Source organism: Dyadobacter jejuensis (genome assembly GCF_003149085.1).
Lineage (GTDB): Bacteria > Bacteroidota > Bacteroidia > Cytophagales > Spirosomataceae > Dyadobacter > Dyadobacter jejuensis.
Window position 1 is genome coordinate 1 of the sequence record NZ_QGDT01000009.1, and the last position, 115343, is coordinate 115343.

General features: G+C 45.1%; 80 protein-coding genes (1 of these 80 running past the window's edge). 41 read left to right on the forward strand and 39 right to left on the reverse strand.

All coding sequences use genetic code 11. The annotated features are described in order from the left end of the window. Nucleotides 1-615: 615 nt before the first annotated feature. A complete protein-coding gene (locus tag CLV98_RS15855; RefSeq protein ID WP_229203414.1) occupies nucleotides 616-2772 on the reverse strand; it encodes a ligand-binding sensor domain-containing protein in 2157 nt (718 codons plus the stop codon). Between the two features lie 307 nt (nucleotides 2773-3079). On the opposite strand from CLV98_RS15855, the gene CLV98_RS15860 reads away from it, so the two are divergent. The 3 genes from CLV98_RS15860 to CLV98_RS15870 all read left to right on the forward strand — a co-directional run bounded on the left by CLV98_RS15860 (nucleotide 3080) and on the right by CLV98_RS15870 (nucleotide 7252). Continuing rightward, entirely contained in the window at nucleotides 3080-4459 is a 1380-nt protein-coding gene (locus CLV98_RS15860; RefSeq protein ID WP_109675684.1) for a Gfo/Idh/MocA family oxidoreductase, read from the forward strand. A gap of 26 nt (nucleotides 4460-4485) precedes the next feature. Beyond that, nucleotides 4486-6420: a sialate O-acetylesterase gene (locus tag CLV98_RS15865; protein ID WP_158281278.1), complete on the forward strand. Its 1935-nt coding sequence runs from the start codon at nucleotides 4486-4488 to the stop codon at nucleotides 6418-6420. 118 nt (nucleotides 6421-6538) lie between these two features. Further along, nucleotides 6539-7252, forward strand: a complete 714-nt coding sequence (locus CLV98_RS15870; RefSeq protein ID WP_109675688.1) for a 3-keto-disaccharide hydrolase — start codon at nucleotides 6539-6541, stop codon at nucleotides 7250-7252. A gap of 115 nt (nucleotides 7253-7367) precedes the next feature. Here the strand turns inward: CLV98_RS15870 and CLV98_RS15875 are convergent, their stop codons facing one another. The 4 genes from CLV98_RS15875 to CLV98_RS15890 form a co-directional block, all read right to left on the reverse strand. Beyond that, entirely contained in the window at nucleotides 7368-11384 is a 4017-nt protein-coding gene (locus tag CLV98_RS15875; RefSeq protein WP_109675690.1) for a fibronectin type III domain-containing protein, read from the reverse strand. Between the two features lie 34 nt (nucleotides 11385-11418). After that, nucleotides 11419-12681 carry an SGNH/GDSL hydrolase family protein gene (locus CLV98_RS15880; RefSeq protein ID WP_109675692.1) on the reverse strand — a complete coding sequence of 421 codons (1263 nt, stop codon included), beginning with the start codon at nucleotides 12679-12681 and terminating at the stop codon, nucleotides 11419-11421. 103 nt (nucleotides 12682-12784) lie between these two features. After that, nucleotides 12785-14179, reverse strand: a complete 1395-nt coding sequence (locus CLV98_RS15885; RefSeq protein ID WP_109675694.1) for a RagB/SusD family nutrient uptake outer membrane protein — start codon at nucleotides 14177-14179, stop codon at nucleotides 12785-12787. A gap of 18 nt (nucleotides 14180-14197) precedes the next feature. Then, nucleotides 14198-17320, reverse strand: coding sequence for a SusC/RagA family TonB-linked outer membrane protein (locus tag CLV98_RS15890; RefSeq protein WP_109675696.1), 3123 nt, complete (start codon nucleotides 17318-17320; stop codon nucleotides 14198-14200). A gap of 528 nt (nucleotides 17321-17848) precedes the next feature. Between CLV98_RS15890 and CLV98_RS15895 the strand changes: the two genes are divergently transcribed. Further along, nucleotides 17849-19768 carry a hypothetical protein gene (locus tag CLV98_RS15895; RefSeq protein WP_109675698.1) on the forward strand — a complete coding sequence of 640 codons (1920 nt, stop codon included), beginning with the start codon at nucleotides 17849-17851 and terminating at the stop codon, nucleotides 19766-19768. A gap of 322 nt (nucleotides 19769-20090) precedes the next feature. On the opposite strand, the gene CLV98_RS15900 is transcribed toward CLV98_RS15895, so the two are convergent. From CLV98_RS15900 to CLV98_RS15940, 8 genes are all read right to left on the reverse strand, one after another. Next, a complete protein-coding gene (locus CLV98_RS15900; protein WP_109675700.1) occupies nucleotides 20091-22643 on the reverse strand; it encodes a T9SS type A sorting domain-containing protein in 2553 nt (850 codons plus the stop codon). A 168-nt stretch (nucleotides 22644-22811) separates the two neighbouring features. Continuing rightward, nucleotides 22812-23141 carry a hypothetical protein gene (locus CLV98_RS15905; protein ID WP_109675702.1) on the reverse strand — a complete coding sequence of 110 codons (330 nt, stop codon included), beginning with the start codon at nucleotides 23139-23141 and terminating at the stop codon, nucleotides 22812-22814. Nucleotides 23142-23219: 78 nt separating this feature from the next. Next, nucleotides 23220-23567 (reverse strand): hypothetical protein, encoded by a 348-nt coding sequence (locus CLV98_RS15910; RefSeq protein WP_109675704.1) that lies wholly within the window; start codon nucleotides 23565-23567, stop codon nucleotides 23220-23222. Nucleotides 23568-23649: 82 nt separating this feature from the next. Further along, nucleotides 23650-24405, reverse strand: coding sequence for an SDR family oxidoreductase (locus CLV98_RS15915; protein WP_109675706.1), 756 nt, complete (start codon nucleotides 24403-24405; stop codon nucleotides 23650-23652). 245 nt (nucleotides 24406-24650) lie between these two features. Further along, nucleotides 24651-25310: a response regulator transcription factor gene (locus tag CLV98_RS15920; protein WP_158281279.1), complete on the reverse strand. Its 660-nt coding sequence runs from the start codon at nucleotides 25308-25310 to the stop codon at nucleotides 24651-24653. Nucleotides 25311-26019: 709 nt separating this feature from the next. Continuing rightward, entirely contained in the window at nucleotides 26020-26961 is a 942-nt protein-coding gene (locus tag CLV98_RS15930) for a DUF5017 domain-containing protein (protein WP_109675712.1), read from the reverse strand. A 28-nt stretch (nucleotides 26962-26989) separates the two neighbouring features. Beyond that, a complete protein-coding gene (locus CLV98_RS15935) occupies nucleotides 26990-28534 on the reverse strand; it encodes a RagB/SusD family nutrient uptake outer membrane protein (protein ID WP_146202292.1) in 1545 nt (514 codons plus the stop codon). Between the two features lie 19 nt (nucleotides 28535-28553). Further along, nucleotides 28554-31745, reverse strand: coding sequence for a SusC/RagA family TonB-linked outer membrane protein (locus CLV98_RS15940; protein WP_211320051.1), 3192 nt, complete (start codon nucleotides 31743-31745; stop codon nucleotides 28554-28556). A 373-nt stretch (nucleotides 31746-32118) separates the two neighbouring features. On the opposite strand from CLV98_RS15940, the gene CLV98_RS15945 reads away from it, so the two are divergent. The 4 genes from CLV98_RS15945 to CLV98_RS15960 all read left to right on the forward strand — a co-directional run bounded on the left by CLV98_RS15945 (nucleotide 32119) and on the right by CLV98_RS15960 (nucleotide 40001). Beyond that, nucleotides 32119-36291, forward strand: coding sequence for a hybrid sensor histidine kinase/response regulator transcription factor (locus tag CLV98_RS15945; RefSeq protein WP_109675716.1), 4173 nt, complete (start codon nucleotides 32119-32121; stop codon nucleotides 36289-36291). Nucleotides 36292-36437: 146 nt separating this feature from the next. Further along, a complete protein-coding gene (locus CLV98_RS15950) occupies nucleotides 36438-38723 on the forward strand; it encodes a hypothetical protein (protein ID WP_211320052.1) in 2286 nt (761 codons plus the stop codon). A gap of 188 nt (nucleotides 38724-38911) precedes the next feature. Continuing rightward, nucleotides 38912-39367 carry a YHS domain-containing (seleno)protein gene (locus tag CLV98_RS15955; RefSeq protein WP_109675718.1) on the forward strand — a complete coding sequence of 152 codons (456 nt, stop codon included), beginning with the start codon at nucleotides 38912-38914 and terminating at the stop codon, nucleotides 39365-39367. A 229-nt stretch (nucleotides 39368-39596) separates the two neighbouring features. Further along, complete coding sequence (locus tag CLV98_RS15960) at nucleotides 39597-40001, forward strand: response regulator (protein ID WP_109675720.1); 405 nt, start codon at nucleotides 39597-39599, stop codon at nucleotides 39999-40001. A gap of 195 nt (nucleotides 40002-40196) precedes the next feature. On the opposite strand, the gene CLV98_RS15965 is transcribed toward CLV98_RS15960, so the two are convergent. The 8 genes from CLV98_RS15965 to CLV98_RS16000 form a co-directional block, all read right to left on the reverse strand. Further along, nucleotides 40197-42626 carry a patatin-like phospholipase family protein gene (locus CLV98_RS15965; RefSeq protein ID WP_109675722.1) on the reverse strand — a complete coding sequence of 810 codons (2430 nt, stop codon included), beginning with the start codon at nucleotides 42624-42626 and terminating at the stop codon, nucleotides 40197-40199. Between the two features lie 230 nt (nucleotides 42627-42856). Next, on the reverse strand, nucleotides 42857-43657 hold the full coding sequence (locus CLV98_RS15970) for a hypothetical protein (protein WP_146202293.1): 801 nt from the start codon (nucleotides 43655-43657) through the stop codon (nucleotides 42857-42859). Nucleotides 43658-43734: 77 nt separating this feature from the next. Further along, nucleotides 43735-44973: a T9SS type A sorting domain-containing protein gene (locus CLV98_RS15975; RefSeq protein WP_109675726.1), complete on the reverse strand. Its 1239-nt coding sequence runs from the start codon at nucleotides 44971-44973 to the stop codon at nucleotides 43735-43737. 1028 nt (nucleotides 44974-46001) lie between these two features. Further along, on the reverse strand, nucleotides 46002-46637 hold the full coding sequence (locus CLV98_RS15980) for a response regulator transcription factor (protein WP_146202294.1): 636 nt from the start codon (nucleotides 46635-46637) through the stop codon (nucleotides 46002-46004). Nucleotides 46638-47005: 368 nt separating this feature from the next. Further along, the gene (gene aqpZ / locus CLV98_RS15985; protein WP_109675730.1) at nucleotides 47006-47686 is read right to left on the reverse strand and encodes an aquaporin Z; all 681 of its coding nucleotides are present in this window, start codon (nucleotides 47684-47686) and stop codon (nucleotides 47006-47008) included. Nucleotides 47687-48510: 824 nt separating this feature from the next. Further along, the gene (locus tag CLV98_RS15990) at nucleotides 48511-51687 is read right to left on the reverse strand and encodes a sensor histidine kinase (protein ID WP_109675732.1); all 3177 of its coding nucleotides are present in this window, start codon (nucleotides 51685-51687) and stop codon (nucleotides 48511-48513) included. 431 nt (nucleotides 51688-52118) lie between these two features. Continuing rightward, nucleotides 52119-52772, reverse strand: coding sequence for a response regulator transcription factor (locus CLV98_RS15995; RefSeq protein ID WP_109675734.1), 654 nt, complete (start codon nucleotides 52770-52772; stop codon nucleotides 52119-52121). A gap of 446 nt (nucleotides 52773-53218) precedes the next feature. Next, complete coding sequence (locus CLV98_RS16000; RefSeq protein ID WP_211320053.1) at nucleotides 53219-53908, reverse strand: GDSL-type esterase/lipase family protein; 690 nt, start codon at nucleotides 53906-53908, stop codon at nucleotides 53219-53221. Nucleotides 53909-54786: 878 nt separating this feature from the next. Here CLV98_RS16000 and CLV98_RS16005 point away from each other — a divergent pair. The 5 genes from CLV98_RS16005 to CLV98_RS16025 are packed head-to-tail and all read left to right on the forward strand — an operon-like array spanning nucleotide 54787 to nucleotide 65565. Beyond that, nucleotides 54787-58086, forward strand: coding sequence for a SusC/RagA family TonB-linked outer membrane protein (locus CLV98_RS16005; protein WP_109675738.1), 3300 nt, complete (start codon nucleotides 54787-54789; stop codon nucleotides 58084-58086). An 11-nt stretch (nucleotides 58087-58097) separates the two neighbouring features. Continuing rightward, nucleotides 58098-59906, forward strand: a complete 1809-nt coding sequence (locus CLV98_RS16010; protein ID WP_109675740.1) for a RagB/SusD family nutrient uptake outer membrane protein — start codon at nucleotides 58098-58100, stop codon at nucleotides 59904-59906. Between the two features lie 29 nt (nucleotides 59907-59935). Continuing rightward, entirely contained in the window at nucleotides 59936-62764 is a 2829-nt protein-coding gene (locus CLV98_RS16015; protein ID WP_109675742.1) for a SusC/RagA family TonB-linked outer membrane protein, read from the forward strand. Nucleotides 62765-62776: 12 nt separating this feature from the next. Beyond that, the gene (locus CLV98_RS16020; protein WP_109675744.1) at nucleotides 62777-64531 is read left to right on the forward strand and encodes a RagB/SusD family nutrient uptake outer membrane protein; all 1755 of its coding nucleotides are present in this window, start codon (nucleotides 62777-62779) and stop codon (nucleotides 64529-64531) included. 23 nt (nucleotides 64532-64554) lie between these two features. Continuing rightward, complete coding sequence (locus CLV98_RS16025) at nucleotides 64555-65565, forward strand: DUF5627 domain-containing protein (RefSeq protein ID WP_109675746.1); 1011 nt, start codon at nucleotides 64555-64557, stop codon at nucleotides 65563-65565. 227 nt (nucleotides 65566-65792) lie between these two features. Here CLV98_RS16025 and CLV98_RS16030 read toward each other — a convergent pair whose 3' ends face one another. Both CLV98_RS16030 and CLV98_RS16035 read right to left on the reverse strand, forming a co-directional pair. Continuing rightward, nucleotides 65793-67049 (reverse strand): RagB/SusD family nutrient uptake outer membrane protein, encoded by a 1257-nt coding sequence (locus CLV98_RS16030; protein ID WP_109675748.1) that lies wholly within the window; start codon nucleotides 67047-67049, stop codon nucleotides 65793-65795. A gap of 24 nt (nucleotides 67050-67073) precedes the next feature. After that, entirely contained in the window at nucleotides 67074-70232 is a 3159-nt protein-coding gene (locus tag CLV98_RS16035; protein WP_109675751.1) for a SusC/RagA family TonB-linked outer membrane protein, read from the reverse strand. 190 nt (nucleotides 70233-70422) lie between these two features. Between CLV98_RS16035 and CLV98_RS16040 the strand changes: the two genes are divergently transcribed. The 4 genes from CLV98_RS16040 (at nucleotide 70423) to CLV98_RS16055 (ending at nucleotide 73271) form a co-directional block, all read left to right on the forward strand. Beyond that, a complete protein-coding gene (locus CLV98_RS16040) occupies nucleotides 70423-71169 on the forward strand; it encodes a DeoR/GlpR family DNA-binding transcription regulator (protein WP_109675753.1) in 747 nt (248 codons plus the stop codon). Nucleotides 71170-71218: 49 nt separating this feature from the next. Further along, nucleotides 71219-72106 carry an AraC family transcriptional regulator gene (locus tag CLV98_RS16045; RefSeq protein WP_109675755.1) on the forward strand — a complete coding sequence of 296 codons (888 nt, stop codon included), beginning with the start codon at nucleotides 71219-71221 and terminating at the stop codon, nucleotides 72104-72106. A 74-nt stretch (nucleotides 72107-72180) separates the two neighbouring features. Beyond that, on the forward strand, nucleotides 72181-73035 hold the full coding sequence (locus CLV98_RS16050; RefSeq protein WP_109675757.1) for a nuclear transport factor 2 family protein: 855 nt from the start codon (nucleotides 72181-72183) through the stop codon (nucleotides 73033-73035). 32 nt (nucleotides 73036-73067) lie between these two features. Continuing rightward, nucleotides 73068-73271 (forward strand): hypothetical protein, encoded by a 204-nt coding sequence (locus CLV98_RS16055; RefSeq protein ID WP_109675759.1) that lies wholly within the window; start codon nucleotides 73068-73070, stop codon nucleotides 73269-73271. 203 nt (nucleotides 73272-73474) lie between these two features. Here CLV98_RS16055 and CLV98_RS16060 read toward each other — a convergent pair whose 3' ends face one another. Next, on the reverse strand, nucleotides 73475-74305 hold the full coding sequence (locus tag CLV98_RS16060) for a Rossmann-fold NAD(P)-binding domain-containing protein (RefSeq protein ID WP_229203415.1): 831 nt from the start codon (nucleotides 74303-74305) through the stop codon (nucleotides 73475-73477). 54 nt (nucleotides 74306-74359) lie between these two features. On the opposite strand from CLV98_RS16060, the gene CLV98_RS16065 reads away from it, so the two are divergent. Together CLV98_RS16065 and CLV98_RS16070 are read left to right on the forward strand one after the other, a co-directional pair. Next, complete coding sequence (locus tag CLV98_RS16065; RefSeq protein WP_109675763.1) at nucleotides 74360-75355, forward strand: gliding motility protein GldB-related protein; 996 nt, start codon at nucleotides 74360-74362, stop codon at nucleotides 75353-75355. A gap of 72 nt (nucleotides 75356-75427) precedes the next feature. Then, a complete protein-coding gene (locus tag CLV98_RS16070) occupies nucleotides 75428-76516 on the forward strand; it encodes a complex I subunit 1/NuoH family protein (protein ID WP_109675765.1) in 1089 nt (362 codons plus the stop codon). On the opposite strand, the gene CLV98_RS16075 is transcribed toward CLV98_RS16070, so the two are convergent. From CLV98_RS16075 to CLV98_RS16085, 3 genes are read right to left on the reverse strand one after another with little or no spacing between them, the layout of a single operon-like run. Beyond that, complete coding sequence (locus CLV98_RS16075) at nucleotides 76517-76966, reverse strand: DUF3299 domain-containing protein (RefSeq protein WP_109675766.1); 450 nt, start codon at nucleotides 76964-76966, stop codon at nucleotides 76517-76519. A gap of 49 nt (nucleotides 76967-77015) precedes the next feature. Further along, nucleotides 77016-78245 (reverse strand): ABC transporter permease, encoded by a 1230-nt coding sequence (locus tag CLV98_RS16080; protein WP_109675768.1) that lies wholly within the window; start codon nucleotides 78243-78245, stop codon nucleotides 77016-77018. Nucleotides 78246-78272: 27 nt separating this feature from the next. Next, on the reverse strand, nucleotides 78273-78899 hold the full coding sequence (locus tag CLV98_RS16085) for an ABC transporter ATP-binding protein (protein WP_109675770.1): 627 nt from the start codon (nucleotides 78897-78899) through the stop codon (nucleotides 78273-78275). Nucleotides 78900-79146: 247 nt separating this feature from the next. Here CLV98_RS16085 and CLV98_RS16090 point away from each other — a divergent pair, with 247 nt between their 5' ends. From CLV98_RS16090 to CLV98_RS16105, 4 genes are read left to right on the forward strand one after another with little or no spacing between them, the layout of a single operon-like run. Then, nucleotides 79147-80169, forward strand: a complete 1023-nt coding sequence (locus tag CLV98_RS16090; RefSeq protein ID WP_109675771.1) for a DUF6089 family protein — start codon at nucleotides 79147-79149, stop codon at nucleotides 80167-80169. Nucleotides 80170-80178: 9 nt separating this feature from the next. Further along, entirely contained in the window at nucleotides 80179-80871 is a 693-nt protein-coding gene (gene porG, locus CLV98_RS16095; protein ID WP_229203416.1) for a type IX secretion system protein PorG, read from the forward strand. A 2-nt stretch (nucleotides 80872-80873) separates the two neighbouring features. Continuing rightward, the gene (locus tag CLV98_RS16100) at nucleotides 80874-81416 is read left to right on the forward strand and encodes a DUF2911 domain-containing protein (RefSeq protein ID WP_109675773.1); all 543 of its coding nucleotides are present in this window, start codon (nucleotides 80874-80876) and stop codon (nucleotides 81414-81416) included. 21 nt (nucleotides 81417-81437) lie between these two features. Then, nucleotides 81438-82328, forward strand: coding sequence for a trypsin-like peptidase domain-containing protein (locus CLV98_RS16105; RefSeq protein ID WP_109675775.1), 891 nt, complete (start codon nucleotides 81438-81440; stop codon nucleotides 82326-82328). A gap of 32 nt (nucleotides 82329-82360) precedes the next feature. On the opposite strand, the gene CLV98_RS16110 is transcribed toward CLV98_RS16105, so the two are convergent. Then, complete coding sequence (locus tag CLV98_RS16110; RefSeq protein WP_109675777.1) at nucleotides 82361-83056, reverse strand: YjjG family noncanonical pyrimidine nucleotidase; 696 nt, start codon at nucleotides 83054-83056, stop codon at nucleotides 82361-82363. Between the two features lie 376 nt (nucleotides 83057-83432). Between CLV98_RS16110 and CLV98_RS16115 the strand changes: the two genes are divergently transcribed. The 4 genes from CLV98_RS16115 (at nucleotide 83433) to CLV98_RS16130 (ending at nucleotide 85985) form a co-directional block, all read left to right on the forward strand. Then, nucleotides 83433-84032 (forward strand): RNA polymerase sigma factor, encoded by a 600-nt coding sequence (locus CLV98_RS16115; RefSeq protein ID WP_109675779.1) that lies wholly within the window; start codon nucleotides 83433-83435, stop codon nucleotides 84030-84032. Then, entirely contained in the window at nucleotides 84007-84252 is a 246-nt protein-coding gene (locus CLV98_RS16120; protein WP_109675781.1) for a hypothetical protein, read from the forward strand. The genes CLV98_RS16115 and CLV98_RS16120 overlap by 26 nt, the downstream gene beginning before the upstream one ends. 142 nt (nucleotides 84253-84394) lie before the next feature. Beyond that, nucleotides 84395-85051 carry an endonuclease III gene (gene nth / locus CLV98_RS16125; RefSeq protein ID WP_109675783.1) on the forward strand — a complete coding sequence of 219 codons (657 nt, stop codon included), beginning with the start codon at nucleotides 84395-84397 and terminating at the stop codon, nucleotides 85049-85051. Nucleotides 85052-85133: 82 nt separating this feature from the next. Next, nucleotides 85134-85985, forward strand: coding sequence for an FKBP-type peptidyl-prolyl cis-trans isomerase (locus CLV98_RS16130; protein ID WP_229203417.1), 852 nt, complete (start codon nucleotides 85134-85136; stop codon nucleotides 85983-85985). 43 nt (nucleotides 85986-86028) lie between these two features. Here the strand turns inward: CLV98_RS16130 and CLV98_RS16135 are convergent, their stop codons facing one another. The 4 genes from CLV98_RS16135 to CLV98_RS16150 are packed head-to-tail and all read right to left on the reverse strand — an operon-like array spanning nucleotide 86029 to nucleotide 90836. Then, nucleotides 86029-87147, reverse strand: coding sequence for an aminotransferase class I/II-fold pyridoxal phosphate-dependent enzyme (locus CLV98_RS16135; RefSeq protein WP_310588731.1), 1119 nt, complete (start codon nucleotides 87145-87147; stop codon nucleotides 86029-86031). 58 nt (nucleotides 87148-87205) lie between these two features. Further along, entirely contained in the window at nucleotides 87206-87799 is a 594-nt protein-coding gene (locus CLV98_RS16140; RefSeq protein ID WP_109675787.1) for an acetyltransferase, read from the reverse strand. A gap of 48 nt (nucleotides 87800-87847) precedes the next feature. Continuing rightward, a complete protein-coding gene (locus CLV98_RS16145) occupies nucleotides 87848-88402 on the reverse strand; it encodes a sugar transferase (RefSeq protein ID WP_109675789.1) in 555 nt (184 codons plus the stop codon). Nucleotides 88403-88424: 22 nt separating this feature from the next. Then, nucleotides 88425-90836, reverse strand: a complete 2412-nt coding sequence (locus CLV98_RS16150; protein ID WP_109675791.1) for an alpha-ketoacid dehydrogenase subunit alpha/beta — start codon at nucleotides 90834-90836, stop codon at nucleotides 88425-88427. Nucleotides 90837-91043: 207 nt separating this feature from the next. Between CLV98_RS16150 and CLV98_RS16155 the strand changes: the two genes are divergently transcribed. Continuing rightward, nucleotides 91044-91421: a DUF1573 domain-containing protein gene (locus CLV98_RS16155; protein WP_109675793.1), complete on the forward strand. Its 378-nt coding sequence runs from the start codon at nucleotides 91044-91046 to the stop codon at nucleotides 91419-91421. Nucleotides 91422-91567: 146 nt separating this feature from the next. On the opposite strand, the gene CLV98_RS16160 is transcribed toward CLV98_RS16155, so the two are convergent. Beyond that, nucleotides 91568-94444, reverse strand: coding sequence for a putative LPS assembly protein LptD (locus CLV98_RS16160; RefSeq protein ID WP_109675795.1), 2877 nt, complete (start codon nucleotides 94442-94444; stop codon nucleotides 91568-91570). 74 nt (nucleotides 94445-94518) lie between these two features. Here CLV98_RS16160 and CLV98_RS16165 point away from each other — a divergent pair, with 74 nt between their 5' ends. Continuing rightward, nucleotides 94519-95328: an N-acetylmuramoyl-L-alanine amidase family protein gene (locus tag CLV98_RS16165; protein ID WP_109675797.1), complete on the forward strand. Its 810-nt coding sequence runs from the start codon at nucleotides 94519-94521 to the stop codon at nucleotides 95326-95328. 60 nt (nucleotides 95329-95388) lie between these two features. Further along, nucleotides 95389-96357 carry an MlaD family protein gene (locus CLV98_RS16170; protein WP_109675799.1) on the forward strand — a complete coding sequence of 323 codons (969 nt, stop codon included), beginning with the start codon at nucleotides 95389-95391 and terminating at the stop codon, nucleotides 96355-96357. Nucleotides 96358-96443: 86 nt separating this feature from the next. On the opposite strand, the gene CLV98_RS16175 is transcribed toward CLV98_RS16170, so the two are convergent. The 3 genes from CLV98_RS16175 to CLV98_RS16185 form a co-directional block, all read right to left on the reverse strand. Continuing rightward, nucleotides 96444-97568 (reverse strand): TlpA disulfide reductase family protein, encoded by a 1125-nt coding sequence (locus tag CLV98_RS16175; protein ID WP_229203418.1) that lies wholly within the window; start codon nucleotides 97566-97568, stop codon nucleotides 96444-96446. A gap of 31 nt (nucleotides 97569-97599) precedes the next feature. Next, entirely contained in the window at nucleotides 97600-99093 is a 1494-nt protein-coding gene (gene gatB, locus CLV98_RS16180) for an Asp-tRNA(Asn)/Glu-tRNA(Gln) amidotransferase subunit GatB (protein WP_109675801.1), read from the reverse strand. 87 nt (nucleotides 99094-99180) lie between these two features. After that, on the reverse strand, nucleotides 99181-99738 hold the full coding sequence (locus tag CLV98_RS16185; RefSeq protein ID WP_109675995.1) for a c-type cytochrome: 558 nt from the start codon (nucleotides 99736-99738) through the stop codon (nucleotides 99181-99183). Between the two features lie 309 nt (nucleotides 99739-100047). On the opposite strand from CLV98_RS16185, the gene rpmG reads away from it, so the two are divergent. The 5 genes from rpmG (at nucleotide 100048) to CLV98_RS16210 (ending at nucleotide 103992) form a co-directional block, all read left to right on the forward strand. After that, nucleotides 100048-100230 carry a 50S ribosomal protein L33 gene (gene rpmG, locus CLV98_RS16190; RefSeq protein WP_025765070.1) on the forward strand — a complete coding sequence of 61 codons (183 nt, stop codon included), beginning with the start codon at nucleotides 100048-100050 and terminating at the stop codon, nucleotides 100228-100230. A 106-nt stretch (nucleotides 100231-100336) separates the two neighbouring features. Continuing rightward, nucleotides 100337-100489 (forward strand): DUF4295 domain-containing protein, encoded by a 153-nt coding sequence (locus CLV98_RS16195; RefSeq protein ID WP_084299585.1) that lies wholly within the window; start codon nucleotides 100337-100339, stop codon nucleotides 100487-100489. 162 nt (nucleotides 100490-100651) lie between these two features. Further along, entirely contained in the window at nucleotides 100652-101614 is a 963-nt protein-coding gene (gene ftsY, locus CLV98_RS16200; protein ID WP_109675803.1) for a signal recognition particle-docking protein FtsY, read from the forward strand. Nucleotides 101615-102175: 561 nt separating this feature from the next. Beyond that, a complete protein-coding gene (gene rimO / locus CLV98_RS16205; protein WP_109675805.1) occupies nucleotides 102176-103486 on the forward strand; it encodes a 30S ribosomal protein S12 methylthiotransferase RimO in 1311 nt (436 codons plus the stop codon). 29 nt (nucleotides 103487-103515) lie between these two features. Further along, nucleotides 103516-103992 carry a DUF4293 domain-containing protein gene (locus tag CLV98_RS16210; RefSeq protein ID WP_109675806.1) on the forward strand — a complete coding sequence of 159 codons (477 nt, stop codon included), beginning with the start codon at nucleotides 103516-103518 and terminating at the stop codon, nucleotides 103990-103992. 101 nt (nucleotides 103993-104093) lie between these two features. Here the strand turns inward: CLV98_RS16210 and CLV98_RS16215 are convergent, their stop codons facing one another. Then, nucleotides 104094-105068, reverse strand: coding sequence for a KpsF/GutQ family sugar-phosphate isomerase (locus CLV98_RS16215; RefSeq protein ID WP_109675808.1), 975 nt, complete (start codon nucleotides 105066-105068; stop codon nucleotides 104094-104096). 93 nt (nucleotides 105069-105161) lie between these two features. Between CLV98_RS16215 and recQ the strand changes: the two genes are divergently transcribed. The 6 genes from recQ to lhgD all read left to right on the forward strand — a co-directional run bounded on the left by recQ (nucleotide 105162) and on the right by lhgD (nucleotide 112446). Beyond that, nucleotides 105162-107366: a DNA helicase RecQ gene (gene recQ / locus CLV98_RS16220; RefSeq protein ID WP_109675810.1), complete on the forward strand. Its 2205-nt coding sequence runs from the start codon at nucleotides 105162-105164 to the stop codon at nucleotides 107364-107366. A gap of 41 nt (nucleotides 107367-107407) precedes the next feature. Further along, on the forward strand, nucleotides 107408-108697 hold the full coding sequence (gene purD, locus CLV98_RS16225; protein ID WP_109675812.1) for a phosphoribosylamine--glycine ligase: 1290 nt from the start codon (nucleotides 107408-107410) through the stop codon (nucleotides 108695-108697). Next, entirely contained in the window at nucleotides 108697-108819 is a 123-nt protein-coding gene (locus CLV98_RS24025; RefSeq protein WP_262512154.1) for a hypothetical protein, read from the forward strand. The genes purD and CLV98_RS24025 overlap by 1 nt, the downstream gene beginning before the upstream one ends. Next, nucleotides 108816-109916: a PSP1 domain-containing protein gene (locus tag CLV98_RS16230; RefSeq protein ID WP_229203419.1), complete on the forward strand. Its 1101-nt coding sequence runs from the start codon at nucleotides 108816-108818 to the stop codon at nucleotides 109914-109916. The genes CLV98_RS24025 and CLV98_RS16230 overlap by 4 nt, the downstream gene beginning before the upstream one ends. Nucleotides 109917-109973: 57 nt before the next feature. Further along, nucleotides 109974-111170, forward strand: coding sequence for an anhydro-N-acetylmuramic acid kinase (locus CLV98_RS16235; RefSeq protein WP_109675816.1), 1197 nt, complete (start codon nucleotides 109974-109976; stop codon nucleotides 111168-111170). A 73-nt stretch (nucleotides 111171-111243) separates the two neighbouring features. Then, nucleotides 111244-112446, forward strand: a complete 1203-nt coding sequence (lhgD, locus tag CLV98_RS16240; RefSeq protein WP_109675817.1) for an L-2-hydroxyglutarate dehydrogenase — start codon at nucleotides 111244-111246, stop codon at nucleotides 112444-112446. 60 nt (nucleotides 112447-112506) lie between these two features. Here the strand turns inward: lhgD and CLV98_RS16245 are convergent, their stop codons facing one another. Together CLV98_RS16245 and secDF are read right to left on the reverse strand one after the other, a co-directional pair. After that, on the reverse strand, nucleotides 112507-113967 hold the full coding sequence (locus tag CLV98_RS16245) for an amino acid permease (protein WP_109675819.1): 1461 nt from the start codon (nucleotides 113965-113967) through the stop codon (nucleotides 112507-112509). A 127-nt stretch (nucleotides 113968-114094) separates the two neighbouring features. Continuing rightward, nucleotides 114095-115343 carry the end of a protein translocase subunit SecDF gene (gene secDF, locus CLV98_RS16250; RefSeq protein ID WP_109675827.1) on the reverse strand. It continues 1709 nt past the right edge of the window, so 1249 of the gene's 2958 nt are visible here — the last part of the coding sequence; its start codon lies off the right edge, out of view; the stop codon is at nucleotides 114095-114097.

Consider the following 115343-nt stretch of genomic DNA (forward strand, 5'->3'; position numbering starts at 1 on the left):
TGAACTGAATTTTCTCCTTTTTGCTCTCATAGTTCCACTAATTTAAGATTAAAAATTAAATTTTAACAGTGGCCCTAATTCTGGGGAGTATTATAATTTACTCTGTTGTTTGATTGTTCTCTGTCGTCTTTTAGCCTGCCGCCCATCATCTTTACAATCGCAACCATTGCATCTATATCCATAATCTGCCTGGCACGATTGCTCCGTTCAACATCCATTTGGCCGTGCATACTTCCGGTGATATTATCGCTAGGCTAGCCTAAAATTGACACAAATGCCGAATGTACTATAATTTTTCAAATAGAATTACCGGAGGCTGAACCAAAAATTATCCAGAAGTAAAAAACTTAGTTAACGGTCAAAAACAGACCTGTGGAGTAGCTGAGAAAGTGGATTGGAAGGCATTAGTTTCTGTTAAAAGATACCATTCGGCACCATTTCCATTTCTCAACAGAGGTCTGTGTCACCACAGACCCCTTAACTTTTGGCATCATAACTTCGTGAAGTCCTGTGAGGACACAGAAAAGTTTTGCAGCTATTTTTTTAATATTTCAAGTGCATAGACCATTAAGCGTTCTGTGGGGCGCTATCGATGTGGCTCGTTTGCCATTAGCATCATTCCCAATACCCAAAATACCTCCCCATCCAATAAGCGAAGAGATAATAGCTGCCGCTATCTTCGGATTGGCCGCCAGAACCGGCGTCTAATTGCTTGGGGTTGGTGTTCCATCTTGAAATATTACTTTCTGGAGTAGGGATGGGGCGTGTCGACTGGGCTTTCCCCTGGCGGCTCACCAGCGGATCCTTAGGAAGATCCCATCGGTGGCTGTTTTCCATGGTCCAACTCACCAGATCGAGCGGATACTGCTGTATTTCTTCTAAGGCTATGTCTAGATCGCAGTCTTGGCTGAGCAAGGCACTGGCAAACACATTCCAAACCGGCATATGATCGCCCCGTACGCCATTCCAGCTCCGGGTCAGGCTTTTGACATACAGCTCCCGATTGGGGTCGTTCTGGGTATACCGCAATAAATTGTAATAAGGGAAAAAGTTTAGGATATCATCGGAATGGCTGGTCTCATAAGGTCCAAATTTTTTGGCCTGAACGGCATTTTGTGCATAACCATGTTGGTTGACCAGGTATTGATAATGCTTTTCATACTTCTGATCGCCAGTAAAATGGAGCGCCGTTTTCATAAAAGAAAGGATCTGTAGGGAATTCAGTCCGCGTTCATACATCCAATTGGGCGAGTCGTTGAGCGAATCGGGATGCCAGACTCCCCATCGGGTGGGCTTTCCATCCAGATCGATCAAATAATTATTATTATCGACAATATGGTCGGCAATACGCTGTATCAACAGCTTGGTATTCTCCTTTTGTTCGGTATCCGCTACCAAATCGAAAAAGAGGGGCAAGACGAACAGGTGGCCGGTAATCTCATCGGAACTGGTGTCGTCGAGCCAATACCACTTACCGTCGGCCGACAGATGCCATTTTTTAGGATGGGGTGATTGGGACTCGGTGATCACATCGGTAGCCGAGGCATAGGAGCGTGCCGGATATCCCGACATCCCGGTCACGGTTTCGAGCCTTTCCAGCGCCTCGAAGGTGCGGATGGCATTGGCTTTGGCCTCGCTATCCTTGGTTACCGCATACCTGAAACATTCGGCGGCCAGATAACAGGCCGTCCATAGCCCATCATTATCTTCATTTTGAGAGTAGCTGCTCGATACATCCCCTGGCACTTTTAGTATAGACCGATTAATAAGCCCCCGCCGGTTGTGGCGCAAGGCGATTACCTTTTCGATGCTATCGGCCTTTTGCTCCAGGGTCATAGCGCGCTGCTCTATCTGCACAACACCTGCAGGAGTCGCTATCCATACCCGCAGCGAATCGAGGATCAGGATGTCGTTGATATGGTCGTTGGGTAGCCAGCGTTTCCCCTGATAGTAATGCCATCCTTTATCTTTTTTGATGGCCCCTTTATCCGTACCCATCCAAAGGCTGTTGGCTCCAGAACGAATCATGGTTACGGGCCCATAGGGCAGTCCGTTAGCTCCAGTGGCGACCCAATGGTCGCCGTCTTCAGCTATGCAAGCCACAGAAACCGGACTACTGAAAATTAAATCCTTATTCTGATTCGTAGTGGCTAGGGCGTAGTACTTTTCATCGTTGCCCACCGCCATGATCGTTTCATCCAGATTCACCCATTTTTGACCTTCCCGGCGCCAGAGGCCCTGGGTAGTGGCCACGTACAGCCGATTGGCCGCATCTTTAGCGAAGCTGGTCACCTGCGCTGCTTTAATACCCGGGAAGCGCTTCCAGCTACCTTCCCAAATGTATAGACCGCTGGTAGTACCCAGGAAGAGCCTTTCTGTCCCTTCCCAAAACAAGGAAGTGATGGTTTCTTTTTTTGAAATGGGCGGTTGTTCAACACCTTGCCCATCTTTTTCGGAATGTACCGACTTTGAGGTGGCCAACCATACAGTCCCCTGCATATCCTGGGTAGCCGTAATCCAGCCTGCTCCCTGCTTACTTCTCGACCAAGCGCCATCCACCAAACGAAAAACCCCAGTAGGGGTTACCGCGGTAATGCTCCCTTTCGACACAAAGAGTTTAATTACATTTTTACCCGCTTCCACGGGTAACGGCACCTCTGATTTGATATCCTGAAAAAAAACACCCTTCGACTGGGCCACCGAATTATTTGAGATGAAAAGCCAGGATATCGATAATAGAAAGTAACTAATAAAATAATTTATAAGGCGCATGGTATAAGGTCCAGTATAAGTTCACAAATGATACTGGACTCTTATCTATACGGGCTATCTCGATGGTTCAATTCGGACTCCAAATGGACGGAGATAAACTGTCTGCCTAAAGAACTCTAATAATAGGCCTTAACTGACTCTTTTCCCCTATTTTCGTCTGCACAGCATGGTTCTGCAACATACAGACCGACATTTGATTCATTTCAAATTATCCTCACTCTATTTTTTTCGGACATTTGAATCACGGAATTAAACAATTAATCAATCTACATATCCCATTTTACAAAAAGGGGTATATCTTACAACCATGAAAGATCCTAAACCAACGGTAAGCAAGGCTGCTTCACGAAGAAATTTCCTTAAAAATACGGCCGTAGCCGCCACCTCCTTCTACATCCTCCCTCGTCATGTGCTCGGCGGACCAGGCTTTGTAGCACCCAGCGACAAGCTCAATATAGCCGGTGTAGGCGTGGCCCGTATGGGGCGTTCAAATTTGAAGGCACTATCCTCCGAAAATATTGTGGCTCTTTGTGATGTAGACTTTGCCTATGCCTCGCCCACTTTCGAAGAGTATCCGAAAGCCAAACAGTTTAAAGACTACCGGGTTATGCTCGAGACGATGCATAAGGATATCGATGCTGTCATGATCGCCACGCCCGACCACACCCATGCTACCATAGCCATGGAGGCCCTTCGTTATAAAAAACATCTTTACGTACAAAAACCACTTACCTATACCGTTCATGAAGCCCGGGAACTCGCCAAAGCCGCTAAGAAAGCCAAGGTAGTCACCTCTATGGGTAACCAAGGACATTCTAGCGACGACGCTCGAAAGATTAACGAATGGATATGGGATGGAGCCATTGGAGACGTGCATACCGTTTACGCCTGGACCAACCGCCCAAGCTGGCCTCAGGGAATGCCACGGCCTACTGAAGCCATGGCGATTCCTACTACATTGGACTGGGATTTATTCTCGGGTCCAGCCCCTCTACGAGCCTACCACTCGGCCTACCACCCTTGGAACTGGCGGGGCTTCAGCGATTATGGGATAGGTGCCTTAGGCGATATGGGAGCACATTTACTCGATCACCCCAACTGGGCACTGGACCTAGGGGCACCCATTAGTGTAGAAGCCTCCTGCACGCCCTGGGGCGGTACCAAGGAAGACCCAAATGTTACGTATCCCCTGGCCACCCAAGTAACCTATCAGTTTGCTGCCCGTGGCAAAAGACCCCCCGTAACATTGATTTGGTGCGACGGAGGCATCCTCCCCGCCCACCCCGACGAGCTCCCAGCCGAGGAACTCATGAACCGTGGTGGGGGCGTGATGATGGTAGGCGATAAGGGCAAGCTCATTCATGGCACTTATGGCTCCAAGCCTCGCCTACTGCCCGATACTCGCATGGCCGAATACAAGCAACCCACCCCTACCATCCCCAGAATAGCCACCTCCCACGAAATGGACTGGGTACGGTGCTGCAAAGATGGCAAGGAGCAGCCTCTGTCTAACTTCGACTACTCCGGCCCACTTACCGAAATGATGCTGCTGGGGGTTTTGGCATCACGGTTTATCGGAAAAAAACTCTTTTGGAACTCCCAAGAAATGAAATTTACCAATGCTCCAGAGGCCAACCAATTTGTAACCAGAGAGTATCGTCGGGGATGGGAATTAGGTACCGTTTAAAGTAAGTCTGTAATAAAATGATAAAATTGAAAATATTGATAGTAACGATATGCGCTGCGATGCTGCGCATACAAGTGGCACAGGCCGATATACGCTTACCCAAAATCCTAGGTTCCAATATGGTCCTACAACAGGGCCGTGAAAACTTGCTCTGGGGATGGGCTGATGCCCAAGAGCCGATAACGGTACGTTTTGCTGGCAAAACGCTACAAACCAAAACAGACAAACAGGGAAAATGGAAAATATCCCTTCCATCGATGGAGTACGGAGGACCCTACACGATTCAAATCCAAGGGAAAAATGCCATAGAGCTCACTAATATCCTCATTGGGGAAGTATGGGTATGCTCTGGCCAGTCGAATATGGGTATGTCGGTACGTTCCTCTTTAAACGCACCTCAGGAGATCGCCGAGGCAAACTACCCAAAAATACGACTCTTTGTAGTCCATGGCAAGGCGTCCACTACCCCGGCTGAGGACCTAGAAAATGGGGAATGGGTGGAGTGTTCGCCCACCACCGTAGGAGGTTTTTCGGGAGTCGGCTATTACTTTGGCCGAGAGCTTCATAAAAAGCTTTCAGGCATTCCGATAGGGCTTATTAACAGCTCGGTGGGAGGCACCAATGCCGAAACCTGGATGAATGCCGAAGCCGTAAAGGAAAGTCCGGACCTACAGGAATCGTATAAAAAACTCTCGGCCTTCGACCCTCAAAAAGACCGACAAGAGAAATATGACCGTATCAAGGATTATCTGGGCGAGTTCCCCACCAACGATGCGGGCATGCGCAACGGCAAGGCCCTATACGCAGCCACCGACCTTCAAGATGACGACTGGCCATTGGTACAAGCTCCTACCCCGTGGAATACCCTCATCGATGGAGTAGGCTGGTATCGGAAGGAATTCACCCTCACTGCCGAAGAGGCCAAAGGAGGCATTGCCCTGCACCTCTCCAAACTCGACGACAATGATATCACCTGGCTGAATGGCGTTCAGGTAGGAGCCACCAATTCCAGCGTAGAGGACAGAATCTATGTGGTAGACGCCCCAGGACTAAAGGTAGGCAAAAACCTATTGGCCATCCGAATCGTAGACACTGGCGGTAGCGGCGGAATGAAGGGAAAACCCGAAGAAATGTTCGTCCAAACCGATGCGCAACGGATCGCTTTAGGCGGGAAGTGGAAACATAAAATCACGGAGATACCCGCCAAACTTCTGGAACTCAATGCCAATGAATTCCCTACCCTGCTCTACAATAGCATGATCAACCCATTAACCCCTTATGGTATTCAGGGCGTGGTGTGGTACCAGGGAGAATCCAATACGGCCAACGCAGAGGAATATAGCCGCACCTTTCCCGCCCTTATTAAGGGTTGGCGCCAGCGATGGGGGCAAGGCGACTTCCCCTTTCTGTTCGTCTCATTGGCCAATGTGGGCATCCCTAAACAGGAACCCTCAGAAAGTAACTTTGCAGAACTCCGCGAATCGCAAACCAAAACGCTAAGCCTCCCTAATACAGGGATGGCTCTGGCCATAGATCTGGGGATTCCCCACGACATCCACCCCCCAAACAAGCAGGATGTTGGGAAGCGATTGGCGCTGAATGCTTTGAATAAAACCTACCAAAAAGAGGTCGTTTACTCGGGCCCTATGTACCAGTCCATGAAAATACAGGATAAGAAGGTAAAAATCACCTTCAATATCATGAACAGCGAACTGGTTGTAAAAGACCGATATGGCTATATCCATGGCTTTACCATGGCCGGCAGCGACAAAAAGTTTTATTGGGCACAGGCAAGGCTGATCGATGAGCGTACCGTAGAGGTTACCTGCGACCGGGTGGCCACTCCGGTGGCGGTACGCTACGGCTGGGCCGACAACCCCGACGATGTGAACTTATACAACCAGGCCGGGCTACCTGCCAATCCTTTTAGAACCGACAACTGGGCTAAGACTACTCCCTAAGGCTACCTTTCATACCTTGACCATCCACCCTAGTCCACCATTATTACTTCGGACCTTGGTGGATGGTTAAATATGCCAGACCTATTTTATATTAAAATTCCTGACTACTACCTTTCCTATGAAAAAAAATCAGCTCCTCCCCCTCTTGCTATTCCTGGTGGCGCTTACTGCCTGCCAGACGCAAAAGTCGTCCCGAGCCGGCTTCAATACGCTTACAAAAAAAGAAAGAGCCGCTGGATGGCAACTGCTCTTTGATGGAAAATCCATCGATCTATGGCATGGCTTTCAGAAAAAAGAACTTCCATCGGGATGGCAGGTCGAAGACCACTGCCTCACCCGAGTAGCCAAAGGGGGTGACTTGGCTACCAACGAAACCTTTAAGAACTTTGAACTTACCTTGGAATGGAAAATCTCGGAAGCAGGCAATAGCGGTATATTTTTCCATGTTTCGGAGGATCCCAAGTACCACCGTGCCTATTCGACAGGCCCTGAAATGCAGATCCTCGACGACGACAAACACCCCGACGCCAAAGATCCTATACGTCAGGCCGGTGCTACCTATAACCTACTGGCCGTATCCCAACCGGCTGTAAACCCGGTAGGGACTTTCAACAAGGTGCGTATCAAGGTAGTAGACGGTCATGTTCAAAATTGGCTTAACGACAAAAAAGTAGGCGACTATCAGCTGTTAAGCCCGGAATGGGAAAAGCTAGTACGAGAGGGCCGCTGGGCTTCTTCGCCAGACTATGGCCGGATCGGGTCAGGACCTATTGTTCTCCAAGATCATGACGACAAGGTATGGTTCCGTAACATCAAGATTCGCCGACTGTAAAGGTCGTCTTCTTGGGTTCCTCGATTGGTATCGTGTATTCTTCTTTTAATATAAAGGCCTTAGAATAATGTAATTCCAAGGCCTTTATATTTTTAATAACAACCCATGTACCACCTTACTCCGGATAATACATGGCATCAGCTTCAGAAGCCCCATTGCTTGTGCGGCGAAATGGCTCCCCAGGCTTAGGATCCCATTGCAGCCAACTATCTGGATCAGTAGATACGGGAAAGCTCAAAATACTTTGTCCATTCTTATTTTGGGCAGAAACGGCATATTCGTAGAGGATACCCTCTGAGAGTTCGTCGGTATAGTGACGGTCTGAGCCGGAATACAACAGTTCGAACCGATTAGCCCCCCGTTTTCTCCGATATAGTTTATACGTATTACAACCCAACACTTGTCCCCAAGAAAGTACAACTCGGTTATTTGAAATACCTAGTTTGAGCCCATCGGGGAAATGGGGCTTTTCTTTAAGAAAATAAACCGGGTATGCCGGTGTGGATTCACTATGGTGATCGGCATTGAAAGCAATAATACGCGCATGTACCTTACTATGGGCATCGGGAGCCGATAGGGAATAGGTCGTCTTGGCGGTTTCACCCACTGTTTGCCAGGTTTTACACCCATCAAGGCTCATTTCTATTCTGTACTTAGAAGCCCCTGCTGCCTCGGTAAACATTAATTGAACTTTTCGATGGTCGTTTTCTGAGGCCATGATTTGCGGACGTGCTGGTATGGGTAGGCCGCTAGTCAATTGCCAGCTATGGGGCCCTGCCGGGAAATCCACCGAAAAGCCATGCCCTTCTATTTTGAAGGACTCCCTTCGACCATCGATATACAGCTTTAGATTTGGAGGTATGGCTGCCGTCCACTCCAGGGTGATTGTCGCCTTGGTGGGGCTATAAAACCTGCCGTCCATTTCCTGATGGTCTTTAAGGGATACACTGACCCCTGCATCAGGATCGCTGGTGAGGACACGGAAATCCCCATTCCCTATATATTTCCCATGAAACAGGGCCATTTCTTGTCGTCCATCTCTATGTTTTCTAATAAAACCGGCAGTCCCCAAAAATCGATACGTTTCCCCTCGGGCCTGCATCTCCTGGTCACTTCTAAAAATAAGATCCGTTTGGTTCGATGGGGTTTCGATCTGGCAGCCAAAGGTTGTGGGTACCACTTTAAATCCCTTTTTATGGGATACAAAAACCATAAAATCCCCCATCCCATCGTACCATACCCCCTTAGACTCTGCACCTGTTAACTGCGTTTTATTGATCTTACCCTTTCCGGTCCCTACCCTGATTACTTCAATATTGGGTAGCTCCTCATCGGGATGAGTAAACCAGGAGAAGCGCCCTCCAATATTATTGTTATAAACATCGTCGTAGGTAATAAAGTAATCCTTATCGATCAGCATAACACTCCTACTCTGGTAATCGGGCCAGGCATAGGCGCTGGTTTCGGAGGAGGTAATTTCCGTAAATTGGCCCACCCCGAAGTCGTATAAAGGCCTGTGTAGGACGTTTTGTCCTATTGACTTGAAGTGACCATCTTTAAATACCCCAAAGTTGGTCATCAGGTCCGTATCTTGAAGCCTTCGATCGCCCACATCCTCGCGTCCGTTATGACTATACGATTTGCCGCCTGCATAAAAGTAGATACCTCCGGTACCCCCTTCGGCGGGTACTCCCCAGCGGTAGTTGGGACCTGGATCTATCTGGCTCAAATGCACCGACAGTTCATCTGGCGTATCTACTCCAGCGCGCAATATAGTCCCATAACCAGTCAATTTGATACTTTTAAAGTCGGGCTTGGTTCCGGTGTCATACCCTTCTTGAGGGTACATTAGTTCCCGAAATGCTTCGGGCTTATTGGCAAATGCCTCTTGGTCATCGTCGGTAGGCTTTGAAACATATCGTAGATTTTCGCCCAATACAGGATCATAATGATCTAAGAGGGTACCCATCATCCATAAAGAGCTGGCCGCTTTTCGGCGGGCAGAATGTGCTCCTTGAGGCGGGTGGACTCTACGACTCCCTTCGCCCTGCGTGACGATTCCCCAAAAATGATGATCCAATCCTCCATCTTTGTTTCTATAAAAATCGAGAGATTCCCCGTCATAGGGAGCCGAAAGTGAATTTAATATCCAGTTGCCAATGGATGCCGTTTGTGAACCTGCCATCCGATTTTTGGCCGCCTCCGTCTGATTCAACAAGAATGTAGACCGAATGGTAGGACGCAAAAAGGCCCATACATACGTCCCCAAGTTTTCGGTCCATCGCCCTCCCGTGGCATTCCAGGCCTCTACGGTGGGTCGGGTATGGTAGTGGGTGTTAAGGTCCACATACTTTTCAAACAAATCGGCCCAATTTTCAGCTTCAGGGTGTTTTGGGAATTGAAAGGCCGCTAAGGCGGGTATCGACTTAACGTCGGCCAAGAAATTTGGATGCCCACTGAGCATATGTTTCATCGGCATATACGCTTCGTCGGCCGCTACATAGGCATGAAACAGGAACATAGCCGTCACCCTCCGTCGTTCTTCAGGTGTCAAGGAAGGGTAAAACCGATTCAACCCATCTATCCACTTTTCGGTAAATTGGCGGGCAGGAACGGGCCCATAGCCGCTATTTTGCCGGGTACCACTAAAGGGTAATTCCGAAATGTAATAATTGGAAAGAAAATCCTTCACAAACGAAGCACTCGATTTGAGCTTTCCGTCTTTAAAAATGACCGGGGCCGCTACCGAAGAATCGGGATAGGTTAAGGTCCAATCTTTAATTTTGTCCAAATGAATGGTACCGAATCGGTTTTGGAGGAAGGCATTATAGGATAATTGCGAAATTTCGGCCTTATACGTAAAGCCCAATGGATGTTGCTGGGGCTTGTTTAACGCTTCCAAACCGTTCATATAATCGATATCCTGCTGGTGGGCGTAACAACTCAGCCCTAAGGACCTACTCCCTTCTGACAGGGGCAGATCCCAGGAGAGTAGCCCATTCCGATAGTAAAAACTGACGTTAAGCAACTTAGCCGAATGCCAGATGCTATAATCCTTATCGTCCCATCGGGAGAGGTCCTCGGCAAAAACACCCAATGATTGCCCCCCTCGGGCATCCCAAAACAGGGTGGAGGTGATGGTCCGTTCGGCGGGCCAGGGTTCGAAATTACCTATTTCGAAGGGGATTTTCCCCTCCTCCCCATCGGGCATAATGCCATGGTGGAAACTTAATTTGGTTTGATCGATCCGTTCCCAGACAAAACGACCAAAACCTGGACTCGCCCCGTAAGTCTGAGCCTGTGGGCTATCGCCTTGGCTCGTAATGGTCCCTGGCTGGCCAAATGGATGATTGGGAGCTTGTCGATGGGTAGGATTAAATCCTTTCCATACCATCGACCATTTTACCTTTTCTTTGGGTGCTATACCCGACATCTCCTCTACTAGTTCGACGAAGTCATAATCTTGAACGCACTTGATGGTCGCCTGATAGGTAGCGCTGTCCGAAAAGGTATAGGTTACCTGGTAGGTGGTAAACACGGGTCCCGATGCTAACCTTTCCGTTTGAATATTGATCAGTTTTTTTGTTCCAGAATTGAATTCCGAATTACCCATAGCCTCCCGTCCCGACTGAGATACCTGTATAACAGGCCCAGGAACATTTCCCTGAGCAGGTAAGGACGACGGAATTCGAACAGTCAGTTTACTAGTTTGTATTACGATAGTCTCCTGTTGCTGCTGTTCTGTAATAGGAGTAAATGCCTGGTTACCCTTTTCTAATACAAACGTCTTGGTGGTGCCTGAGGGCAAGTCACTCAAAAAACTTAAGGTAACAAGATACCGTCCATCGGCCGTTGTTCTGGCATTAGAGAACTGAAAGGGCACTTCTTGATTCTTTTCTTGGTGTACCAGTTTAAAATCCTGTGAATTTATTGGCCCGTCAAACTGAACCTGGTAGTTTAAAAGCGTGGTGGGCCACCAGTAAAAGGCATGGTGCAGATGATCTTGTAAGACAAAAATCGCCTGCCCGTTTTGGAAACGGACAGGCGAAGCATTGGCCCACAAGGTTGTAAAGTTCAGTACTAAAATACTGATCAGCCATCCGTATTTAAGTTTTTTTACCAATACTTTCATTTATTTATGTTTAGGAATAGTCGATTGTTGTACATTATTTCATGAGTTCACCTACTAGCAGAACGGAGTTCAGATATAAGCCCCAACCGGCATAGTCGGCGGGATCGGTGATGGTAATATTCTTTTTCTTTAAAATCTCTGCCTTATCAAACTCCTTTCCGGTAGCTCGGAAAGTCACCTCATGCACTCCATCGGAAAGGTCCTGAACGAAAAAGGTACTCTTCCGATAAGACTTACAATATTGGTCGAAACGAAATATTTCGGAAGGTTTCTGCCCGTCGGCCGTCACCTCTATTAGGCCCGTTTTGGGACCTACTACATCATAAATCCCCAATATACTCCCTTTAAACTTGACAGTAAAGCTGGCACCGGGTGGATTGGCATGGAACAAATCGGGCATAAACTTGACAAATTTCTGTCTCAGTTCATTTTCGCTAGACAACTTCTCCCATCCATCGCTCAGCTGGAACTCAGATAAGGGGATCATCTGCGCCAATTCCCAATTGTCTTTTTCTACCGGCAATGGTAGCGTGTGGGCCTTAGAGGCCGCATGACCCTCCATTTTTTGCATAAACTTAATCACCGAGTTCGCATAGATCGGATGCCCCGTCAGCGACAAAGGGTGGGTTCTATCTTGGGTAAACACCACTTTCCCGGGATGCTCCTCTGGGTTACCAGTAAATATAAGTTTACCAGCCTCGAGCAATCGAACGACCTCTACCCCCATATGGATGGAAGGAATCTGATAATGCTCGGCAATTCGCTCCATCGCAATCGCCGAATGCTGATAGGCTCCTTTCTGCATCGTTTCCACCACATTTTGAGCTATGGTGTACGTAAAACAAATGTCGGCAGCAGGAAACTGTTTCCAAGTTTTGCGGACAATGCCCTCCATTGTTTTACGGATTTCTTGCTCCGTTCGCCCGTAATCATTGACCGCGAATTCCACAAAAACGAGGTCGGGCTGCTGACTTAATACGTCCTTGTCCATTCTAAAAACCCCCAGATCGGAGCCAGTGCCTCCTATAGTGGCATCTATCTGCACGAAAGGGGTAAGCGGGTACTGCGACCGAAACCAGTTAAAAGTTAAGTCTCTCCAGCCGTCTCGGGCTTCGGTAATACTACCTCCGATATACGCAATCCGAACTTCCTTCCCAGTACCGATTTTTTTAAAGAAATTGGGTAGGCCTCCCCGAATATGGAATTCCTCTAGGCCATCCAGGGTATTGGAAGCTGCAAAGGTAGGAGTCGATGCGCCAAATAGAAGGACAGCCAGAGCAATAAATATGTTTTTCATAAATATATTTAACGATAATTAAGACCGCTTTTAAGTTTCATTCCGAACCGATTCTACCCACCTTGACCAGTGAGCCAAGATCGGTAGAATCGTATCGATATCCTTAATAGCCTGGATTTTGTTTTAGCACCCCCTGCATTTTATCAATCTCGGTTTGTGGCAAGGGAAACAACAACCAGTTTTCATTGGCATCATGACCTATGGCTTTTAAGGCATCCACAGCCATTTCCGTTCTAACAAGGTCGAACCAACGTACACATTCGAACATCAGCTCACTGCGTCGTTCTTTTTGCATGGCCACTCTGAATTGGCTCAAGTCGGTAATGGCCAACTCCTCGAGCCCAGCCCGTGTCCTAACCTGATTCAATATCTCCAGGGATTTTGCAGGAACGGCCCCATCGACTTCGGCCAATACTTCGGCATACATTAACAGTACATCCGTATAGCGTTGTACAGGAAAATCCATTCCCGATTCGGTCGATGCACGGTCATAGCCATAGTCGAACTTGGTATTATTAAGGGCCTCAATGGTAGCACCTACGAGGGTAGTATATTCCTGGGCAATATTGAAATCTCTTCGAATATCTCCTGATTCAAAAGATTCATATACCCCATTTTCAAATAGCGGATTACCTCCATAAGTCGGATTAAACTGACGCTGATATTGGGTACTTTCTCCTACTCCTCCAATTTTGAATTTTGCCCCAAGGATTATTTCTGCTCCCCCTTCATTCTCTAAGGTAAAGATTTCTTCATAGGTGGGCGAGAATATAAATTGACCACTGTTAATCACGTCTTCCAATAGTGGCTTGGCATCCGCCCAATGATTTTCTTTCAACGGATAGCCGCTCATAGTCATATATGCCCTGGAGAGCTCCACTTCAGCGGCATATTTGGTAAGCCGTCCTTGCTCTGCACTCGTAAGAGAGGTAGGCAATGAGGCGATTGCTGCGGTCAAATCCATCGTTATTTGCGCATATACCTCTTTGGTCGGCGTTCTTCCAATTTCCAAGGCTTCACTAGTCGATACTTCCTTGGTAATCAACGGAACATCACCATAAATACGGACCAAGGCAAAATACGCATAAGCCCTGAAAAATTGTGCCTCACCCTTAATTCTGGCCTTCACTCCTTCATCCATTTCTACGGCATCTATCCGATCCAATATGATGTTGGAATAGGTAATCATCCGATACATGGTATTCCACATGGTAGCGGTAGTATTGGACTGAAACGTGTTATTACTAATTTCGGCATAGGAGTACTGAATATGCGTATAGGTATCTCCTCGGAACTCGTTATACTCCGTCCACATGGTAGAGTGTACGGACTGAAAGACATTATAAACCCCCACGATGGCCGTTTCAAAGTCCTTTTCTGACTGATAAAACGAGTTGATATTGGCTGAAGATATGGGGCTTAAGTCAATAAAATCTTCTTTACAAGCCGTCTGGCTTAGTCCCATTGCCACCGCAATGAGCAGGATATATTTTTTCATAATAATTTCGGATTTAGATTAAAAACTGAGATTCAAGCCCAAAATAAACGTACGGGCCAAAGGATACGATCCATAGTCACCACCAGGTGCTAGTGGATTTCCACTTCGGGCATTTACTTCTGGATTGTAGCCTACGTCATAATGATCCTTCGTCAGCAGGTTTTCCCCGGTAAGGTAGATCCTGATGCCGCCAGATTTTATTTTCTGAGCCACCGCTTTTGGCACGTTATAACCCAGTGAAACATTTTTGATCCTCCAGAAGCCTCCATCGTACAGATGCCGGGTAGTATACTGAGAGCTAGCTCCAGTTACCAGTTCAGAGGCCGCGGGTGTGGTACCGTCGCCGGGCTCTTCAGGAGATCTCCAACGATTCACCCAATTTTTATAATGGTTTTTCTGGCTATCCGATGGACCGTTAAACTCCCTTCCAATATCATTGAAGATTTTATTTCCTCCAAGGCCGTAGATCAACACGCTCAAGTCGAATCCGGCATAAGAGAACCGGTTGGTAACCCCAAAATAATACTTAGGCTGATTCTGACCTACTATGGCCCGGTCGTCGATATTAACAACCCCATCCTCATTGGTATCCTTAATGATCACATCGCCCGGCTGGGATCCTGCCCAACTCGGATTATCGGCAATTTCCTGGGCAGTATTGAAAATACCATCCTGAACCAACATATAATAGGCTCCGATCGGGTTACCTACTTGGGTGATATTTACCTGTCCCCACCAGTCACCACCTATGATTGGAGCGTTTCCAGGACCCAGCTCGAGTACTTTGTTTTTATTAAAAGACAAATTGACATTCGTACTCCAGTTAAATTTACCGACAATATTCTTGGTAGCCAATTCAAACTCCCAACCTTTATTTTCTACCCGACCAAGGTTTCTCAGTTCAGAGGTATAACCTGTCGTGCTAGGTACCGGTACATTCAGTAGCATGTCCTTGGTTTGATTGTTATAATAATCTACAGAGGCATAAATTCTGTTTTGTAATAGACCAAAATCGATACCAATATCGGTACTGGTGGTTGTTTCCCAACTCAGGTTACGGTTGGAAATAGAGGAAGGATACATCCCCACCGTCAGGGTTTCATCGGTTCCAAACAAATAAGACGATTGCCCCAATAATCCAATGGATCCATAATTAGGAATATTATTGTTCCCGGTAGTTCCGCGGCTGGCTCGCAATTTAAGGTCGCTGATAACGGCTATCGATTTCATAAACTCTTCTTCAGACACCCTCCAACCGGCAGAAACAGCAGGGAACCAGCCCCATTTGTTATCGGACCCAAAACGGGAACTCCCATCGCGGCGTAGACTCGCACTCAACAAATACTTATTATTGAAGGAGTAGTTGACACGCCCTAGGAAGGACATCAGCGACCAATCGCTCTCTTGGGTATACCCTTGAGTAATGGCTCCAGCGGCATTCAGCGTAGGTACTAGGTCGTTGGCGTAGTTCTCCCCTTTCAAATAGCCCGATTGGTCATTTTGATACTGGGTCGTAAACCCAGCCAGGGCATTAATGGAATGTTTGGTGGCGATGGTGGTAGAGTAGTTAAGAATATTCTCATTCAGCCAGTTCACACTAGTCGTATTCCAGCTATAGCCAACCGGAGCCCGGGTACGAGAAATAATTTGATTTTCGAAACGATCACGTTTGGTGCTGATGTAATTAGCACCGAAACTGGTTTTAAAGCTCAAGCCTTTGGCTAGTTTTACGTTAGCAAACACATTCGCTAACATCTGCCCTCTGGTCTCTTTATCGATCAGATTTTCTATTCGCGAGACCACATTGGATCCACCATCCCAAGACACTGCATAATCGGTGTACTCCGGAGACTCGCCCCATACCCCAGTTCGGATGGGTAAAAATGGATTAGCATAGAGGATGGTGTGAAGTACTCCTCCTTTGCCTTCCGTATCGCGGTCGTTACCGATCGAATAGGAAGGAGTAAGGTTCAGTCCTATATTTAAAAAATCGTTGACATCTACCGACACATTGGTTCTAAAAGAATAGCGGGTATAATCGGTATTTTTAACAATCCCATCTTGTTTAAAATAATCGGCCGAAACCAAATATTTGGCCTTTTCACTTCCCCCCGAGGCGGTAATCTGGAAGTCGGTCATAGGAGCCGCTTGAAACGGCCATTCCTGATGGTTGTAATAAGGCATACTTCCTGGATCGGTTTTCCAAATGGGGTCGTACTGATAGTTTCTTGGGCGATCGGCCATGGGAGCATTGGGGTCCCCACCGGTTTTGGCCCAAGCACGATCGCGCCCATCCACCAACATCGATAGCCATTCGGAGGTGTTCATCATAGGGATTAATCGTTCCACATTCTGAATACCGGCATAGGTTTTCACTTCCAATTTCAGGTCGCCCGATTTACCTTGTTTGGTGGTGATTATAACCACCCCATTGGAGCCTCGCGATCCATAAATGGAAGCGGAGGCAGCATCTTTTAATACCTCGATAGATTCTATATCGCTCAAATTCATATTTGAAAATGTGGTCGCATCTATCGGATACCCGTCTACTACATATAAGGGATTCGACCCTGCCGATATGGATCCAATTCCACGTACTTTAATTTCAGCACCTTTACCCGGTCGGCCGCTAGGCTGCTGCACTTGTACCCCAGCTAGCTGCCCTTGCAGGGCTTGGTCTACCCGGGCCACGGGGCGTACTTCGAGGTCTTCACCACCGATTTTGGCGATGGCACTGGTCACGTCGCTTTTGCGCTGGGTACCGTATCCCACCACCACTACCTCTTCAAGAGACTTGATGTCTACTTCAAGATTCACATCGATTACCGACTTCCCCCCGACGGTAATCTCTTGGCTTTTGAAGCCAATATAAGAGAATACCAAAATGCTGTTTTCATTAGGAACATTTATGGTATAGGCTCCTTCTACATCGGTAACCGATGCCTCAACCGATCCTTTTACGAGCACCGTCACTCCAGGCAAGGAGGTCCCATCTGCCTTCGAAATCACGGTCCCCCTTACCGCCCCTTGTCCATAGGCCATATAGCAGCCGAAAAGCATCATCATTATTACCTGAAATACCTGCCAGGACTGGCGATACCAGAACCGTTTTTTCTGAATTAAGTATAGTTTATTTGTCATAATCTAGAGTAGTTTAATACCTGTTAAATGTTCATTCTCTTCGATCATGCAAATATGACTCTAGATAGAAATTATAGCAATCCATTATGTTGCAAATGGATGTCTCTATGTTGCAAAAGCTTAAAAATGTGAGAATACAAGGAGTTTTTAAGGTTTTTCGAAACCAAAACGCTCCACAAATGATATGTCACCTTACGCCTACATTCATTCTAAAAAAAGCAATAAACCACGGAATTAATACCTATTTGAGCAGCTAGCCTAATTCAAAAATACTGAGGCCAGTTTCTAGAAAAGACAGCCCTTGTACGACTCCGCATCCATGGCTCTTTATTACGGACTCGCAAAGGAGCATTGCAACAACCAGACACGTGTTTGGCTCATCTCCTTAATCCAATTTAATAATTCCATAATACATTTACCTGTTCGATTTTTAGTAAGAAATACGTTTAAAATGCTTGTTCCTAATAACGCCTGAGCACAGATGAGACCATCTCTATAAAATGATTTTCAACCAACCTAATTGAAGAAATGCTCAAAAAAACAACCCTATTCCTATCCTTAAGTTTTTTTTGTTTCCTTGGGGGTTACGCCCAAGATCTATCCAGTTTTGAAAATCGAAGGCAGTGGCTCTTGAAAGGACTGGATGGTACGGAACTGTCGACGGGTGGTACCACCAAAGGCAAGCATGTACTGCCCAAGGCCATCGCCCGGCTGTATAATAACCCCAATGACCCCGAAGCATTGGACTACATAGCGAATATTCTGCATCAGCCCACACAGAATATGTTCGATTTCCCCGGAGTAGCCTTGGCCTTGGGAAAATACAGGGATCTGTTTTCACCCGCCCAAATCGCCACCCTAAAGAAAGACCTAGAGCGCCTTGCCAAGTCCGACAAAAAGGACGGGGAGGGATTCCTAGGGCATGGAACCGAAAACCATGCTACGATGATGTGGACCAGTGCCTACCTTTTTGCTCAATATTTCCCCGACGCCCAATGGGTCAACGGAATGACCAGCGCCGAACTAATGGCCGATATGAAGGAACGACTACGTAAGACCTTCAAAAATGTATATACCAAAGGGTATACCGAATACCTTTCCACTACTTACGAAGTGGTGATGAACTTCCCAGTAGCCATATTATATGAATTCGCCGAAGATCCGGAAACGAAAGCGATTGCAGAGGCTTTTCTGCTCTACAAATGGTCCTTGCAATCGACCAACCACTTCGAAGGGCTGACCATGGCTCCATATAGCCGGATGAACACCCAAGAGGACTACCTACCCACCGACTCCTATGTTTCGGCCACCCTTTACCAAAACTGGCTCTATTGGGGCTGGGGGCCTCACACGCAGTCGGTCAAGCTAGAACATTTCGAACAATATCCCGAGACCAGCTATACCATTTATGTAGCTCTATCCAATGTCTTTCCGGATCCCATCTTTTTCAGATTGGGGGGCAGCCAGAGTGAGCCCTCTACCATGAGGTCGTCGGCCTCTACTTTCGGGCACTTTGCCGGGGAACGCGCCAGACCCCATATGATGATGCGGAATGTATATCGCGACAAGCTGTTTGCGATTGGTACCGGGAACTTCAGATGGTATCCCGGTGGCGACTATGCCGATCATGATACTAACGGTTTCAATATCGTGTGGCACAGCACCGATCGGTTCAATTATATCAATTGCTATCATCCGTATTGGAACAGTGATGGGGACGTCGAAAACCGAGCTCCCGACATCTGGAACCATGGTAGTATATCCCCTTTTCAGCAGACCGCTCATTACCAAAGTACCGTCATCACCCTTTTCAATATTCCTGAGAAAGATCCGTGGGTCAATACCCCCAGCAAGGACAAATGGCTTTGGAGAGATGCCCATGCCGATAATTTATTAAAAAGAGGCATGCTACGCTACCCGAAGTCGGTGGATGAAAAACAGGAAACCAAAGGTTGGATCTTCTTGAGAGAAGGTGATGTATTCATTGGCATTAAGCCCCTGAAGCCCTATTATATACAGACCGACTTAAAAGGCCCTAGCGTGGATGGCTTTAATATCGTAAAAAGCGACGCAGCTAAAACAGGATTTATATTTGAACTGGGCTCGGCCGAGGAGTCGGGCAGCTTCAAAAACTTCCAAAAGAAGCTCACCTCGAAGAAAATATCGGTAGACTGGGAAGAAATGACCGTAGCGTATAAGAATTTAACGGATCATAATATACGAATAAAATTCAACCCAGGACTGGCGGTGGATGCGGACGGTCTGGCTCGCTCGGTGCCTACCGTATGGGTAAACGGCAAAGAGGACATTCCTTATAGCGAATGGCCCATGATAAAAAGCCCCCACATCGACATGGACAATAGCTTACTGAAGATCGACGGCGAGAAGTCGACGATCCGAGTAGACTGGAATGGCGATTTACCCAAAATCACAAGAAAAGATTCCTGAGAAACCCGAAGTTCTAAATAAGCCCAGACATTGAAATGGCTAGGCTCACTAGTCAAGAAATTTATTCCTAAACCTACCCTTGCCTCATCCATGTATTTGGATGGGGCATTTTTTATTGCTGACCCACACGGGGCTACCATTAGGATTTTCTATAGATTCGTTATCAAATATCGATAAGTCCCTTCCACCAAATCAGAAACCATAATGCTGGTTATGCTGGCTCCAGCTACCAACAGGCCCGTGGACTCAAGGGCAAAAAGGAAGGATAATACATGTTTAAAGATGTATGGTCCTTCCTTTTGCTTTCACCCAGCTAGCCTGATTATTTAGCTATCAGAATCTTTTTAGCAAAGTGGATGTGATTTTGACTCCTTACCTGAAGGACATAGATCCCCTCGCCAAGGCTCCTCAAATCGAGGGTCATTTCATCATTATCAACCTGTAATGTTTTTAGCTTCTGGCCAGCTGCATTGCTAATAACAATTTGCTCATCGCCATATAATCCAGATATGGATACCCTGTCATTTGCAGGATTAGGGAAGACCTTCACCTCCAACGCGCTCTGTATTTCGACAGAGGAGACCCTGCTGTAAGCATAGCTATCATCAAAGTCCACTTGTTTCAGACGATAATAATTCATACCAGAGTAGGGACGCTTATCGGTGTACTCATAGTTTGTCTGTACAAAACTATTTCCTCTTTCATCGACACTGCTAACGAAGGCGATAGTCTCCCAATGCTTGGCATCGGTGCTCCGTTCTACGGAAAAGCCCTTGCTGTTTTGTTCTGAAGCCGTGCTCCATTCTAGGATACTCGCATTCTCCCCATTGTTTTTGGCCTCGAACGATATAAGTCTCACCGGTAAGGCACAGGTTCTGGTCACCTGCACAATGTCTGAACTCGTACAACCTCCTTCCGGCGTGGTGATCTGCCAAGCAAACTCATAGTTCCCCTCCTCACTAAGTCCTGAAACGGTGGTGGAATTACTGTTTGAGTTAGCAAATACAGGGGTGGCCCCTGATGGAGCGGAAGATACCGTCCACTGCCCGGTGCCTACGCCAGGCGAATTCCCGATCAGGGATACAGACTCGGGACATAGGATCGACTGATCGCTTCCCGCATTGGCGTTAATTAGGTTTTCGACCGTTATCGTAAACTCTGAAGTCAAGGAAGTACCGGAATCTGCATATTCCAATTCAAGATAGGGGCCAACATTAGAATTTAGAGGTACCGCAGTGATCCTAAACCGATAGTCTCCAGCCTTATTAAAATTCCCAATGACGGTAGAAGTACTCGTTAAGGAGCGTAAGTTGTTCGTAGAATAAGTCGGAGTAGCCGCTCCGGCCGGGGAAGAAATTAGTGTAAAATCATAACGGCCAACAAAATCCTGAAAATAAGAACTATTCACGACTCCTTGATAAACCGCTGGTAGCGGAACCGTTGCCGAAATGGCCCCAGTTCCTGGATAGCAAATACTCAAGTCGTCGACGGTTACATCTGGTCTGTTTCCATCAGAAACATGAATATAATATCGCTGAGGTCTTATACAAGATGTGCCGTTGTGGGAGGTCTCGACCGAGAATTCGTAAGTCCCTACCTGCCACCCTCCTGCTGGAGGAGTCACCACCGCTTCCCGTTGGTAAGTGCCCGCTCCTAAGACACTAACACTCGTCGCCCCACCAGGAGGTATCATACCCGACTGATGCACATTGGACACTGTCGAGCTTGGCTCTTGTGGATCTATTTCAAAATAAAAGCTTTCGGGTGCCGTACTCCCTATCTTCGCACTACTATGAAACTCTCCGCCAGTATTTGAGCCGGTATATATTACCAGTTGATCGGGATGTGCCGCCAAGGCAAAATTGACAGGCAGTGGGGTGAAACCCGAAACGTCATAAGTGATAGGGGGAGTGGTATAAGTTCCACAGGCATTACTGACGGTCAAGGTAAAACTATATGGCCCCGTAACATCGATACCGTCAAAATAAATTCGATCCTCGCCAGTCCCTTTCAATGAAATATTCCCTCCCGCTGGCTGACTAATGGTTGTTAATGTTACTGTAGTCCCATAGGCTGGATTACCTGCGGTCTCGTTTTCAAGAGTAACAAAACGAGGCCCAGTAGACCCAAAAAACACGTAATAACTATTGGCCCCAACTGGGGTGGAAACACAATGACTGGTATTCAACCTTGGTTCGATCATCGGGTTAGGGATGAACCTAACGACCTTGCTATCTTCATAACTACATACTCCATCGTTAGAAGTGATTTTTAAAGTCACATAATAGGCGGGATCTATATCGTGATCGGCCTTCTTGATCAACGAAAATACGGGATCGGCAATGGTGGGATCACTAAAAGTAGAATTGGTAGACACCGTAGTGTTATACCGCTGTTTACTATAGATATTAACCGCCGTCCATACACCGGTATATCCAGGTGGAATTACCCCTCCCAAATTCGTAGAACCTACGGTAGCGCATACATTGGTAATATCGGGCCCAGCCGTGAAGCTGGCCGGCCGAGGGTGGGCGGTAATGGTCACTTGAGAGGAAACCACTTCACCCCCTACACAAGTTTGGCTAATCTCGAATACATAGTCTCCATCCGTAGTCATCCCGGTGATATCGGTGACGAAAGTATTAGGAGACACGATGGTGGGTGTTACAGGTCCCGACACAAAGGTCCAGGTAGGGTTTCCTGTACGTTCTCCCACAGTGGCACCCGTCAAGGTAGTGGTAGAACCACAAACAATGGCATTTCCCCCGGCATTTATGGAACAGGAAGTCTGTGCCATTGCCGTACCATATAATAGCGTCGTTAACAAGAGCAATAAATAAAAATATTGCCTTTTCAAATTGGTAAATGTGTTCATAGAATTTGCGTTTAGAAGGATTTCAGAAAATTACCGATGCGTAATGGTATGATTGGGGCCAGCAAGGCTTACCCTAGCGGGTTGGACGAAGGTGCTATCCCAGCCCTGGGGAGGCCCATTGAGTAGTAATAAGGAACAGTCCTTTGCTTCAATAGGAAGGAAATGGGATTAGGACGGAAGCTTTTGCACTTGACCGATGTCTAACCGATCGAACTTGCCCTCTACATTCTCGTGAAACTTAAAGTACACTTTAAAAGTCCCCCAGCTTCCGGCATTAAAATCACCATAGATATCCTTGCCATCATTTTCTACTTTATCGATATGGAGGAACTTTTCGTGGCCCAATGCATTGGAGAAAAAGGCTTTAAAGTCCTTCTGATTTCCGTCATCCGTCATAACAGGCTTTTCGGTAAAGTAGGAGTACCAAGCTTCGTCGCCGGACTGCAAGGCTGCGATGGCCTTGGCTACATTTTTATTACTGATCAATGAGAGATTCATAGAGTTGTTGTCGATATTAAAAAAGAATTTAATGGATTTAGAAGGCCCTTAAAACCTGATGACCGAATTGACGAGCGGTCAACGTTTTAAGGGGTACTGAAAATAGATAATCACCATATTGAGTAGTAAAAATGGCAGTTCTATAGCTATCCCCTTTAAATTTTGATCCAGGGCATGGTAGCAGATGATCAAAAGAATTCCTGCCGCCATCAAAAAATTACCCCAAACAAAAGTCCTAGGAAACAGGATCAGCACGGAGGCGATCAGCGTCACGAGACCCAATAGAGCCACATCCGTCTTGGTAAACCCCCATTTAGAGAACATTTCTAACATTTCAAGTTTACCACTGAACATGGCATAGCCTTGTTTGAGCCCCATTAGTACGGCACCAAACATGAGCACTGCATTCACTATTTTTAGAGTCATATCAAATGGGATTATACCAAAGGCCGACCTACCTTGGCCCGCCTTTGGTAGGGTTCTACAAGTTAGTTTGCGAGCTCAGTCATTATCTAGTCGTGTAGCCACCGTTAGCAAAGATAGTTTGCCCTGTCACCCACCAGCCGTCGGTCACCAGGAACTCCACCAAGGGGGCTATATCCTTGATATCGGTGAGGCCACCCAAAGCCGACGCCGACTTATGATAGGCCACGGCATCGTCACTTTCCTGTCCATAAAAGAATGGGGTGTCCATGGGGCCTGGGGCCACTGCTGTGACGGATATACCTCTGCTGCCAAACTCCTTCGAAGCGGCCCTGGTAAAATGCTCCACAGGCGCTTTTGCCCCTGCATAAGTAGAATACAAACCGGTATAAGCCGCCAAGAGCGAAGTCACGATCGTGCATATTTTTCCGTTATCATTGAGTTTCTTACCGGCTTCCTGCAAAAAGAAATAGGCCGCTTTGGAGTTGACCCCAAACATCGTATCATACTCAGCCTCTGTGGTTTCCGAGAAAGGCTTTTTAAGTACCATTCCTACGGTATTGATGGCGATATCGACCCCTCCAAATTTGGCTATGGTCTCATCGAAAAACTGGGTAACACGGCTAATCTGGGTCAGATCGCCCTGAAACAAAAAGGCCTCAGCTCCCAACGACTGTACCATAGCCAAAGTAGCCTCGCTTTCTGCTTTAGAACTATCGCTGTTGAAATGTATGGCAAGCTTGGCCCCTTTTACGGCAAAGTTTTTGCTCAGTAATGCTCCCAAGTTCTTGCCTCCACCGGCAATCAGTACGACTTTGTCTTTTAAGTTTGTTGTTGACATCTTAGTTGTATTTAGTTATTGATTGATTAATGCGTAGTTGGCTGAGACTTGCCTCCGATTCATAGGAAACCTTTCGGAATTTTCGATCCTCCTACTTTCCCTCCTTCTATACTAGCCCGCTGTATCTAAGCGATGCTTTGTAAAAATTAAATGGCTCAAAGGTCAACTCCTTGACGGAGGAGGCCATATTCAGGATGGGCTGCCGGAGTTAGCCCCGAGTATGATCCAAGCTCGTCTCTTAGGAATCAGGCGAATACTTTATTCCTCTTCATTTGTCTGACACAATCGCGCAATTCGAGGGCATTCGAAACAGACAGTTTATGATATATAGAGCCTTTTATGGTGCTGATAGTCGAAGGTTTTCGATCGAGTTTACGAGCGATCCAGGTGGTCCCCTTTCCATCTGCTAAATAATCGGCAATCTCCGTTTCGCGGTTCGACAACCTCACGGTACCCTTGGCCCTCGATATTTTCCTATTCTTCGAGCGTGGCTTGTCAAACATCCATGAAAGCAAATCGGTACTGCTAATATATTTTCCACCGTTTGCTATTATCCTGACACATTCCCCCAGTTCGGTGGAGCTTGCTTCTTTAGAGATATAGCCGCTTATCCCAATCCTTAAGTAATTCGAGATTGTTTGAACGTCCATTTCTCCCTCATCGTAGAGAATCACCCTACAGTCGGGAAATCTCTTTTTCCACTGTTTCATATTTTCAAGGCTTTCACTCCTATGCTGTTCATTGAGGCCTAGGATGAGTATATTGGGTCTCTGACCCGTCTCATCATGAGGCAAATAGCTTAAACTCTCCGATTCTAACGTTAAAATATTTTTAAACTCTGCTTCCAGAAAATACTTTAAGCCAGCCCTTAGGATAGGGTATTGCTCTATTAACAGAATGGTCATAGTATTTAGGTTTATTGTTAATGAAATTGCTGATGATGTGATTCCCTGCATCCATATATCTAGACAGTTATAAAGGACTAGGTATAGTATGCTTTCTAAAAAAGTGAGATTGATAAAATGCTAGATGAGGGCAACATCATCCAAAGCTTCCTATTGACTATTAGAAGGAAAATAGATGAGCTATCAAATACTTCCTATAACAAAAGTATAGCATTCTTAATGGACCGTAGGGGGATTTTCTTATTTAATACCTATGAATATCTTATAGTTGGCTATAAAAAAATAAATACCAGTGTTAGAATTTCTGTTATTTCTAACTCACGCTTCCTTCTGGTCATACTCGAATAAAAATCAATAAATTAAATAGTATATTTTTTATACTATACAAACATTATCCTATTGTAAATACAAATCATAATGTATGGCTATAGGGATTAAACAAGTATTAAATTAAAATTTATCCGGTTTCACCTTACCAAAAATAATTGAATAATAAATAGTACATTTTCACTTTTAGGTAAGATAACAGCTTCAAGCCATTAGGAATTTAAGGTGTGATTATCTATTCAATAAAGGTGGACTATTTGGTCATCACCTGTCGTACTATACGTTGGTAACAAACGAGTCGATTCCGCTACCAGTATATAGAAACAGAAAGGCCTGAATCTATAAATAGACTCAGGCCTTACTTTCTGGTGTACTTTCTATTTTACTCCGTGACGGTAATAGTCACCGTTTTGACCACCTGCTTCTCTTCCCCCAACAAGTTGTTTGCAGCCACGAAACTAGCCTGATACGTACCGGGCGTATTGTACTGGTAGGTGTAACCGGTTTCCTTGGTCGTCATCCCTTTTAGGAAAGTCCCTAGATCGGGACTGACTCTGGTGAGGTCAATAGGCCCAGTAATCGCCCAGGCTTCGGCAGGAACGGTTGCGGCGGCATCGGAAGTCGCACCGGTGATCACCAGAGAAGTAGTAGAAACCGACCAGTTATAGCTAGCAGATCCTAGGTAGGTTCTCCATCCTGGGCTCATCCCATAATTCACTCCGTAGTTGGTGATGGCCGTCGAAGTATGATTGGCAAGGGTATAGCTAGTACCATCGGGTAACTCATTGCTGACTTTTAGATTAGAGATGGTCCATTTGTTTTGTTTTGATCCCACCTCACCCACATATTTAAAGGCGATATAGGTGGATTTGTCGACGACCATCGCACTAGACAGGTCGATAGCCCCCGAACTCGTTGACGACCCTGTGGAAAGCTTAGCTTGCGAAGTAAGATCGATCCAAGTGGCATTTCTCACGTTTTGCCAAGATTCATCAGTCGTAGCTCCAAAACCTACAAAATCGTTTGAGGCCAGTATTATCAAGGAGTTGGGCTGCGAACCATTCGCTCTGGCGGAAGTAAATTGTAGCGTCGGGGTGCCTTCCGCCGACAGACGTTTTACATAGGCCTGGCGTTTACCTACCTCTCCGGAATAAAAGGTTATAAAGTCGGGGTTTCCAGAAAAGCTGAATTCGACGGGCTCCCCTACCTGATAGGTTGTTTTGGGGGTAGTGACCTCCAAGGAAGGGCTGGTTAGTTGGGGTTGGTTACAGGCGTTTAAAGCCAATAAACCCACCAGTAGGATATGAAAAATATTCTTTTGCATAATTTAATTGTTCAGTAATTAAGGAAGTCTACCATTCTGGATTTTGAGTAAGCATTTTGTTTAAGGAGAGTTCCCGTAAAGGAATGGGCTGCAACAAATGCTTCTGGGTAATGTTATTGGCAGCAACGGTCGCCGGCCCTCTAAAACTTCCTCCCATTAAATACGCCTCCTCGGCCAATGTTTTCATGGTAGGAATCAGGATATTCCAACGAATCAAGTCTAGCTTCCTCCAGCTTTCAAAACAAAGCTCGCGGGAGCGTTCATCCTTAATCAGTTTTCTAAATTCCCCTTGGGAGCTTACCATTTCAGCATCCGTATAAAGGGTTGTCTGAGCACGTTCTCGTACCTGGTTCAGCCACTGATAGGCCAGAATAGTGGGACCATTCACCTCATTTTCGGCCTCTGCCGCCATGAGCAACACATCGGCATAGCGCAGTAAGGGGAAATTGGTCCCATTGTAGTTTTTGATTTTATTCGCTGTTAATTCATATTCGCGGCGCCATTTACCAATATTGCGGTTATAGATTTGGGTAGGAAGCCAGTACACTTTTTCAGGCCCAAAATTTTTGGAATAGGCAAAGGGAGCTATGGCCCAGTCGCGGCGGGTGTCCGTAGAGTCATAAAGATCATATAAATGCTTCTGCACCCTATATTGGGCCCCCGAAAACCCTAAATCAAGATCCTGCTGGCTGATCCCGTTATTATTTCCTAATCCTCCGGTTTCTCCATAGGGTTCGCCGGCTCCAGTAGTAAAAAATTCCAATTCCCATATCGACTCTTTGGTGTCATACTTGTTCTGTATCAGGTTGATAAAAAACTGCTCGTAGCTTGGATTCAGTTCATGGTAACCCAAGTCGATCACCTGCTTACTCCATTTGAGGGCATCGGCATACCGTGCTACATCGTTAACTGGGAAACCGGCTTTGTAAAGGTTTACCCTAGCCAGAACCCCCCAAACCGCCGACTTAGAAATCCTACCGGCCATATTTTGATCCAAAATACTAGGCACAAGTTTTTCTGCCGCTTCCATTTCCTGAATAATAAAATCGTACACCTCATCGGCAGGAACCCGCGGATAGGCAATATCGTTAACAGATGCCGTGGGTAATGTTCTAAGGGGAACTGCCCCATAGTTTTGCACCAACACAAAGTAATAATAAGCCCTTAAAAATCTAGCCTGCCCTTCAATATTGTCTCTGGCTTCCTCAGACATTTCGGGCTTCTCCAGGTTATCGAGCAGCACATTGGCTCTTTCAATCCCGGTGTACATATATCTCCAAATCAGATTCACGACATTATCACCCGCATCATATACATACACTTGCGCTCCTCGGGAAGCAGTAGTAAACATCTCGTCGGCGACGTCCCAGGTGGTAGTAAGGCCATCTCCCCCGTTGTACATTCCTGTTTTGCCAAGCATGTCATATACTCCATTTAAGGCATAACTGAGCTCGGTTTCATTATTATAATAATACTGAGGCGAAAGGAAATCGGATGGCTGGGTGTTCAGCGCTTCTTCACAAGAGAACAACCCCGTTGCAAATAGCAGCGTAAGGATTACTATTTTTTTCATATTCTTGTAGGATAAAATTTTAGAATGAGGCGTTAAGTCCAAAAACAATGGTTCGGGCCCTAGGATAGGGCGAAAAATCAAATCCGGGAGTAAGCGCAGAGTGCCGGGTCGACACCTCTGGATCGATTCCCGAATATTTGGTCCAGGTATAAAGGTTCTGTGCAGAAACATAAATACGAGCCGACTTCATTTTAATAGGCTGTAAGATTCTAGATGCAATATTATATCCCAACGAAACGGTTTTCAAACGTAAGAAAGAGGCATCCTCTACCAGACGACTGGTATACAGATTTTGCCCATATCCATTATAACGAGGGATATTACTGCTTGTATTTTCAGGCGACCAACGATCTAAATAGGTAGCGTATTGATTGGTATTCGACGAAGCTGATGTGGCATTTTCGAAGGCTACCCGATTGGCATTTAGGGCGTCGTTACCGTATGAAAACTGGAAAAAGACGTTTAAATCAAATCCTTTGTACTCAAAATTATTATTTAATCCCCCTATAAAATCTGGATTAGGATTACCTATGGTAGTATAATCGTTTAGATTGATAATCCCATCGTTGTCCAAATCGCGGTATTTGGCATCTCCAGGCTGAATACTAGCTCGGTTGGCTCCATTTCCAGCTATGTTGGGTTTTAAGGCATAGGCCCCGCTGGCGAGACGGTCAAAATCTTCGTACTGATATACCCCATCAAATATCACCCCGTACATCATCGCTATGGGTTGCCCAATTTTGGCAATATACACCGGATTAGAGTTGTAAATGGCCCAGGTAGTAGAGGTAAGGGCTTCTTGGCCTTCAGTCAAGGCCAATACCTTATTCTTGTTAAAGGTGATGTTAAAACTGCTATTCCATTTAAAATCGGGCCGGGTAATGTTAAAAGAATTAAAGGATAGTTCTATACCACTGTTAGATACAGCGCCAATGTTCTTAAAGGCTTGCGTGTAACCCGTAGCATAGGGCAGCTGGGCATTCAAGAGCAAATCATTGGTCCGTTTATAATAGTAATCCCCCGTAAACGTCAATCGATTATTGAAAAAAGCGAGATCAATTCCAGCGTTTATGGTGTTGGTCAACTCCCATTGCAGATCAGGATTCGCCAAGGCGGTAATGACGGCCCCTTTGTCGGGAACAGCATTGTCGAATGAATAGCCATTATGAGAGGCAAAGTTCAACGAAGACAGATAGGCGAAGTCACTCACCCGGTTATTACCTGCTACTCCATATCCTAATCGTACCTTCGCATCGGTTACGAAGTTTAGGTCTTTCATAAATTCCTCTTCTACCAGCTTATAAGCCACCGCTGCCGAAGGGAAATAGCCCCAACGGTTCCCTTTAGCGAATTTGGAAGATCCATCCCCCCTAATAGTAAAGTCTAACAAATATTTAGATTTGAAATCGTAGTGTAAACGAGTAAACAAGGACTGTAAAGCCCATTGAGAGCTATATGATTGGATAGTTTGCGGGGTTCCTTCGTCGATTCCGCTTAATCCGAGCGCTTCGTTGGGCAGCTGTGTTCCTACGGCCCCAAACCGAGCAGAATTGGTAGCTTGTTGGCTATAACCGCCCAGAATAGAGAAGTTATGAAACTTGCCTATTTTTTTGCGATAGGTGAGTGTATTTTCATTACTAAAGTTGTTAGACTTAGTAAAATATTCACTTCCATTTACCCCTAATGATTGCGGATAGGCAGGGTTCCCAGTTCGAGTCAGGGAATTATTGAAAGTTGCATCCTGATAGAATCCGCGGTTGATATTTCCCGTAATTCTCAATTTTAGGTCCTTGGTGATAGCATATTCCGCATAAGCGCTGGCATTTATTGAGGTATTGAATTTTTCGCGCTGCTCGTTTTGAACCTGAATGAGCGGGTTGGTTCTGTAGTCGGTGAGTGGATTTATAGCGGGGTCGGTCAAGGACTCTTCAAACGGCAAAGTTTGATCCGTATTAAATGGCCGATAACTCCAGATACTGTACATCAAACTAGCCGAAGTTGAGCCCCCATTGGCCGTGGCAATGGTTCCATATTCCTTGGTATCGCTATAATTGACGTTGATCCCTACCTTAAACTTTGGGTTAATGGTTTGATCCAGCTTAAACCGGCCCTGATACCTTCTAAAACCCGTATTTACAAATATCCCATCCTGATCGAGTACGGAGCCCGAAAAAGAATATTTAGTGGTATTACTACCACCACTTACCGAGATACTATGGTTGTGCATATGTGCTCGTTGCAACACCTTTTCGTACCAATCTATGCCCTCCACACTCTTATAATCCTCCAGAGTTTTTTCGGGAAAGGTCAAATACCGATTGATAATATCGGGGTTATTGGATTCTAACTGTAACTTAACAAACTCATATGGACTGAGCACCTCCAGGCGATTGATGTCATCCAAGAACCCGTAAGAGCCGTTATAATTAATAGAGGGTGCTCCCGTTTTCCCACTTTTGGTGGTGATCATAATCACCCCATTCGCTCCTCTTGAGCCATAGATAGCGGTGGCACTGGCATCCTTTAGGATATCAATAGATTCGATATCGGCAGGATTTAGCGCATTATTATCATTACTTTCTATAGGAAAGCCATCGATCACATATAAAGGCGAATTGTCTTGGGTTAGCGAGTTGGCTCCACGGATTACGATATTGGGCAAGGACCCAGGCTGGCCGTCATTAGAAGTCACCTGCACACCCGCTACCCTACCGGCTAGGGCTTCATCGAAGGACTTTACCGGAGCCAGGTTCATATCGGTAACATTTACGGTGCCCACAGAGCCCGTTAAGTCCTTTTTATTGGCCGTTCCATAGCCTATCACCACCACCTCATTCAGGTTATCTTCACTAGCGGCCAGACGGATATTATGGACGGTTTTGGATCCAATACTCACCTCCTGAGTGACAAAGCCAACAAAACTAAATACCAACACGGCATTGTCGGCCACCCGATCGAGGGCGTATTTCCCTTCTACATTGGTAGTAGTACCAGTTTTGGTGTTTTTCACGACGATACTTACACCGGGTAAAGGACTCCCTTTTTCGTCTGTTACAATACCAACGACGTTTTTATCCAAAACGACCTCAGTAGCATGAGCCATAGACAGGCTTATGCCAAGGCCGATTATCAATGCGTTCAGGAAGGATGATAACCTACTAAGGTAGCGGTTCTTATTCCTGAAATAGAGAATAGCAGAATTTTTTCTCATACAGTTACTGGGTTTAAAAATGGTGAACTAAAATGATGCTGTAAAAGTAACTTGGTTCGAGTCAAGGGAGCTTGGCAGGATGTTGCAAATGCTATTTGAAATTGATCAAATCGAAGAAAATATTACATTTATCGACCCTAAAGAGCCTTTTTTAGTAATACTTAATGGAAATAATGGATATTTATAATGCTTTAAGTCTCCTTATGTTAACAAGGGTATCCCTATTATAGAATCGAAAGGAGCGGGCAGTAGCCTTACGGCTAAAAGTAATTATTGAAACATTTTTTTGCATTCGATTCCGTTACTCCGGGGTCCACCATAAAAGCATCGAATCGGAAGGGGGAGTTCCGAAAAACTAACCTGACAAAGTATTATGAGATTTTTACTAAGTATCCTTTTGATCACCGTTAGCGTCACACCGCTCTTAGCTCAAGATAGTTTTGCTGTAAGACAAGAGGATAATATTTCGCCAGAACTCATTTTCAGAAGATATACCAGTGAAGAAGGATTGCCGGATAATCGAATCAGATCTATTTTTCAGGATAGCAAAGGCTATCTATGGCTATGTACCATGAACGGACTAGCCCGCTATGATGGATATACCTTTAAAAAGTTTGACGCCAACGAAAACGAAAGGAGCATTGCAGGCAATTGGACCCATGCTATCTGCGAAGATGCTTCCCAAAATCTTTGGATGGGGACTGGGGATGGTCTAAACTTTTACGATGTCAAAACAGACCAATTTACCCGTTTCGTTCATGATCCGAATGACAAAAACTCTCTATTTAGCAACCGAATAACCAGCCTAGTAGCCGACAAGCAGGGTAAAATATGGATTGGGACCGAGGACGGTCTGGCCAATTTTCAGCCAGCCACCGGCCAATTTAAGACCCTAACACAAGCTCCCTTTAATACCAATATCTGTACGATCATCGAATCTTACGACGATTATATCTGGATAGCCACCAGGAACGGACTGGTACATTATAACGTAAAAACCGACACCTATAAGTATTATCCCTCCACAATCGCCCCCAATATCCATGGGGACACCTTTTGGTCCTTATACGAAGACGATCGAAACCTGTATATAGGAACCACTAGCCGAGGGTTGGTAAGGTTACCTTATCAAAAACAAACTCAGGACTACGGAAATTTTGAATACTTAAATAAATTTTCGAATACAAAAGATCATCTAGAAAACGACGAGATATTCGATATTTGCAAATCTTCTACTGGCGATTTCTGGCTGGCAACTGCAAGAGGCCTGGCAAAAATAGAAAACTTAAAGTCCCCTAATTCGAAACTAAGCTTTCAAAGAAATAACCCAATCAATAACAAGAGTCTGAGTGATAACACCGTATACCAGGTCTTTATCGACAAAAACAAAATCCTCTGGTGCGGAACCGAGTTAGGCCTCAACAAACTGGATCTGGATCTGCTCCCATTCCGCTATTACACCTTCAAAGACTCCAAGAGTCTGGATCAAGTCCGAAGTGTTTTTACCAGAGATGGCGTGAATATTTGGGTTGGATCATCCCTCAATGGAGTATATCGCTACAACCTGAATACCAATGCTACGGTATCCTATCAATTTCGACACGATATATCCAGGTTCAACTTCAACCGAAACCGCTCCATTTTTATTGAAGACACCGGAAAAGCCTGGTTTGGTACCTTGGGAGGGGCTATTAGCTTCGATATTGCTGAGCCCAGTCGTCTCTCTCAAAAATTTGACAACAAAGGTATTTATACTTATTTGAAGGATTCTAGTAATAATTTATGGCTGGGGACCAATAAAGGTCTGATCAAGATCGATAAAAACGGCACTGAAAAAATATATACCGCTCAAACCAAAGCGCCTCACCGACTCAGTGGAAACCTACTGCGCCACTTGTACGAAGACCGAAGTGGGCGGGTATGGATAGGCCTCGAGACTGCCGGATTAAACATCTACCTTCCTGAAAAGGATGCTTTTTTGAACTTCAACGAGCTCAATAGCCAAGGAAAGCTATTGGGAAATACCGTCAGCTCGATTACGGAATACCCCAAAAATGTATTCTGGGTAGGTACGGACGCCGGACTCAACAAAATACAGGTAAATAGAAACCAGCAAGGTGAATTCCAATTGAAGATAAAAAACTATTCGGAAGCCAGCGGCCTGCCCGACAAGGCAGTAAGTGGGGTGATGGCCGATGACCTAGGCTATATCTGGGTGAGCACCATTAAAGGCCTATTGAGGTTCGATACGACCAAGGAGCAATTCCACAACTTCTTACCAAACCTAAACTTCAATTTTAGCTGTGCCTACAAATACAGCAGCCATCAATTTATTTTTGGCACCTCCGATGGCTTCGTGGTGTTCGACCCTCATAATGTTTCTACCGACGACCTCCCTCCTCAAGTAGTCATATCGGACCTTAAACTTTTTAACCAACCGGTTCAAATCGACAGCCTTTATCATGGCCAAGTACTGCTGAAACAATCCTTATCGCATACCAAAGAAGTACACTTCAGTCATAAAAACAACGTCTTTACCATAGGCTTTACAGGACTCCATTTTTCGAACCCTGAGAATAATATTTACGCCTATAAAATGGAAGGATTCGATACGGATTGGATTTACACCAAAGCGTCTAACCGATCGGCTACTTACACCAATCTAGATCCTGGCACCTATTATTTTCAGGTCCGAGCCTCCAGTGGACTAGGGGTGTGGAATAAAGATCCATCAGTAATTAAAGTAGTAATCCAAACTCCACCATGGCGTACCTGGTGGGCCGTACTCCTTTATTTTATATTGGCCCTATCCGTGCTTCTCATTATCATCCGACACTTGTTGATTCAAGCCCAACAAAAGCAACAAATAGAGTTTGATGAAAAAGAAATTGCACAATTAAAGAATCTTCATCATATGAAGATGGAGTTTTTTACCGATATCTCCCATGAGTTTAGAACCCCCTTATCGCTTATCGTAGGACCGGTGGAAGACATGTTAAGGACTACGGACCCGATGTCGGGGACTGTGAAGAAGAAGCTTCAACTCGTATACCGCAATTGTAAAAGCCTATTATTCCTGATCGACGAGCTGGTGACGTTTCAAAAATTCGATCAGGGAATGCTGAAACTGGCCTTAAAGAAAATGGACCCAGTAGAGTTCACAGAGGATATCTGCACCAATTTCGAATTATTGGCTCAAAAGAATGCGATTGATTTTGAGTTTTCCTCTCAGGTAGCCAAGCATACCATGTGGTTCGACCCTGGCAAATTGGAGATGGTACTCAACAACCTCATTTTTAATGCCTTTAAATTCTCCAATCCTGGTGGACAGGTTAAGGTGCAGATGTACACCGTAAAGCAGGAGAGCCCCGCCGACAAGCCCTGGTTATGCATCAGCATAGAGGATAATGGAAAAGGAATTCCTAAGGATGAGATTACGCATATTTTTGACCGATTTTACCAAGGTAACACCAACAAAAGAGGTTCGGGAGTAGGCCTATCCCTCTCCAAAAGCCTGATAGAACTACATAAAGGCGTGATCACCGTAGAGAGCCAACCTAACATCCGTACCCGTTTTACGGTGTTTCTACCCCTATCGACGGCCCTTACACAGACTCCCCAGGAAGTAAAAGTAAGCAAAGGTTCCATGCCCCTTTTTGTGGATGGCGCATCCCTTGCCGAAGTGCTTGGAGGAGAAATAGCTGAAGAGGATAAAGGAGATTTGCTGATCGTCGATGATAATGAAGAGGTACTGGCCTTTCTCGAATTGTTGTTTCAGAAAAACTATAAAGTCAGAAAAGCCCTCAATGGGTTGGAAGCCATAGCCTGCATTCGAGAGCTCGAACCCGACCTAGTGATAAGTGATGTGATGATGCCCAAGATGGATGGCATCGAACTATGTAGCCGCATTAAAAGCCAACTGGCCACCTGCCATATCCCGGTAATATTGTTGACCGCCAAAACGGCCATGGACCATGCCATAGAAGGGATAGGTACCGGGGCAGACGACTATATCCCCAAGCCCTTCAATGCGCATTTCCTACAACTCCGAGTGGAGAAACTAATAGAATCTCAAAAAAGACTCCTAGAAAAGTTTCGGTTTACGCCGAATGGTTCACTGACCGTACAGCCCCATGTCACCCACGAAAACCTATTACTCAACCCTAGGGAAGACCTCTTCATCGAAAAAATAACTCAGTGCATCAAGGAACAAATCAACAATGAATCGTTTAGCGTAGTGGAGCTGGGTGCTACCTTAGGAATGAGCCGTAGCAACTTGTTTCGCAAGCTAAAGGCCATTACCGGGCAAACTCCCATCGAGTTTATTTATTACATTCGACTTAATTATTCCGTGGAACTACTATTAGAACGGAAACTAAACATTTCGGAAATAGCCTACGAAGTCGGATTTAAAAACCCTTCTTCCTTTAGCAAGTCCTTCCGAAAGCAATTCGGAAAATCGCCCTCTGTTTATTTGAATGATAGGCTCGAAGAAAGCAAACAGGCCTCAAACATACAGGAAGAGCGGGGAGCTTCTAATGAATAGCCATTAAAAATAATAGATAACAACTTAGTATCACCGATTGAAATAGCTATCTTGACAGGTAGGCATCGGAACGATCAGGAGAACGTTCGAGCCGGCATAACGCCCGAACGGCTCCTTTCCGATCCCATTCTAACCAAAACCAAAATATGCATTTCAAAATCCTTGCACTAAACCTACTAATAGTTTTCATCATTCCTAAAAGCTACGCCCAGCAAGACTTTAGCACCCAGTATTTCAGAATACATATCGATTCGAAAGGATGGATTACAAGCATGAAAAACATTTCGACGGGAGGGCAGCACCACGAATTCAGCCCTACCGACAAGCCGTCGCCGTTACTTTCGCTTTATGATAGCCGCAAGCAACAGTACCATTATCCCAGCAAAGCCGAATATAACCAGGCAGAAAAGTCCTTCGACCTTCAATTTCCGAATGGCTCCATGGCCACGGTTAGGGTAATAGCTCAAGAAAAATACCTGAAGTTCACCCTACAATCGCTCCATCCACGCAAGGGCATCGAGCAGATACAATGGGGAGCCTATCATACCAATATTACTAACCTATTTGGAGAGATTATTGGCGTGGCCCGCGATACTACGGAGGCCGTCAACTACGCCATCGGCATGCTGGCCCTGGACGACAACACCTTGGGAGGGACGTCCGAAACTATAGCAGACGCCGCTCCCTTTCAGTATATGATCCATAGCCCCGACAAGCGTCGCTTCCCCCTTCCCGAGCATCTACACGAAGGACAAATATTCCCGATAGGAGGCGATGGAATCAACGACGTAGCATTTTATGCGCACAAGGAACCTTATTATCGGATTTTGTATGGTAATGCCGCTCAGATCGATCCCCAGGGAAGGGTGTCTATCGTGTATCATTCCCGAGACCGTGCCCCCCAACGAGAGGTTTATTTTTCGTTGATTCCGAATATGGCCGTCAACTCACCCAACCATCTGGAAGTTCAGCCGCTCCCAGGAATCGACTTTACGGGCTCGTCGGTGGCCCTTTGGGGTAGCCCCGACAGTACCGCCCTGCTGGATGTCATACAGCAAATTGTACGCTCCGAAGGCTTGCCCTACCCTACCATCAATGGAAAGTGGGTAAAGGATCCTACCGCCTTCGTGCCCGATGCCATGACCTATGGGGGAGTTTACGACAGCATCGTTCCCTATACGCATCGTTTAGGTTTTAAGGCCATCAGCCTCTATGATCAAGGATTTATCAAGGCCGACCGGGCCAATAAAGGGTATATTGATGGAAAAAACTTTGAAAGGAAACCCATAAAAATGGCTTCCGGCGATCTATCGCATAAGGAGTTATCGGACCTGGCCGCTCCATACGGTATCATGATAGGCCGGACTCCCATTACCACCTCCTTGGCACCAGGCACCAAAGATGCCAGTCCCATTCCCAGTGACAGCCTCTGTTATCAACAAAAAAGATTGTTGGCTCGCGCTATCTCCTCGAGCGATACGATAATCCTGGTCGACAACCCACAATATTTGGATGAAATAGCCAGCTGGGAGGGCCATAGTAAAGACCTGAATATGATTAAGATAGGAAAGGAGCTCATCTATTATATGGGAGTTTCGAAAGAGGCTCCTTTCAGGCTTCTTAATGTCAAGAGAGGCTACTGGAATACACCCGTTGCTAGCCATGCAGCTGGCGATACGCTTTATAAATTGCAAGTAACGATTAACTTCGGTTATGACGGACTGATTCCTAACATCCAGTTGCAAGATGAGATAGCGGCCTATTATGCCACCTTGTGCAAGGTGAATGGCCTGGGCTATTACGACTTCGATGGGCAAGAATTTTTGTTTAATAATGGCCATGGCTATTATTCTGTAAAACGATTTTTCCACAAAATGTTTGACAAGGCTCAAGACCTCGGTATCCCTGATATCCGCTTCACTGGTTCCACCCTTTCCGAAGGCTCCTGGCACTACCAGAGTATCTGGAATGTGGGTGGGGGTAAAAACCTATACGATATCGAGACCCGCGAATGGGGAAGTGCTACCAGCCAGGGAAAAGACCTGCGAGACGTATCCTATGCCAATTTCTTCCCGATTGGCATGGGTGCTAACTTTCCCATTACTGCCGAATCTACCATGGCTCAATATGAACATATCCAAGCTATTTCAGTGGGTCTCGGCACTACCTATAGCCTTAAGCTCAACCTAAAAGATGTTGAAAGCTGCCCCGAAAAGGAATCGATCTTCAAGGCGATAAGGACTTGGGAGGACGCCCGTGCCGCCAATGCCTTTCCTCGGTGGATCAAAAAACAACTCGCCAATCCCGAGTACCAGTTTCATTTGGAAGCATTGGACGGCCACACCTGGCGGCTCTATAAAACGGACCTTCAGGGCAAGAACCCTCAACTATTTCAAACCCTCCATAGTACTCCGGTCCGCTCTACGAAATAAAAACAGCCCCAGCTACGACTCCTTTTAATCCTACCTCATGGAAAATCGAGTCTGTATTGCTTTATAGCTAAAACTTTTGCCTGTTCTGGAGAGAATAACATCAGGTACACCTCCCCAATTATTCCATTCTGTAAGGAATATGTGACCCGTTACGTCTAAATGAAATTAGAAACAAAACCAATTGCAAGATGTATCGATTCATTCTCATCACACTACTGGCCCTGTCCATGCAGGCCCAGGCTCAAACCAAACAGGCTCACCAGGGAAATATCTCAAGATCGGGCTTAGCCATAGAAGGATATGACCCTGTGGCCTATTTTACGTCCAAAAAGGCGGTAGAAGGAAAAAAGGAGCTTGCTGCTAAAATTAACGGAACAGTTTATTATTTCTCTAATGCCAAAAATTTAGCGCTCTTTAAGGCTAACCCCAATCGGTACCAGCCACAATATGGAGGCTGGTGTGCCTATGCCATGGGAAATAGTGGAGAAAAAGTAGAGGTGGACCCTGAAACCTTTAAAATTGTAGATGGGAAGCTTTATTTATTCTACAATAAATTCTTTACCAATACCCTGACAGATTGGAACAAGGATGAAGCCAACCTAAAGAACCGAGCCGACAAGAACTGGCAAAAATTTATCAACTAAAATCTGATTATTGTATGTCCAAACATAGAACCAACCTTTAGGAGAAACAGAAGTTTCATCCTTGTAGGGTCGATTGGGATTCATTCCGTCCCACCACCCTATTAAACCGATAACTAAGAACCACAGAAAAGAATGGTATAGCAATCCTGAGTAACGTATATTCATTTTTATTTGATAGGCTAGCGACAGCCTACTAGGCTTAAAAAATGAACCTGGTTAATCCAATACGATGATAACGCCTGGGACTACAACGATTCGGGTAATGATTATTGACGATCACCCCTTGTTCAACGATGGCCTGGCTACCATGCTCGCCACCAAGGACTCCATAGAGGTAGTAGGACAGGTATATCATAGCCATTCGGCCATAGAGGCCGTGAGTAAGGCTCGCCCCGACGTGGCCATCATAGATTATAGTATGCCTGGAATAGACGGTCTGGAGTTGTCGAAGATGCTCTTAAAAGAGCACCCCAACCTAAAAATTCTTATTCTAAGCATGTATGGGGAGATCCATTTTATACAAGAGTTTCGGGAGCATGGGATCAAGGCGTATTTAGTAAAGACCGCCAATATCCCCCAAATGCTGGAGGCCATCCAGAGTATTAATCAAGGTCACACCTATTTTCGACCCTAAACGAATGGCTCAATAAGCCTGGGATGAGCAATCCTTAAAACGGCCATGAACTAACCTCTTCTTAAGTTAGAAAGGCATTAGAAATATATTCCTTCAAATCGGCAAGTCAAAAGAGCCACGGAACTTTGAATAGGAATCGAACATCACCAAATTTTTTCCAAACCACCTTGGCATCCCCATGGAAATATCCACTGCCTAATCTTCAACTTTAAGCACTTCCAACCTGCTATTCTGTAGATTTTGCTCCATATATCGATGTGCTTGCCGACCGAGCAACCTAGCTAAAGGAGGCTGCACCTGCTGATAAAGGTCTTGTTGATAGGCCTTCAATATCCTACGATTGCTCTGCATAACTAGGTTACTTAGCCCAGTCGTATCGACACTTCCCTTAAAGAGCCCATCCAGATCGGGCTGGGTAACGATATAGGGTAATAAAACCTGAACATAACTTACCGAAGTGTCCTGTTCGAATTTCCGGGTCAGGTAGTTGGAGATAAAACTAATCGACGTTACCGTTTCGAGGATTGACCCGAATTCTGGGGAATCGTGGACCTCCTTCCTAACGGAGCTGTTTTTTAATAGATCCCTAATAAATACCGATTTGTCGTTGGCAATCTGGATAAAGACCAGCTTTTTTTTCTTCCATTTCTCCGAGGCTGGGAATACCGCCGACTCCAGATAATTGCTCAGGTCCATGAGGCTCATCAGCCCACTATTCTCGAAATACCCTCCATCCACAAAATACCCTTTGGTATTGATCTTGGCGGCGGGGCTAAATATAGGGAAACGCTCCGCTGTAGACGCCGCATACAGATAAGGCAGGGACTGTGTACCCTCAAAGTCGAGGAGGTTGTTGGAATCGATAAATATATCCTGGAACCGAAGGCTGTCACTACGCACCGAAAAGGCTATCCCTCGTTGAGAGTGGGTTCCTGCCGAATTGGTAAGTAGCGCAGGATAAAATCGGTTCTGCTCCCGCCGTTCCCGAAAAAGGCTCGCCCATATATCCTGAAAGGTGGAGTCAAGCAGTGGGTTAGGGCCTTGCGTATAGGCGGCCTGCCCCATGGTTAGATTGGCATATTCCCGCATAGCCCTTTTGGACCGGTCCTCCTCGATGCCCAGCCTATCGAGCAAAGGCTGACCCAATAAATCGAACAGCAAGTCCCGCCCGAGAAGATAGGTAAGGTCCAGACTTACAAAGTTTTTCATACTGAGGGTCTTCGCCAATTGTCGAGAATCGCTACCTCGCCGATCCGAGGCTGCAAATAGCGACATCCCAACGGCTCCTCCCGACACCGCCGACATGGCCACCGTTTGGTCCAATATATGCGAATACTTCTCCGAGGCTAGCTCGGCCAACACCAGCTGATCCCAGATCGTCGCCTTAATCCCCCCTCCATACAAGGCTATGAAATATAAGGTATCCTTATCTTCAAAGTGTTGGATCATTTCAGTCTGAAACTCTTTAATACCTACAGGTCCCTCTCGCTTTTCAGGAGAATAGGCCTGTTGACCTACCGTATGCAGCACATGTAGGTCGTTGCCCTTGTAATATTCGATATAGACGTAGTAACCAATAAAAAGAAAGGGGGCCAGAGGCACACCCCAACTAAAAAGGTAATAGGCTAGGTTCCGTTTCGATTCGGCCGTCGGCTCATCGTACTGGCGGTAGTACAGGTAATGTTTGAGCGGGATGATTAGGACTCCATAATACACCAGAAAATAGGCCAGTATTAACACCAAAGGATTGAACTTCAAAGGATATATATGGGCTACACCCACCACGAATACACTCATTAACCCTCCGGAAGACAGAAAATATAAGAACTGTAAGTCGGTACGAAACAGCACCTCTCTACGGGTAATTTTAAAACAGGAATAAAAAATTGATAAGGAGAAAAGAGCGGCACAAAAGCTATAATAAGCCCAGGCAGACCAGCCATATACCGTTGTACTATAAAACAGTGCCCCAGCACAAAGTACCAATTGACCTAAGGCCATATAAAAAAGTCGCCGATGTGGGGGCCTATTATTAAACCAGAAATTGGGCTGCTTAGTGGCTACGTACTTGAGTGCTATATAGAATAGCTGTCCACAAACAAAAAAGACTAGGGCGAGGTATCGTACCCCAGCCATTCCATTATTGGCAAAGATTTCTTCATCGCTTCCACCCAGTAAAATTACATTTTTATAATGTATACGGGTAATCATATAAAACACTGCGGTGAGTAAACTAAGACCCAATGCAAAGCGAAATCGGGAGTCAAAGGTGGACTTCACCCCCTGCTGCCGATAGGTGATCAGGCCCAAACCCCAGAGTACGGGTTTCAAAAACCACTGTACATCGACTCCCGTTTTGCGGTTGAATTGGATGAATACGGGATAGTAGGCTACTATTTGGATTAAAAAGAAAAGGAGTATGAAAAATAAGGCCAAATTGAGCGGATCTCTGTCGAGCAGGGCAATAAAAACAGTATCGGTCTGCTCCAAAAAGGTGAGCGCATACACCAGAAAAACGACTAACAGGCTGATCCAAGCGCTGACCCCAGCATCATACAGCCTAAAGACCAATGCGTAGATATCCTTAAGGAAAGAAGAGAACCTTATTGAGCGTATTCTCCACATACATTTGAGGCGTTATAAATATTGGAGTTCGACTTTTCTCCAATTTAAACACTTCAACAGATAAAAAGGCCTTTTAGAATGATGAATTAAGAATATAGTTATTCAATGGTTATTTTCCGAACATATAAGGGCTAAGGCATAGATTTTATAATGGAGAACCTCGCCGTCCCCCGCTCTAGGATAAGATCCAGGGCGAGGGACGGGAGATGATTTTTGTTGGGTACTACCAACTAGTCCAACAATGTGGCAACTAGATATCCACCAGAGACAGTAATCGTAAAACTACTATTCGAATTAAAAATAATCGACTGGTTTGGATGCCCTACCTTGTCATTGGTACCCCGAATTTTAAGCGTTTGTGCCGTGTTAGTTTTTAGAATACAGCTTAATTCTTGTTCTGCGCCCATACTGGTCACTGTGTATTGTCCATTATCATTATACCCGCCTAAACTTTCTTTATTAACCGTCGCATGATTTAAGGTGTTGCCACCATCTGCTTCGGCAGCATCGGTATAAGCGAATGAAAGTAGTCCATTAATATAGGCTATATCGGTAGTATTATTCCCATAGGAAATGTAGATAGACAAAATAGTTGATCCTTTCCGAAAACCCCTATATTCTATTTTATAGGTTTTATTAGCCAGTAAAGGAAGACTTAAACCCGGAATATCAGAAAGTGACTGAGTGGTATAGACTACAGGGGCTGTCTGAATGGCAATTTGGGTAGAACTAGCGGCGGGTAGCGGTTGCCACGATGCCAGTCCATTGGCGTCGGAAGTCAAGACTTTTCCAGCCCCTTGATTACCGTCGACGATTTTAACATCACCGACGACATGAAGACTTGCATCAGGTGCAGTGGTTCCTATCCCTACCTTTCCGTCGTCCTTCTTAATTACTACTTTCGACCCGTTTGTAGCCTCCACTTCTAGGTTAACATTTGGGGTAATCATTGTTGGATTACTTCCAATTTTTACTTGGGCAAAGCTTAGAGTGCCGCATAATAATAAAATGAATAATAATAGAGTTTTCATAGATATAATATTTAGAATATTGTTGAAATGATGGTGTAATTTATTGGAAGGTTATCTCCTTATGCGTTAAAGAATCATTATTCTTTAACGAACTTCCGAATCTCAGTGATGATTTTCCCTTGGCTGTCTTGCAGGCGAACCAAATATAAACCACTACTCAAGGCAGAGGAGCCAAAGCTGGTGGTTCCAGATCCATCGACCAATATATTTTGGCTTATTAGCCGCTGGCCGAGTAGATTACTCACGGAAAGCGCAGCAATTCCTTTATAGTTGGTCACAAAATCGACTGTTACATGCTGGTGCTCGGCAGTAATTGGATTTGGGTAAACCTCTAAACTTCTTTCGGACTTGCTACAGGAGGTCGTGAGGCTTTGTATATGGCTATATGCAAAGCTGTAATCCTGATCGACCATCTTCAACCTGTAATAACTAGTACCCGGTGGCTGGGTGGTACTGAAATGATAAGTATTTCCGCTTCCTTCGATCTGTGAGGAACGAACCTGCCCTAGTTTAGTAAAAACCACAGCATCTTGGCTTTGCTCTACTTCAAAATGATGCAATTGAATTTCAGCGGTCGTTACCCATTTCAGGTCCGCTTTACAGGACAGCTCTGAAGCGGTAAAGCTGATTAATTCCACAGGGAGTGGGACTTCTATCGAGCCTATCCCAAGTGCTGAAATCCCAGCAACTAAAGTCCCCATCAGTTCACTGTCTACAACGTTCCCAGTCGCATTAGGCCCACCGCTCAAATCGATCCAGGCAACACCATTCCATCCGACCAAACGTAAATTGGCGGCCGTAGCAAAAGTACTTACGTCTGGAATCGAAACTGTGACTACCACCCCGGCCCCAGTCCCTGTAATATTTTGCCAGTCCCATTGTCCTACAGGGCTAATAGCCATAATAGGACCTACCACACTATTAACATCATGGCTGGCTCCCATTCCATCTGTAGGATCCAGGGGGCCACTAGGGTCGCCCACTATCCAGGCTGTAGCATAAGTACCCATACCTGTGGGGTTGCTTATGGAAAGTCCCCTAAGATCTGTACCTGACCCAACAGGAAAGTCGAAAAACATCTGGTCGTATGCCTTTACGTAACCGTCTATATTGTGAGCATCGATAGCTCCTGTATAGGTCCCCGTACCAACAGCGCTAAAATATCCTGGACTAGACGAGCGATCTGTAGACCAAGTCCCCGAACCTAGGTCTAGTGTTCCGAAAGTAACAAACTCTCCTCCCGAAAATACATGCGTCTGAGCCGAGGCTTGGAGAGCCAGTAAAACTGACAGCAAAAAGTAAAATGTAATTTTCATTATTTAGATTGTTTAAATGACCAAATAACTTAATTAGCGAGAGGGATATACTATTATAACATAACCAAAGTTATGTTAATTACAGCATTTTAGATATCATTTATTGGTATTTTATTTCCTAATATTTAAATAAATATTATTTACTATTTAAAGCTAGAGCAAGTTAATTATAATATAGTATATTTATTGTGCCAATAACTAAATTTAACTGTATTTAGATACCGAATTTTTTTGGCATTCCTACAAGTGTCATATAGGACAAACGACCATTCCACATCCCCCAAGCCCCACTCTTGCGGCCAAGTATTCTGGATTAACGTCCTGATTGAATAGAACTTTCAAGTAATAAAAACGATACGGATCATGCCATATTCAAGAAATGGTTTCTATACGGCTATTCTGGAACGGCATCATATATACGATCTAAACTGATTAATAATTTTATTTAAACCAGTATTTATACTATTCATTCCACGGATATATTGGCCATGATCCTATTCAAGGTTTCGGTCTGCCTATTTTTATGGTACACATTTAGCAAGAATAGTTAGCAGATTAGTAGCCAGACTCTCCAAAAAGGGGGAGAAAATAGGGTCAGGCCAACCAAGATAAGGAAACATAAAATTTATACCCCTCTGAAAAGCTAACTCATTACCTTAAACGCGTTTTAGAATTACCACTATTCACAAAATAAAGTTCGATCCATATCACATCGTCTTACTACTATTTACGACCCTAGATGAAAGCAAAAAACAATACATTATAAGGTAACCGAGCCCAAGCAGCGTTTACTTTTAACTGCTCCACTCCTGCAGAAATCAAACCAGGCACTCCATATATGCGGGCGAGACAATTTTCCATGTATTGAAGAGGAGGAGTTAGACCATGCAACCTGGATACGAGCTATCCTAGCCATACAATAACGTTAAAAAACGAAACGAGCTGGATATACAGAGGATACCTACCCCATGCACACTCAGCTCGCTATCATTACCCTAAAAAATTGAAAAATCTAAAATATACCCACTTTATATAGTCAACTCCTCCAAATAAACCTTCTTTAGTTCTACTATATTTTCAACCTTCATTTTCACAAAGATATTATGTTTAATAGTACTAATGGTCGAAGGCTTTCTGCCCAAGGCTTTGGCAATCCAAGAGGTTTTCATTCCTTGTGTCAAGTATTTGGCTATTTCCGACTCCCTAGGAGTGAGCAAGGCGGGGTTTGTAAGATGGTGTTGCTTTTTGGCGATAAAGCCCAATAGGTTTTCCACTAAAGTGGGGCAAAGAAAAGGCCTGTCTTGCTGAACAGAATTTACAGCATTGACCATTTCATCGGCAATATTTTGTTTTAAAATGTAGCCCTTTACCCCAAGTTCGAAATAAGGAATCACCATATTCTGTTTGCTATGCTCATCATAGACAATAATAGGGGTATTTGGATAATGCTCACGAAATGCGGCCACTGTGGCAAAGCACTCCTGCCGGCTACTGGCATTATTCCCCAAAATGAAAACATCGGGTGTTTTCTGCGACTGAAGTTTTTCAAAGCTCTCCAAATCCTCTGCCTCCAGAAGCTCCATGTCCTGAAACTTTTGATTCAAGATAAGCGCCAATCCTAATCGAATGATAATAAAATTATCGATTAATCCAATAGTTGTCATAATGTTGATGGTTTGATTGATGAAAAATAAAATACCCAGGTTCAAATAGATAAGTAACCATATGCCTAATACTAAAATTCAGGACTCAATAATTCCAGTAAATGGCCATTTTTCGAGGGAGGGGATTCTAGTTAGCGTCAATTAACCGCAATAATATTTATATAATAACGAAGTCAATTTAACTTATAACATAGAACTATACATGTTTTGATGTAAATCTAAGCAATAATACCAATAAAACAATCTATATTAAAATAAAGATCAATTTATTAGGTTAGTAAAACTACTATAGAACAGTGTAGATGATTTGTAGACCCATGCCTGTGCTGGGCCTACAAATTGATATATGAATCAGCATCAGGGTAATTTCAATCTTGCTCTAACAAAGTTTTATAGACTATTCCCGCTACGGCGGCACCTGCAATTGGAGCAGCTATAAAGAGCCATAATTGTTCCATGGCCCATCCACCCACGAAGATAGCTTGGCTAATACTCCGGGCAGGATTCACAGAGGTATTGGTCACAGGAATACTTATGAGGTGAATCAAGGTCAGGGCCAGCCCAATGGCCAAGCCAGCAAATCCGGCAGATGCCTTAGGCCCTGTTGCGCCCAGAATAATGATCAAAAACATAAAAGTCATCACAAACTCTGTCACCAAGGCCGTAGTCATGCTGTATTTTCCTGGCGAGTGCTCGCCATACCCATTCGCGGCAAAGTCTCCTATGGCACTACCATTCCCCGTAACAATGGTATAGAGCAATAAGGCAGCGACAACGCCTCCCAACACTTGAGCGATGATATAAGGGACTAAATCCTTACTCGAAAACCTTCCTCCCAGCCATAGGCCAACCGATACTGCAGGGTTCAGATGGGCTCCGGAGATGGGCCCTAATGAGTAGGCAATGGTAAGGACGGTCAGTCCAAAGGCTAGTGAAACCCCCAATAGTCCGATTCCAACCTCGGGAAAGGCTGCAGATAAGACTGCGCTACCACAACCTCCCAATACCAACCAAAAGGTTCCTAAAAATTCAGCGGTGTACTTTTTCATAATGGTTAAAAATAATTATGGATAAAAAAATGAAAATTCTAATAAAGTCTTTAGCGCATCATTCTCGCTTGCTTAGGCACTATGGATCTTCGATAAACCTAACAATACCAGGTCGTAAACACAGTACTCTGACTTGGACGAACTATCCAATCGATTATAACATTCGAGAATTATGTAGTGTAACATTCATATAGAATAATCAACTAGCAACAAATACTTAATATTTCCCACCCTTTCTATACGACAGTTTTTAAAAAAGTAACACAATATATTATATAATATATCGAAAATATTTGGCTACTTATAGCATGATAATATATATAAATGATCCTATATAAGACACTTAACAACGATTAAGTCACTATAAAATACGTATGAAAAAATAATTATTAATATCAATCAATTTATTCGCAGATATCATTGAACTTTCGATCCATATTATACTATCAACAGGACCTAGAAAATATTCTATACTTTTAATACAATAACCCCCAATCGCCTATTTTTTCATAACAAAAATTAAATGATAATCAAGCCATATCCGCAGAATACAATCACAATATAGTCTATTCAATACCATATCACAATACAAAAAATTAGGTTTTTATTATAGTAAATATAATAACGACAACTATCATAAACATTATTCTAATACTAATAGTATTATTACTAAATCTTTTTATAGAAAAATATTACTGATTTGCACATAACCGTCTATCTCGGCCCTAAAAAAAGCGAACTCGAAACATTCGAATTCGCTTTTTTAGGGCCGAGAAAATTGGAAATCAGCCCATACCATGGGTTGTTCACCTGATGATGTGATATTATAGGGAAGTTTTTTTGATGGGAGCAAAAAGCAGCCCTATTAAGGCCCCATTATCATTTTTTGCCTGAATCGTTATTGAGAGTAATTTGCACATCTCTACAACGATCATCAAACCGAGTCCGCGCTTTTGATCCATACTATTCTGAGATTCAGAATCTATAGTTTGAGCAGAATTGAGCCAATTTAGAAGATCCAAGGGCAGGCCCGGACCATTATCGGCCACGGTCACCATTAGTTGACCTTGAGTCTCTTCAGAAAAAATCCTGATGATGGTACCTTGGTTGTGTTTATTGGCATTATCAACTAGGTTTTGTAGAATTACCACCAATAGGATACGACTGGTATTAGCGAAAAGTCCAGGATCAAGTTCATTTTTAATAGAATTGCCAAGTTGTTGAGCGGTATGTGCGTACATTAATACCACTTCTTCGGCTATATCTCTTAGTTTAACCCTTTCGATCACCATCTCCTCGTAGGATTGTGAGCGGATAAAAAGCACCATATTATCTAGCTGCCTTTTCATATGTTTTGACGAGCCAACGATGGTACTGAGTAGTTCTTGGGCTTCTACCAGTTTATGACTATCAATAAGCCGCCCCACGCGTTCGGCCCCCGAAGCCTGATAGCGCATTGGCGTTCTGATATCATGGCTTAAAGAAGCCACAAGCCGTGTTTGCATATAAATCCGATGCTTAAGCTCGGATTCAGAGGACTGTAAAGCCTTAAGCGTGTCGGATAGGTCTTTGGTAACCTTCACGACCTGATCTTCCAATCGTTTGTTTAGGGATTTCAGATAACGTGTTCGTAGCCAAATGATCAGCAAGACCATGAGACAACAGAATAATAAAGTGATGAGTCTAAACCACCATGTTTCATACCAATGCAATGGCACTACGAAATCAATGGCTCGGTATAGGAAATTATTTTCTCCAAAACCATTCGATTTCCTTACGATTAAGGTATGATCACCCGATGGTATGGAAGAAAAACGAATCATGGTTTCTCCTTCGGGTAAATAAATCCAATCCGGCTCCTGTTGAGCGATAGCCGAGGGTATTAGGGCATAGGAAATCCGTATATTATTCCCATTTCCAAAATAAGGGGTGGCCACATGGACATTTACCCTAGTGGAGTCGAGTGGAAGAATTATTTTGTCCTGATCATTGAGTCGCACCACGCTATTAACACTAACTCGATCTAGATACAAGGACCCTGATGGTACGTTCTTGGCCATCACCGTATTTGCCTGAAAATGCAACAGGCCTTTCATTGATGGGAAGAAGAAGGTACCATTTTGTAAAGTTGCAGCACAGGGCTGACAGCCCCCGTTAAACTCGTTGGTGGCCAGCCCCTCTTTCCTAGAATAATATAAATAAAAAGGTCTATTCGGGTTACTCTCACCCTGAATCCTTCGAGACAAATAGGAAGCTATATCTTTTTTTGCGAATTGAAACAGTCCTGTATTGGTTGTGATCCATATATAGCCCCTTTGATCTTCAACCGCACAATGCGATGCAGAGAGATAACCATGCCCGTCCAATGGAAGTTTTAGAAGTCTATTTCCATTATAATAATAGATCCCATCTGTATAGGTCATAATTAACAGTCCTTCGACAGGGGTGTTCTTTCCAAACATATGCAGGCTTCTGACCAGTAACTTCTCAGTTCCGGCAATCAACTCGTACCCCCCGGTGTGTACATCCATTGCATACAATCCATTCTTAGTCCCAACGAAAAGGGTTCCTTTTCCATCCTCCAAAAAATAATTCACCCATGGAAGTTTGCCCAAGCTAAATGGCTGAGGCTGAGCGAAGGGCTTCTTGGGATCTATTACATAGACGCCCTCTCGAGCTAACCCCACCCATACCCTTCCATCTGCCCCTTCGTAAATAGTATTGACAGGCTGCCCAAAATACCAATTATTCAACATCTTACCCTTGGATAAGCTATATCGATGCAAACATTCTAAAGCCTTATGCCAAATTTCTCCGTTTTTACTGACGAAAATACTATACAAATCCATTTCCGGATCCCATTCAATAAAAGGCAGGCGCCCTAACGTTTTCAAATGATGCTTACTTTCGGCTACAGTGATGACTTTACCACTAGCTAACAGCACCCGATGAGAATCCAAGGGTGTCAGGGCATAATGAACCGATTCATAACCTTTTTCCTCAAACAAAACCGACTGGAACACCCGTTTATCCACTATAAATAATCCACGAATGTTACTCCCTAGATAGAGCCTTTCCTGTCGCTTATCATAACAGATACTATAGATTCGATTTCTCTCAAAATCGAATCCTTCAAATATCAATTTCGAATGACAATAACCATCTTCTATATACTCCAATAAATAGAGTCGGTCCTTCACCTTTATAAAACCCTGACTAGTAATCGAATTCCAGTAGAGTCGGGAATCTTTTGGAGATTCCCTAAAGTCGGAATCCAAGGAAAGGCTTCCTTTAATTGACAGGTCTTGGCTCGAATCAGCGGTGTACTGCACCAGTCGGCCATCCGGCTCCAAGGTCAGTAAGTAGCCATTGGAATAGAAATAATCATCTAAATTTGCCTTAAAAGGCACCTTTCGAGACCATTCAATCTTCCAATTCTCATAATAAGTAATTCGCTCATGCTGAACCCTGAAAAAGGTGCCCTGACGCCGAGGAACAAAAATTAGATAATTTTTAATTTTTAATTGCCCCCCTTTTCTCATCATACTTGGAAGGCCAGTAGCGACTTGGTGCGTATGATCAAAATTAAAAAGACCAGGTATGCGTCGGAGGCATTCTGCCATATAAATAGAGTCGGGCCGAACGATGATATTCTCTATTCGCATCAAGGGGTTGTTATGAAAAAACACAAACATCCGGGATCCCTGCCCTCCAAAATCTGGCAAAAAAGCAGCAGCCCTCGTGTTTGGCATATGGGTATTGTTGTTGTTGAAGGTGTAGAAACTTTGTCCATCATACCTAACAACCCCGTTTTCTGTGGCTAACCAAATAAATCCATTGGCATCGTATACCACCCTATTCACACTATTCTGTGGTAGGCCATCTTCGTCCGTATAGTTTTTGACTATATACTGGTCGGAATAAACCTGGGTGTCAACCGCTGCAATGGAACTTGGGCTACATAACAGCCCAAAAACGAGTAGGTGCAAAAAAATTTTCACAGAAAACTATTAACGATAGTAGAATCTTTTCCTATAAGTGAAGAATTGTAGCTCAATCCGAGACCTAGATTATAAATAAAAATCAATAGAATAGGTCATTGTAAATTAGTAGCCAGCGATCGAAAAATTACCCTCAATAAGAAATCTAACAGGTACTGAGCAGTTGATTCCTGTACGACTTCGCATTCCTTATAAAGCCGAGCAGCAAATGGAATTATTTCAACTATTTTGACAACACGAACCAGTCGTGTTTTACATATGGAACCACCGATTATATTCATGGCCGCAGAGTGCCCGTAATTCAATCGAGAAGTTCCCTATTTCTCAAGTCAATTGATCATCCCTCCAAAATTTGGATACTTTAGAGGGACGATTATAATTAAGAAAAGGACCTTGCAATACCCTGCTCAATTCATTTTTAAAGCTTAGCATCACTCCGTCTCTGTAGGATTCAATTTACGAAATAGTTCTATAACATTGGTCACTTGCATCTTTTCAAAGATCCTGCCCTTATGGGTGCTGACCGTTGTCAGCTTAAGATCCAATTCCTGAGCGATTTGTTTCGTTTGTTTCCCCTCTAGCAGTAGCTCCATCACTTGTTGTTCTCTTCCAGAGAGTACGGTATTCTCGCCGTTGAACCTAGGGTCAATTTTATTGAAAAAGCTTTCGGCTACACTCTGTTGAATGGCCTCGGTCATATACTTACGGCCTGCCAATACTTTGGTAATGGCCAATCCAATTTCCTCTTCACTAGAGTCCTTAGTCAGGAATCCGTTGGCCCCGGCACTCAAAAACTGCAAGGCTATACGGTGGTCCTCTTGCCCAGTGAAAATCAGAATCTTAACTCCTGGCTGTATGTCTCTAAGGGCTGTCAACATGGAGATATTACCTCCTCCTGGAAGATTAACATCCAGGATGACCAGATCGACTGGCTGGCTCTTTTCTAATAACTCGAGACCCTTAGAAAAGGTATTGGACCTCAGGGTTACCGTTCCGGGCAGTTGCTCTTCCAATAGTGCTACTACCGCTGAGGCAACAATCTCATGATCTTCTAAAATTAAAACGCGGGGGGCTGTTAGGGTCATAATATTTTGGTGTATAGAATAAATGATAAAATATTGAAATTTTAGTGACACAAATATAATAGTATTAACCGAAATTAATATAGATGCTACCTTTATTTATCGATTACTTTTATAAAAATAATACTATTGTAAACGTATTGATAGTAACAAAACAAAATTCAACTTCAAACAAAAAAAACGAGCTAAACTATTAATAAGTACTAAAGACTAACAATTTTACTAAATAGATAGTATCATACTTAATACTTATAAAATAACTTCTATTTAAATAGCCATACTACCTTTCATTTCTCATAGAAATATGCTTTTTAAATTAAATACTTAAGTTATCCAAAGTTTATTTAAAGAACAAATGGTTTTTATATTAAATTATCTCAACCTCATCTTTAAATTGTACCTCAAATTCACCTGAGCTTTAATTGGTAAACTCTGCATTTAATTTCCGATTATAAAAATGCTTTAGCTATTGCTTTTGCCCAGTACTTTCCAAGTATTTTTACACCCTGCTCATTAGGATGTAAGTAAAAGGTACCCTGCTGCCCTAATTCAGGTTTATAGTATTGAGGATGTTTTTTGAAATATAGATAGGCTTTGGTGTCCCCTAAAAACACTTTTCCCGGACTACTACGACTATAATCGGCAACCAATGCATCAATCTGCAGGATATACCGATTGAGCCGGGCGAGTCCTTCGGCCAAATACTGAGCCGAATTATAGGTATTAGGACTGTACCAAATAGGGTGATGGACCATCACTCTACTCCCTGGGTAGGCTGCTAACAAGGCATCAATAATTTGTTTGAGATTCGCTTTATAGCTTTCAACTTCAACGGGGGCACCATTAGGCCCTTTGATCGCGCTATCGTTCGTTCCCAGTTTAATAGAAAAAAGCAAGGAATTTCCCCCTCCTTGTAAACTCCAAAGACTGTCAGCAGCCTTTATGGCCAAAGCATAGTAGCGCCCTGTCGTTGGAAGCCAGTCTACAGTGGTACTTCCGCTCCGACCAACATTGATATACGGCAACTCTTTAATGGTTCTCTTTTTCAACAAATAATCCACAGTATGGCTCGGTGGTGGTGCCCCATTAGGCCCTCCCTTCCCTTGGGTAATACTGTTTCCAATAAAGACGATGGCCATGGGGCCCTGTTTGTTCCCCTGGCCAAACCCCACTTCGCATAACAAAAAAAATAAAGCAAAAATGTAAACTACTCTCATCTGATTATATCTATGGATTTTATAGACTACTGTTCATTATTACAAACAAAAGAAATTAGCCTTATAAAACACATCAACAGCCCATTTTTTTATAATTAAATACCAAAAACTTATTGAACGGTAAATATCTTAGCAAAATTCATGCCCCCAAACTATTTCTATACCTTTCGTTGAATATCCCTGAGGGGCTCTTTGAATAATTGAGCACAGTACATGCCAGGGTGGACCAGAAATTTAAAAGCATAGCCCCATACTTTTGCACATCCAGAAGTAGCATCCGGTAACAAATCATGCAATCTTACATACTTCTAATAGTCAAACCTGAAAAAATTTTAATTTTTTTTTAATCCCATTCATTTTTTTATTCGTTTGTATAAAAATAAGAATCCAAAAATAAGTCAAATACGTATATGCCAAAGGGTGGTATTGCCAGTTTCTAAAAAATAGGGACATCCGAGACCAAAGCCCTGTCTACACCACACCACACCTAACTATTCAAAAAATAAGGCAAAAAGCATATACTAAGCCACTCTTGTCATATCGACATTTTATAACATTATCAAGGAATTTTCAAACCGGATATCTCTAAATAACGGGTAAGAAGCCACAATATATTTTATTGTACTTTTAAAAGAGCCAATAGGCCTAATTCATTAAAATTATAAGTAATATTATATTCATTCCATATAATATTTTATTTCTAGAGCGTGGATATAGGCAAATTCGTCGTCATGTAAATATAAGAGTTATAAAATAGGCACGCCTTAAGTGTAACCATCTTACCCCTAAAACCTATTATAATGAAAGAAAAATTTACCTGGACGGTGCTACTACTCGTAGCTACCCTAAGTATTTCCGTCGCCTTTCCTAGGCATTCTTTCCCGAGCCGACCTACGGCTTCCCTTGAAAAACCCAAGCCACCAGGCCATCCCAGATGGGATCACCCCATGCTGAATGCCGAACAGATTCGGGATACGGTATCGACCGTAAAGGGTCGGGTTATTGACGACAAAGACGAACCGCTCATTGGAGTTACCATTATGGTGGCTGGTACTACCAAAGGAACAGTAACCGACGTGGACGGCAACTTTACCTTGGAAGGGGTAGGCCCCAATACCACCTTAAACTTTTCATTCATCGGTTATAGTCCACAACAAATACCCGTGGCTGGACAAACCAAGTTCGAAATAACACTACAAGAAGACTACAAAATTCTTGACGAGGTAGTGGTAGTAGGATTTGGCCAGCAAAAAAAGCAAAGTGTGGTAGGTTCCATCGTTCAAATGTCTGAGGAAGTCATTCAAAGAAATGGTAACGTAACCGACCTCAAAGAAGCCCTGTCGGGTCAGCTCCCTGGCATCGTCTCGATTACTTCTTCGGGGGAACCCGGTGGTATAACGACTGGAGAAAGCGCCACCAATATCTTTATCCGCGGACAAAACACCTGGAATGGAGGCCAGCCCCTTATTTTGGTCGACAATGTGGAGCGAAGTATGAGCAATATAGACCCTAACGAAGTAGCCAGTATATCGGTCCTTAAAGATGCATCGGCTACGGCGGTATTCGGGGTAAAAGGAGCCAATGGGGTGATTTTGATCACCACCAAGCGGGGGGCTCAAGGAAAAACTAAACTCAATTTCAATTATACGACAACGGCCAAAACCGTATCACGACAGCCCGATAAGCTGGACTCTTATGCCGCCATGATGGCCAAAAATGAGATCATCGAAAGGGAAGGGGTTCTCAACCAACCCTCATGGAATGCCTATGTCCCATACGATATCGTGCAGCGCTACCAACTCCCACAGTCGGCCGAATATGCCGAAATATACCCGAATGTCGACTGGTCCAAGGCCATGTTTAAGGATGTTGGGTATTCCCACAGGGCTACTCTAAGTGCCAGTGGAGGAAGTAAGGCCGTTCAATACTTCGGATCTTTGGCTTACCTCAATGAAGGTGACATGTTTCGAGAACATGATAATGGGAAGGGTTATAAGCCTAATTATGACTTTAACCGTTTCAACTTCCGGAGCAATATTGACGTTCGACTGACCAAAACCACCAAGTTAAAACTAAACTTTGCCGGATACTACAGTCAGAAAAACACGAATTATAATAACGAAGGAAGTACCAGCCGGGCGGACCAATGGATGTGGTCGGCGGCTTACTTCTTAGCGCCCAACCTATTCTTGCCCCGCTATAGTGATGGCCTTTGGGGAGCTTACCAAGAGGGAGGAAACAACACGGTCAACCCGATCGCTGCGGTTTATAACTTAGGGGTACGGCAAACCCGAGCTACCCAGTTAAATTCAGATTTCAGTCTTGAGCAGGATTTGAAATTTATTACCAAAGGCCTCAAGGCTACAGCCTCCTTGTTTTACGACAATAATATTCGTTCGGAAGGAGGAATTTATGACGTATCCAATCATATACGCCCCGCAGAAGCTGGAACCAATGTAGCTTATAAGCAAATCTACCCACAGCTCTATGTAGGCGCCGACCAAGATCCTTCCGAATACACGGCCTATTTGCCCGTGAGTGACGAAGAGTACGACTGGATACTGCGTCCCTGGACCATACGCCAGGAGAACATCAGTGCGGCCAACTGGTCGTCTTCTATCCCTATTACCCGTCGGCTGATGTACCAATTCCAGCTTAACTATGCCCGTCAATTCAAAAAGCATAATGTGACGGCTATGGGATTGGTCAAAAGAGAAGAGTCGGCCTCTGGGAGCATGTTCAAAAACTACCGGGAAGACTGGGTATTCCGTGCTACCTACGATTATGACACCAAATACCTATTCGAAGTGAATGGTGCTTATAACGGCTCCGAACAGTTTGGTCCCCAATACCGTTTCGACTTTTTCCCCTCGGTAGGTCTGGGCTGGGTAGCCTCGAACGAAAAGTTCTTTAAGAACCCCATTATGGACCATTTAAAGTTCCGGTATAGCCTTGGTAAAGTCGGTGACGACAACATTAGTGGAAGTCGCTGGCTGTATGCTTCACAACTGAGCTATGGAGGAAGAAGCCGGCTGACTCAGAACACAAATGGTACTAGCCCCTACACTTTCTACAGCGAATCGGTGGTAGGAAACCCGGATATTCACTGGGAAACAGCGGTAAAGTCGAACTTTGGAATTGAGATGGGCTTCTTTGAGAGCATGCTAAACGTAAATGTGGACATCTTCAATGAAAACCGTACCAATGTATTGATGTCGGGAAACAGCAGGAATGTTCCGCCTACTTTTGGGACTACGCCTCCGAGTGCAAACTTAGGGCAGGTAAAATCCAAAGGCTATGAAATTGAACTGAAGCTAAACAAGAGGCTGAATCCTAATCTTACCATTTGGAGCAACATCAGTTTCTCTCACAATCAAAATACCATTATTGCTAAGGACGACGCCCCCTTACAATACGACTACCTAAAAGCGGCCGGTTATCCAATTGGCCAAAATAGAAGCTTGATTAGTTCTGGTTTCTATAACAACTGGGACGAAATATATGCCAGCGTACCCACCGAAACCAACGACCTGCAAAAGTTGCCGGGGTACTATAACTTGGTCGATTTTAACGCCGACGGTATCATCAAAAACAACGAAGATACCCCTCCTATAGGATATACAGGTGTCCCTCAAAATACCGGAACCTTTGGTATTGGGGGTAATTATAAAGGATTCAGCGTAATGGTCCAGTTCTACGGTGCCAATAACGTCAATCGGGTGATCCCATTTAACAACTATCAAAGTGACGTGGATATCCTTTTTGGGCATGTCCGGGATTACTGGTCTGCGGACAACCAACAGGCGACCTCCTTCCTGCCTCGCTGGAAGACCCAAGCCGAAAACGTAGGCGACTACTATATGTATGACGCCTCCTTCCTAAGGCTGCGTACTGCCGAGTTGTCTTACAACTTCCAAAAATCCCCTTTATTGCAAAAACTAAAAATGAGCAATATGCGGATTTTCCTAAGTGGAACCAACCTGTTCCTATGGTCTAAATTACCTGACGACCGCGAAGGAACCTATTCGGGAGGAAGTGCCACCCAAGGCGCCTACCCTACTATGAAAAGATTTAACCTTGGTATCGACTTTTCCTTTTAGAAATATCTGACATGAAAAAATATATAAATAAATATCCTCGAACTTTCGGAGCTAAAATAATATTGGCTTGTCTCTTGCTGGTATCCTGTGAGGACTATCTCGACAAGGCACCGGAAGCCGACATCACCGAACAAGTAGCCTATGGTAACTTCATAAGTTTCCAGGGTTTTATTGAAGAGATGTACAACTGCATCATGGACCCCAACAAAGGGGGAGCTTGGAACAAGTACCTCTTTGCCGACGAAACCCTAAACAACTATCCTTATGCCTTCGACAATGGGAATTATTGGGGTAATGAAGCCTATTTTTATGGTCAAAATGTAAATACCACCGACAATAACTCCCGTACAAAGCGGATATGGGAATATGCCTGGTATGCGATCCGCAAGTCCAATTTGGCCCTAGAAAAACTCGAGGAAGAGGGCTTATTTCAAGGGACAGAAGAAGAAAAAGCTTTACTGAAGGGGCAAGCGCATTTCTTTAGAGGCTGGTTCTATTTCGAAATTTGCCGCTACTGGGGAGGTATGCCCTATATTACACGAGCCCTTAGCCCTACAGAAGAGCTCACGACCGAGGAATTTCGCCGGTTGAACTTCCAGGAGACGGCCCTATTGATGGCCGCCGACTTCCGTAAGGCTGCAGATTTACTACCTACCCACTGGGACAATACCCCCTCTGGCCAGGCGACCTTAGGGCATAACGACGACCGTATCAACAAATTCCATGCATTAGGATATTTAGGAAAATCGCTCCTGTATGCAGGGAGCCCTATGATCAACGAAGAAGCCAAGGGAAGCAATTCTTTTGATGCGGCACTTTGCCAGCAGGCAGCCGAAGCTTTTGGAGAACTCTTAACCTTATCGGAACAAACAGGCACCTATAAGCTACAATCCTGGGAATCTTGGACCGACAACTTTTGGCGGTGGAACTACGAAAGACCCGGCGGAACGGAAGTCATCATGCGGCCCACTATTTTTGACAGGGGCAGAGTAAGATGGTCCACCATGGGCGCCACCATGCCTTCATCTTTCTCTATGAACAGCGGATCGAACGCCGAAGTACCCGCCCATAGTTTTACCAAAAACTATGGAATGGCCAATGGCCTCCCTATCGACGACCCCATGTCGGGCTATGACCCTAACGACCCTTGGACCGGACGGGAACCTCGCTTTTATAAAGACATCGTCGTGGACGGAGACCGTATACATAGTGCCGCGGGGTCCGATCGATTCGCCCAGCTTTATAATGGCGGCTTCCATAGGTCGCAGATCAACCCTCCTAGCGTAACAGGCTATTACTATAAGCGATACACGCCCATGGGAGAAGACTTTTCGTCCTCAAAAGCCAATGGTCTGCAGGCCTATATTCCTTACCTGCGCCTGGCCGACATTTATTTGATGTATGCCGAAGCAGTGAACTTTGCAAGCAACGGTGGTCCTAATAGCACCTCTGGCAACTTCAGTCTTACGGCGGTAGAAGCAGTTAACAAAATCAGAAACCGGGCCAATTTGCCCGATTTGGACGAAAAGTTCACAGGATCTAAAGACGAACTTTTCGAAGCCATCGTAAGGGAAAGAGCCGTAGAGCTCGCCTTTGAAGGGGCCCGTTTCTGTGACCTCCGCAGGTGGAATCGGAATGGCGACCCACGCTACCTCGATAAAACTGCTATCGACTTCAACAGAGGGCCCGATGGCAAGCCTATCAACATAGTCGAACGTGTGGTAGTGCGAAGAACCGTGGAAAAAAAGCATAACTGGCTACCTATCCAAATTGGCTTCACGCGACTTTACGAAGGTTTCCCACAAAACCCTGGCTGGTAATAGCCTACTCCATCATTAAAAAATATCTTATGAAAAATATATTCATTTTGTTATCCTGTTTAGGATACTTCCTGACGGCTGTGCCGACGGCCTGGGCACAGTCCGATAGCACATCCCAGCAAGCCCTTACGCTATTTCAACCCAATAAGAAGGCGCAAGTCGCCTTTAGGACCGAATCCGTCGGCAACCTTACTGGTGCCGTTACCACGCTTGATCCTAAATCTATCAACGAGTACGACTATAATGTATGGGCGAGCTCAGCCATTGCCGGCCGTACGCTGGGCATGTTGGGCGGAAGCAGCATCCGAGGGGTTGGAATTGGAATCGACGTTGGCGATCTCACAGGCAGTGGGTTATTCTCTGGAAATGCCCTTTTCGTAGTCGATGGGCTTCCTAGAGACATCGAAGGCTTGCGTTTTTCAGAAATCGAGTCCATTTCCATACTGAAAGACATTAACGCCTCTATACTTTACGGTAGTGCGGCCGTCAACGGGGTCGTTCTGATTACCACCAAAAGAGGTAAAGTCAATAAACCCACCAGCGAAATAACAATTAATTATGGTTTATCGACGCCCCGGGAGTTGCCTCGGTATATGAATTCGGCCGACTACATGACCACCTTCAATCAGGCCCGTGAAAATGACGGTCTGGCTCCTCAGTATACTGACGCTACCATCGAAAACTATAGATCGGGAAACCCATATCGCTTTCCTAGCACCGATTATTATGCTGACGAATTCCTAAAACCCTTTAAAACTTACCATGATGTGTCGGCCGCCTTTTCGGGGGGCGACGAAAACGCTCGCTTCTATTCCAACATTGGTTGGAATTCGAGCGGCGGCATCATGGATTTCGGGGAAGGTAAAAACGAACGCAACGACGTCATTAATATCAGAGGAAACGTCGACCTTAAGGTTACCAATCGAATAAAAACGGCCATAGATGCAGTAGCACTCTTTGGCAGTGACCAAGGTCCTAGAGGTAATTACTGGTGGCAAGCCAGCACCATTCGACCCCATGAGTACACCCCATTATTACCCTTCGATTTGATAGACTCTGAAAACAGTCTGTTACAGGGTAGAAAAAACGATGTGAATGGGCAGTATTTATTGGGTGGAAACAACTCCTACTTAACCAACCCTTTTGGCGATGGATATGCCGCGGGTTCGGTACAGGACATTTACCGTAAGTTTACCTTTAACAATCGCATCGACTTCGACCTGTCTGACGTGACTCCGGGCCTATCTGCCCATAGTAATATCAGCTTCGATTTCTTTACGGCTTATAATCAAACGATAGCCAACGAATACTCGGTGTATGAACCGGTATGGTCGGATACGGACGACAAAATCGTGGAATTGAAGCAGCATGGCCGCGACACTAGGCCTGGGACCCAAGTAGTGGGTAACTCTCGCTTTCGGAGACGTGTCGGCTTTTACGGTCAGCTAAAATACGACCGTACCTTCCGAGACGACCACCGGTTTACGGCCAACCTCCTCGCATTTGGAAGTAGCTACAAGGAAAACGGAGACTTTCAGGGGGTAAAAAATGCGCATATAGGACTTCAAATGGCCTATCTATTCCGCAACAAATATAGCCTGGACTTTAGCAGCAACCTGGCCAACTCTGTGAAGCTCCCTGAAAACAACCGTACCGGTTTCTCACCATCCATAGGTTTATCTTGGGCCTTACATGAGGAATCGTTCTTGTCGTCGGTCAAGGCCATCGACTACCTAAAACTTAGGGTATCCGCTGGTATTCTTAAAACCGACCTCCCCATCGGTGGATTCTTCTATTATGACAATCGGTATGGTGGATCGGGCTCCTATAACTGGTACGAGGGTACACGTAACCGTAGTGGTGTGGCTTCCAGCTGGAGTGCCAACAGTAGCCTGGGCTTCGCCCGACGCAACGAGCTTAACCTAGGGCTCGACGGACTGTTCTTTAACAAAACGATAGGCATACAAGGTAATGTGTTTTATAACCTTTACGACCGCCTAGTCACAAGACCTGGCTCTCAGTATCCTGGCTATTATAGCGACTTTATTGCCTATCAAAATTTCGAATCGGACCGTTATGTAGGTGCAGAATTGGGCTTGAACTTTAACAAGCAATGGGGTGACTGGAATGTGTTCCTAGGTACCAACTTGCTATATATTACCTCCAAGAGGGTTCAAGTGGATGAAATATATGACAATGAGTATCAAAATAGATCAGGACAACCTCGCGATGCAACCTTTGGCCTAGAAGCCTTGGGATTGTTTAAGGACCAGGCCGACATCGACAATAGCCCCATACAGTCGTTTGGAACCGTACAGCCTGGCGATATAAAATACAAGGACCAGAACAACGATGGTATTATCAACACCAACGATGAGGTATACCTCCGCCGCTGGCAAGCACCATTTTCTGCCGGTCTACAGGTCAGAGTTTCCTACAAAAACTGGAGCTTATATCTGCTAGGAGAAGGCCAGAACGGGGCCAAAAACTTTAGGGAATCCAGTTATTTCTGGATCGACGGGAATGATAAATACAGCGAATCGGTGAGCAACAGCTGGACCCCAGCCACCCACGAGACCGCCACTTATCCCCGCCTCAGCACCCAAACTAGCAGCAACAACCTGCGTAGATCTAGCTATTGGCTCTATAAGAACGACTATTTCCAGTTACGTAAGGCACAGATTAATTACTCCTTACCATCGGCCGTGTGTCAGACCTTACGTATGCGCCAACTTAACCTATTTGCCAACACCAGCGATCTGTTTCAAATTTCTAAAAACAGGAAAATCAGAGATCTACGGGTAGGTAGCGAGCCATCCTATCGTAGTTTCTCCCTTGGAGTCCGTGCCAATTTTTAATTTGACCTTATTATGAAATATATCAATATAGTTATCCTCATGATGTTTCTGGCCTTGGGCGCTCCATCCTGCACCATGCTGGAGCCCGAAGCCGACAACCATAATACCCTCGACCGGGTATACGACGACCCTTCTTTTGCCGAAGGCTTGCTCATAAAGGCCTATACGTATATCCCTACCAACGACTATTCCTTCGATGAAGTCGCTACCGACGATGCCGTCACCAACGACCGCCTCAGTAGCTATTTGCGCATCGCAACTGGAGAATGGTCGCCGAGACTTAATCCTCAAAGTGAATGGGACAATTGCAACAAAGGAATATTGTACCTGAACCAATTCTTGACGGTAGTGGACCAGGTACCCTGGAAATGGACCAACCCTCAGGTCAAAGAACTCTACATACGTCGTTTCAAAGGGGAGTCCTACGCACTCCGCGCACTTTTCAAATACTTTTTGCTGCGTAGTCATGGTGGTATTGGCCCCAATGGCGACCTATTAGGCACCCCCATTTATGATTCCTTTCTGGAAAGCCAGGAAGACTTTGCTACCCCAAGGCCTACATTTGCCGAATCGGTAGCGAGTATCTATGCAGACATTACCGAGGCCCAGAAATACCTCCCCCTCGATTTTGGCAATATCGGAACCCTTCCCGAGGGCTTCGAAGCGAGTATCGACATCGCCGATTATAATGAGGTCTTTGGCGACTTTGCCCAGCAACGTATGAGCGGTAGGTATACATTGGCCATCAAGGCCCGTACCGCCCTATTGGCTGCCAGCCCGGCTTTCAACCCCGCAGGTAACACCCAACTGTGGCAACAAGCCGCCGACTTCACCGCTGTGTTACTCAACGACCTAGGAGGTTTGGATCGGCTCGACCCCAATGGCCATTTGTTTTACCTGAAGCAGCAAGTCGATCAAGCCGACATTACCACTGGCGACAAAAAAGATTTGCAAGAAATATTATGGCGCCGTCCTATTTACAATAACAGCAGTAGGGAAAGCACCAACTTCCCTCCCACTTTATATGGAAATGGGCGAGTGAACCCTACCCAAAACCTGGTAGACGCCTTCCCTGCCGCCAATGGCTTCCCCATCACCGACCCTATGTCGGAATACGACCCTGCCAAGCCCTACGCCAACCGCGATCCACGGCTCTCTCATTATATCGTTTATAATGGTAGTAAGCTTAAAAATACGGTCATTGACACGGGCACCGACGGAGGCCCCAACTCCCTGGAGGCCATCCCTACTTCTACCCGTACGGGCTATTACCTAAAGAAACTCTTGAGGGAAGACGTAAACGTAAACCCCTCTTCTCCTTCGAGTCAAAAACACTTTAATACCCATATTCGGTTTACGGAGCTGTTTTTGAACTATGCCGAAGCCGCCAATGAAGCTTGGGGCCCCGATGGACAAGGTGCTCACAATTTTAGTGCTCGCCAGGTAATCGCCGAAATCAGGAAAAGAGCCGGTATTGAGCAGCCCGACCAATACTTAGCCAATACCGCCAGTCAAGAGGGAATGCGGAGCTTGATCAGAAATGAGCGCCGCCTTGAGCTCTGTTTCGAGGGCTTCCGCTTTTGGGACCTACGCCGTTGGAAAGAAAACCTGTCGGAACCAGCCCGTGGGGTTCGGATTAATGCGGATGGCTATACCTATTTTACAGTAGAGAACCGGGTGTACGACAATGCATATATGCATTATGGCCCAATTCCAGAACGAGAGATCATCAAATTTGGCCTTCAACAAAATCAAGGATGGCAGTAACTCCTAACTAGACCTAAAAAACAATGAAACATATCTCATTATTCCTTTTACTTTGCTTGGGCTTTTTAGCTTGCAAAAACGGTGACATTGTTCACCCCGATTTCGATTATACCGCTGGATATTTCCCTTACCAATATCCGGTGAGGACCCTTATCTTGGGTGACGACATCTATGACAACAGCAACGATAATGCCCACAAATTCATTATTTCGGCCGCCATTGGAGGAGTTTATAAAAACGATAGAGACCGAAAATTTGAAATCGTCGTAGATGAATCCCTGTGCCAAGGCGCCCTGTTCGATTCTAACGGGGACACCATCCGGGCGCTCCCTCAGCAGTACTATACGCTTTCCCCAGACAACTCCTTAGTGATCCCTAAAGACAAATACAATGGAGGAGTAGAGGTACAACTTACCGAGGCATTTTTTAACGACCCTAATGCATTTAAATTGAGCTACGTCGTACCCGTTCGGATGGTTGGGTCTACCGATGTCGACTCTATCATAAGTGGAAAAAGTGAGTTGGCTAGTCCTGACCGTCGTAAGCCTGAAAACTGGGTAGTAGCCCCCAAAGATTTCACGCTGTTCGCCATTAAATACATCAATGAGTATCATGGCAACTATTTCTTTGAAGGAGAAAGTACCGTACTAGACTCTACTGGTGCCCTTATAGAAACAAAAACCTATAAGCAAAGCAATATGGTGCAAAATGGGGTAACCCTACTTACCACATCGGGGCGGCATCAAGTAGCCTATAATACCTCGTTCCAGTCGTCCGAAATCAGTGGAGACCTGCCGCTATTACTGGATTTTGACAACGGAAAGTGTACCGTTTCCTCCGCCGATGACCAATATACTGTAACAGGCACTGGAACCTTTAATAAAGGAACCTATGAATGGGGTAATAAATCCAGAAATGGGATAGAGATTGAGTATACCATTACGGTCGATAATAAAACCTATAGCGCCAAAGAACTACTGGTGGCTAGGGATAGAGCCGTAGTCATGGAATTATTTAATCCTGTGATTCTGTAATATAATGATGCCTTATTCCGTGCCATTTTAAAAATCAAATGAAGTATGGAGGACCTTATAAGAAATGCACCAAACTGGGGTCTTCAAAATGCGGAATAACCTGATATGGATATACTCATCCACCATTCAAGTTCCAAAATCTATCATTTAACTTACCAAATTAAAAGAACCTCTATTGAGCCAAGTTTACTCAATAGAGGTTCTATCAGCTAAAATACCTTTCGAAATTAATTCGTAGGGTCGGCCGGTGTATTAAAGTTATTATTCCTTTCCGTTAGTGGATATGGATAATAATCACGACTTCGCTCAGAGGTGGGTCGGCCAAATCTCCGGCTATCTTCAATACGTAGCCCAGAAAGGAACAATTCTATACATCGTTGTCGATAAATCTCTAAGAGAATCGCTTCTTGGGTAACCGTTCCAGAATAGGTAGGCAAGTTTGCCCCCAGTCCCCAAACGTCAGTTGTCTTGGTAAGAACCTTGTTTAATTCACTGATAGATTCAGTTGTTTTCCCCATTCTCGCTAGACATTCGGCCTTTATTAAGAGGATCTCCCCAGGTAAGAAAACGGGAATAGATGAACTATTAGCAGTAAAAAAACTAGCTAATCCCAGATTTTTCCCCGAAGTAAAGTTATAATAAAAGGATAAACGCCCATCCCCGGCTACTGGAGTCAAAGCCGTAGGTAACCCAAAGTTGCTCATTGGTTCACAGACATTTCGATTACTAAAACTCGTTTCATACAATGGGTTTCTAGAAATATTGTCAAAAAGGAAGGCCGATTTTACAGATAGATCTACCAGCTCAGCTGCATCGTAAGCCTTTTGATATTCTCCTAACATAAGATAATACCTCGCCTTTAAGGCCAGCAGAGAGGGTTGAATAGCCACCCCACCAACTATACTGGTGGCATTGGTATTGGCGGCAGTAAGACCCGCTTCAATGCTAACCAAGGCTTCCTTAAGGACCTCCATGCGGTCCGAAAAAATAGCCTGTTCTCCTACTTGAATAGGACTTTGCTCCCAGAAAGTGGCAAGAGTCCCCAAGGCTAAGGCTCTGTAAAAATGCGTGTTCGACAGGATTTTGGCCTGAATAGATGGATCCTTGGCTGCCGCAATATTTGAGATAATGATATCCGAATTGGCCTTAACAATCTGGCATTTATTCCATAAATTAGTTACCAAAGCATTATTACCCTGAACCGCCGATGTCCCCGTTTGCATGTTAGCTTCATCGGTGTTTCCTATGTTAAGATTTATCAACTCCTTGGTGGTAAGCCCACTAGCGGAGATATAGTTATACATTCCCCCAGCCCTTGAAATGGTAAACTGCTGTTGTAAGCCGTTGACCATCGCCAAAAGTCCATTTTGATCATTTATAACCTGTTGTTCACTAGCCGTACTAGGGTTCAAGTATTCTTGATTGCAGGAGGCCAGTCCCACAGTAATGGCCAATCCTATAGTATATACAAATTGTTTTCTCATAGCCTTCAGTGCTTTTAGGTTATATTAAAAGGAAAGGGTCAACTGTAATTGATAACTTCTGGGAATGGGAACATTCCCAAAATCTACCCCTCGCATCAAATCGCTATTCCCACCAGCATTCGTCTCCGGGTCATAGCCTCTATATTTATCCCAGGAGTATAGGTTACGTCCAATTAAAGATAAATTGGCAGAGTTGATTCCTTTTATTTTTGGCAATTGATAAGTAAGGGCTATTTCCCGTAATTTAATGTAGGAACCATCATCGATACGCCATTCTTCAATCAAATAATTGGCAAAGGTATACCCTCGCTTAAGTTCTCCTTTTAGTTCTGCTTCAGCAACTTCTCCAATTCCAACCCCCTGACGTGTCCGAAAATCGGCATTAAAAACATCGACCCCTTGAACCGCATCCAAAAGAAACCGGAAACCTAAACGCTTATAATTCAGCTGACTCGAGAAAGATCCTGTCCAATCGGGATTCGGGTTCCCAATAATCCCGTTCACAAATCCCCCGGTAGGCTGCCCTTCAGCGGTTCGCATGGCCGTGTAATCCGCCCCATTTTGCGTGCCTTGTTCTCTCTGTGGAAACCCTTGGCTATTCAGAATTTGGTCTCCATTCTCATTGCGAGCATAGGGCACTCCATAAAATAAAGATGCTGCTTGGCCTTCTATCAAGGAAATTGGTGCCCCTGCCACGTTATTGACCGTTACCATAGGCGTACCCAAAGACAATATTTTGTTTCGGTTACGGTTAAACATCACAGAAAAATCCCATGTAAAATCTTTGCTCTGAATAGGTGTTACATTCACTCCGATTTCAACGCCATGATTAGACATTTCGCCTGTATTGTTAACAATACTAGTCCCTCCCGTAGAGGCTGCAATCACTTTATTAACGACCAAATCAGTAATATTTTGCTTATAGGCGCTAAAAGTCAGGCTTATTTTATCTTTCAAAAACGAAGCATCCATTCCAAACTCCTGTTCCTTCATCCTTTCCGGACGTACCGATGGATTAGCTAACTGGGCGCTAGGAACAATGGTGTTTAACCCTAAATAGCTAATAGGATTAAACTGCCAAAAACGATCGTAAGAGCCGATGCCAGTCAGATTACCAGCTTGTCCAAGGGAAGCCCTCAACTTAAATGTGTTAACTACCTGGCTCAAACCCGAACCTTGCCATGCAGCCAAGTCAGAAAGTACCAAACTACCGGAAATCTTCGGATACACCTGGTTGGTTTCCGATGAAGAGAATTTAGAACTTCGATCCCGCCGTACCGCTCCTGTAAGAAATGCTAAATTTTTATACCCTAATGTCGCTTGTACAAACTGCCCACTCAAATTATACTGATCCAAACCGTATCCTGCCTGGATTGTCGACCCCCCATTGAGGGTCTCTATAAACGGAGAGAGGGTCTCACCACTTCCTCTTAGCAAATTGGCCGAACTATACTGATAACTGGCCCCGGCCAATAGGTTCATTTTCAACACTTCGTTCCATTGCCTTTCATAACCAATATTAAGGTCTGCATTGAAGAAATTGGCGGTATTGGTAACGGTTGACGCAAAACCATAAGGATAGCGTTCCAAAGGTAAGCCCGATACAGCTTGGTAAGGATAGGGAGGTATGAAATTCTTTCCTACTTGCGAATAGGCATCCATCCCCAAAATAGCGTCAATAGTAAACCCTTTCGCTGGCGTTAGGTTTAGTTGCAAATCGTTAATCGTCCTATTAACTGCCGCAGTAAATTTCATATCTTCAACGGTTGTCAGCGGGTTAACGCGAGTCGGCTCTACGGCCATTAAGTCTCCATTAGCATCTCTTTGTGTAATATCCCATATATTATTGGTTATATTTATGCTATTAATTGGACTATAAAATACATTACCATTTGCTTTTTCATTGGAGAAACTGTTGGTGTAGCTCACTCCAGCCGACACTTTCATCCATTCGGTAATACGTTGATCGACTCGAGCGCGCAAACCATATCGCTGAAAATCTGTCCCTACTACAATACCTTGATTCTTAGCATAGTTAACGGAAAGTAAATATTGCGTTTTGTCGGTTCCACCACTTACCGAAAGGCTGTTTGTTGTTCCGGCCCCAGTCCTAAAAATCTGATCCTGATAGTCATAACGAGTAACATCTACTAAATTCGATGCTAAATAGGTATTAGCCTCTCCATTCCGATTGACTCCAATGGTTGTGGCACCATTGGCAGCTGCCGTTGCATCGGAAACATTGAATATAGTATGCAAACGCAAGCCCGCATACCCAAACTGTTTCCCATAAGTTGTAATTGGCACTTTCTTCCTCAGCTCATTAACGGATATATTGGTTGTAAACTGAATGCGGGGCACTCCAGACTTCCCACGCTTAGTGGTTATAATAACTACCCCATTGGCCGCACGGGAACCATATTGAGCAGCTGCTGCGGCTCCATTTACTACATTAATACTCTCTATATCCGCCGGGTTAATGTCTGCAAGCCTATTGGTTCCAGCTTGGGCAGTGGTTCCTATTTGATTTTGCACGGCTGTTTGAGATACATTGACAGTATTATTACTAACAATGACCCCGTCAATCACATAAAGAGGGTCAGAACTTCCTTGAATCGATTTGACCCCCCGTAAACGAATAGATATCCCACCGGCTGGATCTCCCGAATTTTGAGTGATTTGTGCCCCTGGTATTTTCCCTTGAAGAGACGAAAGCAAATTACTGGAACCTGACTTTTCCAAGGCCTCTGATTTAATGGAACTAATAGCATTCCCCAATTGTCTTCTAGACTCTTTAACAGTAGACCCCGTAACTACCACCTCGTCCAAATTCATAATGTCGCTTCTCAGCTTAACATCAATTTCCAACTCGGTTTTCGACGAAAGTTCAAGATACTCCTTTACAGAGGTGTAACCCATGGAAGCAAAGCTTAATACGTATTTGCCCTGAGCCAAATTTAAATTTAAGGTATAATTGCCCTCGATATCTGAAATAGTCCCAGAACCGGTTCCTTCTATTTGGACAGTTGCACCTGGCACCCCACCATTGTCATCAGATATCTGCCCCTTTATCACATAAGTACTCTTTTGTGCTAAGACAGTCTCTGTGCTCAGCAGCAGTAACCCTAAGGCCCCGAATAGAAGATAAGGCCGTAACCATTGATACGTTAGTCGTTTGATCATAGATTAAAGTAATAAAAGTGAGTTTAAAGAAACAGATTAATCATAAAACTGCATAATCATGCATCAAAAGTGCATACTTATGCGTAAAATTACAATTCTAAACCCCTCTATTTTTAAAATATAATTCCGCATCCTAACACTAAGACAAAATTATATTATAGATAATCCCCTTACATTAAAATAACTGTATATGTTAAAAAAAGAAAGGCAAGAATATATCATCAAACAGATAAACCTGCACAATAAAGTACTCTCTACCGATCTTTCTGAACGTTTAGGCGTATCTGAAGACACCATACGTCGAGACTTAAAGGCCTTATCGAAAAGTGGGAAAATATTGAAAGTACATGGGGGGGCACTATCGAAAACACTTTATTCTGATACCAGAGAAGACGAGATTTATGCCTATACCGAGAAAGTACGCATCGCCAATAAAACGCTAAATTTACTTCAAAATGGCATGTATATCCTGATCGGAGGAGGCACTACCATTCGAGAATTTCTCAAAATATTACCCAAAGACCTTCATCTTACCTTTATAACGGTTAGCCTAACGGCAGCTACCGAGTTATTGAACTATACCAATTATGAAATTATATTTCTAGGCGGTAAAATTTCTAGAAGTACCCGTTTCTGTGCAGGAGGCGAAACCATCCGGCAACTCGCAGACGTCCGTGCCGATCTCTGTATTCTGGGCACTAACGCAATAGACCTAGATGGGGGATTAAGCGATTCGGACTATGAAGCTGTTCAAGTGAAGAAAGCCATGATTAATGCTTCCAGTAAGGTGGCCATTCTGACCATATCGGAAAAACTCGGCTCCAGGGAAAGGTTTCGTATTAAAAATACCGCCGAAATCGACTACCTTATCACAGAGCTCCATCCAAACGATCCCTTAATGACAGAATATGCGCTCAATATAAAACGTATTATATAATGGCTGGTCTTAATCCCCAAAAAAAGACGAGATTTTACACATTAATCCCATGGAAACCATTCCGCACGTACATTTCAAAAATGATCAAGAACCCATAGGATTCGAGGCTATAGACTTACAAGAACTACTCAAACAGCCTCAACGCCCCTTGGATCACAATCCCTTTGCTGCGCATCGAATTCATTTTTTTGCAGTGCTTTTTATAAGTAAAGGAACTGCCACGCACCGTTTAGATTTCAACGAATACACCCTTCAAAGTGGGCAGTGCCTCATAATTGCCAAGGATCAGATCCATGCTTTCGACCCCAGTATGGAGTATGAAGGGACACTTTTGATATTTACAGACACCTTTTTATTCCGGTATCTTGCTCCAGCAGTACTTGGTAAAATAACCTGGCTTTTCAATTACCATTCTCATACTTCCCAGTACGACACTTTCCCTCACTTCTCCCCACTATTGGAGATGGTCCATGATATTCAAAACCGCGGTACCATCAAAAACCCCTCTCCTATATTAGCCTCCTTATTATCGGTCATGCTTCTTGAATTTGAAGCGCACACTCCCACCTCACATAATGACCCATTACTGAATACGGAGGAAATCAAGATATTCGAAATGTTTAGGACAGAGGTAGTCACCCACTACCGTCACAACAGAAACGCCAACTATTTTGCCCAAAAGCTAGGAATATCTTACAAGCATTTAAATGAAATATGTAAGACATTTACCCAAACTACCGCCAAATCCTTTATTGATCAATATATCATCTTAGAAGCTAAAAGACACCTCAACACATCAGCCCTCTCTATCAAAGAGATAACCTATTTATGTGGCTTCGACGAACCCACCAATTTCCAAAAATATTTTAAAAAAATGACGAATGAGACCCCTAGAAAGTTTCGGTCCAGAAACAGATATATCATAGATTTACCATAAACTTCACCACATTCACCTTTATAGCCCAAGGCCGAGCGGGTACCTTTGTCCTATCAAGTTAAAACTTTATAGACATGTATCAATTGAAAACAAAATTTTTGGCCTTGGCACTCCTTATGGTAGGTACCGCCTTGGTTTCCTGTAATGACGATGACGACGCCCCCCAATTAAATCAAATTCAAAAGACACAAGCCGTTCTGGAGGCCTTTGAATCGGGGAACAAGGAGGCGTTAGACTATATTAGCGACACCAAGTATATTCAACACAATCTTACATTTCCTGACGGGAAAGGAGTTCTAGCTGGTTTCTTTACGGGCGAGCCGACAGGCATTAAATTTGAAAACTTCAGAATTCTTGAGGCTGACAATATCGTGATTGCGCACAGCCGTTATGGTGGAGTATGGAATAACGGAACCCCTCAAATAGGATTGGATGTTTTCCGGTTCGAAAACGGGGCTATCGTAGAGCATTGGGACAACTTGCAGGACGAGAGCGACCCAGTTACCGACGTAGTCAATGGCAACACCCAGGTGAATGGACCTACTCAAATAGGAGACGGAGATGCCATTGCCAATAAGACCCTGATCACCAACATGGTAAATGATATCCTTATTTCCGGAAAATGGAGTATCAGGGACACTTACTTTAGCGGTTCATACATTCAGCATAGCGTGGGCATGCCTAACGGTACCGACTGGATGGCTAGCTTCCCTGAAGGCACTCCGTTTTACAAGAGCCTAAAGGCCATATATACCAGTGGCAATTTCGCTTTTGTAAGGGCCGAAGGATATCCTGACGCCACTACTGGTCTTTCCACCGCATTTTTCGACCTGTTCCGAATAGAAGATGGTAAAATAGTAGAACACTGGGACACTCAACAGGTAATCCCCGACGCTAGCACTTGGGCCAATACCAACGGGAAGTGGTAAGTACCTTTTCTAATTAAACTCAACAAAGCATTATGTCAGACGTACGCAAATGCCCCACCTGCTCAGGAAAGGCAAAATATTCAGAAAAAAACGGTGAGATTACTTACTCAGCAATAGAGGACGAGGAGGCATTCAAGAAAATTGTGCAACTAAAAAAAGCGCTTGCCAACTTCACTGAAAAGATAAAAACATTGGAAGCAGAGGTAGAGACGCTCCGTCAGGGGCAATCCGCCTAGAGGAGTACCATCTTTTTCACCGTAGCAGAAACATTTCTGGTGGGCATCCATACCCACCAGGAATATTTAGGAAATGACAGGGGGATAATCGGCGCTTTACTCTACACCTTGGTAATGGCGAGTTCATGAAGCACCGCCATAGTATGGGCAGCTCCCGCTTCTTCCCCACAACGAGGCTCTAGGTATTAATACAACAGGAAGGGTTAGGGTTTGTAATAAAACCCAGCTGGATCGGGGTACCGAAACTGAAATGAATACTTTGCCATCACCTTCTCGCTCGAAATAACTTTAAAAGGTTCAGGCGCTAGAGGCTCTAAAAAAGTAGGTGCTTCCCATCCAAACTCCCTGCACGTTTTTTCATAGACCTCTCCCCGATTAGTATGAATAGGCGCTACCCCATTAAAAGTCTCGTTGCTGACTCCATTCATAAGCATTTTCACGATCAGGCTCACGGCGTCGTCGCGATGGATGTAGTTGACGGGGGTATGATAGGTGGTAAGTCCCTTTTTACCTTTCACATACTTACCCGGAATACGGTCATAACCCAAGAGGCCACCGAGTCGCAAGACCCCTACTGAGCGAGTAGACCGCAACTGTTGCAGGCTATTTTCCACTTCAACCAGCTCCGGACTGGCCGACTCTGCTGGGTCCGTAACATCCGACTCCACCAACACGCTGTTTAGGTCGGGATAAACGCTCGTAGAACTTATATAGAGCACTTCTTTAATGGGCGACTGTTCTATTTGGGCGATCACCGCCTGCATTTGTTGCTGATGAAACCCTGCAGCCCTCCGTCGAAAACCAGGCGGAATGGCAATAATGAGCATGTCGGCTTCGAAAAAACGTTGCAGGTCTTTACCCGCTCCAGCGAGTTCAGGCTGCAAGTCTATCAAATAACCGATTATACCTTTTGACGCAAAAACCCCCAGCTTATTAGGGTTTGTTGTACTCCCCTTCACCGTATATAAAATATCAGGAGCCTTTAATCGTTCAGCAAGAGGCATACCCAACCAGCCGCATCCTAAAATGCTCACCGTTTTTTTTCCTAATTTTGAATCCTGCACCGACATTTGGATGACCTATTGACTATGAATAAAATACTCTTTCTTTTTCTTTTACTGGCATGGGCCAGTTGCGATGTACAACGCCAGGATGATCCTAAAAATGCCCAGGCCCTACCCCTTGTTTACGAAAATCTGGACAAGGAATTACTGGCTGCCACATCCGCTAAAGATGTAGAAATTATTTTGAATAAACACCCTAGGATGGGCCACTATTACTTCAGTGACTTTGAGGGAACAACGGCAGAACTTGCCCAGCAGCTGTTCCAAATTATTGACAACCCCGACTTTCAGCGTTTTTCTAATCAAATTGACTCCCTTGTTGGAAACCGGGAAACAGCCATTATCAACCCCCTTCAGCAAGCTTTTGGGAATATAAAGTCGCAGTTTCCTAGCTTTCAAGCCCCCAAGATAGCCTTCATCCAGACGGGCTTCCTTGGTAACGACTTGTATGTATCGGACTCACTTATAGTAGTCGGGCTCGACTATTTCGGTGGCCCCCAGGCCGCATTTCGCCCTCAAGTGTTCGACTACCAGCTTCGCCGCTACCAAAGTTCCAATATCGTTCCAGCCATCATTTATTATATTTCTGAACGTTACAACCGGCAGGACCCTCAAGACCAAACCCTGCTAGCCGACATGATCGGAATCGGTAAAAGCTTTGAGTTTGTAAAACAAGTCCTTCCCGAATACCCCGATAGCCTAATTATCGGCTATTCCGAAGATAATCTTCGTAGGGCCTACAATAGTCAAGGAGACATTTGGGCCTATATTATTGGCCGCAAACTGTTGTATGAAACCAATATTGCCACCAAAGATAAATACCTGGGAGAAAGACCCTTCGTAGTAGAAATGGGCCCCGATATACCTGGAGGAATTGGCCGATGGATAGGCTGGCGGATTGTCAACAAATATGTATCTGAACATCCAGAGGTAACGCTCCCGGAGTTAATGAATATGGATAAGGCAGGCAATTTATTGCAGGAAGCGCGATATAAAGGGGAAAAGGACGAAGAGGAGTAAGTTTTTTAAGTACTTTTGTCTGTATATTAATCCATGTACAACTGTACTTTAGCCTTCAAAGAAACGATATAGATGCCGATCACTTTACTCATTTTTCTACTTGCAGTCCCTGGTTTTGTGGTAGTTGGGGTGTATCTCGAACGGAAGGTATCGGCGTTTATCCAAGATCGGCTCGGTCCGATGGAAGTAGGAAAATGGGGCTTGCTTCAGTTGTTTGCTGACCTACTAAAACTATTGCAAAAGGAAGATATCGTCCCTAAGGCAGCCGATAAGAAACTCTTTTTGATGGCACCCATCGTTATTTTCGTATCGGTCTTTGCGGGTTTTGCAGTGGTTCCTTTAGCCCCTGAGCTTGCCGGGTCTGGAGCCACAGTAGGGGTGTTTTTTTTACTTACCATCGTTTCGGTCGACGTCATGGGCCTTCTCATGGCCGGCTGGGGGTCCAACAATAAGTTTGCCTTATACGGCGCCATGCGGGCCGTCTCTCAGATGATCAGCTATGAAGTACCTTTAGGACTGAGTATCCTTTGTGTGGTCATGCTTTCTCAAAGCTTAGACCTCCAGGTGATCAGTTTCCAACAAGGCATTTATAGCCCCGAAACCAATTATCTGCTAGGAATTAAATCTTGGGGAATCGATATCTCTGGCATCGGCGGTATACTTAGCTGGAATATTTTAAGAAACCCATTCTTACTAATTGTATACGTTATCTTCTTTATAGCTTCTCTGGCCGAATGTAACAGGGCTCCGTTCGATTTACCAGAAGGGGAATCTGAACTAGTAGCCGGCTTCCATACTGAATATTCGGGGATGCGTTGGGCCTTCTTTATGCTTTCCGAATATGGCATGATGCTCCTAGTTTCCCTTTTAGGCGCCATCCTATTTTTGGGAAGCTGGAACACCCCTTTCCCTAACCTAGGCCCCATCAGGCTGGCCGATTGGACCAGTGGAGAGCCAGGCACCTGGTATGGGTATATCACTGGTGCTTTCTGGTTATTGAGTAAGGCCCTCCTGAGTGTTTTATTACAAATGTGGGCGCGCTGGACACTCCCAAGACTACGCGTCGATCAACTCATGTATCTGGGCTGGAAGGTACTTACCCCGATAGGCCTCGTTCTCTTTTTTATCTGTGGAATATGGCGCCTATTAGGGGTAGGCTAATTAGTTGACGATTTCAGCCTCTTCTAAGATATAATTCATCTGATAGATATCATCGGCATTGAGCTTAAGTACCCCCGTAAAAGTCAGACGCTCGTCTGTCTTAAACTTCCGTGCCTTTTTCTTGAAATTGAGTGTCATGACGGTTTCAGGCCCTGCCCCTCCACAAAAAAAACAGGCACTAAAAGGGAAGGCCGACAGTACATATAAGTTTGCGTCCAAGTCCACAGGAAGTATATATCCGGTAATGGATACTTGTTTATTTTTTATTTTTTGGACACTAGGTCCAAATGTCGGGTGCAACATATAAATAGACTCTTCGGGATACCATTTTTTCTTGAAGGTAACGTCTCTTAATGTCTCCCAAGTAAGCTTAATGGGGTTGGCGGCAGGGGTAAAAGAGGCCAAGCAGACCGTTAACATTAAAAGAACTAAAATTCGAAACGCTTTCATATAATAAAGGATAAGTAGGTAGAATAGGCAAACAAAATTAATCAGAATATCATTCCTCGGCCAAGGTCCTGGAGATATTTACCCGGTATATCCCCAATGAAGGTAACAAGGCCGCCAAAAAGCCCACCAAAAGCGCCGCTCCTAGGAGGTACCACTCATTAGGTAATAGCTGAAATTGGGAAAAATCATAATGATAGTCCTTTTCGGCCGATTGGGCGAAAAGCCATAGCCCCACACGACTGAGACCAATGCCAAAAACATATCCCATCACCGATAGAATAATACCTTCCAAAAGCAGCATTCCAAACAAACGGCTGCGGGTAGCACCCATCGACAGCATGAGCGCCATTTCGTATTTCCGCTCTTTTAAAGAATTGTACAAGGAAATAAATACACTCAAGCCAGCAATGACGATGATCAGCAGGGCCAGCGCGCGTAAGGTGTCGATACCTATTCCTAAAAGCGAAAACAAGCGATTAATCTCAATACTGGGTAAGGCCGACTGCATGGAGGTATTTTGGTTAATTTGCCGGGGTAAGGTCATCAGGCCCATTGGGTTCCGAAACTTGATCAGCGCACTGGTTATTTCCTTCCCATGCTCCCCATGCGCTTCGCCACCCTGCTCGAGCTCGTTTAAAGCGGCGAGTCCAGGGGCCTCTTCTTCATGATCATGCACCTGCCAGATACTCTCCAGACTCGTCAGAATAAGTTGGTCTATCACCGACCCGTTCGCTTCAAAGACACCCACCACCTTATAAGGGTGGGCCCCGTGTGCTTCGCCGGCGCCGTCCAGCCCATGGGCACCTTCGAAGGTATCTCCAATTTTAAGTCCTGTCGCTTTAGCGACTTTGGCGCCTATGGTGACCGATTGGCTTTCCGAAAACAGCGTTCCTTGGGCCAGCTGGGCTTCAAAATGCCGAACATAACTACTATCGGTACCGATTATTCGATACCCATGATAGCTATCACCCATCGAAAGGGGGATTACCGTCTTCACAAACGGGTTACGAGCCAGCCGATTCACTTCTGTTAAAGGAATATTACCTGTAGGAGCGTCTATTTGATAAATGCTGGAGAGGATCAACTGCAAGGGGCTCCCCTTGGCTCCCACCACCATATCGACCCCTTTAATATTTCGTTTAAATTGACTTTCTAATTGTTTGTCCAGCAATAGCAGCAGGGAAATCATGCCGATACCTAAAGTCAACAACATAATACTGAGAAAACTGTTTAATTTTTTCTCTCTTAAATTGGCTAAGCTTAATTGAACAATATTCATAATAAGAGCTAAAGGAGGTGTGAAGGCTTATAAAAAAACACGGTTAGGAAACTCATCCTTAAGCCGTTGATCGTGAGTAACTACTAGGAGGCTGGCTCCAATGGCCTCAGATTGGGCCTTCAACAAACCGATTACTTTATGGCAATTATTATCGTCCAAACTCGATGTAGGCTCATCGGCTAATAATAATCTGGGGGAATTCATCAGGCAACGAGCTATGCTCACTCTTTGCTGCTCTCCTTGGCTGAGTTGCCACGGCCTTTTGTCCAAGTGCCCGGCAAACCCCAGTTCTTCCGACAAATATTTCACTTTTTGAGCATCTTGCTCCTTAGCACCCAAGTAATTGGCCAATAATAGATTATCCCTAACCGAAAGCGAACTTACAAAATGAGCCTTCTGATAAATAATGCCTATCTGCTGAGCCCGGGTCTGAACCATTTCCTTTTGGGTCAGGCCCTCCAAATTTCGACCATCTAGTACCATTTGCCCCCTATCGGGCTTGATCAGCAAGCCTAGCGTATGCAGCAGGGTGGTCTTTCCCTTTCCCGACTCACCAAGAATGAGTAGCGTTTCTCCATCTTCACAGTGTAGGTCAGGGAAGCTAAATTGTTTGGATTGATGATAAGCAAAATGTAAACCGTGGGTATAAATCATGATCTGGGAAGGGAATAGCTTATGCAATTATAAGAAACAATATGATGTCATCCATTCATGACTAGGCAACGACTAGGCAACATGACAAAATATCCAAGATTAGTATAATTTTATACCCTTCAGAAAGACTGCAAAATTTAAAATTGATATTTGCTTACAAATAAATCAAAAATAAATACGTTGAAAGGTATAGGAAAAGAGGAAGGAAAACCATCAACTGTTTTACTTTTGCAAAAATTTAGCATTTATGATGTTTAGAAATTCATTGAGGGCAGGTAGCAAAATCCAACTGGCAGGACTTACCATCTTATCAGTATTAGGGCTTAGTGCCAATACACACGCACAATACAAAGCAGTCTTTATACCGTACTCCACCATTGGTTTTGGGATAGGAACTTCCAGTTACTATGGCGATTTGGCCACTTACCGCCGTCCGGTGGCTTCCACTTTTAACCAAATGCGCTGGAGCGTGGGGGCTAATTATACACGACATTTTACGCCTCGCCTTGCGGCAAGAGCTAGCTTCACCTGGGCCAGGATAGCCGGGGATGATTTTAAAATGAATAATAGCCCGAAGTATCAGACCAATATACTATTTGCACGAAATTTCCAATTTCGCAACGACCTTAAGGAGTTCTCTTTACAAGGTATTTTTAAGCTTACTCCAGACGACCGAACCTATGAGCGGCGCTCCAAGATTGGAACCTATGTGGTGGCCGGATTAGCCTTGGCAGCACATAACCCCAAGGCCTTGTATTTGGCTCCCACTTCCGGCGATAAATACTGGGTAAAGTTACAACCCCTAGGTACCGAAGGACAGGGCAATGCAGGCTACGCCAAGCCTTACTCTTTGGTGCAGCTATCGATACCGGTAGGGTTTGGGGTCCGCTATAAGATCAACTCCCGATTCGACATCTCTGCTGAGCTCGGCTATCGCTTTACCTTTACCGACTACCTCGACGACGTAGCGGGAAACTATGCCGCCCCCTCTCTGCTGCAAGACCCAGTAGCCCAGCAACTCGCCAACCGATCGGCAGAACTCGTCTCGATCAAGAAAGGCCAGGATAGGCTCCCCGGGCTTACCAATTTTGTACAGACCAATTATAATGTTACCACCACCGATCCTGTGGCCGAAATGCAGGCTAGAGGTTTTGGAGCGCCTGGCAGCCAAAGAGGTAACAATCCATCGCTTAATGATGCCTATATGACAGGAATGATCCATCTCCACTATATCATTCCTTCCCAAATCAAATGTCCTCCATTGAAATAAACGTATCCATTGAAACACCCCCGCTCGATCGTTTCTCGCTTTTACCTTTTTAATGTATATCTGCTGTTACTGGCCCTGATAGGATTACCAGCCCTTGCCCAAAAGGTAGAGCTTGGAGTGGGTATGGGTGGATTTAGTTATTCGGGCGATATAGCACCAACCCTCCAGCTCAATAATATCAAACCTGCAGGAAGTCTGTTTTTTCGCTATAATACCCTCAAAGGACTCTCTCTGCGTGCAGAACTTGCAGGAGGCCTGATAGGCGCCAAGGATGCCACAAGCGACGACCCTTGGCAGCAGCAACGTAATTTGGAATTCAAAACCAGGATTATGGAAGGGAGCCTACTGGCAGAGTATAATTTCCTCGATTTTGTGGATAAAAGGTTTGCCATCAATTGGACACCCTATGTATTTGGTGGGATTGGCATGCTCGCCTTTAAACCCAATATTCAGACGAGCGATTATAAAACTAGCTCACTTATCCTGCCCTTTGGTGTAGGCGTAAAATACCAACTGAAACGCCCTTGGGGAATAGGCCTAGAGTTTGGGACACGCAAGACCTTTACAGACTACCTGGACGATCTGGGAGGCGAACCTACTACCAACAACAAGATTATTCAAGGCGACCCTGCTACTAAAGACAAATACCATTACATTCGTCTCTCTATTACTTATACTTTTTATCGAATCGTTTGCCCATAAACATGAAAAAAACTTTACTGATCCTAGGCATTATTGCAATTGTTCTCACCGTAGCTTTCCTCGGATTACGACGATATACCAAGTCCTTTAGCCCAGAGGCCAAAGCGGCCTTTAGTAAAAATGAACTGGATATAAAGGTAAAGTTCAGTAGACCAGCCAAAAAAGGAAGATTTATCTTTGGTAGAGAACAGGACGGTGCCTTGGTGCCTTATGGCAAAGTGTGGCGTACGGGTGCCAACGAAGCCACTGTTTTAGAAGTGGGCCAGAGTATTAACTTCGCTGGAGAAGCCGTAGCTGCAGGCGCTTATTCTCTGTGGAGTGTCCCCGGACAAGGGGGATGGCAGGTGATTCTTAATAGTGAATCGGGGCAATGGGGTACCGAATATAACGATGGCAAAGATCTATTCAAGGTCAACGTCCCCATTAGAGTACGGCCTCAAGTTCAAGAAATGTTTGATATTTACTTTGAGGAGCAACCCGAAGGCGTCAATATGATTCTGAGTTGGGACCAAACTGAAGCCATTATTCCCATTACCGCTCAATAAAAGCTACCGTAGTAAGTCCATATGTTTGTTGCAGCGATCGATAGAGTCGACAAATTCACCCGTCCCATCCATTTTATTGCCCGGTATTATAAAGGGACCGATATTGTGCCAGGCACGGCTACCCTCTTCTTTGTCAACGAAGAAGGCTTCGCCATTACCTGTCGGCATGTGGCTCAGCAAATCCTGCATGCCAATTCGATTTATGAAAATTTTCTACGATTTAATGCAGCCCTGAAAAAATTTCATAATGACCCCGGTTTGCAGCATCAGCGATCCCTGCTGGAAGGACGATATAAAATTAATGCAGAAAGTGTCATCCGCATTATGTTCAATTTTATTCAGTGTGTTTCCAGCTATAAGAGCCTTTCAATATCCCTACACCCTACCCAGGACTTGGCCATTATTCAATTTAAAGACTTTGACCAAATGCTTTATAGGGGGCATGCTACATTTTTGAAAGATAGTTCGGCCATAAAGCCCGGCAAATACCTCTGTCGGTTGGGTTACCCTTTTCCTGAGTTCACCAACTACCAGTACAATAAGGTGCGGAATGATATAGAATGGAAAAATGAGGGTCGACAAAACTCCCCAAGTTTCCCCATAGACGGCATCGTGACCCGGCGAATTGCCGATGGAAACGAAATAACCGGTATAGAAATGAGCACCCCAGGCCTGAAAGGACAAAGTGGTGGACCGTTATTTGATACTCATGGGCTGATTTACGGGATGCAAAGTTCTACACGTCACCTGCATTTGGGTTTCGATCAGATCAACAGGGAAGTAACTTCCGACGGCCAGCGAAAACGCGTCTCTAACTACCCATTTCTTAATGTAGGCCAATGTGTCCATGTCGACATTATCAAGCAATTCCTAAAGGACAAAGGGGTACAATTTTTTGAGGATAACCCTTAAATAGACCGGCTCATGACCTCAGGGGCTCCCCTTTATAGAATATCCAACAATTCACGTAAATGTTGAATGTCGTAGGTAGGCTTCTGGTCAAACTCCAAGCCGGCAGGATTATAATAGACCGTATCCATTCCCACCTGTTGCGCTCCCTGTATATCGGCCACCCAGTTATCCCCTATCATCAGGCTCGTCTCGACTTTCGCTTGGGTGAGGGCTAAGGCATAATTGAAAATTTTGGGGTCTGGCTTTTTAGCCTCTGCATTTTCGAAGGTAATCACATGCCCAAAATAGGGATGTATCCCCGCGCTTCTAATCTTTCTTGCTTGAATATCGTTAAAGCCATTGGTAATCACATGCGTATGATAGCCCATTTTACGCACATGTTCAAGTACTTCCAGGGCTCCATCCAATAAATACCGCTTGGTGGGCAGGGTATGCAGGTAGCATTCACCCATTTCCTGGTGGTTGTCGGGGCAGGTAACGCCTAGACTTTCAAAAACTAGCTGGAAGCGTTTCTTTCTGATTTCAGCATGTTCCAACCTACCCATATCGAAAGCCTGCCATAATTCCGTATTGATTTTTAAAAACGATTCGATAAAATGGTTAGAGGAGGCTATCCCCAAACGGTGAAGTGACCAGTCTTTATAAATTTCGTCAAGAGATTCGGCCGAATTCCGTTCAAAATCCCAAAGTGTATGATCTAGATCGAAAAAGAGGTGTCGGTACTGCATATTGGTTTTTATTGTGAAAAGTCAGGTAAATATTTATATGAAATTAGAAATATCGAAAAATCAGAGAAGGTTATTCATCGAATTACCCGAATAAAATCGTATATTATGTTATAAATCCAATTTTACCCCTTTGGTTAGCCAATACTCTCGAGGAAAATCACGAAAGAATTAACCCACTTTCCTCGGCTGTTAACAACTGTTAAGGTAAGAGATTAATTAAAAAAAGCGTTACAAACATTTGCAATTAGCTTAGCTAATTTATTTCTTTGAATCGTCATAGACTATTATATAAGAATAATTCCTACAATACTCACCAAACAAGAAAGGAGATACAATATAGAACAACTGCTCTACGTTAACTAAATCGAATAGAAAAATGGAGAAAGTATTGGTTAGCGACAGTGAGTTGGTAACATTGTACATCCGTGGTAATGAAAAGGCTTTTGAAAAGCTGGTACAACGCCATAAGTCGAGAATATACACCACGATATACCTGATAGTAAAAGATCAATATGTAGCTGAAGATTTATTGCAAGATACATTTATAAAGGCTGTTGATACGATAAAATCGGGTAGGTATAATGATGAAGGCAAGTTTTTACCTTGGATTATACGGATTGCACACAACCTCGCCATTGATTATTTCAGACGTGATAAACGCTACCCCAATGTAGTGTTCGAAGACGGGAGCAGTGTATTCAACACACTGGATTTTTCGGAGGATTCCGTAGAGTCCATTCAGATTCGACAAGAAACACACGAACAACTTAGGGAGATGATCCAGAAGTTGCCCGACGTGCAAAAGCAGGTGTTGATCATGCGTCATTATGAGGACATGAGCTTCCAAGAAATTGCGGATGCCACGGGTGTGAGTATTAATACGGCATTGGGAAGAATGCGTTACGCGTTAATAAACCTGCGTAAGCAATTTAACCAACGTGCCCCACAATATGACAAAAACCTTTACTTACGATGATGTTGTACGGTATCTGTATGCCGAAACGACCGAGAAGGAAAATAGTCAACTCGTTGAAGCCATGGCGCTCAATGTGGACCTAATGAACTTCTACCTGGACAGTCTTGAGATTATGGACCAGATGAGTAAAATTATTCATGTCCCATCCGAAAAGTCAATTTCACGAATCCTCAAATATTCCGCCAAGGAATCTTCCAAACTGAAGGCGCTGCCTTGTTAACGGCATCCGCCCCTCGAAATACCAGCTAGAAGTAGCTGGTATTTTTTTTATCCCTACAGACCTGCTATTTTTAAAATCTACGGTGCTGCTTTCAACAGGAGGAAAGCGGTATTGAACTCCTAATTCATCACGAGAAATCCCCATGTTAAAAAAAGAACGGTATAATCAATTTATAGCTTACTTCACTCATAACTTCCCCGAACCAGAAACGGAACTTCATTACGAAAACCCTTTTCAGCTGTTGGTGGCAGTCGTACTATCGGCCCAATGTACCGATAAGCGGGTGAATATGGTGACTCCCGCCTTGTTCCACCGCTTTCCTGACCCCCAGGCCTTGGCACTAGCTACCGTCGAAGAGGTATTTACCTATATTCGCTCCATCTCCTACCCCAACAATAAGAGCAAACACCTGGTAGGTCTGGGGCAAAAACTGGTGGCTGATTTTGACTCCAATATCCCCCCGTCGATCGTCGACCTACAGAAACTGCCCGGAGTAGGAAGAAAAACCGCCAATGTGATCGCCTCCGTAATTTTCAACCAACCCACTATGGCCGTTGATACCCATGTATTCCGCGTATCGCATCGTTTGGGGCTAGTTACCCAGACGGCAACGACCCCATTGGCCGTAGAAAAACAGCTTTTAAAATATATTCCAAAAGAATTGGTTCCCAAGGCGCACCATTGGTTAATCCTCCATGGGCGTTATATTTGCCTGGCGCGAAGCCCACAATGTAACAAATGTGCCCTCACGAGTTTTTGTAAATTTTACGAAAAAATGGAAAAACGAAAACTTTTGTAGCACTTTTTACAACCAAATAGACAAAGTTTGCGTCATAGTAAGTATAACAAATTTAATTTAAGACCTCATTAATTCAAAGTACATGAAAAGTAAATATTTATTTCAGTTTCTGGCGTTGGTCCTGATCCTTAACTTGACCAGTTGTATGAAAGATGACAACCAGGATGAAGAAAAAGCAGCAGAAAATATCCTAGCCATCGATACCTTTATTAAGGCCGATAGCATGGCCAGTTCCGCCTTAAAAGACTCTGCTGGCTTTTACTATATAAACCGACTGGCTAACCCCAGCGGCCAAAAGGTTAAAACTGGAGATGCGGCTACCGTTAAGGTTGCAGTATATCTGCTTACCGGAGAAAAAGTCCTCTCGACCGATACCGACTCAACCTATACCTTCACAGTAGGTGCTAATGCAACCTCCTTCTTCGGACTAGACCTCGGTATTTACAAAATGAGCGAGGGAGAAAAAACCACTTTCTTACTCCCATACTATTATGCATTCGGCTCTTCGGCTCAGACCAATATACCCGCTTATTCCCCCGTTCGGATGGAATTAGAATTGGTAAAAACCCGCACCGAGGTTCAACAAATTGACGACTACCTCGCTAAAAAGCTTTTTACTGTTTCGGAACGCAAGTCCAATAACCTGGTCATTATTCGAACCAATCAGGTAACAGGTGATACCTTAGGAGTGGGCAAGTCGGTAAATGTTAAGTATATCGGGAAGTATTTGAATGAATATACCTTCGATGAGGGTACTATTTCGGTGACTACAGGTACTTCAGGAGTTATTCCCGGATTCGACCAGGCCGTCCGTCGTATGCGTAAGGGCGAAAAAGCCATCATCATCTTCCCTTCAGCATTGGGTTATGGAACTGGCAGCCAATACATACCACCTTATACCCCATTACAATTCGAATTAGAAATTTTGCAGTGATACTATTAAGGTTCAAAAGAAGAAGGGTGGGGCCATATGGGTCCTACCCTTCTTCCTTTAATAGGGGTAGTAACTTCGACACGACATACTCCTGATCTTCCGGCGACAAGGACGAGCCCGAAGGCAAACATAGCCCCTCCTCGAACAAGGTGGCCCCCACCTCTCCACCCACATAACCAGCATCCTTATAGAGGGGTTGCAAATGCAAAGGCTTCCATACCCTACGTGCTTCTATACCAGCCGACCACAGCCCCTGCCTTACCCTTTCCGGGTCAACCCCAGGCATCAATCGCACGGCCGTTAGCCAGCGGTTCGAATACCCTAAGGAGGGTTCATTTTGGAATCCTAGAGATACTTCAGCCTTTAAGACACGCCGGTAGTACTCAAAAATTTGTCTACGCCGATTTACTCTTTGGGGGAGTACCTCTAGCTGACCACGCCCTATTCCAGCACAGATATTGCTCATTCGATAATTATAACCTAATGTACTATGAGAAAAATAAGGAACGGGGTCTTTGGCTTGAGTGGCCAGGTATTTGGCCCGAGACATCTGCTCGCTTGTAGCCGTTATTAAAGCCCCTCCAGCCGATGTAGTAATAATTTTATTTCCGTTAAAAGAGTAAATACCCATGGCCCCCAAGGTTCCAACAGCCCTATCCGCATAGCGCGAACCCAGAGCCTCCGCGGCGTCTTCTATTACTGGGACCCCATATCGCTCACAAATAGACAGTAACTCCTGCATATTGGCAGGCATGCCATACAAGTGGACTAGCACCACCGCTTTAATACGCCAGCCAACGGCCACCGATTTACGTAGTGCCGTTTCAAGTGCTTCTGGACACATATTCCAACCGTCGGGTTCGCTATCCACAAATAAGGGATAGGCGCCTTGGTATAGAATGGGATTGGCACTGGCTACGAAAGTAAGTGAGGAGCATATTACCGAATCGCCGGAACCTACCCCCAGGAGCATGAGGGCGAGATGCAAGGCCGCCGTCCCTGAGCTAGCCGCCACGACGGTAGGCTTACCCACGTACTGCCCCAATTCGACCTCGAAAAAATCGATATTGGGGCCCACAGGAGCCACCCAGTTCCAATCGAAGGCCTCTTTTACGAAATGAGCCTCGCGCCCACTCAGGTGGGGAGGAGATAGCCATATCATTGGACGTATTGCTTGAGTCGGGTGCATCGTACAGCAGATTTAGGTGTCATAAAAACCATTAGGATCTAATGAGCCTAGCAGGATTACCCCTCACGACAGCACCATGGGCTACGTTTTTGGTCACCACCGCTCCCGCCGCAACCAGACAATCCTTTCCGATACGAATGCCAGGGACAATGATGCTTCCGGCACCTATGCAGGTATTATCCCCTACCACTACCCCGCCACATAGCACGCTCCCCGGGGCTAGATGTACGAAATCGCCAATGCTACAACCATGGTCCACACGACTACCGGTGTTGACAATCACCTGTTTGCCGAGTATAGTTTGGGCCTGTACAATAGCCCCATGCATCACCACAGTTCCCGGCCCTATCATTACTGACGTATCGACCACCGCCGAAGGGTGAATAGCCGTGCCAATCGGATGACGCAAAAAGGAATGAATGCGCTTACGTTGAACATTATCTCCTACGGCTACTAGTATCGACTCATGAGGAAATATGCTGGGCTTGTACTTTTGAAAAATAGGAATCCCCCGCACCAAGCAAGAGGCTGGTCGCTCATCGAATACCCCTGACACCCCTTCTCCAGTAGCCTGTAAAAGGCTAAGCAGAACAATACCATGACCTCCTCCTCCATATAGTAGCATCGACAGTATGGTTAGATGTGAAGTTTCTAAGGTTGATGCATTCGAATATTAGAGGCTATTGCCCCCACATTGCTGGAAAAATGTCTGACAAAGAATGGACATATCGAGCTGAAACGATAGATGATGAACATACCAAATGTCCAGAGACATTTTCCTTTCCCAGCCAATGGTATTTCGCCCCTGAATTTGAGCCCAGCCGGTAATTCCGGGACGAACCTGGTGTCGTTCGTTTTGTGCTGCCGTATACAGCGGAATATAGGAAGGCAATAAAGGGCGGGGCCCTACCAGACTCATCTCCCCTCTGATTACATTGACCAGTTGTGGCAACTCATCCAGTCCTGTTTTCCTAAGAAAACCACCCAATTTCGTTATCCTGACCTGATCGGGCAATGGAGCCCCTTCTACCAAGGGTTTTAAGGTTTTAAATTTATAGATTCGAAACAGTATGGCATCCTTCCCTGGACGCCACTGCAGGAAAAACGGATTTCCACCAAAATGTACGGCTATCAGGGTGGCCAACAGCAATAATAAGGGGCTAAGCACGATCAGAACCAAAAGGGATAGGCTCAAATCGATTATTCGTTTTCCATGTCGGGCATACATTGGGCTCCGTTACGGTGTCTATCTACTCATATAAGGCGGGGTACTTGGACGGGTCGGCTTCGTGCATCATCGCATATACCCTTTCTACTATATCGTCCACATTGGGTTTGGTAAAATAATCTCCGTCGGAGCCGTAAGGGGGTCTATGGTCCTTAGCAGAAATGGTTTCCGGAGCAGAATCGAGCCAACGATAGGCCTGTTGCTTCTCCACAACTTGTTGCATCATATAAGCGGAGGCACTGCCCGGCATATCCTCATCTGCAAAGATTACCCGGTTAGTCTTTTTAATAGACTCAACGATGCGTCCATGCAAATCGAAAGGCAGAAGCGTCTGTACGTCGATAACTTCTATCTCAATGCCCAGCATACTGAGCTGTGCGGCTGCTTCGGTAACGATTCGACACATGGAGCCATAGGTCACTATGGTAAGATCTTCCCCTTCCTTAAGGACTTCCGGAACGCCCAATGGGAGGGCAATGGAATCGAGATTACTCGGTAATGGCTCTTTTTGACGGTAAGCATTTAGAGGCTCTATCACCAGTGCAGGGTCGTCGCCTTGAAGGAGGGTATTGTAAAAGCCCGCCGCCTGGGTAAAGTTCCGAGGAACCAATACGTGCAGCCCCCGAAGGCTACTCAGCATCGTGCCTATCGGCGATCCCGAATGCCATATCCCTTCTAACCGATGCCCGCGGGTGCGAACGATGAGGGGGGCCTTTTGCCCACCTGCCGTCCGATAGCGCAAACAAGCCAGGTCGTCTGTTAGTGGGGCAAGGGCATAATAAATATAATCGAAGTACTGGATTTCGACGATCGGTCGCAAGCCTCGCATGGCCATTCCGATCCCCTGGCCAACGATGGTCGTTTCCCGGATACCGGTGTCGGTAATGCGCCCTTCACCATATTTGTCTTGCAATCCCGCAAAGCCTTGGTTTACGTCGCCAATTTGCCCTACATCCTCTCCTATTGCGATTACCTTTTTATTCCTCTCAAAAAGGCTATCAAAAAAGCCCCTAATGACCTCCCGTCCATCTACCATTCTTTTTTCGCCAGCATATTCGGCCGGCACGGTAGGTACACGTAAAGGACTAAATTCCGTATCACTGTAAAGATGGGTATTATACTTCTCGGCTCCCGTATGCAAGAGTTGATGAAGATGCTCCACCAGTATTTGCTTTTGGGAGGTGGGCGCCATACGCTCAATGCGCAATACTTTGCGTAGGCTCGCAGCGGTGTCCCTACGGGTAGGGAGGTAGGTCTTGGACAAATCGTGAATAACGTTGCTAATCTGCTCACTATGGCTGCTCTGGGACATGTATCCTTGTAGCAGCTGTAAAGTGGCCAAATAGCCAGCGTCTTGTTCCTGCCTGTAAGCCTGCCAAGCCATATTGCGCTCATGAAGGGCGGTTTCTTTGGCAGTAGCCTCTATTTCCTCCAGTTCTTCCTCCATGGCATAGCCATTCTCTAAAATCCAGTTCTTAAAGCATAAGTTACAGTCGTACTCCCGTTCCCATTTCAACCTAGACTTGGTTTTGTACCTTTCATGCGATCCGGAGGTGGAGTGCCCCTGTGGCTGCGTGAGGTCGGTAACATGTACCAACACGGGCACGTGTCGGCTACGACATATATTAGCGGCTTCGCGGTAGGTCTCCAGTAAGGCGGGATAATCCCATCCTGAAACGGTAAAAATCTGTAGACCAGGCTCTTCTTCTGTACGCTGAAGCCCCGCCAAGGCCTTGGAAATACTTCCTTTGGTAGTCTGGTAGGCTACCGGGACCGAAATCCCGAAACCATCGTCCCATACCGAGGTCAATAAGGGTATTTGTAAAACCCCGGCTGCATTCATACTTTCCCAGAACATGCCCTGCGAAGTAGACCCATCGCCTATGGTTGCAAAAACGATTTCATTACCATTCCTAGTAAACTTTTCCATACCCGATAGTTCGGGTAAGTTACGAAACAGCTTCGATGCGTAGGCAATGCCTACTGCCCGGGGCATCTGCCCGGCCGTGGACGACACATCACAAATGGAATTGTACAATTGGGTCTGATCCACCCAGTCGCCGGACTCATCCAACCACCGAGTAGAAAAATGGCCATTCATCGATCGCCCGGCCGTACTTGGCTCATGTTCCAAATCGGCATGGGCATACATTTGAGCGAAGAAGGCCTTCCAGGTAAGGTTGCCAACGGCCGCCTCAATGGTCTGGTCACGGTAATAACCTGACCGAAAATCACCTTGCTTATATACCCTCGCTAGGGCTAATTGTGCTAATTCCTTCCCATCTCCAAATATTCCAAATTTTGAACGACCTCCCATGGTATCCTTCCTCCCCAACAAACTCACCTGCCGGCTTTCGCAGGCTAAGCGATAGTCAGCTAGAATGTTTTCCTTCTTTAAATCCAAGGTGCCAGTTATTTGGTCTTTTAATAGCATATTCAAACGATACAGGGTGACGATTAGTTAAATTACAATTTTTTAAGGAGTGACCAAAATTATGGAGGAATTTATTATTCTTAGCTATATTCTGTATAACTTTCCGCTCTTATGTTAACGATGGTTAATGTTTAAACATTATTGTCATATAAATATTAACCTTGTACTTGGAAATATTTTCAACCATTTAAATCAAATACTGCAATCATGAAATTATTCTTTTCAGCATTGGTTTTACTAATCGGTCTTTCAACCGTTAGTTTTGCGCAGAAAGGTGTTCTGAAATTTAAGGAAGAAACACACAAATTTGGAAAAGTACCTCAAGGAACTCCAGTTACACACGAATTTACTTTTACTAACACCGGATCCGATCCAGTGGTAATCTCCAACGTTACCGTATCTTGTGGCTGTACCACCCCCGTATGGTCCAAAGAACCCGTACTTCCTGGTAAAACAGGAACTGTCAAAGCGACCTATAACGCAGCGGCAGCAGGGGCTTTTAACAAGCCTGTCACCGTTTTTAGCAACACCGAAGGTGGGTCCATTACCCTGATGCTCAGTGGCGAGGTGGTAGCGAAGAAGTAACTTTAGGCATTTCGATTTCCTAAGAATATAACAAAAGACCCGGCACACCGTCGGGTCTTTTTGTTGTTGGACTCCTCCCCAACAACCTTCCGACCCTACACAACCGATCTCCCTTACGCTGGGGCTATCCTACCGAAGCCAAGCCCTTAGTAAGCAGACTGATCATAGAATGAACGACGACGAGATACTTTTAAGTCTTGAAGAATACTCGATTTCACCTTCAGGGTAAAGCTGTAATTACTCATCCGGGTTCTGCTGCCCGCAAAGGGCGTCCAGCTGAAGCTCATATCCCAGCAATGCAAATCTCTATAAAGGGTAAGCTGGGTAATGGTAGGCTTAAAGGCCACAAAATCGAAACCGGTGCTGCCACTAATCTTGAAATTTTTGGTAAGGCTCAGATCCCCCGTTACATTCACCGCCTGAACGATGGTAGTTTTTGATAACCCTGGTTTTGATAGGTTAAAATTGTAGTTGAGGCTTATATTCCATGGGATGGTATAATCCACATAGATCTCCGGGTTTTGCTGAATAAACTCCCTTTGTTCGGGAGTAGAAGTGCTATTCTCTCCTGGCTTTGGTTTATTATCCGACGACTGCTTAGGCGAAAAATTGGTCCCCAAAGTAAACCCTAGGTTTTGAAGATTAGCAAGCCCCTCACCCTGCGTGATAGCGAATTTATTAATCTTTTTGCCTTGTGTATAATAGCTATCCTCCACGTAGCTATAGGGATCTAAGTTCATATTGAAATTTAGATTCAGATTCTTCCCCACCCTAGCATTCGCATTGACGGTGATATTGGACAGATTCAAGGAATCGGCCAGCAAGTTGTAATTCCCCCCAAGGCTTAAATTATCCAGTAACGACACCTTCTCAAACTGCTTGGCAGCGGTATCACTCTTGGAGCGTAGCTTCATTTCAAAGGAGTTATTAAGACTAAAAGACACGACGCTAGAGGCCCGCCCATTACTGATCCCGCTACCTATTCCATTGAATTTTGACAAGGATAACTCCTTCTGATTCCCATCGAGGTCGGTAATATTAAGCTTCTGATAAAAGCCAAAGGAGCTACCCGTAAAGTCGGGTGTATAGGTAAAGGACAGAGAGGGTATTACCGTATGACGAATGGCTTCTAGCCTTTTCCCTCCTACAAAAAAAGTACCATAGAAACGGGTATTCAAACCAGCCCCAAAGTTATAGGAGTATTGGGTACCCACCTTATTAAGGGTATCCATGCGGATATAACCCGGCTCCACCTCGGTGTAGCGATACTGCTTTGTAAATACCTCCCCATTCAAGGACATACTAGGAGTAAGGTTAATAAAGCGAAAAACTTTGAAGTTCGGCAGAGAAATGGGGAGGCTATAATTTCCCGTAAACTGTGCATCCCGGAGCATATCAGGAAGATTACCCACAGAAAAGTCCAATATTTCCTGTTGATTGATCCTTGCGGTATCTATCTCATTGGTCAGCCGAAACCCTAAGCTGGTATAAGAGGTATCGATGGACGTTAACACGTTGCTCAAGGCATAGTCACCAGTAAAATCCATCCCCAATCGGAAACTTTCAAACCACCGACCCCTCGCATTTTTCAGTGCAAAGGGGGCGATTTGATTCACTCCAAAACTAAAATTGGAGTTAATATTGGTTTTGCCGTCCTCCTTGATTTGGGTAGTAGGATTGATCTGCCCAAAGTTCTGGTTAACCCTGAGGCTCGCCGCAGCACGCATATATTGGCCAATGGTACGGTTATACTGTACCGATGAACTGGCCACATTGGAGGTATACTTTTGTACATTAAACTCCTGAAATTGATTGTAGCTGTTGCTACTCACATTTACATTAGCCGAAAAGGTGGAGTTCCCACGAGGCTTGGGAGCATGCGACCACAGGATACTGAAATCGTTGGTAACCCCCTTTTTGGTGAGTTGATCTATTTCATCACCCGATTTGTTTCGGTTATAATTAAATGAAAAGCTACCATTATACCGATAACGCTTGGAATAGGTAGAAGCCAACCCTACCCCCCAGCTTCCTGTAGAGTAGATTTGTCCGGTAACTTGCGCATTGATATACTCACTAATAGCGAAATAATACCCTCCATTCCGGAGGTAAAAACCGCGGCCATTGGGCTCTTCACCATAGGTAGGGAATATAATTCCAGACGTACCTATTTCTTTTTTCTTAGGAAAAGGGAAAAATCCAAAGGGGAGCGCTATAGGCAGCGGGACATCGCTGATCACCATATTAAACGGGCCGGATATGACCTGTTTTTGGTGCACCAACTTGATTTTGGGGGCATTGATATAGAAGTGAGGATGCGTAAGCGTACAGGTCGTATACATCGCCTTATGGATGTAAAAATTACCCTCTTCATCCTTTTTGACGCGTTCGCCTCGGATATTACCATCCCCTTCCTGAGTAACGATCCCCTTGATAATGGCTTTTTTAGATTTGAAATTATACCTTATTTCTTTAGTATTATAGGTAGTAGCCCCATCCTGAAAAATGGGTTCCCCTATCATTTTCGAAGTAGTACTGTCGAGGCTTCCCATGGCAAACACCTCGTTGGTAATCCAGTTTAGACGAATATAGTCGGCCTTTAAATTGATGGTCCCGTAGTTTACCTCCGCATTTCCATATAGATGTACCTCTTTCTTGTCGACCTCCATAATGGTAGAATCCTGAGCCGTATACTTCACTACAAATTGAAGGTCGTCAGGGTTGGTCAGCGTATCTGCCGCTATAGAGTCGGTCTTGGCCACCATCACCCCATTGACCAAAACGCTATCCACCGCTAAGGAGTCTGTTTGGAGCCCTAAAGAATCGGAAATGGCCGAGGAGGATTTTTGGGCAATAGCGTCCCTCTTACCCCCTTCTGATACCTTACCCTCGGTGGCTACCGAGGCACCAGCTGGTCCAGTTTGTTTTGGGATACTCTTTCTGACACAACCAACTATGCCAAACAATATCAAGCTTACGGATATAAGCGATATAATAATCGCCTTTTTTTTCAGTTCTAACAAATAACGTATTTTTGCAATATGATCTCAAAATTAGCAGAGATTCTTCGAACAAGTAACGCCGAAACTGAAAAATAATGTTAAAAGTTCTTAAAATCATCATTACAACGAGTTTCCTAGTAGCCAGCCTGGCATTTAGCCTCCAGGAAAGGCCTGAGGACGCTGTCCCTGCCAGGACATCGAGCACCATCGTGAAGACGGTCGTACTGGATGCAGGCCATGGCGGCAAGGACCCCGGGACCAGAGGGCGCCAAGCCCGAGAGAAAGATGTGGCCCTAAAGGTCGTATTGGAACTAGGGAAACGAATCAAGCAGGAATTCCCCGATGTCAAGGTACTCTACACCCGCTCCACTGACGTGTTTGTGGAACTCGACGAACGCTCGGCCTTTGCCAACCGCAACCGTGCCGATCTGTTCATATCCATACATTGCAATGCCACCCCTCGGGCCAGTACGGCCAAAGGCACCGAAACCTATGTGATGGGATTACATAAAACAGAAGGAAATTTAGAGGTGGCCAAACGAGAAAATTCTGTAATTTTGAAGGAAACCAATTATAAGGAAAAATATAAGGGCTTCGATCCCAATTCCCCCTTAGCACATATCATGCTGGCCAACTACCAGAGCGCCTTTATATCGAGCAGTGTACGGTTTGCCGATCACGTAGAACGAAAGTTCAAAACGGTATCGGACAGGCAAAGCAGAGGTGTGAAGCAGGCAGGGTTCCTAGTGCTATGGCGAGCGGCCATGCCTAGTGTACTCATCGAAACGGGCTTCTTATCCTCTTCTCAGGAAGAAAAGTATTTAGCATCAAGAGATGGTCAAAATGAAATTGCAGAAGTGATCCTTCAAGCTTTCAAAAATTATAAAAAAGATATGGACCGGTAGTCCTTCATTAATATTTTAAACCTTCAGTTGTCCAGCCACTAGGCAGCTTTACTTTAGCCCATGAAAATAAACAAAGAAACAAAAGTCGGTATAATGGGCCTTTTCGCTGTGGCGATGTTGTACTTCGGCTTTCACTTGCTCAAAGGTTCCGATATTTTTTCAAAAACTTATAAATATTATGTCGTTTACGATAATATCGATGGACTCACGGTTTCGAACCCGGTCCTTCTGAACGGTCTAACCGTAGGTCGTGTTCAGTCGATCAGGCTCCTTCAAGACCGAAATAACCAGTTATTGGTGACGATGGACATCCAAAAGGGCATTGTCCTAAAGGATGGGACTGCTGCCATGCTCGCCGACGGGGGGCTCTTGGGTGGAAAAGTGATCCACCTGTCTATGGGGACGCTATCGCGCACCCTTACCGACCAAGATACCTTGAGAGGCAGCACAGAGGCGGGAATCTCGGCTTTACTACAAGAAAAAGCACTGCCCGTAGTTACCCACGCCGATTCCCTGGTTAGAAACTTAAATGTCGTGGTGACTGGTTTTAAGGAAACCGGCCTTATCCTGAATGAAGTTTTAAAGAATTACGACCAAACAGCGGCAAATTTGAATGGGCTATTGGCCGATAACCGACAGGCTTTGGCAGGAACAATGACCAATTTGAATCAGCTTTCGGCCTCTTTAGTCGAAACCGAAAAGCAACTTAAGCCCCTATTAGCCAAAACCAATACCCTAGCCGACTCTCTAAACGCTTTGCGCATCGGCGAAACCCTTCAATCGGCCAATCGAACGATATCCGATCTTCAAAAAATCTTGGCGGGCGTTCAGGCTGGAAATGGAACTGCTGGTAAGCTGATTACCGACGAAACCCTCTACAATAATCTTAACAAGACCATGGTGAGCCTCAATAAGCTCATGACTAACTTAAGAGAAGAGCCAAAGCGCTACGTCCACCTATCGGTATTTGGCAAAAAAGATAAAGGCCCCAAGGAGTCGCCGCTGGACAGCACCACGGTCATAGAGTAGATACTCCATAGACATCTAAAAAGAATGGCCCTCAATCGTTTTCCGATCGAGGGCCATTCTTTTATAGAACCTTCCTTATAGCAGGACTACTCCCCCAACAATTCGGCCAATTTGGCTTCCAGTGCCGTTCCACGGAGATTTTTAGCGATGATTTTCCCTTCCTTATCCAACAAAAAGGTTGCTGGAATGGCCCGTACCCCATAGGTTTGAGCGACCTCCGAATTCCAAAATTTCAGGTCAGACCCATGCTTCCAGGTGAGGCCATCTTTTTTGATAGCATTTTTCCAAGCTCCAGCCTCCTTGTCCAAGGAAACGCCGTAGATATCAAACCCTTTCGACTTAAACTTATTATACATCCTCACCACGTTGGGGTTCTCCTGACGGCAAGGCCCACACCATGAGGCCCAAAAGTCGATCAACACATATTGGCCTCTTAGGGAGGAAAGAGATATTTCCTCTCCTTCCGGATTGGGCAAGGTGAAGTCTGGCGCCAACTCTCCTATGGCAACGCCAGTCATGCGCTTGATCTGCCCGATAAAGCCTTGTGCTAGCGTGGGAGTAGGTGTCACCTTCTCGTAGTCACTGGCCAATTTCTTGAGTATATTCAGATCAGTTTCTGGGTTCAAAAAATTATTAGCGGCAAAAAGGGCCACCAAAGAGGTTCCCATTTCGGGGATCATACTCCTAATACGCGCAACGCGTTCGGCATCGGCAGCAGCGTAGGCCGTCTGGATCTCCTGGATTTTCTTGGTATCCTTTTTCTCCTCTGCCTGGGCATAGGCTTCGTTCCACTGGGTTACTTTAGCCGCAAAGCCCTGCATCAGGGCATCCACTTGCGCATAGTATTCCATATTTTTAGAGCCCGTTACTTTCGCTCCATCGGCACCCACGAGTACCTTGAAGTCCTCGCCTCCTTCTACTAGCAATACAACCTTCTGCCGGCCGGCGAGGTCCACCGTAAAAAAACTTCCACGATGCTCTTCCACTGCTTCGATTTTAAACTGACCTTGGTCGTCGAGCTGTGTAGAGTCTACACGGATAGTCCCCCCAGTGGCTAAGGACTGACCCAACACCACCTTTTCGCCCTTTGCTCCCCCATTCACCGTTCCGGTTATGGTAAAAGGCTTGGGCGGTAGCGCATCCTGGGCCTGAGAAGTTCCCCAAACGACTAGGCATAATACCAGCACAAATAATTTCAATAATCTCATCATATTCATTTTAAAGGTTAAGGTTACTATAGGCCTACAACAGCTTTGCCAGTAACTGATTCACCATTTTTGGGTCTGCCGAACCATTCGACTTTTGCATTACCTGACCCACAAAGAGTCCCATAAGACCCTTCTTTCCTTTTTTGTAGGCCGCTACTTTGTCGGGCATAGCCTCTAATACCTCCTTTACCAACGATTCTAGTTCGTTGGTATTGCTATTTTGTACCCAGTTATTGGAAACTGCCAACTCCTTGGCCGATAGGCCAGGTGATTCCAATAGTAGAGGAAATATTTTCTGCGCGGCAGTGGTGTGGCTAACCACCCCTGTTTCGCTCAGGGTTATCAATTCAGCTAGCTTCTCTGGAGTTAAAGGAAACTTCTCGATATCCCCATCCTGCTCATTCAAGAAGGACTTTACCGGACCCATCAGCCAGTTGGAAACGGTTTTATATGCATTAGTTTGCGCACAAACGGATTCGAAGTACTCCGCCATTTCACGACTATCGGTCAATACCGCCGCATCGTAGGCTGGTATCCCATACTGATTAACAAACTTCTCTCTCAACTCGTGCGGGAGGGCCGGCATCGTCGCTTTAATTTCGGCTAACCATTCGTCGGAAACCACCAAGGGCGTAAGGTCTGGGTCGGGAAAGTACCGGTAGTCGTTCATGGTTTCTTTCACCCTCATGCTATATGTTTCTCCGTTTTCGACGTTGAACATTCGTGTTTCCTGAACCAGCGTGCCCCCAGACTCCAAGGTCTCTATTTGACGCTGGGTCTCGAAAAGAATGGCCTTCATCATGTTGCGGATCGAATTCATATTTTTAATTTCGACCTTGGTACCTAGGGTCTGTACTCCCTTCTTGCGAATCGACACATTGACGTCGGCACGCAACGACCCCTCTTCCATATTACCATCGCTTATTCCCAGATACCGCACCAGCCGGCGAATCTCTGTAACGAAGGCACCGGTCTCCTCTGCCGAACGTAAGTCGGGTTCCGAAACCATTTCTATTAAAGGGGTTCCTGCCCGGTTATAATCCAGAAAGGTGTCTACATCACTACCTTCGTGAACCGACTTACCCGCATCCTCTTCGAGGTGGATATGATGAAACCGGATAAACCGATCCCCCACCACTCCATCGGCCCCTTTGGCCGTAATAGGAACGCCCCCTTGCAAACATATGGGATGCTTGTCTTGGGAAATCTGATACCCCTTGGGGAGATCGGGGTAAAAATAATTTTTACGGTCAAATATCGAATACTGGTTTATGGTACACCCACTGGCCAGGCCCATACGGATGGCGTATTCGACGGCCTTCTTATTGACCTTCGGTAAGGTCCCAGGAAGTGCCAAGGTGATAGGCCCCACGTTGGTGTTGGGCTCCGTACCAAACTGATTAAGATCTTGGGTAAATAACTTCGATTTTGTCTGTAACTGACAATGTACTTCTAGCCCAATCACAGCCTCGTAGGAGGCAACGATTTCACTAGCTATTTCGGCAGGAATGCGCTCTGTTTCTATCATAATCTTCACAAATTCAAACACAAAGATACAAATACGGGTCGACCAAAGAATGACCGACCCGTATTTTCTTTCAACCAAAAACCGTTATTACAGGGAATTGATCCAGTTGGCGATAATCACAATATCTCCTTTAGGAACATGAGCCATAGGGGCCATTGGAGGATACCCAGGCCAGTTTTCTGGTTTTGGGCTATGCACTAGCTCTACAATTTTATCGGCCGAATACTTCTTTTTGGCTACATCGGCATAAGCCGGGCCTATCACCTTATCATAAGGCTGATGGCAGGCCAAGCAAGCATGCTTGTTCAAGAGGGCAGACACTTCAGCAGGCACCGCTTTTTTGGTCGGCTTAGCTTCAGGCTTAGCTTCGGCTTCGGGCTTGGCTTCAGCCTTAGTTTCAGCTTCATCGGCCACGGTGGCTGTGGCTGTAGTGTCGGCGGCAGGAGCTGGGGTCGCTACATCGGGAGCCGATGCGGGTAGTGGTTCTTGATTCTTTATGGCCACTAATGCCGCCTCTTCCCTTGCCTTGCTTCCTGATCCATAATAAGCATCATACTTTTCTCGGTCTTCTTTAGAGGAACATCCGATCCACACGGTGGCTACCAAGGCGATTATAGCCAAAGAGGTACTTTTTTTAAGTGTCATTTTCATTAAATTTTAAAAATTATTCCGCCAGCTTTTCTCAATTAATCAACATTCAATGTACGAAGAAAGCAAGTTTGTCTTACATTTCCTTACATTTTCATAAATATAAAAGGACATACTTACACCCTATCAATCCGTATACTATTGACTATCTGTACGTTACAAACATTACACTTCTTCAATTTTTAATAATTTAATACGATTCAAGAAAAATTTCCCCCTAATTACGATAATATTTAAACCCATAATTTGCTTATAATCCGAAAGTTATTACCTTTGCAGTCCTATTTGTAAAAACGAAGAAAAGCAATGGCTAAGAAAGGTAACAGAGTTCAAGTTATATTAGAATGTACTGAACAAAAAGAAACGGGCGTACCAGGAATGTCTCGTTACATCACGACAAAGAATCGTAAGAACACTCCAGGAAGAATGGAATTGAAAAAATTCAACTCTTTTTTGAGAAAATATACCTTACACAAAGAGATCAAATAATACGTTAAAACGTGTTTGCCGTTAGAGGTTCCCATCACAACGGCTGAGAACACTAGTATCTAACGGATAATCGATTTTAACCAAAACATATTAATTATATACAGTTATGGCAAAGAAAGTAGTTGCTACCCTGAAAAAAGAAGGCGGTAAATCATTTGCCAAAGTGATTAAGGCCGTTAAATCTCCCAAGACAGGAGCTTATACCTTCAAAGAAGAGATCGTACCCCTAGAGGGCGTACAAGGAGCTTTGAAAAACTAAGGTTTTAGCCAACCTTAATTTTAAAGTTTTTGCTTTTGATTTGAAAAAAGTCCCTCTTTGGGACTTTTTTTGTTTTAATTTTGGCAAATTCTTCTTCCGTATTCAGGCAGAAGATCCTGCCCAGTGGAATCTGGGCAACTCACCAATACCTACTATTTGATTATGAGCATATTCGGTTTTTTTTCGAAGGAAAAAAAGGAAACACTGGACAAAGGCCTAGAGAAGACCAATGATTCTTTCTTTGGTAAACTCTCTAAAGCCCTCGTTGGAAAAACGACGATAGACGATGACGTTCTAGATGAACTGGAAGATATTCTTGTAAGTTCGGATGTCGGTGTAGAAACGACGCTCAAGGTGATCAAACGCATAGAAGAGCGGGTGGCAAGAGACAAATATGCCACTACTGCCGAGCTGGACAGAATCCTGAGAGAGGAGATTGCCGAATTGTTGATTCAAAACAAGTCGGTCGACTTTACCGATAGTTTCGAAACCCAGCACCTCCCCAAGCCCTATGTCATTATGGTAGTCGGGGTCAATGGAGTAGGTAAAACCACCACCATTGGCAAGCTGGCACATCAGTTTAACCAAAGAGGGCATAAAGTAGTGCTCGGCGCTGCCGATACTTTCCGTGCTGCGGCAGTGGATCAGCTCAAGCTATGGGGACAGCGGGTCAATGTACCCGTAATAGACCATGGCATGAATACCGACCCCTCGGCGGTAGCCTTCGACGCCCTGAAAAAAGCCAAGGAAGTAGGAGCCGATGTGGTGATAATCGATACTGCCGGGCGCCTGCATACCAAGGTCAATCTGATGAATGAGCTGTCGAAGATCAAGCGGGTCATGCAGAAGATCATCCCCGATTCGCCCCATGAAGTACTGTTGGTACTCGATGGAAGTACTGGTCAAAATGCCGTTATCCAGGCTCGTGAGTTTACCAAAGTAACCGAAATTACCGCCCTGGCCGTCACCAAGCTCGACGGCACCGCCAAGGGTGGGGTAGTCATTGGTATCTCCGACGAATTCAAAATCCCCGTAAAATACATAGGCGTTGGCGAAAAAATGGATGACCTTCAAGTATTTGATCGGGTGGAGTTTGTGGATTCCCTCTTCAAAAAAATCGGATAAGCGCATAGGATAACGCCCACTTATCCTTAATAGTCATAGCAATACCAAAACCTGCCTTGTTAGCAAAGAGCAAGAATCAATCCTGTTATTGGTTCGCCTTTTTGGCCGGTCAGGTTTTGGTATTTATAAGCCAAAATAAACCCTCCCATGGGGAGTATATTCTTGGCCGACGACCTTACTTATTCAAACTACTTACCGTCTACGATGTAGATACCGGGCTATTCGGACTCTGTAACGAATCTTTGTGCCGACTCCCTTTAAAACCCTCTAGATAGAATCCAGAATAAAGCCCGACTCAAATTTGGATATTACCAATATTTGTCCAAAATGAGGGTCTATTCTTTACCCCTATCCGTTTCCCAGGCCATGGGGCCATTCACAATTACCTTAGGGAGCCCTCTTACAATGCAGCGAAAACCGATTTCATAAAAGAATATAGCCCTTCCTATTCAATTTTTCACGATCTTTGCAGCCCATTTTAGACTAGCTCACTAGTGCCCACTCTCAGGGCCAAGCACTTAATAAACTGGCTATTAGCGAAACGCTAAAGGCTACAAAAAAATGAAAACAAAAGGAATCATAAAGAATAAAGTCAATATTGTGACGCTAGGTTGTTCCAAAAACCTAGTAGACTCAGAAGTACTTTATACCCAACTCAAAGGCAACGGCTTCAAGGTCGACCATGAATCAAAAAAGGACGATGCCCAGATCGTGGTAATCAACACCTGTGGCTTCATCGACAATGCTAAGGAGGAGTCGGTGAACACCATCCTGCGCTATGCCGACGCCAAAGCCGCCGGGGTAGTCGATAAAGTATATGTGACAGGCTGCCTCTCTCACCGCTACAAGGACGAGCTGGCGGTAGAAATACCCACCGTAGACGCTTGGTTTGGAACCAACGAACTGCCTCGCCTCCTGAAGACGCTAAAAGCCGACTACAAGCACGAGCTCGTAGGCGAACGCCTGCTCACCACACCCGCACATTATGCCTATCTGAAAATTGCGGAGGGCTGCGATAGACCCTGTAGCTTCTGTGCCATCCCGATCATGCGTGGGGGCCATGTTTCGAAGTCCATCGATGAGCTAGTCAAAGAAACCCAATCCCTCGCCCGTCGTGGCACCAAGGAGCTGATTCTTATTGCGCAAGATCTCACCTATTATGGACTGGACATCTATAAAAAAAGGAATTTGTCGGAACTTCTGGCAAGACTTTCCGACGTGGATGGTATCGAATGGATCAGGCTTCAATACGCCTATCCTGCGGGCTTCCCGCTGGATATACTCGATATCATGAACGAACGCAGTAATATATGCAAGTACCTGGACATGCCCTTGCAGTCGGGCTCTACGGAGATACTCAAAACCATGCGTCGAGGGATCACCCGAGAGAAAACCGAAGACTTGATAGCGCGTATCCGCGACAAGGTGCCCAACATTAGCCTGCGTACCACGCTGATCGTCGGTCACCCTGGCGAAACAGATGCCGCCTTCGATGAAACCTATGAGTTTGTCGAAAAAATGCGTTTCGACCGGCTAGGAGCCTTTCAATACTCTCACGAAGATCAGACCCACTCCTACAGCCTGGAGGATAATATCCCCGCCGAAGTAAAACAGGAAAGAGCCGACACGATTATGGAGCTACAACAAGGTATCTCTTGGGAGCTCAACCAACACAAAATTGGCCAGACCCTAAAAGTGCTTTTCGACCGTAAGGAAGGCGGCAATTTTATTGGCCGAACCGAATTCGACTCTCCCGAGGTGGATAACGAAGTACTGATTCCGGCAAGCCAGTACGTCCGCCTTGGCGACTATGCCAATATTAAGATCACCTCAGCCGAAGAGTTTGACTTATACGGTGAACTTGTCCCTTAAATTTTCAATTATACCATCTATTAAAAATTATGTTACAGCGAATCCAGACCATCTTCCTTGCCCTTGTTATGATTGGCATGGGTGTATTTCTGTCTTTTCCCATTTGGTTTAAAGTCTCTGCCGACGGTGAACAGCAGGCGAGTTTGACAGCCATGAAACTTACCCATCAGCTCGACTCGGTAAGGACGAACATCCAGCCGACCTATTATTTATTGATTCTGGCCATACTCGTAGCGGCAGTGGCGGCCTATGCCATCTTTCAGTTCAAAAACCGGGTGCTACAATCCGCTCTTTGTGCGGTCAACTCCATTCTGATGACCATCATTATTGGCCTCGTTATATATTTCACCTATTACTCGACGGCGAAATTATTCGACCCTACTCTTCCTGGACAGTATGATTATGGATTTTATGGCTTGGTAGCATCCATGCTTTCCAATGTTTTTGCCAATCGATTCATTAGACGGGACGAAAAAATAGTCCAACATTCCAATCGTTTGCGCTAGAATATTTAACCAATATTGGTAGAAAATTTTCTTAATAAATTTTCTACCAATTCATAAAAAAACAGGAAGATCGGGAAATATGCCCTGGCTTTCTGTTTTTTTTATACCAACCCTTCCTTCAGCAGATCATGGAGGTGGACGAAGCCTACCACCAGCCCTTCCTGCACCACTACCACCTGGGTAATACTCTTGGATTGCATCATTTCTAGGACATTTACGGCGTAATCGTCGAGCATAGCCGCAATGGGATTCTTGGTCATGATATCGGCCGCCGACAAGGAGAACAAAGCGTCGGCATCGTACTGCTTGAGCATGCGCCGCAGGTCCCCATCGGTAATGATTCCCGTCAGCAGGCCTTGGGCATTCACTACCGCCGTGGCGCCCAGTCTCTTGGAAGTAATTTCCAAAATAATGGTCTTTAGGTTGGCCGTTTCTGGGACTGACGGAACCTCATTATGGCTACATATATCTTCTACTTTCAGATAGAGGCGCTTGCCTAGGGAGCCCCCAGGGTGGTATTTGGCAAAATCGTCGTGGGTAAAACCCCTAACTTGCAGCAGGCAAATAGCCAGGGCATCGCCTAGGGCCAAGGCTACGGTGGTACTGGTGGTAGGGGCCAGGTTGAGGGGATCGGCCTCCTGGGCCGCATGGGCATGCAGGATATGGTGGGCATTTCGACCCAGATAGGAATCAGGGTTGCTTACCATAGCTAGCAACTTCACCCCAGTCCGCTTAATAAGCGGTACAAGTATCTTTATTTCTGGTGTATTTCCACTCTTGGAGATAACCACCACCACGTCGTTGGATTGTATCATCCCCAAGTCGCCATGAATGGCATCGGCGGCATGCATAAACAAGGCCGGTGTGCCAGTAGAATTGAGAGTCGCCACGATTTTTTGGCCTATAATGGCACTTTTCCCTATGCCCGACACCACCACACGTCCCCCCGCATTCAGGATCGTTTGCACGCAATTCTCAAATTCTGCATCAATTAACACGGCAAGGTTTTGTAGCGCATGAGCCTCCTGTAGTATCACTTCTTTTGCTATCGACTGAATATTTTTTATTAATTTCAATTTTGGAATAGCGTTTGGTAGAGATTTGGTTTTTACTATTTAAATTAAATACAAAGATAAAGAACTTTAGGATAACCCTTTCGTTGACGTAGTATGGTAAATAAGGTTGATAAAATCGTTTTGGACACATTGAAGGAAAGGCTGAAGGAGATATTCGGTTATAGCCAGTTCCGTGGGGAGCAGGAGGTGATCATCCAAAATATCCTTCTGGGCAAAAATACCTTTGTGATAATGCCTACCGGTGCGGGCAAATCCTTGTGTTATCAGTTACCAGCCCTAGTGAGTGATGGAATGGCCATCGTTATTTCGCCACTCATCGCCCTGATGAAGAATCAGGTCGATCAGCTTACGGCTTTTGGAATCAATGCACAGTTTCTTAACTCCACCCTCTCGAAGTCAGAAATGACCCGGGTGAAGACCGATGCCCTAAATGGAAGCCTAAAATTGCTCTATATAGCGCCTGAGTCCTTAACTAAGGAAGACAATCTGGACTTTTTGAAGAGGACAAAAATTTCTTTTGTGGCCATCGACGAGGCCCACTGTATTTCGGAATGGGGGCACGACTTCCGTCCCGAATATCGACGGATATATGGCATCATAGAAAACATAGGCAACTTGCCTATTATAGCCCTCACGGCCACGGCCACTCCGAAGGTTCAACAGGATATTCGGAAAAACTTGCAAATGGAGGAAGCCGAAACCTTTAAGTCGTCCTTTAACAGAAAGAATCTCTATTATGAGATTAGACCTAAAAAAGACGTCAAAAAGCAACTCATTCGGTATGTCCGCAACAACAAAGGCAAGTCGGGGATTATTTATTGCCTGAGCCGCAAGACGGTCGAGGAAGTATCGGAGCTACTGCGGGTCAACGATGTACGGGCAAGGCCCTATCATGCCGGCTTAGACAGCAATACCAGGATGGCTAACCAAGATGCCTTCCTCAATGAAGACTGTGAGGTTATTGTGGCTACCATAGCCTTTGGTATGGGGATCGATAAGCCCGATGTGCGCTTCGTGATCCATTATGACGTCCCCAAGTCCTTGGAGGGCTATTACCAGGAAACAGGCCGCGCTGGCCGGGATGGTCTGGAAGGCAACTGCCTGATGTTTTATAGCTACGACGATATCCTAAAACTCGAGAAATTCAACAAGGATAAAACCGTTACAGAACGCGATAACGCACGGCACCTGCTCAATGAGATGGTGGCCTACTCTACCTTGGGGGTTTGTCGGCGCCGACAGTTGTTGAGTTATTTTGGGGAATATTTCGAGAACGATTGCGGTTTTTGCGACAACTGCATGAAGCCTACCGAAAAAACCAAAATACAAGAGGAGGTGGTGCTCATTTTACAGGCGGTAGAGAAGACCGAACAACGCTTCGACGCCCAACATTTGGCCGATGTACTTACGGGTACCGATAACCAGTATATCAAAAGCTATGAACATAATAAGCTGGACGTGTATGGGAAAGGATTGGAAATATCGGACTCCCACAATTATTGGACTTCGGCCATCCGCCAGCTAGTAATACTGAATTACTTAAATAAGGATATTGAAAATTATGGCGTTATAAAACTCAGTGAGAAGGGTAAAACTTACCTGAATGACCCTTATCCTGTTACGCTCCACACCGACCACGACTTTGAGCGTGAAGAGGTGAAGGCCGACGAGGACGACAAGGAAGCCGGTCGGAATGCCCATGCCTACGACGAGGCCCTATTAGGGTTGCTGAAAGCCTTACGTAAAAAAGTCGCTAAGGAGAAAAACCTCCCTCCATACGTGATCTTCCAGGACCCTTCTATGGAAGAAATGGCTACTACCTACCCCACTACCCAACAAGAAATGGCCCAAATAAATGGGGTTGGTATGGGAAAGGTTCAAAAATTTGGTCGGCAGTTTATTGAATTGATCAAAAATTATGTCGAAGAAAATGACATAGAAACGGCTCAAGATGTAGTCATCAAATCGACCGTCAATAAATCGAAGATAAAAATTTATATCATTCAGCAGGTCGACCGCAAAGTAAGTTTGGACGAAATAGCCGATGCAAAAGACCTTTCATTGAGCGACGTAATAGAAGAAATTGAACATATTTGCTATTCGGGCACCAAATTAAACCTTGATTATTATATCAATCAGGTCATTGACAAAGAGCGCCAACTAGATATATTCGATTATTTTATGACCTCCGAGTCCGACAACATTGCAGCAGCTGCCGATGAGTTTTCCGACGACGAGGTAAGTGAAGAAGAATTACGGCTCATGCGCATCAAGTTTTTGTCGGAATTGGCCAACTAATTAAAGTAAATAACAAGCAAAGTAATAAGCAGAAATAACCAATGAACATACTCATATTAGGATCGGGAGGTAGGGAACATGCCTTCGCTTGGAAAATAAGCCAAAGCCTTCTCTGTGACCAACTGTATGTAGCACCGGGAAATGCTGGTACAGCATCGGTAGCTACTAACCTTCCTTTTTCCTATAACGATTTTGCTTCCCTGAAAGCGGCAGTAATCGAGCATAAAGTAGATCTCGTCATCGTAGGACCCGAAGAACCACTCGTAAATGGTGTAGTGGACTTTTTCGAAACCGATCCCGAGATTAGCCATATAAAGCTAATAGGGCCCAATAAGGCAGGAGCCCAGCTAGAAGGTAGCAAAGACTTCTCCAAAAACTTCATGCAAAAGTATGGTATCCCTACGGCTGCCTCTAGGACCTTTGAAGCAGAGCAGTACGAGGAAGGTCTGGAGTATATTGAGAAGCATAGCCTTCCCGTTGTACTAAAAGCCGATGGACTGGCTGCAGGCAAAGGGGTGATCATTGCAGAGAAACACGAAGACGCCAATACCGCCCTCAAAGAGATGTTGCTGGACGGGAAATTTGGCGGTGCAGGCAACAAAGTGGTCATCGAGCAGTTCTTAAAGGGTATAGAGTTATCGGTATTTGTATTGACCGACGGCGATCATTATAAGATTTTACCTGAAGCTAAAGACTATAAACGCATAGGAGAAAATGACACGGGCCTCAATACAGGAGGCATGGGAGCCGTATCCCCCGTGGTATTTGCCGATGAGAACTTCCTAAAAAAGGTCGAAGAGAAGGTGGTAAAACCAACCCTGGCCGGACTTAAGTCGGAAGGAATAAAATATGTAGGCTTTATTTTTATTGGCCTCATGAACATTAAAGGGGAACCTTACGTCATCGAATACAACGTTCGGATGGGTGACCCCGAGACCGAAGTGGTGATACCACGTATTCAGTCTGATTTTGCCATGTTGATGGCAGCTACTGCCAAGGGAACGCTAAACGATTATGAAATGGCCATATCCCCCCAAGTAGCCGTTACAACGGTAGTAGTATCTGGAGGCTATCCCGGCGACTACGAAAAGGGCAAGGTAATAACGGGTAGCCAAAAGGTAGAAGATGTTTTTCTGTATCATGCAGGAACTACATTTAATGGAAATACCGAGGTCGTAACGAATGGAGGAAGAGTGATGGCCCTTACCGGGGTAGCCAACTCCCTGGAAAATGCGGTGCACAAATCACAACGTGCCGCACATGCCGTTCAATTTGAAGGCAAATATTTCCGTCACGACATCGGTATGGATTTAATTCGTTATAACGATTGATGAAGAGGAAAAAGATATGGGATGTGGATCATGTTCATCTGGAGGCTGCGGAAGTAAAGACGGAGCCGTTTCTGGATGTGGAAGTAATGGAACCTGTGGAACAGGTGGATGCAATAAGATGAACGTTTACGACTGGCTCAGCCATATGGATGTGCCAGCCAGCCAACGCTTCGATGTTGTAGAAGTGAAATTTAAAGGAGGAAGAAAGGAATATTTCAGAAATATCAATCAGCTCGATCTCGTAACGGGCGACTTTGTAGTTTGTGAAATGGCCTCTGGTCAGCATATAGGGGCGGTATCGCTCCAAGGAGAACTCGTACGCTTGCAAATGAAACGTAAAAATATCGCCATCAACGACGATCTACACGTTTTATACCGCCTGGCTACTGAAAAAGACTTGGACAAGCATACCCAGGCCATGGCCAGAGAAATGCCCACCCTTTACCGTACTAGGGAGATAATCCGGGAATTGAAGTTAAATATGAAGCTGTCGGACGTAGAATTTCAATCCGACAACTCCAAGACTACCTTCTACTATTCTTCTGAAGAGCGGGTAGATTTTCGGGAACTGATCAAATTATTAGCCTCCGAGTTTAAGGTTCGTATAGAGATGCGGCAGATCAGCCTCCGTCAAGAGGCCTCCCGCCTAGGTGGGCTAGGATCCTGCGGACGGGAACTATGCTGCTCTACCTGGCTTACCGATTTTAAGAATATATCGACGGCGGCGGCACGTTACCAAAACTTGTCGCTCAACCCGGCCAAGCTCTCAGGCCAGTGCGGACGCCTAAAATGCTGCCTCAACTATGAGCTGGAAACCTATATTGATGCCCTTAAAGATATTCCGACGATAGACGCGCCTTTAAAGACCAAAAAAGGAGTAGCCACGTTGCAGAAAACAGATATCTTTAAAAAGATCATGTGGTTTGGCTTCGACAAGGAAACCAATTGGTACCCCGTGGCCATCGAAAAGGTCCTGGAGATTATAGAGCTCAACAAGAAGAATATCATTCCAGAATCACTAGAGATACTAACCGCCGAAGTGAAGTCGCCCCTCGATAAAGGAGCCTTGAAGCTAAACAGCGATTTAGAGAATTTGGACAAAAAATACAGCGACGAGCAAAAGAAAAAGAAACGTAGGAAAAGCCGGTCCAACCGCCAACGCAATGGCAATCGGCCTCCTCAGAATGCTAATGTTCAACCGAGTGCTAAAAAAAGTTAAGCCGGCGGCCCACAGACATTCCTGTGGGCCGCTTTTAACATTTCACCCTGCTCTAAAGTGAAAAATCAGATAGAACAACTGAACGAAATCGCCAATAAGGACTCCCGTACCATTATTGGACTGATGTCTGGAACCTCTTTGGACGGTCTGGATGTGGTATGTTGCCAGGTAGAAGGCAGCGGATCGAAAACTAAATTACGGGTACTACACTTCAGCACCATTCCTTACGACCAGGAGTTCAAGGAGGAAATCAGGAAGGTATTTGCCAAGCGACAAATCGACTTGCAAGACCTTTGCCTATTAAACCCTTACATAGGCTTGAAACACGGACAGATGGTCAATGAATGCTTGGCCCTGTGGGGGCTCACTGCCGGCGACATTGACCTTATTGCCAGCCATGGACAAACGGTATACCACGCCCCAAAAAAGCAGCACCAGATCGAAGGATTCCCCAATGCTAGCCTCCAAATAGGAGATGGGGACCATATTGCCGTGACAACGGGAATCATTACCCTGAGCGACTTCCGACAAAAACATATGGCTGTAGGTGGTGAAGGAGCTCCATTGGCCGTATATGGCGACTATTTCCTATTTTCGGAAAAGGGGCAAAACCGGATTCTTCTCAATATGGGAGGCATCGCTAACTTTACCATACTCCCGGGCAACTTGGATGCCCAGGCGGTGTTTACTACCGACACCGGGCCTGGCAATACCCTACTCGATGCCTATATGCGCCGCTTATTTCGCCTTCCTTACGACGAAAATGGAGCCGCTGCTGCTAAGGGGTCTGTCAACGAAAAGTTGCTGGAAAACATGAAAAAAGCCCCATTCTTCGGCAAACCATTTCCAAAAACGACTGGTCCGGAGGTATTCAACTACGATTTTGTAGAGACCGCCATTCAACAAGCGCGCTTAACCACCCTGTCCCGAAACGATATCATCGCCACGCTTACTCAGTTCAGTGCCGACACCATCGTAGAGGCTATAAAAATCGCCATAAATCCCAATGAGCCCTATACCCTATATGCCAGTGGTGGGGGAGCGCATAACCCTGTGCTCATGGAGGCTATTCAGGCGCAGTTGCCCCAATGCCCCCTCATGAACCTGGAAGTACTAGGCGTAACTGGCGACGCCAAGGAGGCCGCCTTATTCGCCGTGTTGGCCAATGAGGCCGTAGCCGGCAACGCCTCCGATTTTGGCTCCCGCGACGGGGTCCCTCAGGTTACAATGGGGAAAATTTCTTTGCCAGGCTAATTTAACTTCATTAAGATATCACGACCTACGGCTGGCCTTAAGACGTAGGTCGCCAGAAATACTTCTGAAATATATGTACGATATAACCATTATAGGAGGAGGAATAGTAGGGCTAGCCACTGCCTTACGATTAAAAGAGCAAAAGCCAAGCCTTAAGGTATTACTCTTAGAAAAAGAAAACGGCGTGGCCCGCCACCAGACAGGGCATAACAGTGGGGTGATACACTCCGGCCTTTATTATAAGCCTGGTAGCCTAAAGGCCAGCAACTGCATCAGGGGCTATAAGATGCTCCTCGATTTCTGTGATAAAGAAGAAATATCCTATGACCTCTGTGGAAAGATAGTAGTGGCCACAAGTCCTCAAGAAATACCCCTACTCAAAAACCTCTATGAGCGAGGCCTACAGAACGGACTAACAGACAACCGGCTGATAGGTGTAGAAGAAATCAAAGAGCGTGAACCTTATGTGAACGGACTGGAGGGCATATGGGTCCCTTATACCGGAATTATCGACTATAAAACGGTAGCGGAAAAGTATGCCGCCTGTTATCAAAAACTGGATGGAGAGCTCCTGCTGGGCCATAAGGTGGTCGATATTCATAGCCGAAATTCTTTTTCGGAGGTGCGTACCGAGTCAGGGCAAAGCTTCCAGACTAAGTTGGTGGTCAATTGCGCGGGGCTTTACTCCGACAAGATGGCCCAGCTCACCCAACCTGAGCGGGTACCGGTACGGATCATACCCTTCCGGGGCGAGTACTTCAAATTGAGACCAGAAAAGCACCATTTGGTAAAAAACCTTATTTATCCGGTGCCCGACCCCAATTTTCCATTTTTGGGCGTACACTTTACCCGAATGATAGAAGGAGGTATAGAGGCAGGCCCCAACGCCGTGTTCGCATTTAGACGAGAAGGCTACACCCGCACCGATTTCCAACTGGGAGAACTCATGGAGTCTTTGGCTTGGCCAGGCTTCCGGAAGGTGGCCATCAAATACTGGCGCACCGGACTGGGAGAATACTACCGGTCGTTTTCGAAAGCCGCCTTTACCAAGGCCTTACAAGGCCTTATTCCATCCATAGAACAGGACGACCTCATCCCTGGCGGGGCGGGAGTGCGTGCTCAGGCTTGCGACTACGATGGTGGGCTGCTCGACGACTTTTCCATCATCGAAAATAAAGGGTCCATCAATGTTTGTAATGCCCCCTCCCCGGCTGCCACTTCCTCTTTGTCGATCGGACAGACCGTCTCTGAACATGTTTTAGCACGTTTCAAATAACAAAACAGGGGCGGTTCTATCTTCGAACCGCCCCTGTTTTATGAATTCTATTTGTCTTTTCTATTCAGGCTTTTGCTTTCCTAGTTTGCTGTTTTTCTTACCATAAGCAAAATAAATAGCCAGACCTAAAGCCAACCAGATACCTAAACGATACCAGCTCTCAATAGGCAAAGAGTACATCAAGTAAACACAAACCAAGATGCCCATCAAGGGCACAAATGGCACCAAAGGGGTCCGGAACGACCGAGTAAGATCAGGCCGTTTTACCCGAAGCATCCACACCCCTACACATACCAGGCTAAAGGCAAACAGCGTACCGATACTAACCATATGCCCAAGGTCACTTACAGGTACTAAACCAGCAAACACACTTACAAATAGCATAAAGAAGATATTGGTCTTCCATGGGGTACTAAACTTTGGGTGGATATCGCTAAAGAAACGGGGAAGTAACCCGTCCTTCGACATAGAATAAAACACCCTACTTTGTCCTAGAAGCATCACCAACATCACCGAGGTATAACCGGCCAAAATAGCCACGATTAGGCCAGTTTGAAGGCCATCATAGCCCGTAGCAGCAAATGCCGTGGCGGCTGGTTTGGCGTCATTGGCAAACTCCTTGTAATTCACCAAGCCGGTCATTACATGAGCAAAGAGTACATATAAAATGGTACAGACGATTAGGGATCCTAAGATACCAATCGGCATGCCCTTCTGGGGGTTTTTGGCCTCCTGCGCGGCCGTAGATACGGCATCGAAACCGATAAAGGCAAAGAACACTACAGCAGCGCCAGTTGCAATTCCAGTCCATCCAAAATTTTCATAGTTCCCTGTATTTTCAGGAATGTATGGAACGTAATTCTCCGGGTTAATATGGCTCCATCCCAATCCTATAAAGACCAAGACAACGGCGACCTTCAAGATTACCAAAAAGTTGTTGAGATAGGCAGAACCTTCTGTGCCTCGCATTAGGAGCAATGAGAGCATCCAAACAATCAAAATGGCGGGCAAGTTGACGATTCCATTGTCGATAATGGTACCATCGCTCAAGGTAAGCACCTCGAAGGGGGATGAGACCAGCTGGGTCGGCAGGTGAATATCAAACTTACTTAAAAACTCCAACAGATACCGAGACCAACTTACAGAAACAGTGGCAGCACCTAAGGCATACTCCAGAACCAAATCCCAGCCAATGATCCAAGCTACAAATTCTCCCATGGTGGCATAGGAATAAGTATAAGCACTACCAGCTATAGGAATCATAGAGGCGAACTCGGCATAACAAAGTCCGGCAAACCCACAACCTACAGCCGCCAACACGAAGGATATAGTAACGGCTGGGCCAGAATGCTCGGCAGCGGCAATACCCGTTAATGAGAAAAGGCCCGCACCAATGATGGCACCAATTCCTAGGGCTACCAAGCTCAATGAAGACAGGGAGCGTTTTAACTGATTTTCATCCCCACTTGACTCCTGCAATAATTTTTCAATGGGTTTTTTATACCAAAGTTGACTAGCCATATTTTATAATTTAGTTTGGGTCTGTTTCTTTAAAGAATAAAGCATAATTTCCTGATAGCTACTGCTTCTTTTTGAAATCAAAAAGAGGGAAAGCGTACGCGCCTTCCCTCTTTCTGATTTCAATATATTAAACTTTGGCGTTTTTTGCGCCATTTTCTACGGCTACTGGAGCCAACTCCTTATTTTTTTCGCGCTGTAGTAAGTCTACCACTACCGGTGCGGCTACGAATAGGGACGAATAGGTTCCTACCACTACACCCAGTAACATACAGAAAGTAAATCCACGAATTACTTCACCGCCGAATACGATCAGTACCAACAATACCAAGATCACCGAAATACCCGTCACGGCAGTACGGCTTAAGGTACTGTTAAGGGCATTATTGATAACAGTAGGCAAGCTTTCTTTTTTAGACCTTTCTTGGCTCATATAATCCCTAATCCTATCGTAGATTACAACCGTATCGTTCATCGAATACCCAATCATCGTCAGGATGGCTCCAATAAACGCTTGATCGATATCCAGCGAGAATGGAAGGATACCGTTGAATAAGGAATAAATAGCCAAAATGATGATTACATCATGGAATAACGAAACCAAGGCACCGTAGCTAAAGGCAAGTCTTTTGAATCGAATAAAGATATAGGCAAAGTTAGCAGCCAAGGCGAGCAATATGGCATATACCGCCGATATCATCGTATCGTAAGCCATGGTAGGTCCTACCTTATTATAGCTTACAATTTCGGCCTTATTGCCCTCCATTTTCGCAGCACCTTCCATTACCTTTGTTTCGGCCTTTAGGTCGGCATCAGGGGAGGTATCGTCAATCAGATAAGCAGTAGTGATTTTCACTTGATCGTTACCACCAAAAGTTTTTACTTCAGGAGTACCTTCCAGGCTTTCGCTTAGGGCATTACGTAACTTATCGGTTTCCACCGATTTTTCGAAACGTACCACATACGAGCGTCCCCCTTTGAAGTCGATACCTAGTCCAAAACCTTTGAAAATGAAGGATCCGATACCAATGGCAATAATGATAGAAGAAATCATGTAAAAACGACGACGCTGAGAGATGAAGTCGAAATGATTGTCCTTAAACCAGTTTTTGGTAAGGCCCGAGTAGAAAGAGAAGGATCTTCCTTTCTCGATTTGAGCCTCCAAGAATAGGCGGGTAATAAATATAGCCGTAAACAAGGAAGTTACCAGACCGATCACCAACGTAGTAGCGAAACCAAGTACGAGTCCAGTTCCAAAAGTATACAGGATAATACCAGTCAGTAGGGTAGTCACGTTGGAGTCAATAATAGCCGACATCGAATGTTTGAAACCATCGGCAACTGCTTGCTTAAAGGGCTTGCCTTCGCTAATCTCCGCC

Bases quoted from the DNA above. Each gene is read 5' to 3' on its own strand.
- CLV98_RS15855 (WP_229203414.1), bottom strand. From the start codon at position 2,772: ATGCGCCTTATAAATTATTTTATTAGTTACTTTCTATTATCGATATCC.
- CLV98_RS15860 (WP_109675684.1), top strand. From the start codon at position 3,080: ATGAAAGATCCTAAACCAACGGTAAGCAAGGCTGCTTCACGAAGAAAT.
- CLV98_RS15870 (WP_109675688.1), top strand. From the start codon at position 6,539: ATGAAAAAAAATCAGCTCCTCCCCCTCTTGCTATTCCTGGTGGCGCTT.
- CLV98_RS15875 (WP_109675690.1), bottom strand. From the start codon at position 11,384: ATGAAAGTATTGGTAAAAAAACTTAAATACGGATGGCTGATCAGTATT.
- CLV98_RS15880 (WP_109675692.1), bottom strand. From the start codon at position 12,681: ATGAAAAACATATTTATTGCTCTGGCTGTCCTTCTATTTGGCGCATCG.
- CLV98_RS15885 (WP_109675694.1), bottom strand. From the start codon at position 14,179: ATGAAAAAATATATCCTGCTCATTGCGGTGGCAATGGGACTAAGCCAG.
- CLV98_RS15890 (WP_109675696.1), bottom strand. From the start codon at position 17,320: ATGACAAATAAACTATACTTAATTCAGAAAAAACGGTTCTGGTATCGC.
- CLV98_RS15895 (WP_109675698.1), top strand. From the start codon at position 17,849: ATGCTCAAAAAAACAACCCTATTCCTATCCTTAAGTTTTTTTTGTTTC.
- CLV98_RS15900 (WP_109675700.1), bottom strand. From the start codon at position 22,643: ATGAACACATTTACCAATTTGAAAAGGCAATATTTTTATTTATTGCTC.
- CLV98_RS15905 (WP_109675702.1), bottom strand. From the start codon at position 23,141: ATGAATCTCTCATTGATCAGTAATAAAAATGTAGCCAAGGCCATCGCA.
- CLV98_RS15910 (WP_109675704.1), bottom strand. From the start codon at position 23,567: ATGACTCTAAAAATAGTGAATGCAGTGCTCATGTTTGGTGCCGTACTA.
- CLV98_RS15915 (WP_109675706.1), bottom strand. From the start codon at position 24,405: ATGTCAACAACAAACTTAAAAGACAAAGTCGTACTGATTGCCGGTGGA.
- CLV98_RS15920 (WP_158281279.1), bottom strand. From the start codon at position 25,310: ATGACCATTCTGTTAATAGAGCAATACCCTATCCTAAGGGCTGGCTTA.
- CLV98_RS15930 (WP_109675712.1), bottom strand. From the start codon at position 26,961: ATGCAAAAGAATATTTTTCATATCCTACTGGTGGGTTTATTGGCTTTA.
- CLV98_RS15935 (WP_146202292.1), bottom strand. From the start codon at position 28,534: ATGAAAAAAATAGTAATCCTTACGCTGCTATTTGCAACGGGGTTGTTC.
- CLV98_RS15940 (WP_211320051.1), bottom strand. From the start codon at position 31,745: ATGAGAAAAAATTCTGCTATTCTCTATTTCAGGAATAAGAACCGCTAC.
- CLV98_RS15945 (WP_109675716.1), top strand. From the start codon at position 32,119: ATGAGATTTTTACTAAGTATCCTTTTGATCACCGTTAGCGTCACACCG.
- CLV98_RS15950 (WP_211320052.1), top strand. From the start codon at position 36,438: ATGCATTTCAAAATCCTTGCACTAAACCTACTAATAGTTTTCATCATT.
- CLV98_RS15955 (WP_109675718.1), top strand. From the start codon at position 38,912: ATGTATCGATTCATTCTCATCACACTACTGGCCCTGTCCATGCAGGCC.
- CLV98_RS15960 (WP_109675720.1), top strand. From the start codon at position 39,597: ATGATAACGCCTGGGACTACAACGATTCGGGTAATGATTATTGACGAT.
- CLV98_RS15965 (WP_109675722.1), bottom strand. From the start codon at position 42,626: ATGTGGAGAATACGCTCAATAAGGTTCTCTTCTTTCCTTAAGGATATC.
- CLV98_RS15970 (WP_146202293.1), bottom strand. From the start codon at position 43,657: ATGAAAACTCTATTATTATTCATTTTATTATTATGCGGCACTCTAAGC.
- CLV98_RS15975 (WP_109675726.1), bottom strand. From the start codon at position 44,973: ATGAAAATTACATTTTACTTTTTGCTGTCAGTTTTACTGGCTCTCCAA.
- CLV98_RS15980 (WP_146202294.1), bottom strand. From the start codon at position 46,637: ATGACAACTATTGGATTAATCGATAATTTTATTATCATTCGATTAGGA.
- aqpZ (WP_109675730.1), bottom strand. From the start codon at position 47,686: ATGAAAAAGTACACCGCTGAATTTTTAGGAACCTTTTGGTTGGTATTG.
- CLV98_RS15995 (WP_109675734.1), bottom strand. From the start codon at position 52,772: ATGACCCTAACAGCCCCCCGCGTTTTAATTTTAGAAGATCATGAGATT.
- CLV98_RS16000 (WP_211320053.1), bottom strand. From the start codon at position 53,908: ATGGCCATCGTCTTTATTGGAAACAGTATTACCCAAGGGAAGGGAGGG.
- CLV98_RS16005 (WP_109675738.1), top strand. From the start codon at position 54,787: ATGAAAGAAAAATTTACCTGGACGGTGCTACTACTCGTAGCTACCCTA.
- CLV98_RS16010 (WP_109675740.1), top strand. From the start codon at position 58,098: ATGAAAAAATATATAAATAAATATCCTCGAACTTTCGGAGCTAAAATA.
- CLV98_RS16015 (WP_109675742.1), top strand. From the start codon at position 59,936: ATGAAAAATATATTCATTTTGTTATCCTGTTTAGGATACTTCCTGACG.
- CLV98_RS16020 (WP_109675744.1), top strand. From the start codon at position 62,777: ATGAAATATATCAATATAGTTATCCTCATGATGTTTCTGGCCTTGGGC.
- CLV98_RS16025 (WP_109675746.1), top strand. From the start codon at position 64,555: ATGAAACATATCTCATTATTCCTTTTACTTTGCTTGGGCTTTTTAGCT.
- CLV98_RS16030 (WP_109675748.1), bottom strand. From the start codon at position 67,049: ATGAGAAAACAATTTGTATATACTATAGGATTGGCCATTACTGTGGGA.
- CLV98_RS16035 (WP_109675751.1), bottom strand. From the start codon at position 70,232: ATGATCAAACGACTAACGTATCAATGGTTACGGCCTTATCTTCTATTC.
- CLV98_RS16040 (WP_109675753.1), top strand. From the start codon at position 70,423: ATGTTAAAAAAAGAAAGGCAAGAATATATCATCAAACAGATAAACCTG.
- CLV98_RS16045 (WP_109675755.1), top strand. From the start codon at position 71,219: ATGGAAACCATTCCGCACGTACATTTCAAAAATGATCAAGAACCCATA.
- CLV98_RS16050 (WP_109675757.1), top strand. From the start codon at position 72,181: ATGTATCAATTGAAAACAAAATTTTTGGCCTTGGCACTCCTTATGGTA.
- CLV98_RS16055 (WP_109675759.1), top strand. From the start codon at position 73,068: ATGTCAGACGTACGCAAATGCCCCACCTGCTCAGGAAAGGCAAAATAT.
- CLV98_RS16065 (WP_109675763.1), top strand. From the start codon at position 74,360: ATGAATAAAATACTCTTTCTTTTTCTTTTACTGGCATGGGCCAGTTGC.
- CLV98_RS16070 (WP_109675765.1), top strand. From the start codon at position 75,428: ATGCCGATCACTTTACTCATTTTTCTACTTGCAGTCCCTGGTTTTGTG.
- CLV98_RS16075 (WP_109675766.1), bottom strand. From the start codon at position 76,966: ATGAAAGCGTTTCGAATTTTAGTTCTTTTAATGTTAACGGTCTGCTTG.
- CLV98_RS16080 (WP_109675768.1), bottom strand. From the start codon at position 78,245: ATGAATATTGTTCAATTAAGCTTAGCCAATTTAAGAGAGAAAAAATTA.
- CLV98_RS16085 (WP_109675770.1), bottom strand. From the start codon at position 78,899: ATGATTTATACCCACGGTTTACATTTTGCTTATCATCAATCCAAACAA.
- CLV98_RS16090 (WP_109675771.1), top strand. From the start codon at position 79,147: ATGATGTTTAGAAATTCATTGAGGGCAGGTAGCAAAATCCAACTGGCA.
- CLV98_RS16100 (WP_109675773.1), top strand. From the start codon at position 80,874: ATGAAAAAAACTTTACTGATCCTAGGCATTATTGCAATTGTTCTCACC.
- CLV98_RS16105 (WP_109675775.1), top strand. From the start codon at position 81,438: ATGTTTGTTGCAGCGATCGATAGAGTCGACAAATTCACCCGTCCCATC.
- CLV98_RS16110 (WP_109675777.1), bottom strand. From the start codon at position 83,056: ATGCAGTACCGACACCTCTTTTTCGATCTAGATCATACACTTTGGGAT.
- CLV98_RS16115 (WP_109675779.1), top strand. From the start codon at position 83,433: ATGGAGAAAGTATTGGTTAGCGACAGTGAGTTGGTAACATTGTACATC.
- CLV98_RS16120 (WP_109675781.1), top strand. From the start codon at position 84,007: ATGACAAAAACCTTTACTTACGATGATGTTGTACGGTATCTGTATGCC.
- nth (WP_109675783.1), top strand. From the start codon at position 84,395: ATGTTAAAAAAAGAACGGTATAATCAATTTATAGCTTACTTCACTCAT.
- CLV98_RS16130 (WP_229203417.1), top strand. From the start codon at position 85,134: ATGAAAAGTAAATATTTATTTCAGTTTCTGGCGTTGGTCCTGATCCTT.
- CLV98_RS16135 (WP_310588731.1), bottom strand. From the start codon at position 87,147: ATGATATGGCTATCTCCTCCCCACCTGAGTGGGCGCGAGGCTCATTTC.
- CLV98_RS16140 (WP_109675787.1), bottom strand. From the start codon at position 87,799: ATGCTACTATATGGAGGAGGAGGTCATGGTATTGTTCTGCTTAGCCTT.
- CLV98_RS16145 (WP_109675789.1), bottom strand. From the start codon at position 88,402: ATGTATGCCCGACATGGAAAACGAATAATCGATTTGAGCCTATCCCTT.
- CLV98_RS16150 (WP_109675791.1), bottom strand. From the start codon at position 90,836: ATGCTATTAAAAGACCAAATAACTGGCACCTTGGATTTAAAGAAGGAA.
- CLV98_RS16155 (WP_109675793.1), top strand. From the start codon at position 91,044: ATGAAATTATTCTTTTCAGCATTGGTTTTACTAATCGGTCTTTCAACC.
- CLV98_RS16165 (WP_109675797.1), top strand. From the start codon at position 94,519: ATGTTAAAAGTTCTTAAAATCATCATTACAACGAGTTTCCTAGTAGCC.
- CLV98_RS16170 (WP_109675799.1), top strand. From the start codon at position 95,389: ATGAAAATAAACAAAGAAACAAAAGTCGGTATAATGGGCCTTTTCGCT.
- CLV98_RS16175 (WP_229203418.1), bottom strand. From the start codon at position 97,568: ATGATGAGATTATTGAAATTATTTGTGCTGGTATTATGCCTAGTCGTT.
- gatB (WP_109675801.1), bottom strand. From the start codon at position 99,093: ATGATAGAAACAGAGCGCATTCCTGCCGAAATAGCTAGTGAAATCGTT.
- CLV98_RS16185 (WP_109675995.1), bottom strand. From the start codon at position 99,738: ATGACACTTAAAAAAAGTACCTCTTTGGCTATAATCGCCTTGGTAGCC.
- rpmG (WP_025765070.1), top strand. From the start codon at position 100,048: ATGGCTAAGAAAGGTAACAGAGTTCAAGTTATATTAGAATGTACTGAA.
- CLV98_RS16195 (WP_084299585.1), top strand. From the start codon at position 100,337: ATGGCAAAGAAAGTAGTTGCTACCCTGAAAAAAGAAGGCGGTAAATCA.
- ftsY (WP_109675803.1), top strand. From the start codon at position 100,652: ATGAGCATATTCGGTTTTTTTTCGAAGGAAAAAAAGGAAACACTGGAC.
- rimO (WP_109675805.1), top strand. From the start codon at position 102,176: ATGAAAACAAAAGGAATCATAAAGAATAAAGTCAATATTGTGACGCTA.
- CLV98_RS16210 (WP_109675806.1), top strand. From the start codon at position 103,516: ATGTTACAGCGAATCCAGACCATCTTCCTTGCCCTTGTTATGATTGGC.
- recQ (WP_109675810.1), top strand. From the start codon at position 105,162: ATGGTAAATAAGGTTGATAAAATCGTTTTGGACACATTGAAGGAAAGG.
- purD (WP_109675812.1), top strand. From the start codon at position 107,408: ATGAACATACTCATATTAGGATCGGGAGGTAGGGAACATGCCTTCGCT.
- CLV98_RS24025 (WP_262512154.1), top strand. From the start codon at position 108,697: ATGAAGAGGAAAAAGATATGGGATGTGGATCATGTTCATCTGGAGGCT.
- CLV98_RS16230 (WP_229203419.1), top strand. From the start codon at position 108,816: ATGAACGTTTACGACTGGCTCAGCCATATGGATGTGCCAGCCAGCCAA.
- lhgD (WP_109675817.1), top strand. From the start codon at position 111,244: ATGTACGATATAACCATTATAGGAGGAGGAATAGTAGGGCTAGCCACT.
- CLV98_RS16245 (WP_109675819.1), bottom strand. From the start codon at position 113,967: ATGGCTAGTCAACTTTGGTATAAAAAACCCATTGAAAAATTATTGCAG.